General features: G+C 38.7%; 102 protein-coding genes, 5 tRNA genes, 1 pseudogene and 1 CRISPR repeat array (1 of these 109 running past the window's edge). Of the genes and pseudogenes, 8 read left to right on the top strand and 100 right to left on the bottom strand.

Translation table 11 applies throughout. The annotated features are described in order from the left end of the window. The 11 genes from infB to EO116_RS04400 all read right to left on the bottom strand — a co-directional run. Positions 1-305, bottom strand: the 5' portion of a protein-coding gene (infB, locus tag EO116_RS04450; protein ID WP_127160806.1) for a translation initiation factor IF-2. It extends 2,320 nt beyond the left edge of the window; only the first 305 of its 2,625 coding nucleotides appear in the window; it begins with the start codon at positions 303-305; its stop codon lies off the left edge, out of view. Positions 306-318: 13 nt separating this feature from the next. Further along, entirely contained in the window at positions 319-630 is a 312-nt protein-coding gene (locus tag EO116_RS04445; protein ID WP_009372159.1) for a ribosomal L7Ae/L30e/S12e/Gadd45 family protein, read from the bottom strand. Then, complete coding sequence (gene rnpM, locus EO116_RS04440; RefSeq protein WP_038145077.1) at positions 623-889, bottom strand: RNase P modulator RnpM; 267 nt, start codon at positions 887-889, stop codon at positions 623-625. The genes EO116_RS04445 and rnpM overlap by 8 nt, the downstream gene beginning before the upstream one ends. Position 890: 1 nt before the next feature. Further along, positions 891-1,988, bottom strand: a complete 1,098-nt coding sequence (gene nusA, locus EO116_RS04435) for a transcription termination factor NusA (RefSeq protein ID WP_127160805.1) — start codon at positions 1,986-1,988, stop codon at positions 891-893. 12 nt (positions 1,989-2,000) lie between these two features. Continuing rightward, positions 2,001-2,459, bottom strand: coding sequence for a ribosome maturation factor RimP (gene rimP, locus EO116_RS04430; RefSeq protein WP_127160804.1), 459 nt, complete (start codon positions 2,457-2,459; stop codon positions 2,001-2,003). 107 nt (positions 2,460-2,566) lie between these two features. Beyond that, positions 2,567-2,935 carry an arsenate reductase family protein gene (locus EO116_RS04425; protein ID WP_126938202.1) on the bottom strand — a complete coding sequence of 123 codons (369 nt, stop codon included), beginning with the start codon at positions 2,933-2,935 and terminating at the stop codon, positions 2,567-2,569. Between the two features lie 13 nt (positions 2,936-2,948). Beyond that, positions 2,949-3,329: a hypothetical protein gene (locus EO116_RS04420; protein ID WP_127160803.1), complete on the bottom strand. Its 381-nt coding sequence runs from the start codon at positions 3,327-3,329 to the stop codon at positions 2,949-2,951. 4 nt (positions 3,330-3,333) lie between these two features. Further along, on the bottom strand, positions 3,334-4,719 hold the full coding sequence (locus EO116_RS04415; RefSeq protein ID WP_127160802.1) for an aminopeptidase: 1,386 nt from the start codon (positions 4,717-4,719) through the stop codon (positions 3,334-3,336). A gap of 31 nt (positions 4,720-4,750) precedes the next feature. Continuing rightward, complete coding sequence (locus tag EO116_RS04410) at positions 4,751-5,662, bottom strand: 3'-5' exonuclease (protein WP_127068999.1); 912 nt, start codon at positions 5,660-5,662, stop codon at positions 4,751-4,753. 2 nt (positions 5,663-5,664) lie between these two features. Beyond that, on the bottom strand, positions 5,665-6,708 hold the full coding sequence (locus EO116_RS04405) for a glycosyltransferase family 9 protein (RefSeq protein WP_127069042.1): 1,044 nt from the start codon (positions 6,706-6,708) through the stop codon (positions 5,665-5,667). Further along, positions 6,708-7,727 carry a glycosyltransferase family 9 protein gene (locus EO116_RS04400; RefSeq protein WP_127069000.1) on the bottom strand — a complete coding sequence of 340 codons (1,020 nt, stop codon included), beginning with the start codon at positions 7,725-7,727 and terminating at the stop codon, positions 6,708-6,710. Before EO116_RS04400 ends, EO116_RS04405 begins: the two co-directional genes overlap by 1 nt. A gap of 561 nt (positions 7,728-8,288) precedes the next feature. Here EO116_RS04400 and EO116_RS04395 point away from each other — a divergent pair. Continuing rightward, a complete protein-coding gene (locus EO116_RS04395) occupies positions 8,289-9,461 on the top strand; it encodes a cyclopropane-fatty-acyl-phospholipid synthase family protein (protein ID WP_127160801.1) in 1,173 nt (390 codons plus the stop codon). A gap of 112 nt (positions 9,462-9,573) precedes the next feature. Here the strand turns inward: EO116_RS04395 and EO116_RS04390 are convergent, their stop codons facing one another. The 17 genes and pseudogenes from EO116_RS04390 to EO116_RS04310 all read right to left on the bottom strand — a co-directional run bounded on the left by EO116_RS04390 (position 9,574) and on the right by EO116_RS04310 (position 28,378). Further along, complete coding sequence (locus tag EO116_RS04390; protein WP_127160800.1) at positions 9,574-10,500, bottom strand: site-specific integrase; 927 nt, start codon at positions 10,498-10,500, stop codon at positions 9,574-9,576. A gap of 97 nt (positions 10,501-10,597) precedes the next feature. Further along, a pseudogene (locus tag EO116_RS04385) lies at positions 10,598-11,113 on the bottom strand (restriction endonuclease subunit S); the annotation flags it as partial. 106 nt (positions 11,114-11,219) lie between these two features. Continuing rightward, complete coding sequence (locus EO116_RS04380) at positions 11,220-12,059, bottom strand: Rpn family recombination-promoting nuclease/putative transposase (protein ID WP_164726070.1); 840 nt, start codon at positions 12,057-12,059, stop codon at positions 11,220-11,222. A gap of 248 nt (positions 12,060-12,307) precedes the next feature. Continuing rightward, positions 12,308-13,909: a type I restriction-modification system subunit M gene (locus EO116_RS04375; protein ID WP_127160797.1), complete on the bottom strand. Its 1,602-nt coding sequence runs from the start codon at positions 13,907-13,909 to the stop codon at positions 12,308-12,310. 125 nt (positions 13,910-14,034) lie between these two features. Then, positions 14,035-15,210, bottom strand: coding sequence for a restriction endonuclease subunit S (locus EO116_RS04370; RefSeq protein WP_127160796.1), 1,176 nt, complete (start codon positions 15,208-15,210; stop codon positions 14,035-14,037). A gap of 14 nt (positions 15,211-15,224) precedes the next feature. After that, a complete protein-coding gene (locus tag EO116_RS04365) occupies positions 15,225-18,455 on the bottom strand; it encodes a type I restriction endonuclease subunit R (protein ID WP_127160795.1) in 3,231 nt (1,076 codons plus the stop codon). Between the two features lie 3 nt (positions 18,456-18,458). Continuing rightward, positions 18,459-19,028 (bottom strand): restriction endonuclease subunit S, encoded by a 570-nt coding sequence (locus tag EO116_RS04360; RefSeq protein WP_240629129.1) that lies wholly within the window; start codon positions 19,026-19,028, stop codon positions 18,459-18,461. A gap of 156 nt (positions 19,029-19,184) precedes the next feature. Then, the gene (locus EO116_RS04355; RefSeq protein WP_164726069.1) at positions 19,185-20,111 is read right to left on the bottom strand and encodes a HipA domain-containing protein; all 927 of its coding nucleotides are present in this window, start codon (positions 20,109-20,111) and stop codon (positions 19,185-19,187) included. Beyond that, on the bottom strand, positions 20,095-20,334 hold the full coding sequence (locus tag EO116_RS04350; RefSeq protein ID WP_127160793.1) for a hypothetical protein: 240 nt from the start codon (positions 20,332-20,334) through the stop codon (positions 20,095-20,097). Before EO116_RS04350 ends, EO116_RS04355 begins: the two co-directional genes overlap by 17 nt. A 50-nt stretch (positions 20,335-20,384) precedes the next feature. Next, positions 20,385-21,089, bottom strand: coding sequence for a Fic family protein (locus tag EO116_RS04345; protein WP_127160792.1), 705 nt, complete (start codon positions 21,087-21,089; stop codon positions 20,385-20,387). A gap of 115 nt (positions 21,090-21,204) precedes the next feature. Further along, complete coding sequence (locus EO116_RS04340) at positions 21,205-21,975, bottom strand: hypothetical protein (RefSeq protein ID WP_127160791.1); 771 nt, start codon at positions 21,973-21,975, stop codon at positions 21,205-21,207. Between the two features lie 85 nt (positions 21,976-22,060). Next, positions 22,061-22,456, bottom strand: coding sequence for a hypothetical protein (locus EO116_RS04335; protein WP_127160790.1), 396 nt, complete (start codon positions 22,454-22,456; stop codon positions 22,061-22,063). A 428-nt stretch (positions 22,457-22,884) separates the two neighbouring features. Continuing rightward, positions 22,885-25,014, bottom strand: coding sequence for a heavy metal translocating P-type ATPase (locus EO116_RS04330; RefSeq protein ID WP_127160789.1), 2,130 nt, complete (start codon positions 25,012-25,014; stop codon positions 22,885-22,887). A 3-nt stretch (positions 25,015-25,017) separates the two neighbouring features. Beyond that, entirely contained in the window at positions 25,018-25,278 is a 261-nt protein-coding gene (locus EO116_RS04325; RefSeq protein WP_127010883.1) for a DUF6110 family protein, read from the bottom strand. Between the two features lie 126 nt (positions 25,279-25,404). Next, positions 25,405-25,593, bottom strand: coding sequence for a FeoB-associated Cys-rich membrane protein (locus EO116_RS04320; protein WP_127010884.1), 189 nt, complete (start codon positions 25,591-25,593; stop codon positions 25,405-25,407). 140 nt (positions 25,594-25,733) lie between these two features. After that, positions 25,734-28,133 (bottom strand): ferrous iron transport protein B, encoded by a 2,400-nt coding sequence (gene feoB / locus EO116_RS04315; protein WP_127160788.1) that lies wholly within the window; start codon positions 28,131-28,133, stop codon positions 25,734-25,736. 14 nt (positions 28,134-28,147) lie between these two features. After that, positions 28,148-28,378 (bottom strand): FeoA family protein, encoded by a 231-nt coding sequence (locus EO116_RS04310; RefSeq protein WP_127010886.1) that lies wholly within the window; start codon positions 28,376-28,378, stop codon positions 28,148-28,150. Between the two features lie 455 nt (positions 28,379-28,833). Between EO116_RS04310 and EO116_RS04305 the strand changes: the two genes are divergently transcribed. Further along, entirely contained in the window at positions 28,834-30,132 is a 1,299-nt protein-coding gene (locus EO116_RS04305) for a DEAD/DEAH box helicase (RefSeq protein ID WP_127160787.1), read from the top strand. Between the two features lie 232 nt (positions 30,133-30,364). On the opposite strand, the gene EO116_RS04300 is transcribed toward EO116_RS04305, so the two are convergent. Further along, on the bottom strand, positions 30,365-32,725 hold the full coding sequence (locus tag EO116_RS04300; protein ID WP_127160786.1) for a DNA topoisomerase 3: 2,361 nt from the start codon (positions 32,723-32,725) through the stop codon (positions 30,365-30,367). Positions 32,726-33,242: 517 nt separating this feature from the next. Here EO116_RS04300 and EO116_RS04295 point away from each other — a divergent pair. Further along, on the top strand, positions 33,243-34,832 hold the full coding sequence (locus EO116_RS04295; RefSeq protein ID WP_127160785.1) for a peptide chain release factor 3: 1,590 nt from the start codon (positions 33,243-33,245) through the stop codon (positions 34,830-34,832). A 237-nt stretch (positions 34,833-35,069) separates the two neighbouring features. Here EO116_RS04295 and EO116_RS04290 read toward each other — a convergent pair whose 3' ends face one another. Next, positions 35,070-35,906: a polysaccharide deacetylase family protein gene (locus EO116_RS04290; RefSeq protein ID WP_127160784.1), complete on the bottom strand. Its 837-nt coding sequence runs from the start codon at positions 35,904-35,906 to the stop codon at positions 35,070-35,072. A 449-nt stretch (positions 35,907-36,355) separates the two neighbouring features. Here EO116_RS04290 and EO116_RS04285 point away from each other — a divergent pair, with 449 nt between their 5' ends. Next, entirely contained in the window at positions 36,356-37,600 is a 1,245-nt protein-coding gene (locus tag EO116_RS04285; protein ID WP_127160783.1) for a sodium/glutamate symporter, read from the top strand. Between the two features lie 380 nt (positions 37,601-37,980). Here the strand turns inward: EO116_RS04285 and rsmA are convergent, their stop codons facing one another. Together rsmA and rnmV are read right to left on the bottom strand one after the other, a co-directional pair. Beyond that, positions 37,981-38,841: a 16S rRNA (adenine(1518)-N(6)/adenine(1519)-N(6))-dimethyltransferase RsmA gene (gene rsmA, locus EO116_RS04280; protein ID WP_127160782.1), complete on the bottom strand. Its 861-nt coding sequence runs from the start codon at positions 38,839-38,841 to the stop codon at positions 37,981-37,983. Positions 38,842-38,849: 8 nt separating this feature from the next. Continuing rightward, the gene (rnmV, locus tag EO116_RS04275) at positions 38,850-39,389 is read right to left on the bottom strand and encodes a ribonuclease M5 (RefSeq protein WP_127160781.1); all 540 of its coding nucleotides are present in this window, start codon (positions 39,387-39,389) and stop codon (positions 38,850-38,852) included. 235 nt (positions 39,390-39,624) lie between these two features. On the opposite strand from rnmV, the gene EO116_RS04270 reads away from it, so the two are divergent. Then, complete coding sequence (locus EO116_RS04270; protein ID WP_127160780.1) at positions 39,625-40,020, top strand: hypothetical protein; 396 nt, start codon at positions 39,625-39,627, stop codon at positions 40,018-40,020. Here the strand turns inward: EO116_RS04270 and EO116_RS04265 are convergent. The 31 genes from EO116_RS04265 to EO116_RS04110 all read right to left on the bottom strand — a co-directional run bounded on the left by EO116_RS04265 (position 40,015) and on the right by EO116_RS04110 (position 77,884). Then, on the bottom strand, positions 40,015-41,442 hold the full coding sequence (locus tag EO116_RS04265; RefSeq protein ID WP_127160779.1) for a restriction endonuclease subunit S: 1,428 nt from the start codon (positions 41,440-41,442) through the stop codon (positions 40,015-40,017). The genes EO116_RS04270 and EO116_RS04265 overlap by 6 nt on opposite strands. Continuing rightward, a complete protein-coding gene (locus EO116_RS04260; protein ID WP_206168323.1) occupies positions 41,439-43,895 on the bottom strand; it encodes an N-6 DNA methylase in 2,457 nt (818 codons plus the stop codon). The genes EO116_RS04265 and EO116_RS04260 overlap by 4 nt, the downstream gene beginning before the upstream one ends. A 152-nt stretch (positions 43,896-44,047) precedes the next feature. Further along, positions 44,048-44,326 (bottom strand): hypothetical protein, encoded by a 279-nt coding sequence (locus tag EO116_RS04255; protein ID WP_127160777.1) that lies wholly within the window; start codon positions 44,324-44,326, stop codon positions 44,048-44,050. 587 nt (positions 44,327-44,913) lie between these two features. Continuing rightward, positions 44,914-45,564, bottom strand: a complete 651-nt coding sequence (locus EO116_RS04250) for a 3D domain-containing protein (protein ID WP_127160776.1) — start codon at positions 45,562-45,564, stop codon at positions 44,914-44,916. A gap of 628 nt (positions 45,565-46,192) precedes the next feature. Further along, positions 46,193-48,313: a polyphosphate kinase 1 gene (gene ppk1, locus EO116_RS04245; RefSeq protein ID WP_127160775.1), complete on the bottom strand. Its 2,121-nt coding sequence runs from the start codon at positions 48,311-48,313 to the stop codon at positions 46,193-46,195. A gap of 10 nt (positions 48,314-48,323) precedes the next feature. Beyond that, positions 48,324-49,886, bottom strand: a complete 1,563-nt coding sequence (locus EO116_RS04240; RefSeq protein WP_127160774.1) for a Ppx/GppA phosphatase family protein — start codon at positions 49,884-49,886, stop codon at positions 48,324-48,326. 69 nt (positions 49,887-49,955) lie between these two features. Continuing rightward, a complete protein-coding gene (locus EO116_RS04235) occupies positions 49,956-50,723 on the bottom strand; it encodes a TatD family hydrolase (protein ID WP_127160773.1) in 768 nt (255 codons plus the stop codon). Further along, the gene (metG, locus tag EO116_RS04230) at positions 50,723-52,672 is read right to left on the bottom strand and encodes a methionine--tRNA ligase (protein WP_127160772.1); all 1,950 of its coding nucleotides are present in this window, start codon (positions 52,670-52,672) and stop codon (positions 50,723-50,725) included. The genes EO116_RS04235 and metG overlap by 1 nt, the downstream gene beginning before the upstream one ends. Then, positions 52,665-53,531 carry a 16S rRNA (cytidine(1402)-2'-O)-methyltransferase gene (rsmI, locus tag EO116_RS04225; RefSeq protein WP_127160771.1) on the bottom strand — a complete coding sequence of 289 codons (867 nt, stop codon included), beginning with the start codon at positions 53,529-53,531 and terminating at the stop codon, positions 52,665-52,667. Before rsmI ends, metG begins: the two co-directional genes overlap by 8 nt. Continuing rightward, the gene (locus tag EO116_RS04220) at positions 53,524-54,243 is read right to left on the bottom strand and encodes a tRNA1(Val) (adenine(37)-N6)-methyltransferase (protein ID WP_127160770.1); all 720 of its coding nucleotides are present in this window, start codon (positions 54,241-54,243) and stop codon (positions 53,524-53,526) included. Before EO116_RS04220 ends, rsmI begins: the two co-directional genes overlap by 8 nt. Next, positions 54,233-55,078, bottom strand: a complete 846-nt coding sequence (locus tag EO116_RS04215) for a stage 0 sporulation family protein (RefSeq protein WP_127160769.1) — start codon at positions 55,076-55,078, stop codon at positions 54,233-54,235. Before EO116_RS04215 ends, EO116_RS04220 begins: the two co-directional genes overlap by 11 nt. After that, positions 55,078-56,121, bottom strand: a complete 1,044-nt coding sequence (locus tag EO116_RS04210; protein ID WP_127160768.1) for a hypothetical protein — start codon at positions 56,119-56,121, stop codon at positions 55,078-55,080. Before EO116_RS04210 ends, EO116_RS04215 begins: the two co-directional genes overlap by 1 nt. 217 nt (positions 56,122-56,338) lie before the next feature. Continuing rightward, on the bottom strand, positions 56,339-57,019 hold the full coding sequence (locus EO116_RS04205; protein WP_127160767.1) for a thymidylate kinase: 681 nt from the start codon (positions 57,017-57,019) through the stop codon (positions 56,339-56,341). A gap of 104 nt (positions 57,020-57,123) precedes the next feature. Then, the gene (locus EO116_RS04195; RefSeq protein ID WP_240629127.1) at positions 57,124-58,749 is read right to left on the bottom strand and encodes an aminotransferase class I/II-fold pyridoxal phosphate-dependent enzyme; all 1,626 of its coding nucleotides are present in this window, start codon (positions 58,747-58,749) and stop codon (positions 57,124-57,126) included. Between the two features lie 250 nt (positions 58,750-58,999). Next, positions 59,000-59,197: a hypothetical protein gene (locus EO116_RS04190; protein ID WP_127160766.1), complete on the bottom strand. Its 198-nt coding sequence runs from the start codon at positions 59,195-59,197 to the stop codon at positions 59,000-59,002. Between the two features lie 311 nt (positions 59,198-59,508). Next, positions 59,509-59,697: a hypothetical protein gene (locus EO116_RS04185; protein ID WP_126939527.1), complete on the bottom strand. Its 189-nt coding sequence runs from the start codon at positions 59,695-59,697 to the stop codon at positions 59,509-59,511. A gap of 256 nt (positions 59,698-59,953) precedes the next feature. Next, on the bottom strand, positions 59,954-60,532 hold the full coding sequence (gene pth, locus EO116_RS04180; protein WP_127160765.1) for an aminoacyl-tRNA hydrolase: 579 nt from the start codon (positions 60,530-60,532) through the stop codon (positions 59,954-59,956). 1 nt (position 60,533) lies between these two features. Beyond that, on the bottom strand, positions 60,534-61,487 hold the full coding sequence (locus EO116_RS04175; RefSeq protein ID WP_127069030.1) for a ribose-phosphate pyrophosphokinase: 954 nt from the start codon (positions 61,485-61,487) through the stop codon (positions 60,534-60,536). A 114-nt stretch (positions 61,488-61,601) separates the two neighbouring features. Continuing rightward, entirely contained in the window at positions 61,602-62,975 is a 1,374-nt protein-coding gene (glmU, locus tag EO116_RS04170) for a bifunctional UDP-N-acetylglucosamine diphosphorylase/glucosamine-1-phosphate N-acetyltransferase GlmU (RefSeq protein ID WP_127160764.1), read from the bottom strand. 172 nt (positions 62,976-63,147) lie between these two features. Beyond that, positions 63,148-64,365, bottom strand: a complete 1,218-nt coding sequence (locus tag EO116_RS04165) for an ATP-binding protein (RefSeq protein ID WP_127160763.1) — start codon at positions 64,363-64,365, stop codon at positions 63,148-63,150. A 287-nt stretch (positions 64,366-64,652) separates the two neighbouring features. Beyond that, positions 64,653-65,345 carry a hypothetical protein gene (locus EO116_RS04160; RefSeq protein ID WP_127160762.1) on the bottom strand — a complete coding sequence of 231 codons (693 nt, stop codon included), beginning with the start codon at positions 65,343-65,345 and terminating at the stop codon, positions 64,653-64,655. A gap of 241 nt (positions 65,346-65,586) precedes the next feature. After that, the gene (locus tag EO116_RS04155) at positions 65,587-66,909 is read right to left on the bottom strand and encodes an MFS transporter (protein ID WP_127160761.1); all 1,323 of its coding nucleotides are present in this window, start codon (positions 66,907-66,909) and stop codon (positions 65,587-65,589) included. A gap of 88 nt (positions 66,910-66,997) precedes the next feature. Continuing rightward, the gene (locus tag EO116_RS04150; protein ID WP_164726068.1) at positions 66,998-67,939 is read right to left on the bottom strand and encodes an ABC transporter substrate-binding protein; all 942 of its coding nucleotides are present in this window, start codon (positions 67,937-67,939) and stop codon (positions 66,998-67,000) included. A 138-nt stretch (positions 67,940-68,077) separates the two neighbouring features. Continuing rightward, on the bottom strand, positions 68,078-70,495 hold the full coding sequence (locus EO116_RS04145; RefSeq protein WP_127160759.1) for a TonB-dependent siderophore receptor: 2,418 nt from the start codon (positions 70,493-70,495) through the stop codon (positions 68,078-68,080). Positions 70,496-70,802: 307 nt separating this feature from the next. Then, on the bottom strand, positions 70,803-71,525 hold the full coding sequence (locus EO116_RS04140; protein ID WP_127160758.1) for an energy transducer TonB: 723 nt from the start codon (positions 71,523-71,525) through the stop codon (positions 70,803-70,805). Between the two features lie 9 nt (positions 71,526-71,534). Next, complete coding sequence (locus EO116_RS04135; RefSeq protein WP_062403271.1) at positions 71,535-71,939, bottom strand: biopolymer transporter ExbD; 405 nt, start codon at positions 71,937-71,939, stop codon at positions 71,535-71,537. Further along, positions 71,929-72,543 carry a MotA/TolQ/ExbB proton channel family protein gene (locus EO116_RS04130; protein ID WP_206168322.1) on the bottom strand — a complete coding sequence of 205 codons (615 nt, stop codon included), beginning with the start codon at positions 72,541-72,543 and terminating at the stop codon, positions 71,929-71,931. The genes EO116_RS04135 and EO116_RS04130 overlap by 11 nt, the downstream gene beginning before the upstream one ends. Positions 72,544-72,568: 25 nt before the next feature. Beyond that, on the bottom strand, positions 72,569-73,339 hold the full coding sequence (locus EO116_RS04125) for an ABC transporter ATP-binding protein (protein ID WP_127160757.1): 771 nt from the start codon (positions 73,337-73,339) through the stop codon (positions 72,569-72,571). After that, a complete protein-coding gene (locus EO116_RS04120; protein ID WP_127160756.1) occupies positions 73,339-74,394 on the bottom strand; it encodes an iron ABC transporter permease in 1,056 nt (351 codons plus the stop codon). The genes EO116_RS04125 and EO116_RS04120 overlap by 1 nt, the downstream gene beginning before the upstream one ends. Continuing rightward, positions 74,387-75,391 carry an ABC transporter substrate-binding protein gene (locus EO116_RS04115; protein WP_164726067.1) on the bottom strand — a complete coding sequence of 335 codons (1,005 nt, stop codon included), beginning with the start codon at positions 75,389-75,391 and terminating at the stop codon, positions 74,387-74,389. The genes EO116_RS04120 and EO116_RS04115 overlap by 8 nt, the downstream gene beginning before the upstream one ends. Positions 75,392-75,469: 78 nt before the next feature. Further along, positions 75,470-77,884, bottom strand: a complete 2,415-nt coding sequence (locus tag EO116_RS04110; RefSeq protein WP_206168321.1) for a TonB-dependent receptor — start codon at positions 77,882-77,884, stop codon at positions 75,470-75,472. Positions 77,885-78,163: 279 nt separating this feature from the next. Here EO116_RS04110 and rarD point away from each other — a divergent pair, with 279 nt between their 5' ends. Together rarD and EO116_RS04100 are read left to right on the top strand one after the other, a co-directional pair. Next, a complete protein-coding gene (gene rarD, locus EO116_RS04105; protein ID WP_127160754.1) occupies positions 78,164-79,039 on the top strand; it encodes an EamA family transporter RarD in 876 nt (291 codons plus the stop codon). Positions 79,040-79,363: 324 nt separating this feature from the next. Then, positions 79,364-81,058, top strand: coding sequence for a DUF438 domain-containing protein (locus EO116_RS04100; RefSeq protein ID WP_127160753.1), 1,695 nt, complete (start codon positions 79,364-79,366; stop codon positions 81,056-81,058). Between the two features lie 258 nt (positions 81,059-81,316). Here the strand turns inward: EO116_RS04100 and EO116_RS04095 are convergent, their stop codons facing one another. Further along, entirely contained in the window at positions 81,317-82,528 is a 1,212-nt protein-coding gene (locus tag EO116_RS04095; protein ID WP_370447263.1) for a pyridoxal phosphate-dependent aminotransferase, read from the bottom strand. Next, positions 82,497-83,006: an Lrp/AsnC family transcriptional regulator gene (locus EO116_RS04090; protein WP_062403287.1), complete on the bottom strand. Its 510-nt coding sequence runs from the start codon at positions 83,004-83,006 to the stop codon at positions 82,497-82,499. Before EO116_RS04090 ends, EO116_RS04095 begins: the two co-directional genes overlap by 32 nt. Positions 83,007-83,487: 481 nt before the next feature. On the opposite strand from EO116_RS04090, the gene EO116_RS04085 reads away from it, so the two are divergent. Beyond that, positions 83,488-84,714 (top strand): MFS transporter, encoded by a 1,227-nt coding sequence (locus EO116_RS04085; RefSeq protein WP_127160752.1) that lies wholly within the window; start codon positions 83,488-83,490, stop codon positions 84,712-84,714. A gap of 76 nt (positions 84,715-84,790) precedes the next feature. On the opposite strand, the gene EO116_RS04080 is transcribed toward EO116_RS04085, so the two are convergent. The 35 genes from EO116_RS04080 to EO116_RS03910 form a co-directional block, all read right to left on the bottom strand. Further along, positions 84,791-85,135, bottom strand: coding sequence for a hypothetical protein (locus EO116_RS04080; RefSeq protein WP_127160751.1), 345 nt, complete (start codon positions 85,133-85,135; stop codon positions 84,791-84,793). 88 nt (positions 85,136-85,223) lie between these two features. Beyond that, a tRNA-Leu gene (locus EO116_RS04075) sits at positions 85,224-85,312 on the bottom strand. A 15-nt stretch (positions 85,313-85,327) separates the two neighbouring features. Continuing rightward, a tRNA-Cys gene (locus tag EO116_RS04070) sits at positions 85,328-85,402 on the bottom strand. A 7-nt stretch (positions 85,403-85,409) separates the two neighbouring features. Beyond that, a tRNA-Gly gene (locus EO116_RS04065) sits at positions 85,410-85,484 on the bottom strand. Between the two features lie 3 nt (positions 85,485-85,487). Further along, positions 85,488-85,563 (bottom strand) — tRNA-Phe (locus tag EO116_RS04060). 6 nt (positions 85,564-85,569) lie between these two features. Further along, positions 85,570-85,645: transfer RNA gene (locus EO116_RS04055), tRNA-Asp, on the bottom strand. A gap of 149 nt (positions 85,646-85,794) precedes the next feature. Then, on the bottom strand, positions 85,795-86,397 hold the full coding sequence (locus EO116_RS04050) for an MBL fold metallo-hydrolase (protein WP_127160819.1): 603 nt from the start codon (positions 86,395-86,397) through the stop codon (positions 85,795-85,797). Beyond that, positions 86,363-87,877 carry a TrkH family potassium uptake protein gene (locus tag EO116_RS04045; protein WP_127160750.1) on the bottom strand — a complete coding sequence of 505 codons (1,515 nt, stop codon included), beginning with the start codon at positions 87,875-87,877 and terminating at the stop codon, positions 86,363-86,365. Before EO116_RS04045 ends, EO116_RS04050 begins: the two co-directional genes overlap by 35 nt. 29 nt (positions 87,878-87,906) lie before the next feature. Then, complete coding sequence (trkA, locus tag EO116_RS04040; protein WP_127160749.1) at positions 87,907-89,247, bottom strand: Trk system potassium transporter TrkA; 1,341 nt, start codon at positions 89,245-89,247, stop codon at positions 87,907-87,909. Between the two features lie 11 nt (positions 89,248-89,258). Then, on the bottom strand, positions 89,259-90,176 hold the full coding sequence (locus tag EO116_RS04035; protein WP_127160748.1) for a S1 RNA-binding domain-containing protein: 918 nt from the start codon (positions 90,174-90,176) through the stop codon (positions 89,259-89,261). A gap of 1 nt (position 90,177) precedes the next feature. After that, a complete protein-coding gene (rsfS, locus tag EO116_RS04030) occupies positions 90,178-90,537 on the bottom strand; it encodes a ribosome silencing factor (protein ID WP_127160747.1) in 360 nt (119 codons plus the stop codon). Positions 90,538-90,546: 9 nt separating this feature from the next. Further along, positions 90,547-91,638 carry an LCP family protein gene (locus EO116_RS04025; RefSeq protein ID WP_127160746.1) on the bottom strand — a complete coding sequence of 364 codons (1,092 nt, stop codon included), beginning with the start codon at positions 91,636-91,638 and terminating at the stop codon, positions 90,547-90,549. After that, complete coding sequence (yqeK, locus tag EO116_RS04020) at positions 91,639-92,229, bottom strand: bis(5'-nucleosyl)-tetraphosphatase (symmetrical) YqeK (RefSeq protein WP_127160745.1); 591 nt, start codon at positions 92,227-92,229, stop codon at positions 91,639-91,641. It abuts the gene before it with no gap. Positions 92,230-92,282: 53 nt separating this feature from the next. Beyond that, positions 92,283-92,894: a nicotinate-nucleotide adenylyltransferase gene (nadD, locus tag EO116_RS04015; protein WP_127160744.1), complete on the bottom strand. Its 612-nt coding sequence runs from the start codon at positions 92,892-92,894 to the stop codon at positions 92,283-92,285. 129 nt (positions 92,895-93,023) lie between these two features. Further along, on the bottom strand, positions 93,024-94,280 hold the full coding sequence (locus tag EO116_RS04010) for a glutamate-5-semialdehyde dehydrogenase (protein WP_127160743.1): 1,257 nt from the start codon (positions 94,278-94,280) through the stop codon (positions 93,024-93,026). A gap of 3 nt (positions 94,281-94,283) precedes the next feature. After that, positions 94,284-95,411, bottom strand: coding sequence for a glutamate 5-kinase (gene proB / locus EO116_RS04005; protein ID WP_127160742.1), 1,128 nt, complete (start codon positions 95,409-95,411; stop codon positions 94,284-94,286). A 22-nt stretch (positions 95,412-95,433) separates the two neighbouring features. Next, complete coding sequence (yhbY, locus tag EO116_RS04000) at positions 95,434-95,721, bottom strand: ribosome assembly RNA-binding protein YhbY (protein WP_127160741.1); 288 nt, start codon at positions 95,719-95,721, stop codon at positions 95,434-95,436. Between the two features lie 8 nt (positions 95,722-95,729). Further along, positions 95,730-97,001 (bottom strand): GTPase ObgE, encoded by a 1,272-nt coding sequence (gene obgE / locus EO116_RS03995; RefSeq protein ID WP_127160740.1) that lies wholly within the window; start codon positions 96,999-97,001, stop codon positions 95,730-95,732. A 46-nt stretch (positions 97,002-97,047) separates the two neighbouring features. After that, entirely contained in the window at positions 97,048-98,313 is a 1,266-nt protein-coding gene (locus EO116_RS03990) for a S41 family peptidase (protein WP_127160739.1), read from the bottom strand. Between the two features lie 8 nt (positions 98,314-98,321). Continuing rightward, positions 98,322-99,503 carry a murein hydrolase activator EnvC gene (locus EO116_RS03985; RefSeq protein ID WP_370447262.1) on the bottom strand — a complete coding sequence of 394 codons (1,182 nt, stop codon included), beginning with the start codon at positions 99,501-99,503 and terminating at the stop codon, positions 98,322-98,324. 2 nt (positions 99,504-99,505) lie between these two features. Then, the gene (gene ftsX / locus EO116_RS03980; RefSeq protein WP_127160738.1) at positions 99,506-100,393 is read right to left on the bottom strand and encodes a permease-like cell division protein FtsX; all 888 of its coding nucleotides are present in this window, start codon (positions 100,391-100,393) and stop codon (positions 99,506-99,508) included. Further along, positions 100,383-101,069: a cell division ATP-binding protein FtsE gene (ftsE, locus tag EO116_RS03975; RefSeq protein WP_127160737.1), complete on the bottom strand. Its 687-nt coding sequence runs from the start codon at positions 101,067-101,069 to the stop codon at positions 100,383-100,385. The genes ftsX and ftsE overlap by 11 nt, the downstream gene beginning before the upstream one ends. Before the next feature lie 15 nt (positions 101,070-101,084). Continuing rightward, a complete protein-coding gene (locus EO116_RS03970) occupies positions 101,085-102,017 on the bottom strand; it encodes a transketolase family protein (protein ID WP_127160736.1) in 933 nt (310 codons plus the stop codon). A gap of 2 nt (positions 102,018-102,019) precedes the next feature. Next, positions 102,020-102,847: a transketolase gene (locus tag EO116_RS03965; RefSeq protein ID WP_127160735.1), complete on the bottom strand. Its 828-nt coding sequence runs from the start codon at positions 102,845-102,847 to the stop codon at positions 102,020-102,022. A gap of 38 nt (positions 102,848-102,885) precedes the next feature. After that, positions 102,886-104,013 carry a polysaccharide pyruvyl transferase CsaB gene (csaB, locus tag EO116_RS03960; RefSeq protein WP_240629126.1) on the bottom strand — a complete coding sequence of 376 codons (1,128 nt, stop codon included), beginning with the start codon at positions 104,011-104,013 and terminating at the stop codon, positions 102,886-102,888. Continuing rightward, the gene (locus EO116_RS03955; protein ID WP_127160734.1) at positions 103,970-105,994 is read right to left on the bottom strand and encodes a DUF5693 family protein; all 2,025 of its coding nucleotides are present in this window, start codon (positions 105,992-105,994) and stop codon (positions 103,970-103,972) included. The genes csaB and EO116_RS03955 overlap by 44 nt, the downstream gene beginning before the upstream one ends. An 8-nt stretch (positions 105,995-106,002) precedes the next feature. Further along, positions 106,003-106,647 carry an LmeA family phospholipid-binding protein gene (locus EO116_RS03950; protein WP_164726066.1) on the bottom strand — a complete coding sequence of 215 codons (645 nt, stop codon included), beginning with the start codon at positions 106,645-106,647 and terminating at the stop codon, positions 106,003-106,005. Positions 106,648-106,732: 85 nt separating this feature from the next. Continuing rightward, positions 106,733-107,840, bottom strand: a protein-coding gene (prfB, locus tag EO116_RS03945; protein ID WP_240629131.1) for a peptide chain release factor 2 whose coding sequence is annotated in 2 segments (ribosomal slippage) — positions 106,733-107,782 and positions 107,784-107,840 — 1,107 coding nt in all. Because the reading frame shifts where the segments join, the coding sequence is not laid out codon by codon here. An 80-nt stretch (positions 107,841-107,920) separates the two neighbouring features. After that, positions 107,921-110,359 carry a preprotein translocase subunit SecA gene (secA, locus tag EO116_RS03940; protein ID WP_127160732.1) on the bottom strand — a complete coding sequence of 813 codons (2,439 nt, stop codon included), beginning with the start codon at positions 110,357-110,359 and terminating at the stop codon, positions 107,921-107,923. A gap of 176 nt (positions 110,360-110,535) precedes the next feature. After that, the gene (locus tag EO116_RS03935) at positions 110,536-111,060 is read right to left on the bottom strand and encodes a metallophosphoesterase (RefSeq protein ID WP_127068680.1); all 525 of its coding nucleotides are present in this window, start codon (positions 111,058-111,060) and stop codon (positions 110,536-110,538) included. Between the two features lies 1 nt (position 111,061). Beyond that, entirely contained in the window at positions 111,062-111,463 is a 402-nt protein-coding gene (locus EO116_RS03930; protein ID WP_127068679.1) for a hypothetical protein, read from the bottom strand. 144 nt (positions 111,464-111,607) lie between these two features. Further along, positions 111,608-113,094: a CRISPR direct-repeat array (repeat unit 36 nt; unit sequence GTTTGAGTCATTTACGGAATCACACTACTCTCAAAC). Between the two features lie 26 nt (positions 113,095-113,120). Next, on the bottom strand, positions 113,121-113,795 hold the full coding sequence (gene csn2 / locus EO116_RS03925) for a type II-A CRISPR-associated protein Csn2 (RefSeq protein WP_164726065.1): 675 nt from the start codon (positions 113,793-113,795) through the stop codon (positions 113,121-113,123). Further along, entirely contained in the window at positions 113,792-114,097 is a 306-nt protein-coding gene (gene cas2 / locus EO116_RS03920) for a CRISPR-associated endonuclease Cas2 (RefSeq protein ID WP_164726064.1), read from the bottom strand. The genes csn2 and cas2 overlap by 4 nt, the downstream gene beginning before the upstream one ends. Before the next feature lie 4 nt (positions 114,098-114,101). Further along, positions 114,102-114,980 (bottom strand): type II CRISPR-associated endonuclease Cas1, encoded by an 879-nt coding sequence (gene cas1, locus EO116_RS03915; RefSeq protein WP_127160730.1) that lies wholly within the window; start codon positions 114,978-114,980, stop codon positions 114,102-114,104. 13 nt (positions 114,981-114,993) lie between these two features. Then, positions 114,994-115,343, bottom strand: a 350-nt coding sequence (locus EO116_RS03910) for a Cas9 endonuclease PAM-interacting domain-containing protein (RefSeq protein WP_164726063.1), incomplete at its 5' end; no start/stop codon positions are given.

The raw sequence follows: 115,343 nt of genomic DNA, 5'->3' as shown, positions 1-115,343 counted from the left end.
TCACCACGATCGTTACGATCATTGCGATGATTTCTATCTTGTTTAGGTCCACGTCTTTCACCATCTTCATTACGACGGTATTCGTGTACTTTCTTTTGCGGTGCTTGCTGAGTTGCTTTTGGTGCTTCACTTTGTGTTTGTTTAGCGCCACCTGCTAACGATTGTTTAATCATAGATACTTGTGAATCCTCCACTGTACTCATATGGCTTTTCACTTCTACATTGTGCTTTTTTAAAGCATCAATCACTACTTTATTTTCTACACCTAAGTCTTTTGCTACTTCATATACTCTTTTTTTGGACATCTACATTCCCCCTCTACTGATTCTTATCTATTTCAGCTAGCAAGGATTTAGCAAATCCAGCATCATTTACTAATATAACTGCTCGCATTTCTTTTCCCAATGCTCTACCTAATTCTTCTTTGGTCCCTACTAAACGAAGGGGCACCTGATGAGACTCGGCTAAGTGCATATATTTTTTAGCATTATTCTGCGCACAATCTTCCGCCATAATCAACAGAGGATAGGCTTGCCGCTTCATGGACCGTTCCACTACAAAATCGCCAGATAATAAGCGACCTGCTCGCTGTGCTAATCCTAATATATTCAACACTTTTTCTTTATTCATGGGATATTTGTTCCTTTAAAGATTCATAAATTTCTTGTGAAACTTTATGTTTTAACGAACGCTCTAATCGTTTGGCTTTATACGCCATGTCTAGGCATTCTACTTTCATTTCCATATAGGCTCCCCGTCCAGGAGCTTTACCTGTGGGGTCAATAGAAATCTCTCCCGTTGGACTCAACACAACACGTGTTAACTCTTTCTTGGGAAGAAGTTCTCCACATCCCACACATACTCGCATAGGCTGAGACTTCTGTTTCATATTAGTCTTCATCTCCAAAAGCATCCAAGGAAATCATATCATCAGATTCCACATATTCACCGGCTTCAGCGGCTTGTGTTTCACTTTTAATATCGATTTTCCAATTTGTTAACTTCGCTGCTAAACGAGCATTTTGACCTGCTTTACCGATAGCTAGTGAAAGTTGGTAATCTGGCACCACAACAGAAGATGTTTTTTCTTCATCACGTGCTACTACGCTTACTACTTTCGCTGGACTTAAGGCATTGGCAATGTATACCGCTGGATCTTCATCCCATTTTACAATATCGATTTTTTCGCCATTTAGCTCATCCACGATATTTTGTACACGTTGTCCTTTAGGACCTACACAAGCGCCTACTGCATCTACTTCTTCCTCGCGAGATACAACAGCGATTTTAGAACGCATACCTGGTTCACGAGCTACCGATTTCAATTCCACTGTACCTTCTGAAATTTCTGGCACTTCTAATTCAAACAAGCGCTTTAATAGACCTGGATGTGTACGGGAAATCATGATTTGAGGCCCTTTTGTGGTCTTTTTCACTTCCACAATGTAGCATTTAATGCGGTCTCCCACAGCATAGCTTTCACTAGGAATTTGCTCAGATACAGGTAAAATCGCCTCAGTTTTTCCTAGATTAATGAATACATTTCGACCCTCAATGCGTTCTACCAAACCAGTCAAAATATCGCCTTCACGGTTGGAATATTCATCATAGACAATGTTGCGTTCTGCTTCTTTCAAGCGTTGAATCAACAATTGTTTTGCCGTATGGGCTGCACTGCGACCGAAGTTTTTTGGCGTCACATCCACTTCGATAATATCGCCGATTTCCATACGTTTGTCTAATTGACGAGCATCTGCTAAGGCAATTTCTACTTCCTCATTTTCAGGCGTGTCCACTACTGTTTTCTTAGCCAACACTTTGTAATCTCCTGTTTCACGATTGAAATAAATATAGGCCTCTTGATTTGCTCCTACCTCTTTGCGATAGGCTTGTAACAATGCCACTTCAAGAGAATCAAAAATAATCTCTGGTGCCACACCTTTTTGTTTAGTAACTGCTAATACCGCTTGTACTAATTCTTGACTCACTGGTTTCCTCCCCTAAAAATCTAAATGTAAACGAATTTGTGCAATTGCTGCACGTTCTAGGTCAATACGTTCTTCTTGCACCTGAATGGTGATGAATTCATCCGAATAGCCTTGCAAAGATCCTGTGTATTGCTTTTTACCATCTATGGGTTTAAACAATTGAATATCTACCTCACGTCCATGGTATCGAATAAAATCTTTTTCTTTTTTCAACACTCGGTCCAATCCTGGAGAAGATACTTCTAACAAGTAATTCTCTTTGATTGGGTCTTTTGCATCCAATACTTCGCTTAATTTTTCACTCACCATTTGGCAGTCATCTAAATCGATGCCTCCCTCTTTGTCTAAAAATACGCGCAAGTACCATTCCCGCTCATGCACGTATTCCACATCCACAAGCTCTAACTCCGTAGACTCTATAATCGTTTCTACTACTTCGGACACAAATTCCTCTACGGCGTCACGTTTCATCTTATCCCCTCCTTGCCACAGTATAAGAGAAAGAGTGAGCCGCAGCTCACTCTTTTAATAGATTCTATAAAAGTTACCTCTAGTATACCACAACTAACTAAAAATAGCTACAGTAAACCGTTGCGTTTTAACGCTTCTTCCCACTCTGCTTCTTTAAATCCAACAAGCACTGTATCTTCTAAGACCAAAATAGGACGTTTCACCAACATACCATTGGTTGCCAATAAAGCGAGTTTTTCATCCTCTGTCATAGTTGGCAATTTATCTTTGATTCCTTCTCCACGATAAATTTGACCGGATGTATTAAAGAAAGCTTTAATGTCTGCTTTTTTACTCTTCGGATACCATACACCTAATTCTTCTGCAGTTGGGTTTTCTTCTTTAATATCACGATGGGTATAGCTAATACCATGGTCATCTAAATATTTTTTTGCTCGTTTGCAAGTCGTACATTTTGGATATTCAATATATAACATTTCTCTGTCCTTTCTATTGTTCTGTATTACCATTACAAAACTTTTCTTTTAATACTTTCAATAAAACTTCTGTCATTTCGCTAGCCGCAAAGACATACTCTTTTAATTTACCTCGTTCCTCTGCCACTTTCATAGCCGACACTTCGAAAGGGTCTAACACCACCGACAATACCGGTATTTGATCTTGTTCCATTTCCTTCGTTAAGTATCCCGAGATACTTTCACCTTCCGTAGGCTCAAACCGTTCCACCTTTACGATGGGGCAATATTCATACATCAATTTGCGAAGGACCATCATAAAGTAGGCTTTATCTTTCACAAATTGTGCTGCTTCCTCTTTAGTCATACTAAAAATATCTACTTTCACGCGTTCCGTTTCACCCTGTGTTGACATAGGATTATTCCCCTTTCGCCGCTAAGAAGGCTAAATAACAACGTTTTGCTTCGTAAATATCGGCTTTGCTCGTCACCTCCCAAGGAGAGTGCATACTAAGCACAGCTACGCCACAGTCGATTACATTCATACCATAGAGAGCCATGATATACGCAATGGTACCGCCTCCACCAAGATCTACTCGACCTAATTCAGCTGTTTGATAAGAAATATTATCTTGGTCCATCAAATAACGAATGCGAGCCATGTATTCTGCATTGGCATCATTGGAGCCGCTTTTACCACGGGAACCAGTAAATTTATTAAATACTACACCACGGCCTAAGAAAGCAGCATTTTTCTTTTCAAAGGCACTCGCATAGAGTGGATCAAAACCAGCACTTACATCAGAAGATAACATGTGACTGTTAGATAGAGTACGACGTACTGCTAATGGAGAAGTATGACCCATAGCTTCTAACAATTCTGCCATAAAGTTCTCAAAGAAACGAGATTGCATACCTGTTGCACCAACAGAACCGATTTCTTCTTTGTCTACCAATAAAGTACAGGTAGTACGGCTTACGTTCTCAGTTTCTAACATCGCTACTAAGGATGTGTAGGCACATACACGGTCATCTTGTCCATAGCCGATGATCATAGAACGGTCGAACCCTAACTCTCTAGCTGCACCAGCTGGTACAATTTCAAGTTCTGCAGACAAGAAATCTTCTTCTTCAAAACCATATTGCTCTTGTAGTACTTGCAACACATAGGCTTTCACGCCATCTTTTAGTTCGCCTTTCACAGGACGGCTACCAATAAGAAGGTCCAATTGTTCTCCTTCTACCACTTTGGCAGCTTTTTTCTCCATTTGTTCCTGTCCCAAATGTGGCAATAAGTCGGTTACACAGAATACTGGGTCTGTTGGGCTTTCACCGACAGCAAGATTGATGACAGTGCCATCACGTTTTACCACCACACCATGGATCGCTAGTGGCATGGTCACCCATTGGTATTTTTTGATACCCCCATAATAATGTGTATCTAATAGTGCTAAATCACTATCCACATAGAATGGATTTTGCTTCACATCTAACCGAGGAGAATCAATATGAGCCCCTAAGATATTCATCCCTTGTTCAATCGGTTCTGTACCGATATTCACCATAGCTACCGCTTTTTTCATGTGCACATAATAGACCTTATCACCCGCTTTCAGCGTAGCACCTTCTTTGATAATACTATCCATATTACGGTATCCAGCTGCTTCCGCGGCCGCTACAATTTGGTCCACACATTCACGTTCAGTTTTACCATGATCTAGAAAATGGCGATACTTCGTTGCCAAAGTATCAATTTCTTGTAATTGTTGTTCTGTATATTCATGCCAAGCATTTCTACGTTCCATACTTAGCTCCTTTCTTTCTTAATTCTAATTGTTATTTTTTACGCGCATACAATTCACGCAATCCTTTAGGTGCATTCGTAACCATTTTGGAAACATAATATCGTTTTCCTAAATGCTTACTAATCGATTTTCCCACATACCAATGAACCCCAAATGTACCATGTTCCTTGCAAGCTCCCATTGATAAAAAGCGATGTTTTACCACCCCCACAATAGGGTCTAAGTGCAGGGGTTCCTTACAAACAGGACATGTGGTTTTCGCTCGATTGCTTTGTCGGAATATACGAGGCATGGTCACAATGGACTCAAATATTTTATGTTCATGCCGTGAAAGTCCGTAAAAACATCGTTGTTTCCCTTGTTTTTCTCGCTTCTTTTGTAATGCTTCTAAAAACGGAAATCGTTGGCATACCATGGCTGTACAGATGGCATCATGCAATCCATTATGAGCTTGTAAATTAGGCGCTTTCACATGCATCTCATCCATCGCTTTTTGCAATGCATATTGTTGGCTACAATTGTGCATCGTTTTTGCATATAAAGATTGTGCATCAAACCAAGGCACTTCCTGATGTACATGTACCTTGTGACAAAGGGCATTATCCATCAACATTTCAATATCATCGGGTCCCCAAGATATCAAAATACCATCAGAACCAATAAAGCGTAAAAACTTCTCACATCCACGGCGGAAAGACACCCCTTCTTTACGCAGTTTATCCATAGTAATATGAGTTAACTTCTCCACGGAATGATGCATAACAGGTAAAAATTTAGGAGTAATAAACACTTCAAATTGGTCTACAATTTGCAAACTTTCATCCAATTTTACGGCGCCTATTTGTATAATTTCACCGATGAAGGGAAAGCCCGATCGTCGTATCATATTCGGTTCTAATGTATAGGGCTGGTTCCATTCCAAGTCAAATACAATATAGTGCATCCTTAGTTCATACCCTTTCTCTCTAACATTATCCGTATGCCTGCTAATACAGATTCCTCAGAAATGACAGACAATCCTTTATAATTACCTTCCTTCAAAACCTGTTTCATATTTTTATTCACGTCGTAATGGTCCATAGACTCTAAGACCACCGCATTCTCTGTGAAAGGACCATACAAGGCTGGATTCGACGGACCATAGAGCGCCACGATAGGCACCCCCTGGCTTACCCCTACATGCATAGGACCCGAGTCATTAGTCACCAAACAATCACATCGTTTCATGGCTTCTGCCAATTCTCCAATGCTGAATTGTCCCGTTCCCTTAATGGCTGGTTCTGTCATCGTATCTAGCACGTCCTGCACCATATCTTCATCCATGGGACCACCGAAAAATACAATTTTATATCCTTCTTTAGCTAAGGTATCTGCAATGTGGGCAAACCGTTCCTTAGGCCAACGTTTTTCCGGCACCGCACTACCAATATTAAATCCGATGAGGTGATCCGTTTCCGCCACTCCTTGGGAGGCATAAAATTCCTGTACCTTTTGGTTCCACTCAGAACTAGTAAAGATTTCTAATCCTTCATGTTCTACCGCATATTCTAACTGTTCTAACACATTCATATACATCTGAGCGGCATGCAACGTTTTTCGGTTCAACCGCGTCACCTTCGTCATAAATGGACGGAACAGAAAATGACTCATCCCTGTGGTCACCTTGGCTTTCAATTTCCAAGCTAAATAGGAAGTCCGTTCATTAGGGTGCAAATTAATGACTACATCTACTGGTCCTTGTCTCCGAATGTCTTTAGCAATTTGATTCAATCCACCAATGCTATTATGGATGCCTTTTTTATCCACTTCCACTAACTCATCAATGTAAGGATTATGACGATATACATCCGCTAGCTTCTTGTCTATCACATAAGTAATATGACTGTGAGGCGCCAACTTTCTAAGAGCATGGATAAACGGTGTGGTAAGCACCACATCGCCTAAATGCATCAAGAAGGTTACCACAATCCGCTTTCCATCTAACTCTATCATAGATTCCTCATTTCTTTCACTGTATCAAATACAGTGTCCACTGTAATTTGTGCCATACACTCCAAATCTTCTACCAACGGTTGTTCTAGAGTCGCCCGTGATGTAGGTGACACAATAATATGAATATGATCGCCCCCATACGGACCTGTCCGTTCTGGGCAAGTCGTCCCAAATAGAGCAATCAATGGTACTTTTAAAGCATTCGCAATATGCAGAGGACCAGTATCAGCACTGATGTACAAAGCGCTATGACGAATGACCTCAATGAGTTCTTTTAGATTCGTATCCCCAATGAGATTCACCACATTGTCACTACCGACTCCGTCCACAATGGCACGCCCTTTTTCCTCATCTTCTTTAGCTCCAATGAGCACCACCGTCTCACTGGCTGCCACCAAGCGTTTACCGAGGTCGATAAAATGAGAAATAGGCCATTCTTTCACTGCCCAACGCGCACCTGGAGCAATAACAATATAAGGATTTTCGATGAAAGCGCCTCTATCATTTAATTTCTGTGTTACCGTAGCTTCTGCCTCTGTGAAAGTCGGCAAAGGGAACACGATGTCATCTACGTTACAGCCCAAGGCACGAGACGTATCTAAATAACGCTCGATAACGTGATCCATTTTATGGTCACCTACTAGTGCTATGTTCACCAGCCAACTACCCTCACGAAGTTCCCAGTATGCATAACGTTTCTTCGCTCCACTAAGAGCAGCCACGATGGCACTTTTTGCAATGGATTGCAAATCTAAAGAAATATCAAAGTGCTTGTCATGCAATAACTTCCATAATTCTTTCCAATAGGAAAGACATTTTAATTGTTTTTTATCTATGATAATGATTTCATCCACCCAAGGTTTTGGAGGAATAACATCTTTAAACTGTTCATGAACGGCCCATGCAATATGTGCTTTTGGATATTGCTGGCGCAACGCATACAGCGTTGGTAAGGCATGAATAATATCACCTAGAGAACTCATTTTAATGATTAAAATTCGTACATCTTCTTTCATACTCCATCCCTTTCATTTACCTATAACTATACTCTATTAGTATACCATAAGATAGAAACAAAGATGACAAAGTATTTTATATTTTTCTTTAGATCCTTTCATAATCTATTTCAATACTTCAAGGATATACACCTCATATATTAAGCTTAAAGTATCTACCTGTAACAACTGCCGTTCAACAGATATCTTTTCTGTAAACATAATTTAATAAAGCTTTAGTAAAATATTATTAAAAATTTAGTAATCGATTATTATATCACATGTGACGCAAACTTTATAATACAATACACACATATATTAGCCAAATTGATTTGTTTATGTATATAATGTATTTTCTGTATAAAGGGTATATAATGTCTTCATTAGGTTTACCTATTCATATCAAATATATATGGTATATCAGAAATCCCCATAATCCAAGGACTTTTCTTTTTAATAGTATCTATATTTGCTATGTCACTTTACAAACCGCGTCATGTATGATTAGGTGAATGATTTAAATGCACGTCTAAATGATGCATATACTGTATATTATGCATAAAGGCAAGAAAGGACTTACTTATGTTTTCTAAACTTTTTGATACTTTTTTAGTACACTATTTGGAACGATTTAATGATCATTGCTTTATTGTAAAAGTTGGCAATAACGCATATACAATCGGTGAAGGAGATCCAGAGTTTACAATTATTGTCAATAAAGATATCCCTAAAAAAGATATATTAGTATCCGCCGAATTAGCGCTTGGCGAAGCTTACATGCGCAAAGATATAGAAATTGAAGGAGATTTATTCAAAGCTCTTTGCGTCGTATTAGGTCATGTTAACAAAGACTCTATTAACAAAAAAGTACTTAGTTCCCTATTTAATATGGGGCTTAGAAAGAAAGATCAAAAACAACAAGTTTCATCCCATTATGATTTAGGGAATGATTTCTATACTTTATGGCTCGATGAAACTATGAGTTATTCTTGTGCCTATTTCAAAACGGAAAATGACAGTCTTAAAGATGCACAATATCAAAAAGTACATCATATTCTTGATAAATTACACTTACAAGAAGGTATGACACTCCTTGATATTGGTTGCGGTTGGGGCTTCCTACTCATTGAAGCGGCCCTAAAATATGGAGTCAAAGGCTATGGCTGTACATTATCAGAAGAGCAATGGAAAAAAGGCCAAGAGCGAATTAAACAATTTGGTCTTGAGGGGCAAGTGGAAATTGATCTAAAAGATTATCGCGATGTAGCCGCCTCTGGTCGTCAGTTCGATCGTATGGTAAGTGTAGGCATGTTAGAACATGTAGGTCGCCCTAATTTACCTATATACATGGAAGATGCCTCAGCTATGCTAAAAGAAGGTGGCTTATTTTTACTTCATTATATTAGTGATCCTGCTGAAAAGGAAACCAGTGCATGGATTCGTAAATACATCTTCCCTGGTGGATCCTTGCCTTCCCTAAGAGAAATCATTGGTCTTGCCTACGAATATGATATGAATGTTCTGGATGTGGAAAATTTACGCTTTCACTATTACAAAACATTGATGCATTGGTACAATAATTTCCAAGGAGTTCGTGACAAAGTAGAACAAGTACGGGGCACGGAATTTGTACGCATGTGGGATTTATACCTATGTGGTTGTGCCGCTGGTTTCTATATTGGTAACATGGATTTGCATCAAATTCTGATGACAAAATGCATTAACAATACATTACCATTAACACGTTGGTACTAAGTCATATATGGTAGCATTTAATACGATAGGAGCTGTCACTGTATGTGTAGGATTTACTACATATGAGTGACAGCTCTTTGTTATGTAAAAAGAGCCATTCTATGAAAATAATTTATACCAGCCCTGCCATCGATCGCATGACCAAATCAATATCCCTATTTTCCAACTCTTGAATGATATGGATATATGTTTTCTGCGTTGTGGTCATGCTGGCATGACCTAACCGCCTGGCAACACTGGCAATGGATACCCCCGCAAACAGCAACAACGATGCATGGGTATGTCGTAATCCGTGAACAGAAATAACGGGAATCCCTAAGTCCTTACAATATCTCTCTAACCTATCATTTACCGTTGAATTGTACACAGGGCCTTTCACAAAGATTGGTTTGTCCTCTGGTAAATCTCTGATTAATTCAGAAAATTTAATAATCGTTTGCCAATCCAATTGAATCTTTCGCACAGAGGAGTTATTTTTCGTAGGCAAAAATCCACCATTCCCTTTGTAATCCCAGGTTTTATTCACAATCAGTGATTGATGCGAAAAATCAAAGTCTTTTGGCGTCAATGCTAACGCTTCTGAAAAACGCATGCCTGTCTTGGCAATAATAAAAATAAACCAGTCCCAATTAATTTCCGGCGTAAGATGTAAATGTACCAGCAACGTGTGCAACTCGAACTGATTTAAATACTTAATCTTCTTTTCTTTCGGGGCCTTTCCCTTAATGATTGCTTTTCGTGTCGGATCCCGATCAATGAATCCTTCATCCACCGCATCCAGTACAGCTGCTTTCAACTGATGGTGAAAGTCCATCGTTGTTTGTCGTTCATGATACACTGCATAGTCGTTTAATAATTGTTGATAGGTAATTCGATTTAACCCTGAAAGTCGTAAGTCAGGCACCAATTTCTGTAACCATACCAACGTAATCTCGTACTTCTTCATGGTTACCTCTCGAATAGCCCCTTCCTTGTACATCCGAATCCACCGTTCATAATACTTGCAAAATAATTCCGATCCTTCCTCAGCCTTTACCATATTCACACCTCTTCATTTACATGACAACATAGAAATGGCTCTTATACATATCTTACTCGTATATTTCAAAAAAAGCATACAGGGAGTTATCTTATATCTATCCTGTATTGTGAACGATTGGGAAATACTTACGCTGATGAAGGGTGATGAGGTTGTCAAACTTAGATATAAATTCTCCAATTTTTGCTTGTTCTTCTACTTTAGGTACCAAGATCTCCTCTTTAAGAAAATCAGCTTCAACAAGATTTGTCATCATTGTAGTCTTTTTCGTACAGCGTGATAATATTTTCCCCATGATTGGTTCATAATTAATAAAATATTTCCAATATTTTATATCATATTCAGCAATCGGTTTAAAGACCTCAAAAACATGAGACACAATCCCATCACCAATTGTATTTTCTACAAACCTCCCGTAAGAGTACTCTTTACTTTTATTTCCCTCAAATGCTATTTCACCATATCTAAATATATTATATGTCTTTAAGTATTCTTCAGAAGATACCTTTGCATCACTTTTATAATACATGCTAGCTACAGAAATAACTTTATCTAACTTAAAGCTTAAATCATTCTTCTCAGTAACTTTTTCATACAATTCACTGAACTTACGCTGTTCCCAAGTATATGTAGAGAAGCAATTAAAAAAAAGAAAGCCGACACATTACAATCAACTTTCTTTTCTCATAATATTTACCTCAAAGCAATATAAAACTAAATTACATTAATGAATGTTCTTTCGCAATGGTAGTGACTTCTTCTACAGTAAACTTGGTAACTTCAGCAATCATTTCCAAGGATAATCGCTTACGTAACATCTGAACCACAACTTCAGCTTTACCTTCAGTTTTACCTTCGGCTAGACCTTCTGCCCGTCCTTCGGCACGACCCTCGGCCACGCCTTCTTTCCAATATGTATAATGATCCATTGATAGCATTGAATATTCCTCCCTCCAAGTCTCACAATGTTTTGCCTCATCTACGGCACTTTCAATATCTCGTAGTAAATCGTCCGATGCAGCATGACCATCCACATAATCTAAAAACCGTTGCAACGGCTTCGAAATATCATCCATTTTACCCTTGGTACTTAAAAATAATTTTGTAGCCCCATCGTTCAACAGAATATCATGTTCTTCCATACAAACATTTCTAAACGTGTACTTATGACGATTTCCGCTGAACACAGGGAATGTACAAATAAAAATAATATACGAATCATTTAATGTCATGTACTTCTGCCCTTTTTGTAAATGGTACATATCCAAAATACTTTGATAAAAACGTGTGCGCTTTACCAGTTCTTCCATATCCTTGCTGGTTTGCATTTCGATATTGAATACAGTTCCTCTTTCGTCATTAACATACACATCTAAGCGAACACTTTTCGTTTCCAAGCTCACATCCAGAGTTTTCTCCTCCTGGATATAGACGATATCCTTGATAGAAATATCCAGCAACCGTTCCAAGACTGCCTTACAAATGGGTTTCTTTAGCATGACCTTTTGAAAGATAAAATTGTCCTGAATGGTCAGTTCATCGAATGATTTAATACGCATACAATGCCTCACTTTCATTCTTACCAAAATTATACCACAATTAGACTCTAGGTAGATACACCTTTACCATCTAACGTTACACTTCTATTTAAGAACAATTTACCCTTTAAAATTTCCTACCAGTATTACACACTTTTAACAGTGAAATATTAACTTCATAAAAACATAAGACCGCAACACAAAAACGATGCGACCAGCCCTCACTAGTCGCATCGTCTCCCTATTATTTAACTATGTCAAAAAACTTTCTACAGTTTCACTCCCAATAATGCCAACTGCTCTGCAATTTCTTTTTCCAACGCTGCAATGTCACGGTTATCTTGTTCAATCATACGATTGATTTCATCAAGATCCAGTTCTTCCTCTTCTTCGAAAGTGTCTACGTAACGAGGGATATTCAAGTTATAATCGTTCTCCTTAATTTCCTCTAGGCTTGCCACATGTGCGTACTTCTCTACATCCACACGGTTGCGGTAAGTGTCGATAATCTTAGCAATATTTTCTTCACTCAAGTTATTTTGGTTTTTCCCTTTTTCAAACTCATTGCTCGCATCGATAAACAACACATCACGGTTCGTGCGGTTCTTTTTGAACACTAAAATCGTGGTAGGAATGCTCGTGCCATAGAACAAGTTCGCTGGCAACCCAATGACTGCATCCAAGTAATTTTTCTCGATGAGGGTCTCCCGAATTTTACCTTCCGCTGCGCCACGGAATAGCACACCATGTGGCAATACGATGGCCATCGTTCCTTCTGTATTCAAATGGTACAAGCTATGCAAGATGAAAGCATAGTCTGCTTTGGACGCTGGCGCCAACTTGCCATAATCGCTAAAACGAGGGTCTTTCAATTTACTTTCATTGTTGTCCCATTTCGCAGAATACGGAGGGTTCGCTACCACCGCATCAAAGGATCGCGGACGGTCGATGCCATCATGGTCCACCCCATCTGGCCAATCACTTTCAAGGGTGTCCGCATTGTGCAAATTCATGTTGTTATAGGTTACGCCGTGCATCATGAGGTTCATGCGCGCCAAGTTGTACGTCACCGTGTTCAGCTCTTGCCCGTAAAAGCTCACCGCCCCTTGACGGGAACCATCAGGAATCTCGTTACGCACCGTAAGCAGCAAGGAACCAGAACCCATGGTCGGGTCATAGACAGTGAAAGTATCTTCTCGGTTCTCCAAATTCGCTGTTACCAATTTTGCCAAAATGATACTGACCTCGTGAGGCGTGTAGAACTCGCCACCTTTTTTGCCCGCATTCGCTGCGAACTTGCCGATTAAATATTCATAAATTTCACCTAGAATATCTTTACCACTTTCATCCTTGTACTCAATTTCATCAATTTTCGATACTACCGCATTGAGCGTTTTCGTACGTCCAGCTGTGGTAGCCCCCAAACCAGAATCGCCTAGGTTGATATAGTTAAAAATACCTCTGAAATCTGCAGATGCCTCTTGATTGATTTCCGCATTGGCATTAAAGTTTTCAAAGATGCGTTGATAATCTCCAGGGACGACCGTACCATTATGAATGCTTTCCGTTAAAGATACCCAAGTATCTTCCGGATTGATAGCATATCCCAAAGAGCCTGCAATATCCATGAGGCAATCTTCCAAGCCCTCTTGCTCCACAATCTCCTTATACAGTTCGTTCACAGATTTCCCTTCAGAAGGATCGACCAAACCGCTGTCCACCAAGTATTCTTCTTGATGAGTAGACAAATATTTATAGAATAAGAAGGGAAGAATATAATCTTTGAAAGAACTTGCGTCCATCGTGCCACGTAAATCGTTGGCAATCGCCCATAATTGGCTAGAAATCGTTTGCGCTTTTACATTTGCCATAAAAATCTCCTTTGTCATATCTCTCTTGTATCTGTTTTTGTGTTTTACGTTATATTTTGTGAAAGTTTCTGAAAGCAAGCAGACTGCTTTACTCGCTGAAAGTATACACTGCCTATCCGCTTATGCTAGACAAACATTTGTTGAAGAAGAGCCTTCTTCTGAAGTTGTAAGTGTTCTAGCTTACGCTGATGAAGGGCGATGAGGTTGTTTATTCGGTCAAATAACATAGAAATCGTATCTTGTTCCTTTTTATCTTTTGGTATATTTACTTGAATACCATCAATAGTTGATTTCGATAAACTAGGTACACCTGTGGACTCATCAAATTTTTTCCATGGTATAAGGTTAGATAAGTGATATAAAAGTGAACACGAATATTTCTCTAATGGCACCAAATAAAACAGTGTATCAACTGTCCAAAAAGGTGCCTTTAAATATTGAGGCTTATCTATTGTACCTTTTCTCCCAATCCCTATCGCATCAACTTCAGACAGTGCTTCATTCACACTAAGCATATATCCGCCAGTCCCATAAACTGGAATATCTCCATTTTCTAAATGTTTATAATCTTTTCCAGAATTAACTTTTAATATCTCCCCCAACTTACGCTGTTCCCAAGCATCCGTAAATCCTGGAAAACGAAGTTCTGGAAATTGTTCTCCATTTTTCGGAAACATTTTTTGAAGTAATGCTTTTTTCTTTAATTTTAAGTTTTCTAACTTACGCTGATGAAGGGTGATGTAGTCATCAATGTGTTGCAATAAACTTCCAATTTGACTATTTTCCTCCATATATGGTGATAAATACATACTCCATTCATTTAATTTTGTCGTTTTTATGAATGGCTGATCAGAACCTACGGCTTCTTTATTAGTAAACACTAAAACTTCTTTAGACAGCAAATAATAAACAAACCTCAAATCCAAATTTATTTTTAAACTTACTTTCCCCGCTCTTTGATAAAGCATTCCTTTATCAATATATTTAGGAATACGAGCTATTTTTAAACTACCATTTATGATGGGTCTATTCAGTCCTATCACAATATCTTCTGCGGTAATCAAAAATTCTTTATATTTTTCAATATAATCATTAGGAAGATAATTAAATTTTTCACCACAAATATATCCATCTCTGATAGATTCACCATTAATAATTGGTATTCCATTTTTAGAATACTCATCTAAGTTAAATGCATATCCTGACTTCAACATAAACAATTCACTAAACTTACGCTGTTCCCAATCTTCCGTAAATCCAGGGAATCTGAGTTTTGGTACTTTACGTTTTGTTTCACTCATTGTGACACCTCTCTTTATCCTTCACTTACGTACGCATCGGCAAAGTCATAGATAGCCTCAATCAATTTATTCCCGTAGGCGATTGTTTTCATCTCTTTCACGGTTGGGTCTTGAGCTTTTACCATGTACTCTTTCCTTGCTGCTTTTTTCAATTCCGTCATGCGACCCGTATCGTCAAAGTCCTTTTTACCATACACATGGTTCGCAAATAGTGTTAGCAATTCTTCGCTACGAATACAATCAACGATACCCCATTTTTGGCGGAACTCAAAGATTTCATCTTTCACAATCATCGTGTTCGCCTCTTGGATAATGGTATCGCTAGTTTTGAGTTGCACTGGATAGGTCATATCGCTGCCTTGTGGCGGATATTCCCCTGTATAGATAGCTTCTGCCGCCTTGTTGATTTGTTTCGCATATTGACGATCTTCCAGTGCCATGGCAAAGTCTTGAATCCGTATACGGTACGCATCCGCATCGTCCATACGCTCTTCGTGGACTGCATTCATCAAGGCTTCTACGAGCTCCGTCAAGTAATCGTAGTTCACTTGCACGTCTTTCACGTGTGTCATGCGTAATTCAATTTGCGCCACTGGCACATCGTACTTCTTCGCCATGCGCTCTTTCAAATCATTGTATAGGGATGTGGTCAGCACTTCTTCCTGTTCCACCGTCATGCCCACCATAGCCACCAAATCTTCTGGTTTGTCATAATCAAAACCGATGGTCTCCCCATCTAGCTGCTCCGCATCATATTGTTTCAACTTGGACATGCCCGAGCTATATTTGCGCATCAACTCAAACATTTCCTCCTGTTTCGCTTCACTAGGTGGCACCTCTGTGAAAGTATCTGTCAAATCCGCCAAGCGGTTCACCACATGTTGTACTTCCGCTAATTGGTCTTTGAATTTTTTTGCCAATACGCCGTCATCTTCCAAATCTTTAGGCTCTATCAATGTCGTTTGCACATTAGCAGACGAACGATTCGCATAGACACTCAAGGCTTCATTCATCAACTTCTCATTTTGCACGGGCCAGCGATAGTTCACAATCCGCCCCCAATGTTTACTATTTGAGTCAGCAATACGATTTGTTCTAGAATAGGCCTGAATGAGCAAAGCTCCTTTCAACGTACGATCTACGTACAACGTATTCATCTGTGGTGCATCAAATCCGGTTAGTAATTGATCCACTACGATGACGATATCCAAGTATTGACCATCTCTTGCGGTACGGTTCAATCGTGTCGTCAAATCTTGAGTATACCCAGACACATCATCAAGACCAAAATTTGTGCCGAATAACTTGTTATAATGATTCATCGCCCGTAGCAATCCATTGTTCGTTTCCAGTTGGGTATCGCTATTATTAGTACTAGCACTAAATGTAACCCCCACTTTTAACGTAAACTCATTACGCGCTGCTCGCTCTTGGTTCACTCTTTCAAATTCGTCAAAGTACATCATCGCCATGGGCGTACTCGGACGGTTGCCCCCTACATGGGTGGTGAGCATCGCATTGTACTTGCCCTCCACAGAACGATTTTTCCAATGTTTAAAGATATCTTCCACCACCAAACGGACGTGGTCTTTGTTGTTATCGTAGAAACTTGGCTCGATCATGTCGTCCATATCATCTGGTGTGAGGTTGTTAATACGATGCTGGATGTCTGCCTCTGACCAATTCGGATGGGTATGGCGATAGAACATAGGCAAGTAATGTTCCTTCATATTCGTCTCATCAATTGTCGTCTCAAAGTCTACTTTAAAACCTAGTACGTTTTTGTCCGCAATGGCTTCGCGAATGGTATAGGCATGGAGCAATTCACCAAATACTTCACGTGTTTTCGTTGTGTTTTTTCCAGCCACTTCATCAAACATCGGCGTTCCTGTATAGCCAACCCAAGCAGCACCTTTAAATACTGTTTGCAACTCCTCGAAACTATCACCGCCCGTAGAACGATGAGCTTCATCGACAATGAATACAAAGTTTTTCTTCGGCAATGTAAAGTCTTTGCGTTGGATTAACTTCGTCAATTTTTGTACGGACGTCACGATAATACCGTTACCTTTTTCATTGAGTTTACGTTTTAAAGCATTTGTATTTTCTGTGCCACCTACTGCATCAAACTGTCTACCATCTACATCGATAGTACCCTCTGGGTCGTAGGCCTTGTAGTTTTCTTCTGTTTGCTTTGTCAATGCAATGCGGTCCACCACGAACACCACTTTATCTACATGTGGCATACGGCTCGCAAGCCAAGCTGTTTTAAAGCTAGTAATGGTTTTACCAGATCCTGTGGTATGCCAAATATATCCCAATTTGTTAATAGGTGCCGTAAAGTCTGCCTGTTTCAATTGGCTTAACACCGCCTTTGTCGCATACACTTGATATGGTCGCATAACTTTCAACATCTGTTTATTTTTTGTGCCATCTAAAATGGTAAATTGCGTAGACATTTGGTGCGCCATAGGAATGCTGAGGAACAAATCGGAGAATACTTTCCAATCTGTTACGACCTTGTTGGTTTCTGGATTTTGCCACTGAAAGGAAAAATCCTTGTTGAACATCTCCGCTGTCGTGTTTGCCATGTATTTTATTTGTGTCGGCGTCATACCCACCAAGATTTGGACAGTAGAGAAAATATCGCTGTACTGGCGCTCTTCAATGTATTGATGCATTTGGTTTAATGCCTCATTCGCAGCATGTCCCGATGCTTTTTCCTCGATTTGGATGACCGGCAATCCGTTAATTAAGAGTGTTGTATCAAAGCGACGTTCTGGTCGTCCTGCAATTTTAGGCGCCCGTTGTATTTGTGTTACCACTTGATACACTGTATTCCCTGCACCAATTTGTTTTTGGTCGAACACGGTAAGGTACACATGGCGTCCATCATCTAAATCCACTTCTACTTGGGATACACCATTTACACCATACAGAAATTGCCCCGCTAGGTATGGTGTATATAGCTCGTTAATCACTTTTTGGACTTGTTTAAACTCTGTATCGCTCAAAGGCTTATCCAGTTTATCTTGGTTCAGTTGATACAAAATACCTCGAAAGTTTTCCCACATAGCTTCTGTAGTCTTAATATGTGGTTCATACTTCCATAATTTACTTTTATATACCAAATGCGAACCATACGGAGCTTGGTGCTCTTTTACATCTTGGGTCAACGTAATAGTCCCTGTGGTCAATTGCTCTACTAATTGTCGCTCAAAATCTAATTCACGTACTGCTGCCATTATTTATACCCCCTGTAATTGTGCTACTCGTAATGTATACATATTATGTGCCACTCGTTGTTGCAAGGAACGCACTCGTAATTCCTTGTAATACACATCGCCGATTAATCGTTGTATTTCTAGCGGTGGTAACTTCGGCAGTTCTATGTCTTTCAATAGTTTTAAACTGTACCGAATCACTTGGCTACCTTGCAAGTTTTGTTGGAACTGGCGTTTGATACTTGGATGTTCATTGATAAGAAACATCATGTATTTACAGTCAATCTGTTTAGACGTAGGCACCATACGCACATAGTTCTGTGTGAAAATGTATCCTTCGTGATCTTTACCGACGATAGTCGCTTCCCCAGAGATAGCACTGAATAGCAAATCTCCTTCTTCTAGCAAGTCCCCTGTGAAAGTCGTTTTAATTTGTTTTCGATCTTGTCGCTCACCAGGCACACCGTGTATATCTTCGTATAGCTCATTTTGACCATACAATGTATATATTTTTGCCTCTCCTGTGACATCTTCGTCTAAGCGATATTGAGATACTCCCGTATTGCTATGAAACAAGTCTTTGATACATATCATAGAAACCATCTCCTTTTCTCTAATTTTTGCATTTAAAAAAATTACCGCAGATAACTTATGACTTAAGTATACACGGTAATTCTAAAAAACGCAAGTATGTAATTGTAATTTTTAAAAATTATTTTTTTGTAGCTTTTCCCTTTATTTCCCCTTACCTCATCTACCATCTCTTTGATTAATGTCCTTTTGGTATTTTAGTTCATTTTTTAATGCTTTTTGAATAATCAATCTATTTCTGTTATCCAATAATTGAGTGTAAAATTCTTTTTCTACATGACTTATATAAGGAATCTCTCTAATTATTGCATGAACGATTTCACTGTTATATTTTGGTGCTATTCGCTTAATTGCTTCCGCTATATCGTTTGAACACTCATAATTATTTTTTCTATTATCAACTAATATATGGTAATAATTCATTCTAACATTGTTAAATTTAAATACAGAAACAGGATTATTTTTAGAAATTCTATTAAACTCACTAGAATCATCAAGAAACTTCTTTTTCTCGCCTTCACTTAAAATTGGATATAAACTAGCCCCACAATCATATATTGGTGACATTCGTCTTATATTAGTTTCTTCATTAAATATATAACCCCAATTATTATGATGTCTATCTGTATTTCCAATTAATGCATCTGCAACAAACATATCCCAAAAGTATCGTTCCATCTCATCAGGTTTTACAACATCTTGTGCTTTAATAAATTGTAATGTTTTGTCTAAGGATATGCCTTTATTATCGCTATTAATATGGTTTACTTTATTTTGTAATTCTAAGAATGAGCCTAGACTTTCTTCCTTTGACAAGAAATCTTTACATGCAACAACTAAATCATTATTATATGTGCAAAGAAATACATCTTGAACATCTAATCCAAGAGATTTAATGACTTTACATGAAATATACTCTGTAATACAAGAGTTAGCATAACTTATATCTCCGTTATTTTGTCTAACTCTTTCAGGTAATTTCAATAAGTAGTATTCACCATTATCTCGTACAGAGTATTTTTTACCTGCACCACCATAAGAACGGTAACTTATTTCAATTCCATCTATATTAGAAAAATTCTCCATTGAGATTCCCCCAGTAATATTCATTTCTTAATTCATCAGCTTCTTCTTGGCTAATAACTCGATCGCACCAAACCGAATTGATGACACTATAGATATTCATAATTTGCAGTTTAAACTCAATTCTATTATTCATAGTTCGATTCTTTAAATATGTTTCTTTAGCTGTATTTAAAGCAGCGATTTCTTCTTGTAGGAAACGATAACCCTCTGAATTTGTTTTCATAGTACCCTCTTTTTCTATGAGCACGTTTAATGATTATAAATTCATTCATCTCATCTAGTGCTCCATTCTAACTCCAGTTCAGCCTTATTAATAATCTCCATTCTCACATTTTCTTCTTTTGACAATTGTATTCCCATATCTGTTAATCCTTTTATATCTAACTCAGATAATAGGTTCATATATAATTGTCTATCACATTTATTAATAATAATAGGAGCAATCCCTTGTTGCAGACAAGAATGAACAATTAAGGCACGCCCAGTTCTTCCATTGCCATCAGAAAATGGATGTATTCGTTCAAATCGCAAATGTTCCTCCATAATAACTTTTATTTTCTCTTCCATAGTATTAGAGAGATGAAGCCTATCTTCCAAAGTATGACACCAGTTTTTTAATTCTGATTGCACTAAATAAGGTTCTGTAGTTGTAAAATCAGCCCCTACGATTATATTATCAATCGTTTTAAGTGCTCCTGCATCTTCTCTAATATCTTGTAATAAATAACTATGAGTATCTTTTATTAGTTCAATGGTAATTTCCTTGGGATAATTATCTGCTAAAAATCCCATATATTTCTTGTAATTTTTAACTTCATAAAATTCACGTTCATGCATCGCTCTAGGAATGATACCATCTAATAAAATACATTTAGCTTCATATTGTGTCAGTGTATTCCCTTCAATAGCGGTACTATGGTGAGCCATTCTAACTAGCATATCATCCGCATAACTACATGAAAGTTTCAAGCTAATCATCTCCTTAATCAACGCAGTTTATACACCCGTATTACGTACTCCTCTGTAGTATTAGAAGTTCCTACACTCATATTACGCTTCCCTCTATTGTATTAGCATGTTTACAGCTCTTACACTAGATGGTTGCATCTGTTTTAGACATCCACAATTTTTCAATTCCCAATCCAATAGCCACACTTAAAGCAATAGCACAGATTTCAAATATGGACGGTGTAATATATACTAATGGGCTACCTGTGAAAGCTGGCAATGCTTTTCCTGCCCAAACTTTCACAAAGTCTGGAATGTATCCACCAAATAGGATATGGGCATTGGTTGCCACCCACCACACTGCCATGACTACGATGGCAGTTACACGAGGCCACAACGCCGTACGGCGTGGATATAAATATAACACCATGCTACCGATAGTGGTAAGCATCATGAGCACGACACCGATGTATAGGCTAGCAATGAGTCCTGCAAAGCCCTGTGCATCTAGCGATGCTTGAATGATAGGATCCTCTAGATTGAGGTACATCACATCCCCTAAAAATAGCATCGGCAAAGGCAACGCATAGGTAGAAATATTCAACACTGTATCGATAAAGTAATGACGTTCCTTGCGCGCTATCCAGCAATCTAATAGTTTCGCTGTACCGATCATGAGTGCCACTGCAACTAACATAGTCAATATCCAAACTAGCATGATGTAGATTGGTTCATTTGGCAAGGTAAAGGGCAACACACCATTACCAAAGAAAAAGAAGAGATTCCACCACAACCAAGCGTATGTATAATGGCCTTTCCCTAAGTGAAAGTCAAATTGCCCCGCCAGTCTTGGCACCGCTTTCAGCCCCAAAGGAATCCCCAAGGAGGCGATGATGAACATGATGATACTAAACATGTCAAACAGCCCTATGCTAAACACCAAACTGAGTGGAATAATCCAGAGCATGGACCAACTATAAAATTTTATATAACTTCTCATATTACACCTCTGTATTCTTTCCACCTGCTAATGCCAACACTAATGACAAGGTTACTTGGCAATACATGATGATGGCAAATACCACATCACGACCGATAGTCGATAAGTTCCACAACCAAGATAAATCCAAATTGTTGAACACTAGGAATGTACCACCTTGTACAAGTGCCCAAGCTATTACGTACACACAAATCGGTATTCTGCGAGCCTTAGGACCAAATCCACTTTCACTAGAGCGTAAGTAAAAGACAGGAATAAACAGGGATAATACTCCATAGCTCACCCCTGCCACCATGGCGCTCATCCCCGTATGAATCGTATAGGCCCCTAGAGGAATTAATATAAAAAATATACTCATATACATCGTGCGTTGCACTACATCTTGTATGGTTGACATATAATTTCCTTTCTACAACAAATTATCTCTTCCTATAGTATAACAAACATCCGCCATCTTATAAATACATATGCGGTTTCAATTTTATAAACAAAAAAGCACCCTTACGGATGCTAATTATGATATACTGATTATAAGAACTCGATGTGAGTTAGGTTCATCACCGAAAGGTGGTGATACTATGCGTAATTATGAAAAGTTCCAATTAATCATTGCTTTTCTTACCTTAGTAGTTGCCGTATTACAGTTACTAAAATAATTAGTAGATAGTAATATAACGACCCTAGCGCTGCACACGTTAGGGTCATCATACGCGAAGATTTTAAGATGAACCTAACGCCGAACACACGTCGGGTTCTTCTTGTTGTTACAACTATAGTATACCATATTTTAGGCTCTCGTCAAAGACGAGAGCCTTTATAAATATGTTATGCTACAACTGCTTCTACTTCGATGCAGTCATCGTTTGTTGTTTTAGGTTTTTCCAATAATGGAGTCATGCTATACATACCCACACCTAGTGTGAACAAGTTGTGAATCCATGCAGTGGAGCTTGGAGGCATTATACCTAATACACCCAACCCTACAAGGCCACCATTCACGCCTACGATGGAGTTATAGTTAATTTTAATACGATCCATTAATTTCATGGAGATACGACGTAAGTCAACAATAGCAGTTAAGTTATCACTGGACACTGTGACATTGGCAATTTTTTGTGCAATTGGTGCACCTTCATTCATACCAATGCCTACATGCGCTTCAGATAACGCCAAGGAATCGTTGATACCGTCCCCTACCATCATCACTGTGTAGCCTTCTTCTTTTGCTTTACGCACGTAATCAGCTTTGTCAGTTGGCATAACTTCTGCATGAACTTCGTCAATACCAATTTCCGCTGCAACACGTTCTGCATTTTTACGGCTATCACCAGTCATCATAACGATTTTCTTAACACCTAACTCATGAAGTTCGCGGATAACAGTTTTCGCTTCTTCACGCACTGGGTCTTTAATACAAATAACCGCAGATAGGACGTTAGAAATCGCTAAGTATAGATAGGAACAACCTTCTGGAAGGCTTTCAAATTTAGCTTCTTCTCCAGCTGGAATTGTTGTTTTTTCATCTTCAAAAATGAAGTGATGGCTACCGATACGCACCTTGCGGTTACCCACTTTGGATGCAATGCCATGTGCCACAACATATTCTACTTTGGAGTGCATTTCTTTATGTGGTAAATGATGATCTTGCGCCGCTGTCACTACTGCCTTCGCCATGGAATGAGGGAAATGCTCTTCCAAGCAAGCTGCTAAAGTTAACATTTCATCTGCATCATTACCATTGAAAGGAATGATTTCTTGGAATACAGGTTCTGCTTTTGTTAAAGTACCTGTTTTATCGAAAACAATCATATCTGCTTCTGCAATGCGTTCCAAGAATTTACCACCTTTTACAGTGATACCACGGTTAGATGCTTCTTGCATAGCGGATAATACTGCCAATGGAATGGATAATTTCAATGCGCAGGAGAAATCTACCATAACGAAAGATAAGGCTTTCATCAAATTGCGAGTTAAAGCAAAAGTAGCAAACGCACCTAAGAAACTCACCGGTACTAATTTATCTGCCATGCGGTATGCTTTTTGTTCCATACCAGATTTCATTTGTTCAGATTCTTCGATCAAGTTTACGATTTGCTCGAAACGAGTGTGTTTACATGTAGTGCGTACTTCAAAGGAGCATTGACCTTCTTCTACCACAGTACCTGCATACACAGATGTACCTGCATCACGACGAACCGGTTCAGGTTCCCCTGTCATAGAACTTTCGTTTACAAGTACAACACCGTCTACAACTTGGCCATCCAATGGTACCACTTCACCTTGACGAACCACTACGATATCGCCAACTTGTACTTCACCAATTGGTTTGCTTACTTCTACGCCGTCTACAAGAACCCAAACTTTGTCTACGTTCAAGGACATGCTTTCAGCAAGGTTAAGCACGGATTTACGTAATGTCCACTCTTCCAAGATTTCGCCGATGCCTAATAAGTACATCACAGCGCCAGCTGTAGAGTAATCTTTTTGCAATAATGCGGCACCAATAGCTACGCCATCTAATACTTCTACGGTCAATTTGCGTTTCCACAATGTTTTGATCGCTGTACCAATGAACTTGATACCATCGAACCAAGACCATGCTGCTGCAATAGGTGCTGGTAACACAATTTTTTTACCGATATAAAGCAATGTTTTATCGATCATTTCTTCTTTGTAACGCTTGTTGACAAGGCGAGGTGAAAGTTCATGCAATGCTGGTGCATTGGCTAAATCCAAATCTTGCAATCCGAATAAAGCAGTTTTCACTGCACTTTCATCACCATTATGTTTGATGATGATATCACCAGAACGCGTATAGAAGTTCGCTTTGTTAATGGCTTCACAGGCCATCAATGTATCTTCGATATATTGAGCCTGTGCGTCATTAAACTTACGTCCCTCAATACGTACATGAAGACGACGGGACAAGCGTTGCAACATTTTAAATTGCATCATGGATTATTTTCCTTCTGTTAACACTTCTTCGTCACGAGTTTCGTTGATTTCTTGTGCTTCAGCTAAGATGCTGTCTGTGGAAGCTTGTAATTTTTCAGTAGTTTTTAAGATGCTGTCTTTTGCACGAAGACCTGCTGCTACTACATTAGCGTATACTTTGCGAGCATCTTTGGAAGTTAATACTTTTACACCTACTGTGCCTAAAGCCAAACCAGCTGCGAATACATTAGCATCTCTTAAAGTTTCTTTTTTTACGTTGAACATTGTTAGTTCCTTTCTGTGAACTCTGTCACATTAATACATGAAAATATATTAAAATTAATAATTATAAAGATAAGAGGGGCCCGTGTTATCGGAGTCCCTCTTACCATACTTATGGTATCGAATTAGTTACTTTTGATCTTGTTCTTCGTGACCACCACAGCCACAGCCGCATCCTGATTCGGATTCAGAAGAGGAACCACATCCTCCACCACATCCGCCGCCACAACCGCCTGCGCTTGTTGCGCTTTTATATACTCGGTATGCAACATAGAGAACAGCTAGTAAACCAATTGCGTATACAATAACACTATCCATAGTATACACTATCTCCTTCTCATTTTCAAGTACTTTTTGAAAATTATTTTGCGAATGCAACAAACCGCATAATATCAATGAATTTTGAAATAAAGTTTTTCTCAATCTCAATTATATTGTTTGTTTACTATCAATATTGATTAGCCCAAACCTAAAGCACGTCCAAGATGAACTGCAATGTACGCACCCACCCAAGCTAAGATACTAGTGTATGCAAACACAGCACCAAACCATTTCCAGGAGTCAGTTTCACGTTTTAATACCGCCATAGTCGCCAAGCATGGTAAATATAGCAAGGCGAATACCATCAAGCCTAAACCGATAGCTGGTGTGAAGTCTGGATCAGTAGACAAGAATTCTTCCAAGGATTTAGAATCTGCATCACTTGCTTCGATTGCGTAAATAGTACCTAATGTACTTACCATTACTTCTTTCGCTGCTACTGCGGCTATTACGGCAATGTTCACACGCCAGTTAAATCCAAGTGGTTCCATTATAGGTTGAATAAAACGTCCTAATTCAGCTGCATAGGATTGTTCAATTTTTTCTTTACCTTGTTGAAGATCTAATTCTTTGATTTCACCTTCTTCAACTTTATGGTTTACATATAAAGTCCAAGCCACTGGATATAATTCGTCAGCTTTTAATTCTTCGAAGTATGCAGGTTCTTCTACAGTTTCTTCTTCAATTGTTTCTGCACCATCTTGAGTTACTTCTTCTACAGTAACTTCTTCCTCTTCAGCTGGAGGGTCATCTTTATGCTCTTCGTCTAAAGCAAGCATTCGATCATAAATAGCAGCGACTTTATCTTTGTCTTCATCATTTGCTAATTGCGCTTCATCTAGAATTGTGGCAGCTGTTTGCTCATGCATAGCAGTTACTTCTGCTTTTGCTGCATCATAATCTTGAGAGTATTCTACATCTTGTGGGAAGGATGTTAAGAACCAAATCAAGATGGATGCTGCCAAGATAAATGTACCCGCTTTTTTAAGGTACATTACAGAACGTTCCCACATATGAATGCCTACAGAACGAAGTGTTGGCATATGGTATGGAGGCATTTCCATTACGAATGGTTCTGCTTCACCTTTAAATACATACGTACGAAGTACTTTTGCAGTTACAACAGCTACGACGATACCCAATGTATAGATACCTAACAAGATCGTTGGTGCATCTTCTGGTGGGAAGAATGCTGATGCTAATAATGTATATACTGGTAAACGAGCACTACAACTCATAAATGGAGATACTAAGATCGTAATCATACGGTCTCTTGGGTTATCAAGGATACGAGCACCCATGATGGATGGTACGTTACAACCAAAGCCCAATAACATAGGGATGAAAGATTTCCCATGTAAACCTACACCACGCATCACGCGGTCGATAACGAAAGCCGCACGAGCCATGTAACCAGTATCTTCTAAGAAAGAAATAGATACGAATAATAGAACGATGTGTGGGATAAAGCTAATAACAGCCCCTACACCACCGATGATACCGTCATTCAATAAAGATTTTAACAATCCATCTTCAAGATTAGCTCCGATGAAATCTGTTAATAATTTGAAAGCACTTTCCAACCATCCTTTAGGATATTCAGCTATGTTGATAACTAAGTAGAACATAACCCACATGATGCATAAGAAGATAGGAATCCCTAACCAACGATTCGTTAAGATTTTATCGATGTTGTCGGATTTGGTATCTTTATGTTCAGGCACTACTTCTAGCACGCCGTTGAATACCTCTACTGCAAAACGGTGACGGTATTCTTGGAACACGATATCCATATCAACAGATTTGTTCAATTCTGTGCGCAATGCTTCTGCTTTGCTAAGCACCACACCAGATTTGTCTAATTCTTGTACTTTTTCTAAGATATCTGTATCTTGTTCTAACAATTTGATAGCTACCCAACGATGTGGATAACGACCAGTGTCAAGTTTTGCTACTTCTGCTTCTAATTCTGCGATAGCTGGCTCTAATACTTCGCCATAGTTAACGCGAACATTAGGGATTTTGCGTTCTTTAGATACTTTCACAATGCCACGTAGTGCATCTTCTGTACCTTTATTAACACGGCCGATAGTTTCTACTACTGTGGAACCTGTTAATTCTTCTAATTTTTTATTATTGAACTGTAAACCCATTTCTTTTGCCACGTCTACCATGTTCAAAACAAGTAGCAATGGTTGTTCTAGTTCAATTAATTGTGCTGTTAAGTACAGGTTACGTTCTAGATTGGACGCATCCACTACATTGGCAATCAATTCTGGATTTTCATTGATGATAACGTTACGTGCTGCCAATTCATCGAGAGAACGTGCTGTTAAGGAGTACGTACCTGGTAAGTCGATGATTTCAATGTCATGACCATCAATTTTCGTTTCCCCAACTTTTTTCTCTACTGTAACACCTGCGTAGTTACCTACGTGTTGACGGGATCCCGTCATATTGTTAAAAATACTTGTTTTACCACAGTTAGGGTTACCCGCTAAAGCAACCTGAATCTTGGTATGTGTGTTGTCTGCCATCTTAGCAATTCTCCTTATTGGACTTCAATTTCGATCATTTGTGCTTCACTTACGCGTAGTGATAATTCGAAGTTTTTCACTTTGATTTCCACTGGGTCTGCTAATGGCGCATACTTCATAACGCGCACAGCCGTTCCTGGTACAACACCCATGTCCACCAAGCGATGCTTAATGTTGCCAAATCCATTGATAGCTACAACAGTACCAACTTCACCGGGCTTCATCTCGGATAATTTCTTAACCATAGTACACCTCCTACATACAAAACATAACAACCAAACCTATCATATATAATTATATGAGTAATACTTATATTATAGCACATTATAAAATATTATCAATAATGAATCTCGTTTTATTTTTATCGTTTTGTGAAATTATAAATCTATTTTTATCAAGTGTATTTTGTGCAAACAATCTATTTATCAAGAGTATATTAATCATGCCTTTTTATTATTCTCAATTTTTTCTTTTTAATTAATAATGATATGTAAGGTATATATTTCTCATTATCTATAACTAAAAATGATTCTATAAATACTTATAAAGAATACCTATTTGGAGCTAATACCCTTTCCTTCACAACTAAACCATCTATTCCATGGCATTACATCACTATGTGAAAGAACTTTAACAGGTCCACCTAGCTAGAAATATGATATAATAATACTATTAAGTCATTTAGAAACGGAGATACATTATGAAATCATTTCAATCCTTAGGCATCGTGCCTGAACTGATACAAGCATTACAAAAGGTGGGCGTGAAAGAACCAACGCCGATCCAAGAAAAATCGATTCCCCTCATCTTCAAAGGACAAGATGTAATCGCCAAAGCACAGACTGGAACAGGTAAAACCTTGGCATTCTTGTTACCATTATTGCAACGCATCCACGTAGATGTACAACAGGAGCAAGCCCTCATTATCGCCCCTACGCGTGAACTCATCCAACAAATTGCAGAGGAGGCTCGTCACTTAGGTGCTATCTTAGGAGTAGACGTATTACCCCTGATTGGAGGCAGAACGATCGAAGGCCAATTGCAAAAGCTAGGACGCCGTCCTCATGTCATCATTGGTACACCTGGTCGTTTGCTGGATCACGTCAACCGTGGTACGTTACACTTGAACTCCATCCGCCGTGTTGTGTTGGACGAAGCGGACCAAATGCTTCACATGGGGTTCTTGCCAGACATTGAAAAGCTCATCAGTGGCACTGATGGCAAACGTCAATTGTTGATGTTCTCTGCTACGATACCTGATAAAATCCGCAACTTAGCAAAAGCCTATATGCAAAAACCGACGTCCGTCACTGTCCAAGGGGAAAATATTACCCTCGATACGATTGAACAAAAAGTATACATGATGGAAGAGCAAGACAAAGTAAACCGTCTTGTGGCGATGCTGGAGGCAGACAATCCATATCTAGCTATCGTATTCTGTAACACCAAAGAGGGAGCCATTAAACTCTCCTACGATTTAGCTCGCAAAGGTGTAGAGCTTGGTGAAATTCATGGAGATATGACACAGGGCCGTCGTACGCAAGTCTTGAAAGAATTTGCTAAAGGCAATCCCCCTATTTTAGTAGCTACCGACATTGCCGCTCGTGGTATCGATATTGAAGGCGTTAGCCACGTATACAACTTTGATGTACCGCACGACATGGATTATTACATCCATCGCATCGGCCGTACTGGTCGTGCTGGCTCCACTGGTATTGCCGTAACCTTTGCTACGCCAGCTGAAGAAATTTGGGTACGCCGCATCGAACGATCCATCCAAGCTACTTTGACAAAATACACCAAGGATGGACAGGTGAAAACAAAAGGTTCTAGCTTAGCGCCTAAGAAGGAAACTGCTAGCAAGAAACCTAAAATTAAAAGTACCTACCAAGCGACGAAAGCAAAAGCTCACAAAGCTCGTGGTCATAAAGGGGCCAACACACGGGTACGCCGTACAAAATCTAGTGGCTCTAGCAATCGTGGTCGAGGTAAACGATAAGTTTCTAGTACCGGCAGACGGTTCTTCTAAGAGAGGTGTCCGTTGCTTAACAGTATATTACAAAAAAGGCTATAACCAAACAGCCCCAATACAAGGGACGGTAACAAAATAGCCCACATATAAAATAGAGGAAAGTTGAACCAAAAGCATCAACTTTCCTCTATTTTTTATATTCTACTCAGCAAAAAGGCGTCCCTTATATTGATATACCCACTATGCCGAATACATGTAGTTACTTCCGATTCGCATAGATAGCTGGTTTTCCCGCTACATCGGCACAACTTGTGCGGCAAGCTTGCCCTTCGCTACATTTCCAAACTGGTTCAGGTTGTGATTCATATTGTATTAGGTAGCCCCGTTTACATCGTGGGCATGTATATTCTTTATGGGTATCATCTAAGACCTTTCCGTCTGACAATGGTATAGGAGGCATTGCCTCTTCTCTAGGTCTTTGTGGCATCCCCACGTTACCCATTGGTGACGAGTCTCCCTTGGTAACTCTTGATTTCCTAGCTCCTGACATGGTTTCCATAGGTGATGACACATTTTCCGTATATTTACAATTTGGAAATCCAGAGCAACCATAAAATTCCCCAAACTTTCCTTTCCGTAAGAGTAATTCCCCTGTTTTGCAGTTAGGACAAGCACGCCCCGTTGGTTCTGCAGTAGAAGGGGTTCGTTTGGCAGCGCTTTCTTTTCCACCTGACTCTGGCATGGCCACCTTAGGTGTATTCCCCACCCGCTGTTTAACATCCTCAATCAGTTGTACAACGAATTTTGTTTGATCCTCTAAAAATACATCAATTGCTTCATTTCCTTCACTCATCTTTGCCAAACGTTCTTCCCACTGTGCCGTCGCATCAGGGTACAGCAAAGAATCTGGCAGTGCATCTACCAAGGTATAGGCAGACTCTGTAGGAATTAAAGTTTTCTTTTTTCCCTCTTCTTTGAGGAACGGATTCTTTTTATTATGGATTAAATCTTCAATAATCGTAGCCCGTGTCGCCTCTGTGCCGATACCCGACACATCTTTTAATTGTTTTTTTAACTCTTCATCTTTTACATATTTGTGAATTTCCTTCATTGCCTGCACCAGGGTTGCAGAAGTAAAACGGCTTGGCGGCTTTGTTTTCCGTTGATCCACCTTGCTATCCTTCGCCGTTACAGCATCCCCTTTACGTACAGGCGGCAAGGACTTTTCTTCATCCTCTTGATTTTCTTCTGATTCTTCCGTGGATTTGACCTTTTTATATAATGCTTTCCAGCCCAAATCGATAACGACACGTCCCGTTGTGGTAAACAGTTCCTCTTGGTGCGTCACTTCGATGCGAGTATGCTCATACACATGCTCTGGATAAAATTGTGCAATATAGGCTTGAGCGATAAGAAAATAAATATTTTGCTCCCCTTTTGATAAGGTATGTAATGGGCACCGTACAGTAGTTGGAATAATGGCATGATGGGCTGTAACCTTACTGTCATTCCAGGCCCGACTTTTGATGGTTGGATTACTATCCTTTGCCCATGCAGCTAATTCCTTATGACCCATATTGACCAGGTTCGACAGGATTGCTTTCCCATCTGAAAGTTGGTTCACCGGTAAATATTCACAATCTGAACGGGGATACGATGTATATTTCTTCTCATATAGTTTCTGTGCGATATCCAATACTTCCTGTGGCGTATAGTTATATAGCTTACCCGCTACAATTTGTAGTGATGATAAGGAAAAAGGCAGCCGTTGTCCTTCCTTTTTCTTTTTCTTTTCCACTAAAGAAACTGTACCTTCTGGTGATTGCATCAAATGGTCACGCAAGTCATTAAGAATCGTCTGATCTAGCATATGCCCATCAGGGTCCAATCCTTGTTGCGTATCTTTCGGCTTCCAAGTGGCCCAAAAGACTCCCTTTTCATGACCATATTGTACTTGCAACACGTAATATTCTACAGGCACAAAGTTTTGTAGCTCACGTTCCCTACGCACCACCAATGCCAAGGTTGGCGTTTTCACACGACCAATCGGAAAGGTCACTTTGTTTCCCAAATGCTGTTGCTCTAACGTATAGGCCCGAGATAAATTCATCCCCATCAACCAATCCGCACGGGATCGCGCTAAGGCAGAATCTTTTAAAGGTTGATATTTCTTGTTATCCTGCATATGATCTAAGGCATAATGCATAGATTTTTCATCTAACGCATTCAGTAGAATACGCTCTACTGGCTTAGTGTTACCCAAATAATCGAGCATTTCGTCTATCAACAATTGCCCTTCCCTATCTGGGTCACCTGCATTCACAATGGTCGTTGCTTTTTTGATTAAATCACTAATAACCTTAAACTGCTTAGCACTCGATGATTTAATTTTTAATTTCCAAGAGGTGGGCAAAATTGGCAAAGATTCAAATCTCCAAAATTTATATTTTTCATCATAATCACCTGGTTCTACTTGTTCTAGCATATGACCAAAGGCCCAAGTAATCACATCATCACCTTGTACGATATACCCATCATGTCGCTTAGCACTCTGTGGGTTCGGTAACACTTGGCTTAATTCTCGCCCTACACTAGGCTTTTCCGCAATAAATAAACGCATATGCTCCCTCTTCCTAACTACTACTATGTATTACTATATAATTACTATATAATTACTTTCAACTTTTATTATAGCTATCCTTTACACTGGTTTTTATTATACTACGATTGCACACAAAAATTAAACAGGCACCTACTTTTCATTGTTCTGTAAAACAATCTATTTCTGTACATTTTCAACTGATTTTACATAGGTATGATAATTAAATTTACTTTTCAATATACAACAACTATCTCAGTAAGACCGCGCTAGATATGCTACGAACACCCTTTTACCTTTTCAATATACCATACCTTCTACAAAGATACTTCTTTAGTTATCTTTCATAATCCTCTAAAATTTCCTATCAGTATTACTTTTGCACGAAATTTCACAAACCTATGGCATATCTTATTCGTAACCATATCCGCCTTTTTCAACTTTCAGTATCACATCCTATACAGGAAGGGCTCAAATAGTATATAATTTTAAGGATATGAAAGTATATACCATACATATGTATTAATAGAGGTGAATTATGACATTTTTAGAAGAAGTAACCCGGCGCCGAACGTTCGCCATCATTTCTCACCCAGATGCGGGTAAAACAACATTGACGGAAAAACTATTGCTATACGGTGGTGCTATCCATTTGGCAGGATCTGTTAAGTCTAGAAAAACACAAAAATATGCCGTATCTGACTGGATGGAAATTGAAAAGCAACGTGGTATCTCTGTAACGAGTTCTGTATTGCAATTCGATTACGATGGTCATCGTGTGAACATCCTAGATACGCCTGGTCACCAAGACTTCTCTGAAGATACCTACCGCACCTTAATGGCAGCAGATAGTGCTGTCATGTTGATCGACGTGGCAAAAGGTGTGGAAGCGCAGACGAAAAAACTATTCGCCGTTTGTAAAGAACGTGGCATTCCTATTTTTACCTTCGTCAATAAAATTGACCATTTCGGCCGCAATCCATTCGATTTGATGGAAGAAATCGAAAACTCTCTCGGTATTCGTGCAGTTCCTATGAACTGGCCTGTGGGCATTAACGGTGAATACCAAGGCGTATATGACCGGGAAACGAATACTGTAGAATTATTTGAAAAAGACGAATCCCATGGTCAAAAGAAATTGGCTTCCACCAAAGGTGATGTGCACGACCCTGCATTCCGTGAGCTATTAGGAGAAGAGGTGCATCAATCCTTAATCGATGACATTGAACTTCTCGACGTAGCTGGTGATGCTTTTGATTTAGACAAAGTAAAAGCTGGTGAATTAACACCTATGTTCTTCGGTTCTGCTATGACAAACTTCGGCGTAAAACCATTCCTTGAAAAATTCTTGGAGCTAGCTCCTATGCCAGCCCCACGTGTGGCCCGTGAAGAAACAGTAGAACCTACGTCGGAAGATTTCTCTGCGTTCGTATTTAAAATCCAAGCCAACATGAATCCGAACCATCATGACCGCATTGTATTCATGCGCATTTGTTCTGGTAAGTTTGAAAAAGGCATGAACGTACTTCACCAACAATCTGGTAAAACATTACGCTTATCTCAACCGCAGCAATTCTTGGCTACAGAGCGTACCATCATTGATGAAGCTTACCCAGGAGACATCATTGGTGTCTTTGATGCAGGCACTATGGGAGTAGGCGATAGCTTATGTGCATCCAATCATAAAGTGACATTCAGCGACTTCCCTGTATTCCCACCAGAGTTCTTCGCTCGTGTGACACCAAAAGATTCCATGAAACGGAAACAATTCTTAAAAGGTATGACTCAATTAGCGCAAGAAGGGGCTGTACAAATCTTTGAACCGCTCTACTCTATGGATTCCTTCGTGGTAGGTGCTGTAGGTATGCTTCAATTTGAAGTATTACAATATCGCTTGAAACACGAATACGGCGTTGATCTTGTGAACAACTCCTTACCATATGGCGTAGCCCGTTGGATCGATGGTGAAGTAGATGTAAACAGCTTAAAAGGTATGGACAATGCTATGATCGTAAAAGATAATCGTGGTCGTCTTGTCGTTCTAATCTCCAATGAATGGCAAATGGGTTGGGTCGTAGAACGTAATCCTGATGTAACATTCTTGCATTCTCCTAAGTTAGAGGCATAACATATTCTACACTTAGATATACAAATCACTAAGGTTCATGCTACTTGTAGCACAATAAAAGATAGTATATATCATTTCTAAATAAAATAGAGGCTGAACAAAATAGCTTCAAATAAAAAAGAGGAAAGTTGATCAAAAAGTATCAACTTCCCTCTTTTTTTATTTTACACACCAAAAGCGGCACATGACCTCTGTATTATCATCTCTTCTAGTATGTCAAAGATACCCTATAATAGACTAAAACAACGGTTCCAAATCTGCTAATCCTTTCAAATTCCATTCTAACAATTTATCATGGATACGCCACATAAAAGCATTTTCCCATGGATAATGTAATCGAACCCAGAAGTTTTCGAATGGTGTATCGTTAAAGAACACCGCTTGTCGTGGCAAGTTAAATAGATCTTGACCTGGCTCTACATTCCCCGCTTGCACGGTAAAGGCCATTCGATAGCCACTTTCTTCAGAAATTTTATCTACATCTTTGTTAGCAAATCCACCTGGATATGCAATGTACCGAACAGGATGTTTCATGCGATCTTCTAAAACTGCTTTCGAGCTAATGAGTTCATCCCGTGCTTGATCTAAGGACATATTGCGCAAATCTTTATGATTCACTGTATGACTTTGAATATCGATGCCATTCGCCTGCATTTCTTTCAATTGTTCTACATTGACAAATCGATTTTCTCCAATGGAACTAGTAATCATAAACAAGGTAGCTTTCATATTGTATTCTTTTAGAATTGGCATAGCATGTTGATAGTTATCAATATATCCATCATCAAAAGTAATTAGTACTGGTTTGTCTGGCAAATCAGTTCCTTTTGTTACGTACTCGTATAACTCATCCAACGTAATGGTATGGTATCCTTCATCATGAAGATATTGCATTTGCTTCTTGAACTCTTCTGGTGGTACCACTAAAGAATGTCGAATACCTGTATCAATACGATGATAATTTAAAACGGGAACACCTACTGCCTTATAATCCCAAGAACGTTGGTATTGTATTCCCAAATATACACCTACAGCTACAATAAGCCCCACTATTCCTATAATAATTCGTTTCACATTAACCTCACATGTAAGTAACTTTACCTAATGATATACAATTACAAAACAATATAAATCTACCTATATTATAGTACCACAGTTCACTAAATTAATCAGTTGTTTTTCATAAATTTATCCCTTCTACAAGGAAAATTACACGCATTTCACTTTTCCAGTTATATCATTTTTGCATTTATATTATGATATAAAGTTATTATAGTTATATAATGTATACATCATGCATTATCAAGTACAACCTTTCATACGTGTATATTTCTACATTCTATAGAATAACACCTGCAATTGTTTACAATTCATAGTAAATTTACTTTAACTATCATTGATGAAAATAGCTCATATATAGCACTATAGTGCAAAAAATCACTATGACGAAGCCCCCTATTTCATGCTATGATAATGACATAAGTTTTATCTAATATGCATCTTGTTCCAAAGGGGGTTGTACTATGAAAGGTCTTATCGACTTGAGTCTAGTCAATGGAATCTGGACATTAAAACTGTCTATGATTCAAACGGTAGCATTAGCTATTGTTACATTATATTTAGGGGAGTTTATCAAAAAACATTCTCCTTTCTTACAACGTGTGAGCATGCCTGCACCAGCCGTAGGTGGTTTACCATTTGCATTCTTATGTGCCTTTTTATCCTATTATAAAATCGTAAACATCACCTTCGATAGTGCCTTGCAATCATTCTTAATGTTAGCCTTCTTCACCACTATCGGTCTTATGGCTAGTTTAAATGTTCTTAAAAAAGGTGGCGTTGCTATTATCTTCTTCTGGATTATATGTACCATCTGGATCGTCTTCCAAAATGGCGCTGGCATCATGATTGCCAAAGCTATGGGCATTGAACCAATCTTTGGTATTATGGCTGGTTCCGTTTCCATGATGGGTGGCCTTGGTACAGCTGGTGCCTTCGGTCCTCACTTTGAAGAATTAACTGGTGTTCCGGGTGTTGCCTCTGCCGCTATCGCAGCCGCTACATTCGGTATGGTAGCTGGTACATTATTAGGTGCTCCTGTAGGTGACCGCATCATCAAAATGCACAATGTCCCTACTCCAGTCGATCATCCTGAACTATTAGAAGCTGACGGTATTGATATTAATGAATCCGACTCTGAAAGTAAACTATTCGATTTACAATCACTAATGCATGTCATTGCCTTCGTAGGTATTTCCTTAGGTCTTGGTACATTAGTCAGTGCTCTACTATCTTCCATATTCGGTCCATTACCTGCCTACATTGGTGCTATGATCGTCGGCGCTTGTATTCGTAACTATGCTGACTTCACTGGTCACATTTCCATTAATGGTGCTGCTTTAGATGCAGTTTCTAATGTATCTTTAAGTATCTTCGTTACAATGGCTATTAATAGCTTGAAATTAGCACAATTAGTTGACTTAGCATTACCTTTAATGGCAATCTTAGCAGCACAAATGGTATTAATTACAATCTTTGCATACTTAATCTACTGGTTATTCAAACGCAACTACGATTCTGTTATGTTAGGTGCTGGTGCCATTGGTTTCGGCTTAGGTGCTACGCCAAATGCTTTGGTAAACATGTTGTCCTTGGCTTCTAAATACGGTCCATCTCCAAAAGCGTGGTTAGTCGTATCCTTAGTAGGTGCCTTCCTCATCGACTTTACTAACGCATTCCTAATCACATTTATGGCAAAATTAATTTAATGATTGCTCAAAAGACAGTCTTTGCTTGCAAGGACTGTCTTTTTAATGTATACATTTTTATCATACTTCCATCAAAACCTGTCATATCACCTATTATGTATATGCGGACACTGATGATGATGCACTCACTTCTGTTTGTCACAATGCTCTACAAAAAAGTTATATCTATCACACGCTACAACGTGCTATGGAGCTAACCATACAGTTTACGCCTTTAGTATAATCTAGTACACAAAAAGGACTATACCCATCTATTGGGTATAGCCCTTTTTATTGTTTATTTGTAAAGTTTTGAAGTCAGTCGCATGCGCAAAATAGGAACTCTATTTCCTCATCGATTAGAGACAAATATGTCCTTGCTTATCTAACCTTTACATATATTATCCTTCTTGATCTAGCTCATACCAAGCATTGCCAATGAGAGCAAATTCATCTAATGTGAATGTCTCTCCACGACGTGTTCCATCAATATTAGCTTTTGCCAAAATAGCTTCGATGGCTTCTTTACTCAATCCAGTGGTCTTCATTGTGTTGCTGAACGTCTTACGCCGTTGTGCAAAGCCTGCTTTCACAGCACGGAAGAAATACGCTTCACTATGGACTTTTACAGGTGGTTCACTGCGCAATGGACAACAAATCACGGCACTAGTCACCTCAGGCGCCGGTAAAAACGCTTTAGGTGGCACATCCATGACAATATATGGATCCGTGTAATATTGCACCGCCACTGATAAAGCGCCATACATTTTTGTACCTGGCTTAGCAAGCATACGCTCTGCTACTTCTTTTTGGACCATCACTACTAAACGCTCGATAGGTAACTTAGATTCTAGCAAAGACATAATAATAGGTGTTGTAATATAGTATGGTAGGTTCGCTACTACCTTAAACGGTTTATGGTCCATTAATTCTGGGATATTAACTTTCAGCACATCCCCATGAATGATGCGTACATTATCGTATGCCTCTAAGGTCGTGTCTAAGACCTCTAACAAACGTCTATCTAGTTCTACAGAGGTAACCTTAGCCCCACTCTGTGCCAAACCTTGCGTTAAAGTACCAATCCCAGGACCTACCTCTAACACTGCATCGCCTGCTTCTAACTCCGCAGCCTGTACAATCTTATCCACCACAGTACGCTTAATCAAAAAATTTTGCCCTAATTTTTTACTCATTTGAATGCCAAATCGTTTACATATATAATGTACAACCTCTGGACTTGCAATGATTGATTCTATCATGTATTCTCCTACTGTATTTCTTTTTCTGAAAGTGCCTCAAAAAAAGCTTCACGGCTAATACCGTAATGATTTAAACGATACAAAAACTGTTTCCCATTCCCATAGCCTATTCCTAGCTTAGCACCAACGCGCGCCCTCATAGCAGCACTGCTAGGACCTCCACTTAAATCATGTTGTACTAAATCTTGCATCGTAAACAACTCTGAAGATTCCATAGATTCTATGTGGAGCACTTCTAAGGCCTTACGGATGGATTCAGGACTTGCTTGCTCAATCCCAATATCATCATTGGCATAAGCTTCCTCTCGTGGCACAAACGCATGCTGTGCCAACGGGAATCGCTTCGTCAAAAAACGTCGAATCCGCTCACCTGCATAATCTGGATCTGTCAGAATAATAATCCCCCTCTTTTCATAGGCATCCTTAATCCGACTGAGCACAGGCTTACGCAAATTAAACCCTTCCGTAGCAATACACTCCACCTCTAAGGCTTGTTGCACCCGTTGAATATCTGATTTTCCCTCAACCACCAAGACCTGTTTTAACATAAGCTCCTCCACAACATAGTATTTTATTATTATACCATATATCGAAACCTATAGCATGCTCTAACAAATATATTATATTATCCAATAATGGTGTGACAGTTCAAATCGCCATTATAACAACATTTCTAAACTCAATACCTCTATTTCAAGGCTGTTTCTTACTGTGAATCCAGATTGTTTTATGTTGTAATTATAGTGTAAATAATTAAACCATATGTTGTTAAAGAGGTGTTTTATGGCTAAGAAAAACCTTACTTCAACCGAAGTAAGGCAAAAAGAATTATCATTACCAAAACCAAGTTCTCGCTATATGGAAATATTGAAAGAAGAAACGGAAAAGGCTAGAAATGCCATTGATAACCCCTATTTCAAGTTTAACGAGGAAGATGGAGTATTATCATTCAATAAGCGTGAGTACCGCTTAGACTTGCCAAAAACACGCCTATACGCTATCGCTAAGGAATGTCGGATTCCTCGTTACAAGAAACTAGCTCATTGGTCGTTGGTATCAGTTATCTTGAAGCAGGATAATATTCAAGATATACTCTACCAACAACTCGCAAAAGACCGAAATCAACTCATAGATGAAGAAGATTTGGAAGTGATGCGGTCTAGTGGGTATGTGTTATAAAGCAGATAACAATTTTATGATTTCACTATATACTACATGAGCTTTCTCTTTCTTTTGTTCTTCCTTCTTCATAAAATACTCTATGTCTCTAACTATTTCTTTTTGTTCTTCTAAAACTATCATTGGTATAGGGAAATCTCCTAAATTTTTTGGGTAAATATTTTTATTTTGAAGACCGCTATAATCAGTCATTATTAAACTTCTAAAAAAATCAGTTAATGTAAAATAATAAAAGTATTCAGGGAGAATCTTATTTTTGTCAACTCTCACTCTAATTGTAAAATCGGCATAAATACCTTCTACATTTTTGGGAATTAACGATGTTTTACCGATTGCTTCACCAGAACGTGCAATTATTACATCTCCCATTGCTACACTCTTATTTTCATAATTAGATAGATAATATTCACTGGTAACTAATTTAGCTTCATCAGCATTGAAATCCCAAGTTTTTATGGTGTTCATTGATACATAGTAATAATTTGAAAACATACCATCTGAAACATATTCTTCAGGTTTTATTGATTGTCCGAGAGTAATTCGTTCTGTTGTCAAATTTTTCAGTAGTTCAAAATTTTGATTTTGTAAAGTGCTAATTATATAACTTCTAATAGGATGATTGAAATGAAAACTCATTCTAAGGTCATTCGAGTTTACAAATATAGAACTATCTCGATAAAAAACTCTATTCTCTTTTATTTTCTGAAATTCACTTAAATCCCAAAAAAATTTCTTGGAAAAAATTTCGTTACAAAAGTCAAATCTTGTGATAGATTCTTGCAATAACTTCTGTATTTCTTGATATTTTGCAGAAATTATAGAAAAGTTATCTTCTCCATTAGAATAGATTTTATCTATTGTTGTTTTATCAAAATTTATATATCGTAAGTCTGAAAATTTGATAGTGGGATAACCTTTACCTACTCTAGCTACTGAAATTATATCATTCAGGAAAAAGTCTCTCAATATGAAATAGTTTATCAAACTATATCTAAGGTCAACCGAACGTAGATGAATAAATGCGTTTGTAAAAAAAATGTCCTCTTTTGTCTCATCAATGTAGATAATCTTTTTAAGATTTGGTCGAATAGAAGAAATTAAAATATCCCCTTTTTTTACTTTGATAATATCGTTGTTTCTTATTTTTTTATAATAGTCAACATTCTCAAAATCTCTATCTTCATTTTCAAAATCGAGAGAAACGGGATTGACTGTTCCATTGGAATCTACATCTCCAATTTGGCAGTATCTAAACTTTCCGCTTGGAATATCCTTAACAGTATTAGAAGTAACTTCTAGAAAAATATCAGTAAAAGAATAGCTTTCTTGATAATTTCTGTTTGACAGACTAATAAATGAATAATCAATTCGCAAACTATCCTCTATAAATAAATCTTTAAAAGTATAACTGGCTATTTTCATATTTTATCCCATTCTATTTCTCTAATTAAGCTAAGTATATTTGCTTTTTCTGTATCAACAGTTAATATTTCTCCGTTTTCATCCTCTAGGTAGAGTTCGTTTTTGGATTTTTGCAAAACAACCTTACCTTTTCGTTTTTTAACTTTGAATCCAATATGCTCAGTTTCTGCCATAAAAACATTGTTTTGTAATTCTGTTTTGTTGGCTATATATCTAAGAACCCAGTTTATATTTACTTCATATCCTTCAGTTAATTTTTCCAAATCTTTGTCAGGAATTAACAATCCTTGTGTTCTATTCCCCTCTGTATCTAATAATTCAGATTTATACTTTTCTAATAAGATTTCCCAAGATTCGCTAGAATCAATTTGCAAACCTATTCCAACTTGCAGAAATTCCGCAACCGCCAAAGAACGTTGTTCCCCAGAAAGCTCTTTGATATTTAAATTCTTCTCGTCTTTTTCTTCAAAAAATACTTTATATAGATTTCCTACAACGAGACTTAAACGATCATATTCTAAACACGCTTTGATGATGTTTTTGTTCCAATTTTTAATCTCATCCTTTGTTTTTTTCTGTGCAAAGAGAATTGACGTTTTGGTAGGAGTATAAGCAAAAGTAGTTTGTGGTAAAGATACAAGAGCTTTTATCTTAAAATACTTAAACAGAAACACTCGTATATATTTGTTTTGAGCGGTATCAAAGATACTTTCAGGCAATACAACAGCTAACCTCCCATTAGGTTTCAATAGCTGATAGTATCTTTCAATAAACAAATTTTCTGAACTCTTATTTGAGAAGATAAAATTACTTGCAACTTCTTTTTGTGTATCCCCATCTAATTTTACGGAGAATGGTGGGTTACTCATTATAATGTCAAAATGTTCGTTGACAGGTTTAGAGTACACATCACTATGTGTATTTTTCTCTAGTTCGTTATTATCACGTTTATTACCATCTGCATCTAACTTAAGATACTTTGTGAATTTTGATAACCCATCTCCTAATTCTGTTCCGGAAAATACGTTTGCAGAGCCATCTCCATGTAAAATCATATTTACCTTGACGGCAGTTCCTAAATCATGATTTAATTCAATGCCATATACATATTGCTGTGCCCATGTATTTTCAGCCCAACTTGGGAACCATTGATTTCTTTTTTGAGTAATTTGAGGATTTCGTTTTAATTTAGTAGTTTTTGAAATCTCGTGTGTTAATAACCTCATAAATTCAACCATAAATGTACCACTTCCAGCAGATGGGTCTATAAAATATGGTAAACTAGGTGTCCCATTATTGATGAGTTCGATTGCTTGTTCATCAGCTTTTACTGCATAGAACATAAACTTTACAATGTTTTGAGGGGTAAAAAATTGACCTTTACTTTGTTTATAATCACTCTGAATAATTCCTTCAAAAAATTTTCCTAACAAGTCTTGGTTTGCTATAACACCATTTTCAGCTCTAAAAGCATATTTTTCTAAAGTTTGTACTGTGTGTTTTAGTTTTGAAAGAGAAAATTTTCCACGTTGAACTACTGGCGGAATATCTGCTTCATTCGTAATAGACATTCTTTCTTTAACTGCATCAATATACAATCCATTTATTCTATCATATAAATCTTCCAAACTTTCAAATTCTTCATTTGAATCAATAAAAGTGTTAGATTGAAATTTATATGCTTCATCATCAGAAGTGGTGTCCTCATCATGTATTTTAGCTAGAATTAGATTAGTCAATGCTGAAAAAATATCATTATCAGAAGTTGCTCCACCACCCCAAAGGACATCATGCAACTTAACACTTAATTGATTGATAGTAGATTCGCTATAATCTAACTCTAAATCTTTGTCACTTCCTCGAACATAAGGTTTTTTGATTGCTAAACCGTAATTTGAAGGTATAGTATCTGTATATTCACGATTTTCTTTCCATAGTTCATAGGAATTATTTCTACTATAATCTAATAATATCGAAATATCTTGGACAGAATTATTGGTAAAATTGATACTAGAATAGACCAAGTATTTTACATTATGTCCCTCAGCTATTTCTTGACTGGCTACTTTTATCAACTGATTTTCAATCGCAGTTTCCATTTCAATTTCATACTGACTTGGAGACTTTATTTCAAAGAACAAGAAGGCGTCTCCGTTAGCATCTGATAATCTGACATCAACATAAACCTCTTTAGCTCCTCTTCCTAGATTGAATCGCTTTTCTAGTTTTATTCTTTCGACTGGATAGCCTAATTCATTTACTAATTTTGTGATAATAAATGCTCTCGTCCATTCCTCATCACCACAATTTTTCATTTTAATTTTTTTATCCATTGATAAACTTTTATCATAGATTATAGAATCTTGTTCTACATCCACCTTCACAATTTGTTTATCAAAGGATTTTATATATTGTTCGATTAGGAATTTTTCTTCTTTTGTTATTTTCCCCATGATTGCTCCCTTCCTCTAAACACAAAAAACAGAACTTACACGCTTAGTAGTAAATTCTGTCTTTCTTTTTGTAGCATAAAAAGAGGTTAAAGAAATAACCTTAATTACTTGTCTTTTCTTGTCTAATGATTGTACCATCATTCTCTCCTTCGTCAAGTATTTTTCTTCTGAATTAGGCGTAAAACTTTTTGACCTTTTTCAGTAATTGCATACTTGCCACGCTTATTTTGATAAGGGCAAACATAATCTCCCTCAATCAAATCACGCAATAGTCTATTTGTTTTTAATTTTGACATGTGGTTGATGTCAGCTATCTCTTGTTGAGATAGGGGGATATAATAATCGCCTTTCACTTCGACTTGATTTTCCTTCATCGACTTTAGCAGGCGGAAAGAATCATTTGCGAAAGGTTCAAGAGTAAATTCAACCATAAGTAACCCTCCTAATTTAATTATTATATCACAAAATAAAACCACATAAAATGTCATATACATACACCGCAAAATATTTTGAAGTAAATTCTCAACGAGAAAACAACAAAAACTAGCCGTTTTTGGCATTTTCAGCTATCAATGGTTAGTTTTCTTGTTGTTATAAAGCCGTTTTAAGGCATCAGTTAGTTATCACTCTCTAATTGGGATAATATAACAAATATAACACATACTAACAGCGAACCACACGTAGCAAAAATTGCCAAATAACATCCATCTCCCCTCGAGACGAACGCAATTAGGCGTAGTAGTCTATGGCGTTTTACTTTTAAAGCTCAATAAATATAAAAGACCGCAATCAACATAAGTCTAAGACAGTAAATACTTGTCACGTTCATTTTTGCTTACTATCGACATATAAAGAAGAACACGGCATGTTCCTGAGCAAACATTATGAAATACCGTTTGCGAAGGAATGTGCCGTGTTCTTTTATTGCACTATACAGAAACATCTGAACGTGACATTATCGGTAAAGTATATTGCGGTCTGACGGAACTTTTACAATAAAACGCCATAGATACATAGACTAAGAAGAGAGGATATATACGTCTACCGTTCTTCGTCCAAATTGCATGGCAGATCCATAATCTTCTAACACTACATCAATACGATTTCCAATAATATCTCCACCTGTATCAGCTGCGATTGCCTCACCATATCCAGGTATGTATACTCGTGTTCCTAAGGGAATCACATTAGGATCCACAGCCACTACACCATGACGTGCACGTATGCCCGTTGCCGTAATACCATCTCCACCACCATCTGTTGGTAGATAGGCAGTCGCTTCCATGCTGATGACTTCTTTCACGCGATTATAAGAACGTGATACGCCTATATCTCGTGTACCTGCTCGAATAATTTTAGGTTTCATTGGTGTAATCGTTGTACGCTGTAGCTCTTTCGTATCTACTATTTCACCATGATTATAGTGGACTTCTTCCTGCACCTCATCAAGTCCTGGTGTGCCTTCCTGTAACACTTCTTCCATTCCTTTGGGTAAGGTATCCACTCGTTCGTATTGTACCGCTACCGGTACTTCTACTTGATGAGTTTCTAATTGTTTAGTTTGGAATCCATGATTCCACATAAAGCCTGAGACTGTAACAAAGACTATTAGTAACAGTGTGAGCATAAGCACTGCTTTTTGCTTTTGCTGTAGTAATCGGTTTGTCATCTAGTACCTCCATGAGTGGTATTCTACCACAGACGGATAGATAAGGTCAAACATATGCTCCTAAATCGCTTTGTAGAGCCATTATTTAGTTGTCCACAGTTTTATATTTTTTATAAAAAACTATTTTGAGTCTACTCTATGAAGACACTTTATTTTGATTTATACTTTTATATATTATGCTCAAGAATTCTCATTATGATATTTTTTTAATTATCCATAGTTTGCATGTATAACATGCTCCAAACTTATGCACAGCCTAAACCTTGTGTATAACTATATCCACAAGGTTCATATGGTATACAATTCAACTCTAAAGTAGTCTACTATATTTTCAAAATAATACTTTTTTATTGATAATGCAAAATTGATATGATACGCATTATAGTAATACCTCATACCTTAAACTCATAGCTTGTCCACATCATTTTAAACCAAATTAGCTACAAATTACACGAATTGTGTGTTTTGTAGCTAATTTCATGTATTATATATTGTTTTTATAACAATAAAGATAGATTTAGGCATACAAGTTCAATCATGTAGATACGTTTTTACATTGTAATATGTCCAAAACTTTGTATCACCTATATGTATTACCCACTAGACTCTTGACATAGAAGATATATATTTACTTAGCATCATCAGTAGTCTCAAGTTCTAGAATAGGGTCCCAGGGTCCTAATTCCGATAGACTTTCAGTCGTATCTATATCCTTAGGATTCATAAATGAAAGTTGGGCGCACACCTTATCTTCTTTCGCAATGACCTTACGATAAGACCCATCCGCACGCATGACATGGGCTTTTTGATTATCCGCTAAGTAAACTTCTAAAATGTGTTGTAATTCTTTCTGTAAAGCTATATCTTCTACAGGAACCATTAACTCCACTCGATCATTTAAATTCCGTGGCATCCAATCAGCGCTAGAAATATAGTAAGGGCTTTCACTGTGATTTTTAAAATATAAAATCCGATGATGTTCTAAGAATCGCCCCACAATGGATCGCACAGTAATATTGTCACTAACCCCCTCAATACCTGGTCTAAGGGTACATATACCACGAACGATGAGATCAATCTTGACCCCCTTACAAGAAGCTTCGTATAACTTAGCAATGATTTCTTTATCTAGTAAAGAGTTCATCTTTGCAATGATATGCCCGCTCTTACCTTGTTCTACAGCACGTATTTCTCCCTCAATCAAATCCATTAAAGAGGACCGCAAGGTCAATGGAGCTACAATAAGATGCTGCCACTGCTGTGATTCTGCATATCCAGAGATGGTATTAAAGAATAGGGAACTATCATCTGCATAGGACTCTCGACAGGTCAATAAGCCGCAGTCTGTATAATATTTAGCAGTCTTCCCATTATAATTGCCTGTAGCAAAATGCATATATCGGCGTAGTACATCGCCTTCTTTACGGACCACCATAGTAATTTTGGAATGCGTCTTAAGCCCTCTTAAGCCATAAATAACATGACAGCCAGCTTTTTCTAAACGCCGTGCCATGATAATATTATTTTCTTCATCAAAGCGGGCTTTAACTTCCATCAACACAGTAACTTGTTTGCCCAGTTCTGCTGCTTTCACCAACGCTGCTACGATAGGAGAATCCCCACTGACACGATACAAGGTTTGCTTGATAGCCAATACATCAGGGTCTACAGCTGCTCTAGCTACAAACTCTTCCACCACGGAAAAAGAATCAAATGGATGGTGCAAGAGTCTATCTTTTTCACGGATATAATCAAAGATAGCTGAAGTCCCTCGCTCTGTTACGCAAGGAAGTTCTCGCCGTATAAAAGCAGGATATCGTAAATGGTCGTAGCCAGGTAAATTACAAAACTCGCCAAAGGAGGCTACGTCTAAGATTCCTTCTGCTATATAAACTGCCTCTTTTTTTGCCTGCAATCCTTGCAAAACAAATTCCAATAACTGTGGATCGTAATGCTCACATACTTCCACACGTACCACTTCACCACGACGACGCCGGCGAAGAGATTTTTCAATCTCCCGCAGTAAATCTGTTGCTTCTTCTTCGATGTCTAAATCCGCATCACGTGTCACACGGAAGGTGGTAAAGGAATCGATATGATGACCCACAAAGAAATCTTCACAATAATAATTGATGACATCCTCTAACATAACGAAGTGACGATGCACAGTATTCGGTACTTCAATAATTCGATTCAATACAGAGGGAATCGGCAAGATAGCCATCTTCTCTTGGCCTTTATCATGAATAGGGTGAATCTTTACCACTGAGTTTATTGTTTTATTCACCAAGAATGGAAAGGGATGGCTCGCATCCACAGCTAGTGGCGTAACGACTGGAAAAATATGAGTGCGAAAATATTGGTATAACCAACGTAATTCACTTTCTTTTAGGTCTTTTACTTTGACAAAGTGTAGACCTTCTTTTTGTAGGCGTTTCAAAATATCATGGAAATAGGTATATTGTAAAGATACTAATTTTTTCGTAGCCTCACTGATGGCTTTTAATTGTGCTTTGGCATCCATATGGGCGGCATCGTATTTAATAATATTACTCTGCTCTTGATGACGCAGTCCAGATACGCGAATCATAAAAAATTCATCTAAGTTAGAACTGCCAATGGTCAAAAATCGTAATTTTTCCATGAGTGGATTACTTCTGTCGATAGATTCTTGCAAGACTCGTTGGTTGAACTTCAGCCAAGACAATTCACGATTAAAATAATACTTTGGATTATCAAAGTCTTTCATAGTATCACTCCTAACGAACTTTCCAATGTATCACTAATTCACGTTTAAATTCTTTCTTACACTGCTTTTTTAATTTTTCGATAGCCATCTCCATCATAGGAATATGGCTTAATTCTTTCACCTTAACATACATATCTATTTGTTTATCCGTAATATAGGTTTGAAAGGAACGTATGGTACGTTCATGACTTTCTTCAAAAGCCTCTGCTAAGGCTAAGGGAAAGGACAATTTCTGTATCATCTCCCGATCCCCTTCTTTTAGTAGTGAGAGATACGGAGACTGCTTAATAAATTTGCTATTTGCTCCATGGGAATAGGATGCAATAAACGCACTAAGTAATTGTTCTCGGTGAGATAATCCATAGAGGTTGCTATTAATAATCATATACGCACTATGTCGTGCATGGCTATAATAGTTAATTTGTTTTCCTAAATCATGGAGCAAAGAAGCTACTTTCAAGATTAATTTTAAGCGCTCTCCTTCTGGCAGTAGTTCTTTCCATTGTTTATAAATCTGTTTTGCCAGTTTCGCAATATATAAAGAATGGTCCACATCGTGAGGTGTGAAAGAGCGCAGTACATTCAAAGTAGAGTGGGTCACAATATCATCTACAATGCCATTTTTTTGAAGACATGGTAGCCCATACTTCTCTTCTGAATAGTTAGCTCCATAATACTGAAAGAATAGCCCTTCCCGCAAGCCACAACCGCTGACAATCATAGAGGATGCCTTTGTATACTCCATCAATTCCATAATAATGGCCATACCTGCTACGATGATATCGGCCCGTTCCGCAGATAATCCAGAAATCTTTTTCCGTTCCTCCCATGGTGTTTCTTTCACCCGATGAAACAAAGCCTCCATACCCGCTTTTTTTACCTTGTAATTGTGCAATTTAGGGATGGGATAATTTTTCTCCCGTTGGTCCATTTTGGCAATATTTCGGGCTGTCCCCCCAATTCCAATAAGAGGTAATTTAGTATGTTTCAACCAACTTTCACGATGCAATACCTCTTGGATATAACGTACCATAGCTTCGTATTCGGCACTTGTAAACTCATGACCCGTTTTAAATTGGCCTGTCATTACAAGAGCCCCCATAGGAAGGCTAACAGATTTTTTCAATTGTCGATTTTCAATTAAGCTAATTTCTATACTAGCTCCACCAAGGTCGAATACGATAAAATCATCTAATCCTATGGTATTGACAACTCCTAAAAATCCTAAGTATGCCTCTTCCTCTCCACTAATGGCACGTAAAGGAATCCCCGTCTCCGCATAGACACGACGAATAAAACTATTACCATTGCTAGCCAATCGCACGGCCGCTGTCGCAATACCTTGAATCTCTGTAACACCCATAGCCTTTGCCATATGTGACAAGGCTTTCAAGGTTTTAATAGCCCGCTCCATAGCTGGTTTCGTCAGCATTTGATGGGTCCACATGCCCTCACTGAGGCGAATGGATTCCTTCTGTTGATATACCAAGCGATAACTGCCTGAATCTGTAATTTCTGAAATGACAAACCGTACTGAGTTTGATCCTAAATCTATTAATGCTACTCGTTTCATAGGTCTCCTATATACACAGAAAGGCACTTTCCGTATATGCTACTGTGAAAGTGCCTTTCTCATTCTATATTACTCAATACCAAAACAACGCTTACCATTCTCTAAGGCAATAGCAGCTAGTTCTTCTACATCCATGCCACGCAATTGGGCAATTTCTTGAGCCACAAATTGTGTTTTGGATGGGTCATTGCGACGACCTCTAAATGGGGGTGGTGTCAAATAAGGGGAATCTGTTTCGATGAGCAAACGATCCAATGGAATATGTTTCGCTACCTCTTTTAGATTCGTAGATTTTGGAAATACTACCGGTCCAGCAAAGGAGATGTAATATCCCATTTTTATAAATTCTTTTGCCATCTCCAAGCTCGTGGAGAAACAATGAAAGACACCATAATTTCCTTTTCCATGTTCTACCAACATATCTCGAATAGCCCCGTGCGCATCACGATCATGAATAATAATCGGTAAATCCACTTCTCTCGCGATGGCTAATTGGCGTTTGAAAGATTCTGCTTGCACATCTCTATCAGAAAAATCATAGTAATAGTCTAAGCCGATTTCTCCAATGGCTTTTACCTTTGGATGAGATGCCATTTGCTTGAACCATTCATAATCTTCTTCTGTGGCATCTTTAGATTCATGTGGATGCACACCTACCGCTGCATAGACACGGTCATACTGTTCAGCCAACGCAATGGCAGACTCTGCTGTTTGACGATCCACAGCAGGGCACATGATGTACTCTACACCTTGGTCAAAGCAGTCTTGTATCATCTGTTCCCGATCATTATCAAATCGTTCATCATTGATATGCGCATGTGTATCAAACAATCGCATTATCTCACCACACTTCCTGGAGTTAAGGATTCAATATTTGTTACTTCTAATTGATCTTCTTCATTAGAAGCGGATAAAATCATACCTTCTGACATATGGCCCATGATTTTTTTCGGCGCTAAGTTTGCCAAATAAATCACTTTTTTACCAATTAAGTCTTCTGGTTTGTAGAATTGAGAGATACCACTGACTACCGTGCGTGTTTCAATGCCTAAATCTAAAGTAAACAACAATAGTTTTTTAGATTTTTTTACAGCTTCGCAAGTCAATACTTTCGCTACCCGTAAATCTAATTTTGCAAAATCATCGTATTCGATGGCCTCTTTAATCGGTGGAATATTGCTAGTATCTACCGCTTCCTCAGTGGCTTCTTCTACAGTTTCTGGAGCCACTTCTACCATTTCAGGAATTTCAAAGCGTGGGTAGATTGGGTCTCCTTTTACTACTTTTGTACCTGTAGGAAGTGCTCCAAATGTGCGCACATCATCTAGCATAGCTTGTGTAAACCCTTGTAAACCAAGTTGTTCCCAAATTTTAGGAGCCCCTGTTGGAATCACTGGATCCACTAAGACAGCGATAATACGCAAGGATTCTGCCAAATGATACATCACAGCTTCTAAGCGCTCTGCATCGCCTTCATTGGCACCTTTTGCCAGTACCCAAGGCATCGTTTCATCGATGTATTTATTCGTACGACCGATAAAAGCCCACACAGCTTTAAAGGCTTTGTTGTACTGCATATCTTCCATCAATTGTTCGTAGTCTTTTACTGTTTGCTCAGCTAGAGCAATTAAATCCTTGTCAACATCTTCTGTTGGCGCATGTTTTGTAATAATACCACCATGATATTTTTCAATCATCGCTACGGTACGATTCAACAAGTTGCCTAGGTCATTGGACAAGTCTGCATTGATTTTCGTAATAAAGTTAGGCAAGCTGAAATTACCATCATTGCCTAAATGTACTTCATTCACCAAGAAATAGCGCAATGCATCAGAACCGTAAGTATCAATCAATGGAATTGGGTCGATTACATTACCTAAGGATTTACTCATTTTTGTTCCATCAACGACAAGCCAGCCGTGACCATATACTTTTTTCGGCAATGGCAAGCCAAGACTCATGAGCATAATTGGCCAAATGATAGTATGGAAACGAACGATTTCTTTCCCCACTAAATGCAAATCTGCGGGCCAGTACGTTTCAAATAAATCACTGTTTTCATCCAATGGGTTTAAAGCAGAAATATAGTTAATCAACGCATCAAACCATACGTACATAACATGTTTTTCATCAAATGGTACTGGAATGCCCCAGTTAAAGCTAGTACGAGATACTGCCAAATCTTCTAGGCCTTGTTTTACGAATTGAATCATCTCATTACGACGTGATTCTGGTTGAATAAAATCAGGATTCTCTTCAATAAATTTGAACCATTGGTCAGCGTATTTATTCATGCGGAAGAAATAACTCTCTTCTTGTACTACTTCTAATGGACGACCGCAATCAGGACATGTTTTTTCTGGACCTAATTTAGATTCTGGCCAGAATGTTTCGCATGGTACGCAGTATAAACCTTCGTATGAAGATTTGTAAATATCTCCATTATCGAATGCTTTTTGGAATAAATGTTGGCAATATTTGATATGTCTTTCATCGGTAGTTCTAATGAAATCATCATGAGAAATATTCAATTTTTCCCACAAATGTTTAAATCCATCTACGATTTGTGTCGTATATTCTAAAGGAGTAATCCCCATCGATTCCGCCATACGTTGGATTTTTTGACCATGTTCATCAGAGCCTGTTAAGAATCGCACATCATAGCCAGCTCTGCGTTTGAAACGAGCAATTGTATCAGCAATGGACGTACAGTATGTATGCCCAATATGTAATTTCGCACTTGGATAATAAATTGGTGTCGTAATATAATACGGTTTCTTAGTCATCTGTTCTCTCCTTACTATACCATTCAATTTCATTATATACATCGCGCCGTGAAAGGCCACGTTCTTTTGCAATTTGACGAGCTGCCTCTTTTTTAGGCACTCCCTCTTCGATTAAGGCCAATGCTGCCTCTAGTGGTGAAAGTACCACTTCTTCTACTACTGTTTCGTCTGTTACTGTTTCACTGCCCCCTACTAAGAGAACAAACTCACCCTTTTCTACGATTTGATTGAAATCATTCCGTAACTCTAATAAGGTGGTTCGTGTGAAAGTTTCAAACTTTTTCGTCAGTTCACGACCTACCGTGATAGGGCGATTTCCTAAGCCTTCATATAAACTTTGGATTGTTTCTTCTATGCGGTGAGGCGCTTCATAGAAAATAAGGGTCCCTTCATAGGTAGCTATACGGGATAAAACGTCTTTGGCGTTCTGCTTTCGTTTCGGCAAAAATCCGATAAAATGAAACTCCTTCGTATTCTGACCCGATGCGATGAGCGCCGTTAACCCTGCATTGGCCCCTGGTAAGGGTACAATCGGTATGCCTGCCTCGATGGCTTCTGTCACCAAATCTTCGCCAGGATCAGAAATAGCCGGCATCCCCGCATCACTGACCAAGCCGATGGATTGACCATCCAACAAACGTTGGATCAGCTCAGCCCCCTTCTCCACTTTATTGTGCTCATGATAGGAAATCATAGGCTTCGGTATATTAAAATGTTGTAATAATACTCCCGTATGACGCGTATCTTCCGCTGCCACCACATCCACTTCTTGCAATGTGCGCACAGCCCGATAGGTCATATCTTCTAAGTTCCCAATGGGTGTGGGAATTAAAAATAATATCCCTTTATGACTACTCATAATATGCTTGTACCTCATCTGAATAGGAACCATCCACTTTGTAAATATATAAAGGTGGTTCCACCATCATACCTAGTTTTCCACCATATTTTAATTCTAGTAATACTAACTTGCTCACTTTATCTTGATTACTATGAATAAAGCGCATTCGTTTTACCCTAAATTGAGTCTGTTCTATAGCACTCAGTAAGGATTCTAATCGTGGGGTTGTATAAATCATCCACAGTGTGCCGCCAAATTTTAAATACCGTTGGGCTTGTACCAATCTATCTTTCATAGAGTGTTGTTGTTCATGCAAGGCTAATGCTACATTTTCTTCTTGTGATAGAAGTCCACTATTTGGTTCAAAATAAGGTGGATTCATGTAGATACCATCAAACTGACCATAATACGGTTTACTAGCATCGGTCATGTAATCTAATTCCACCATTGACACTGCATCTGCAATATCATTATGAATAACACTTTTCTGAGCTAAGTCAATCACATAGGAGTTACAATCTACACCAACCACATGACGAGCTCCACGATGGTACAGCACATGGGGAATCACTCCTGTGCCTGTACCTAACTCTAAATAGCGCTTATTCGGTTTTGCCTCTCCAAAATGAGCGAGTAAAATAGCATCAATAGAAAACTTAAACTCTTTTTCGTCTTGAAACAACTGAAACCCACTTAGTAATAATTCTGTGATTGTAATATTACTCTTCATCCGGCAATGCCACTTCCGACCAATGTAAATCGATAGTTCGTCCCGCTTCTAATTGTACTTTTACAGTCTTTTTCATGTTATTGATTTTTAAGACTTTTCCTAAGCCTTCATCGGTGACTACTTCTTTACCGATACCAGGTGGCTCTGCTACAGGAACTGGTTGTTTTGCTTTTTGTGAATACAAGTCTCCTCCTTTTAGGTAGGAGTCATTTTCATAATTCAAACAACACATCAAACGGCCACAAATGCCGGATATTTTTGTAGGGTTTAAGCTCAAGTTTTGATCCTTCGCCATCCGAATAGACACAGAAGCAAAGTCTCCTAGGAACGTCGCACAGCATAGAGAACGTCCACAGGCACCGATGCCATTTAATACCTTCGCTTCATCACGTACGCCTACTTGACGTAATTCAATGCGCGTACGGAATACATTGGCCAAATCTTTTACCAATTCTCGGAAGTCAATACGACCTTCTGCAGTAAAGAAAAAGACAATTTTATTCATATCAAATGTGTATTCCACATTGATTAATTTCATTGGTAACCCACGATAAGCGATTTTTTCTAGCCCGATTTCAAAGGCTTTTTCTTCTCGCTCTCTATTTTTTTCTACTTGTTTCAGATCTTTTGGCGTTGCTTTACGCGTCACTTCTTTCAGCGGTTGCACCACGCTATCTTTCGATACTTTCCGTGGCCCAATTACGACTTCCCCAAATTCCAAACCACGAGAGGTTTCTACTATGACACCATCTCCTGTCGTAAGGGTTACAAACCCTGGGCTAAAGTAGTAGATTTTGCCAGCTTTTTTAAAGCGTACTCCTACTATAGTAACCACTATATATCCTCCTTCACAGCCTCCCTTAAGGCTAATATAACTCCATCTATAACAAGGCCTAAGCGCACATTAAGGCGCAGTGCCTGTTCTGCTTCTAATGTAATGGGCACAATTCGTTGCAAAGATTTTGATGACCATCGTGGTAAAATCATTTGCATGCGGAATCGATACTCACTTAATATCATTTTTTCACTCTCTGTACCATATCGCAAGGCTAACATGTCTCTTGCTAACACACGTAACCAGCTCAATATATCGAGTACTACTTCTTTTGAAAGTCCCTCAAAGGATAAAGCTAAGGTAGTAAAAAAATGACTTCTTTCTACTACGCATTCTAGTAATTCCATAGCCTTTTCTAAACTTTCAATACCACCAGCCTGCGCCCACTGACGAGCTAATGTTGGATTTCCACGAGCACTTCGTACAGCACGTCGAATATCTCCTGTATACCCTTCTTTAATTAGGGCTTGCACCAATTCCTCTTCTGGAACTGGTTGCATACCGATGAGCATACATCGTGACACGATGGTGGGTAGTACATTGTCGATATTGGTAGTGACAATGATAAAATACATATTCCGTGGTGGTTCTTCAATCGTTTTCAGCATCGCATTTGCTAGGACCGTATTGGCCGTCTGAAAACCTTCTACGATAACCACCCGCGGTGTATCACTAGATACATTGATATACTTCTCTAATAAGGTATACCATTGTTCCACACTGAGCTGTGTTTTCATAGGGCGAATCCAAAAGGCTTGACCTTGATCAATATAAATTGGCAATCCTTTATCTTTGACTGCGCTCTCGCTTTCACCAGACTCAATGCGTTGTTGCTCTATAGTAGATAAAAAAGTTCGTCCTTCATCAGGAGAAAAAATCTGACGTCCCACTAATAGGGACCCCATGGCGATGGCCATGGATGTCGACTCTGAACCTGTTTCTCCATAGAGCAGTAAACTATGGGGTAAAGCAGAATCTCGAATTAATGTAGTAATTTGTTCTTTCACTTGATGTTGACCAAGTACAGTTTCAAAAAACGACATACATCCTCCTTTACCTCATAAGACTACCCTTTATTATAGCATGTTATCGCAATAAATACACGAATAAAAGAAGAAACACCCCATGGTTTCCGCAAAATATTTGCACTCCATGTGGTGTTTCTATCATATCTTTTTTGAACATGTATCGTACCATAACAGACTATCCATGATACTATTCACCTAGTGAATAGGTACGACACATTCCATTAGCTAGAGACTAGCCTTTACATATATATTGTTTTACAATACTATACACTTCCTCATGAATGTCATCAATAGTGCGTAACTGATTGCTTTCATTCTCGCAGTGCACACGGTGCCAATCATAGGCATTCACCAGCATATCATAGGCATCATGAACCGCCGTCAAGTGAGAGGTATCCTGTTCATGTATATCGCCCGTATTGCCACCTGTTTTACCCGTCCGTTCTACTAACAACGCTTTGGACAAAGATAGGGGCATATCTAATAGAATCACTGCATCAGGTCTTGGTAACCCATATAAATCATACTCTAATTGATCAAGCCACTGTAAAAAGGTGTTTCGTTCTTCCTTATCAGTGTATTTTATCATTTGATGAACCATATTCGATGTCGTATACCGATCGGCAATAATGATGCCACCTTCTTCGTAAAAGCGTTGCCAATCTTGGCGATAGGACGCAAATCGGTCTATGGCATAGAGCGTACTAGCCACATAGGCATTCACTGAGTTCGCCTCTTTTCCAAAATCTCCTCGCAAATACATTTTAATTGGTTCTGCTGCTGGACCATCGTAATTAGGAAAACTTACAGACCGTACTGGATATCCTTCTGCTTTTAGTCGTTCCAACAATTTTGCCGTCTGTGTGGCCTTACCACTGCCGTCGCCACCTTCAATAATAATTAATTGTCCCATATGTATCTCCTTATGACATGACAATTCTTTAGATTATATGATACTGCAAAAAATTTGCACCCACCGATTCCCCTATACATGTTATATCTATCCACACCATACCTCTATATCTCACCATCTTTACACACCAGGATGGTTTGTAGTTGGCGGTCCCGAGCACCATTCGGCACATACCCATCACGTTGTTTCTGCTTCATATATGCTAATACTTCTTCCGTTATGATTTCACCTACGCCTAAACAAGGGATTCCCGGTGGGTAATAGGTAATCGTTTCCCCACTAATTCTCCCTAGAGCTTCTTCCAAGGGGATTGTTTCCATCTCTGCATAAAATGCTTCCCGCGGTGAAAGCTTCACTGCTGGTGTCGGTAGTGTTTCCATTATACTTGCATCTACATCGTTATCATCCGTAACATGTGCATCATCTACACTATCTCTAATACTATTCTTTGTCGTATTCTTGGTACTATGTATCGCATCAAAAGGCGTGTTATTACCTTGATCAAATAAACGTGTATTGTGTTGTTGCCCATATGCTCTAGCACACTTTGTGGTACCTTCTAACTTATAGCTATACATATCTGAAATACCCTGTACTGCCTCTAGTACCTGTTGTATAGATGTGTCTGTATCACCTATGGTAATTAATAATAAGACATGGTAGGCTTTCATGAGTTCCACTTCAATATGACGTACTCGCAGCTCCCGTTCTAACTCTTGTGCCGTAAGTCCAAGGCCCTTTGCATCAATAATAATCTTAGTTTCATCCAAACTGAAAGCTCCATCCATATCCTCAATCCCAGGACAAGCAATGCCTGGAATCTCATTCAGAGCCTTTCGCAAAGTACGAGCTAAGTTCAATGTGTCTTTCATGAGAGACTGTCCCTCTGTAACCCATTGATGACGAGCCATATCCAAAGATGCTAAGAAAATATAATTTGGACTCGTGCTCATCAAGATTTGTTGTAATCGTTGTATGCGAGTTACATCAATACGAGACCCTTGTCCATGGAGCATTGAGGTCTGTGTTAAAGAGCCTAATAATTTATGTGTACTTTGAGCGACTAAATCTGCTCCACTTGCCAAAGCTGGCACTGGCATTCCGAAGGATGGCACAAGATGTGGTCCATGAGCTTCATCCACTAATACTAGCATATGTCGTTCATGAGCTACCTCTGCAATTCGTTTTACATCCACACCTATGCCATAATAATTAGGATGTACTAGCAATATAGCCTTTGCCTCTGGGTGTGCATCCATCGTAGCGATGGCCTCCTCAGCAGTCACCCCTACAGGGATACCCCAGCGTGGATGAAATCGCCCTTTCATATAGATAGGTTTAGCTCCACTCAATACTAAGCTATTATGAACAGAGCAGTGAGCCTCTCTAGGAATGATGATAGATTCTCCTTCTTTCACTGCACTCATTATCATCATTTGAATCGCACCAGATGTTCCGTTAATAGAAAACCACGTGTGATCGGCACCAAAGGCCTGTGCTGCCAGCTGTTGTGCTTCTAGCAATTCACGCTCTGGCTCATGATAATCATCGATGGCATACATCAGTCCCAAATCATAAGGCAAAGCAGGACCCATCCACTCTGTGAGCAATGTAGGCGCTCCTACGCCAATTTTATGTCCTGGCGTATGAAATGGAATCATATGTTGTTCTTTATATTGTTCTAAAGACTCCACAAAAGGAAGTCTGTGTTGATTTATATTTTGTTTCATATATTTATTATTGAATCTTTCACAATATCATTAAGCACCTAATTATAAATACTCTCTCTAGTATTCTACCCTACTCTGTACATCCATTCAAGCAATTCTATCACGACTAACATATATCCCTATATTCTGTTCATACTGTGTATCGTTGTAAATATACCTTATACCTTTCATTGGCATACTGCATCATAGTTCAAAATAATAAAAAAACTGCTACAATTTGTAATTTCTTACAAACTGTAGCAGTTTTTAATTATTTACTATATTCCGCAACGTATTGGGAACCTGCTTGTACGTAGTGTTCCATTGTATTTGCCACATGGTGTAAATCTTGACCAGTCAAAGCATTGATGTCTTGACCGCCCGTTGCACTATTGATAATTTGTGAAATTTCGTAACCACTATATCCTAGCACAGACAAGCGGTTGGATAAACTTTTAATTAAGCTCATTGCTAACCTCCATTTGTGTAGTAATTATTTGAATTCATTTCCAAAATTGGATCCTTCTGTGGTCGGGTTGAACCACCATAGCGACTAGACCGTCATAAGAGTGTATACAGTAAGCATCTATTCGCATACAAGTCTTACGTAGCATCAGCCTATATTGCTATGTTATGTAATATTATAACGATAATTTTCGATATTGTCAAGTAAGTTCTATAGAATCAAAAAAATCGACCCCACAAGGAGTCGATTTTCCATACTAACTTGTAATCAAAAGCGCTTAGCTAATTAAACTCAGTAGTATTAAGAACGTACAACTATTTTTTATTTTTAGTTGCTAATGTAGCTAACATAGCTTCCTCAGTACGACGTCGCACTGCATCTACTAATGGTTTGACTTCTAAGAATTCAGCATCAGTCAAACGGAAAGTACGTCCTTTACGTTCAAATAAGGATTTTTTGCGACCTGCACCAGCCCGCTTGCCGCCCCAATTATTACCTTTCATGATAATGCCTCCCTCACAATAAGTAAAAATAAAGACGATTCACATTAAATACTAATTATACTGCTCTAAACCTAGTATATACTTTTATTTTCATAATTTCAAGATGAAAAGACATATATAGTGAATTTATTTGATTGAATTCGCATAACAATCAAAAAGTAATTCATTAGTTGATCAAAACTACCCTTATATACACGATATATGCATAATAAAAACCAAAATAGAACAAGTGCTCTATTTTGGTTTTCTCACTCTGTTAAAGGGGACGTCCTTTTTTAGGATTATATAGATTCATACCTTTATCGATACCTACTTCTACACAACCTAATACGGCTTTCACCATAGCCTTAATTCCCTTTTGCACAGTATCCTGTTGGTCTTCCGGGAATCGCGACAATACATGGTCCACCACAGTCCACTCTGGCAAAGGACGACCTATGCCAAAGCGAAAATGGGGAAAAGCATCTGTTCCTAAATGGCTAATCATAGATTTTATACCATTATGTCCACCGGCACTACCATTAGGGCGAATCCTAAGTTTCCCCACTGGCAAATCCATGTCGTCATAAATAACATATACATCCTCAGGTGTGAGCTTATAATATCGCATCAAGGGACCTACAGACTCACCGCTAAGGTTCATAAAGGTTTGTGGTTTCACCAACAACACTTTTTCACCCTCTATGGTACAGGAGCAAATTTCTGCTTTATAATCTTCTCTCCATGGTGTATGGCTCACGCCATCCGCAATAGCATCTACCACCATGAATCCGATATTATGGCGAGTCCCCTCGTAGTCTCTGCCTGGATTTCCTAGTCCGACGATTAATTTCATCTTATTTATCAAACAAAGAGCTTACAGACTCTTCTTGAAAGATACGTAAAATCGCTTCTCCCAATAATGGAGCTACGGACAAGACTGTAATATTTGGTAAGCGACGTTCTTCAGGAATATCGATTGTATTTGTGACAATCAACTCTTTAATATTGGAGTTTGCAATACGTTCACAAGCTGGATCTGTTAACACTGCATGTGTTACACAAGCCGTTACAGATTTTGCACCAAATTCTTGTAATGCTTTTGCACCTTCCACAAGAGATCCCGCAGTATCTACGATATCGTCAATGATGATACAGTTTTTACCTTTTACATCACCGATCAAGTTCATTACTTTTGCTACGCCTGGTTGTGGACGTTTTTTCTCGATAATCGCAATTGGTGCACCAATGCGGTCCGCCAAATCACGAGCACGTGTTACGCCACCAAGGTCTGGAGATACAACGATGACATCTTCCATTTTCTTTTCATTAATATAGTTTGCAATAATGGAAGCACCCATCAAATGGTCTACTGGCACATCAAAGAAACCTTGAATTTGACCTGCATGAAGGTCTACAGTTACAAGGCGAGTAACACCAGCAGTTTGTAATAAGTCTGCCATTAATTTTGCTGTAATTGGTTCTCTACCACGAGTTTTTCTATCTTGGCGAGCATATCCATAATATGGTACAACGGCTGTGATGTGACGAGCGGATGCACGTTTTAATGCATCTGCCATGATGAACAATTCAACTACATTATCATTCACTGGATAGCTAGTAGGTTGCACGATAAATACGTCTTTACCACGTACACTTTCATCAATCATGACTTGTACTTCCCCATTGTTGAAGCGTCCCACAAATGCTTCGCCTAATGGGAGGTCCAAATAATCACAGATTTCTTTGGCTAATGCTGGATTTGCATTACCTGTAAAAACTTTGAGTCGTTTACCATCTTCTAATGCCATGTCATTACTCCTCTAAAACAATTGACTTACAATTTGATGCACAAAGGCTCTCTATATATTGTACTTCATTTTCTCAATTTTGTGTAAACAATTTTATGAAATTTCCGTACATTTTTATTTTTTGAAAGTATCCTCTGTTACCCAGTTCTCTTTTACCACTTGGCGAGCCCGTCCAAATGCCAACCCACGGCTTGGTACATCCTTCGTTATGGTAGATCCGGCTGCTACGTAACTTTCACTACCAATCGTCACAGGCGCTACTAAGTTGGAATTACAACCTACAAACACGCCATCTTCAATTGTGGTACAATGTTTCTTTTTACCATCGTAGTTGACAGTAATAGTACCACAACCGATATTCACCTTGGATCCTACATCACTGTCGCCAATATAGGACAAGTGCGGAAGTTTTGTACCTGTACCAACCACGCTATTTTTCACTTCTACGAAGTTGCCGATTTTCACCTTATCAGAAAGCACTGTATCTGGGCGCAAATGAACAAATGGTCCTATGACTGTATCATTCTTGATTTCGCAATCATGTGCGTAAGAATCATGGATATGATTATTATCTCCTACTGTTACATTGGACAAACGTGTGTTAGGGCCCAAAATATTATTCGTACCCACCACGGTGTTACCTTCTAATGTCGTATTAGGATAGATGATTGTATCTGGTCCAACCACCACTTCTGGAGCAATGTATGTACTATGTGGATCCACCAAAGTAACACCAGCTTCCATCAATGCCAAATTTGTGCGGTTCCGCAAAATCAATTCTGCTTGTGCTAATTGTAAACGGCTATTGACCCCTAAGGATTCGTCGCTGTCCATGGTCATGTAAGCGCTCACTGTTTTGCCTGCTTGTACAAGGATGCTCACTACGTCCGTAATGTATAATTCACCCTGTGCATTGTCATCTGAAAGTTGCTCTAAACAAGGCCATAATTCTTTAGAGTCGAAAATGTACATGCCTGTGTTCACTTCATGCACTTTTAATTCATCCAGTTTGCCATCTTTTTCTTCTACGATGCGTTCTACGGACTTGGATTCATTACGAATGATACGGCCGTACCCATATGGATTGTCCATGTAGGCTGTTAACACTGTCGCTGCCGCCCCTGTGTCTTTGTGGTGCGCCAACAATTGTTCCAATGTTTCTTGCGTTACTAATGGAGTATCTCCACATAACAACAAGATGAGACCTTCATGGTTACCCAATACAGATTCTGCTTGTTGTACCGCATGACCTGTACCTTTTTGCTCTAATTGCGTCACGTATTCCACACGGCCACCTAAATAGGCTTTCACATCATCGCCACCAAAACCAACGATGACCACATTGCGCTTAGCTCCAACAGATTGAGCCGCTTCTAAGACACGTTCCACCATAGCTTTACCAGCTACCTTGTGCAATACTTTCGGAAGTTTAGATTTCATGCGCGTCCCTTTACCGGCCGCTAAAATCAAACCAACTAATTCATTCATATGCATCCACCTTTATTGTTATTGAATAATAATTATATATAAATTAGCATACCATATTGTGGGAGATTTTTCGACTGTTATTTATAGTATGTATCTCCTAACAGGTGATTATGATACACACTAGGATACCATACTTTGGTATCTCCCTATACGATTAACTCACCTTGTCATCTTACGATGGAGTTTCTAATAACCATTCTAATACATTTCTCTGTTGAATCCCATTATAGCTTGCATTCTTATTAATCACATCAAAGGTTAATAGGAACTTAGGATAATGGTCTTGTATTTGTTCTAACGGTTTAAGTTCTCGTTCTAACGTATGAGGATCTAATACACTTTGACTTACTTGGTAATATTCTATGGTACCATGTTTTTGGGCAATAAAATCTATCTCACCTTTTTGTAGATGACCTACATAGACCTTGTATCCTCTACGTATGAGTTCTAAAAACACGATATTTTCTAATATATGTCCTGTATCCTCGCCACGATTAGGTAATAAGAATTGTTTTAGCGCTACATCCGCTGCATAATATTTTGCATTCAGTTGTAATACTTCTTTCCCCCGCACATCATAGCGATTCACTTGATACAGTAACAACGCATCTTGTAATGCCGATATATATCTCTCAATAGTCCGACCATCCACTTTTCTACCGGCACTAATGAGCGAGTTTTTAATCTTTGTAGGATTAATTAAGCTACCAATATTGGCAAACAAATATCTAGCTACGCTCTCCAATAATTGTGGATCTCCAATTTTACTGCGAGCAATGATATCTTTCAATACAATGGTGTTAAATATACCTTGTAAATAATCTAGTATCATCGGCAAATTATCCCCTAACGTTAAAATGCCTGGGAAGGAACTATATTGAATATATTTTTGATATAATTCCTCTAATAATTGGTGCTCATCATTTTGATGGGCTTCACGAAATTCTTTGAATGAAAGTGGTAACATATCTAGCTGTACATAGCGCCCCGATAATAAAGTGGCCATTTCAGAAGACATAAAATACGCATTAGATCCAGTAATGTACACCTTCACCTTATCTTTGATATACAAACTGTCCACCACTTTTTCAAAATTAGGCACGTGCTGTATTTCATCAAGGAATATATACATCTCCTGATTTGGAATGAGTCGTTCTAAAATATATTCATACAAGCTGCGATACGCTTGTAAATGTTCATACTTTAAATCTTCAAAATTAATACTTATAATCTGCTCTGGCTGAACACCTTGAGCTAACAACTCATCCTTATACAACTGAAAGAGCGTAGACTTACCACAACGACGGATACCAGATACAACAATAATCGCATCCGTGTACCGGTGATTGCGCAGAAAGTCTAAATACTGTTTTCGTTCAATTAACTTCATGTGTTTCCTCCTTTATATTATGGATTTCATTGCAAATCCAGATCAATTCTTATTATTTTATGGAATCTATAACATATTTTTAGGTTTATGCGCTTATTTTATGTAATAGAATGCAGCTTTTTCTTTATTTTACCATTTTTATGGAGTCTGTGACAAATTTTCTGCATATAATAAAAGGAAAGCTGAAATCATTCAACTTTCCTTAAATTCTACTCTAAAAATTTTTTTCTGCCGCAAATTTTAGTGTTATGTTAGGCCCAGGTTCTATGATATTGCCATTACAACTATCATTTTTTATCTAATTTATTCAAATTATGCTTGATATTCTCCAGTGCCTGTTCCATATCGTATTCCTTCACAAATTCAAGTTCTGTATCTTTAGGGTCAAAGGATGTTAATGAGCCACCTTTTGTATTAAATATGCCTTTAATTCTAATAGAACTATTAGGCGGGATTAACGTGTATCGGATATCTTCTACTTTATGTGTTCCTTCAACTCGTCCATGGGCTTTCACTTTGATGGCCACAAAGTAATCTGATGTATTTTGCACTGTTTGCTCCCAAGTTCCATCTGTTTTAGCGCCCCCTTTTAATAAGTCTATATCCATTCGACCCGGTCCAAAAATAAAGTTAGTTTTTGTCATATCTAATAATGATTTTTCAGTACTAGGGTTCGTATTATTCACAGACATAATCACCCAAGGTGTGATCGGTGCCAACCTAGCTGCATTAGCTTCGGTGTATCCAAAAATAGCCGTATAATGATGGAGATAAAATAAAGCACCTGCAAATACGATAAAAGGAATAAAAAACTCATTTAATCTTTGGAACAAGGTTTGATCTGGTCTTCCAAAGAAAAATTCATGAATGAACTGTTTTAAATCTTTCTTTATTTCTTGTCCTTCTTCGCTGGCATCAAACTCTTTCTTTAAGTTTTTAGCTACTTCTTTAGCTTCTTTTAAGTCATTTAATAGTCCCATGTCATACTCCTTTTCATAAATTACTTTTACACAGAGAATACTAACTTCTGTTCTACTATAACATCTATGGTAGACACATTTTGTCTATGTAAATACTTATTATGAAAATTTTACAAATTTATAGCTAAACTATTTCACCATATACACAACAAAGGAAAGCCCCCTACTGAGGCTTTCCTTCGTAACTTTCACTAGCACATTCTACTAGTGCCTATTCTTTTATCAGTATTGTTTCTTCTGTCTAGGCTTTATCAGCAGCCGCATAGATTTTTTGTACCCCTCTATTAGATAAGTAGCAAGAGAACATACAAAGGACTACACCCACTAGCAATGTGTAGAAACCCATGTCCCAGCCCCAATGGTCTACAACGAAACCAAAGAGTGTTGTTCCTAAGGAACTACCCACAAGGTAACTCATGAAACCACGCAAGCCTACGGCAGATCCTACGGCAAAGGTTGGAATCACTTCCATTGCTTGTACTGGAATCATAGATTGTGGAATGTAAATCAAGCATCCTGTAATACAAGCAAATACAGTGGCCCACAAAATACTATCAGAGTTCATATATCCAATCACACAAGCAAAGATAACCACCAAGCAATAAATTGGTAATTGCATAATGCGACCTTTGAAGTATTTATCTACTAAGTAGCCTGCCAAGATAGTAGATGGAATAGCAGCCCACTCAAATAACATGTAAGCTACACTCATCTCTGTTTTTGTAAAACCTTTTACTTTCAGTAAGTATAATGGAATCCAGGTAATCATGCCAAAGCGTACCATGTATACGAATACGTCGATTAATACCAAATACCAAGAGTTTGGATTTTTAAATACAAAATTGTAGAACACTTGGAATGCATTCATATTCTCTGGTTTACCTGCTGCCATTTTAGCAGATTTTTGCCCTGCCGCTTCCTCTTGGAATACTTCCTCTACAGTTGGTAATCCTTCTTCGGTTGGGCGCTTACGAACAAAATACAAGACTAATAAGACACAAATAGCGGCCAAGATAGCTGGTACTGCAAATGTACCGATTCGCCAATGCTCTGTTCCTAAATATCCAATCGCTACACCCACGATAGGTGCCACAATGCCACCACCTAAGTTGTGGGACATATTCCAAATTGTACTAGCACGACCACGCTGAGATCTTGGAAACCAATAGCCTACCGTAATGATTGACGGTCCTACACCCATCCCTTGGAATAAACCTAATAAAATAACGAGTCCGATGAATAAGGAATAATGTGTGGTGAATCCCATTAATACATTTAAGATGACGCACAAAGTCAAACCGATAGCCATAAAATACTTCGGATTTGCTTTATCTGCCAACACAGACATGAACCCTTTGCTAAGTCCGTATGTAATCAATAGACAGCTTGATAATAAACCTAATTGCGTTTTACTTAAATCTAGTTCGCCTGATAAATACGGCAACGCTAAATTAAAGTTACTACGCACTAAGTAATAGGCTGCATATCCAATCCATACACCAATCAAAGAATTCATTTGCAAGCGTAAAAAACGACTTTTTACCTCTTGACTAACAACTTCCATTCTAACGCCTCCTTTACATTGTATGTCATGGCATAGTATATACCTTTTTCAATTTATAGGCTAGTAGTTTGTGAACGTAAAAGTTCACTCATTTATAGTCTTTACCTTCAAAGTTTGGATAGAGACCACGAATCATAATATCTAATCCATCATATATGCGGACCCCTGCACTATAGACCATAAACAAAGGAATCCCATAGACCCTATGGTCACGAATAGCATCAATATGTTGAAGGGTTGCATTATCATATAAACGTTGTATAATCTCATCTTGATGTTCATAATCATCTTCTTGTAACACTACAAATATGACAGAAGGATTTAAATCAATCAATTCTTCTATATTGATAGTTTCCCCAACATCTCCCAATAAATTACCACCAATCTCTTCTATCATCTTTCCACCAAGTGTATCGTCATCATACACACCAAACTGTCGTCCGGCAGGTTCTATAATAATCACTGTATCCTGTGTAGGATGAGTTTCTCCATATTCTTTAGCTGCTTTCACATATTGCTGTATACGATGAACAATCTCTTCGGCTTTCTCTTTTCGATTGACCACATCGCCAAGATCCAAAATATATTGGTATTCTCCTTCTACAGTAGCTAAAGAAGACTCCGCTGATGAACTTGCGATATACGTATGAACTCCTCTGCTCATCCAAAAATCAGTACTTTTTAACCTGTCCTTTTGAAATGTAGTGTACCAACCTACTATTAAATCAGGTTCCCATAACAAAGCACTTTCCACATCTGGAACTTCCATACTTTTATAAGGAATTTTTTCATACTCTGCACGATACTCTTTTGAAATATATTTACTATCAGGCACCCCAATAGCTACAATGATTCTATCTCCCATACCTAATGCTAATAAAGTTTCTACTGAGTTTTGCCAAACCGCCATAATTCGATAACTTTCATCATCATAGGCTATATCTTGGTAAGTAATTTTGCTTGTCAATTGCTGTACAATACGAGGACTTGTCTTACTACTTCCTTCCGTAGTAACAACATACCTAGGCATAGGAATAAGTTGGTTTATTCCTTGCAAATATGCTGTATATATACTAGCTAAAATAACGATACTAACTAGAAAAATATATATTTTTTTCATTCTGTCCCCTAAATAAAAGAGCTACAATTTGTAGCTCTTTTACAATGATTAGAAATTATATTTAGCACCTATCATGACTTGTCGTCCCGGCATTGCAGCGCCACCTGCACCAAAGTAAGAATCTGCCATTGTTTCATAGGCTTCATTTGTTACATTTGTAATGGCTAAATATGTAGTTATATCTTTAGTGATATTGTAATTTGCATTCCAATCAATTACAAAGAATCGTTTAGACGTAAACCCTACTGTATTAGCACCAGTATAATAGTTCATCAACAAACCAGAAGAGAATTTATCACTATCATAATTAAGATTTAACGTATAATGATTAGCTGGTCGTAAATTATTAATACCAGAGTTAATATCTGCTGGATCATTAAAACTCCAACCTTCTTTAGTAGTATAACCATGTTTTGCGGACCAAACATCTTTTAAATGGCTATAGGCAAGTCCAATATTCCAATGATCATTTAACTTATGATCTAAGGTAACATTAAAAGATGTTCTTTTTTGTTTTGCATTTACTGCATATTCCTCATCTTCTTCACTTACAAAAGGAACTATCGCGATAGAATTAGACATATCCATCACACTATAATGGGCTCCTAGTGTAGTATTTTTGCCAAATTCTTTTTGATATCCAAATGTAAAGATATTACCTTTTTCATCTTGCAATGGCGTATTATTTTCTCCATATACCGCTTGATAATCACTAGCATGTAACGGCCGTAAAACGCGAGCCCATCCTGCATATACAGTGCTATGATCAGCAAACCGATATTGTAGATTTAATGCTGGTGTTAAAACATGCGTAGAACCACCTTGAGATTCTTTTGCTTCCGTTGTAAAATCTGTATACTTAGCAAACCGAAGTGCTGGTGTAATATCAAAGTGATCATTAACATGAATTTTATCTTGTAAATATCCATAAATAGAATTGCGTTTTACAAAGGTTTCTCGATGGCCTTTTTTGCCATTGCTAATATGATAATTTGCCGCTTTATCATAGGTAACATTACCAATCACATCATGTTTTCCTAATGAGCGAGCCACTTGTAATTGAACTCCTCTATTTCTCTCACTTTGATAGGAAGTAGGAGCTGGTGCTTTTCCTCCAACTTTTGCTACCCATTCTTCGAGTGCCTTTTTACTGCCTCCTGGAAACGGAGCTAGGTGTTTACTAATCCACTTATTTAACGTCTCTTTATCCTTAACACCATCTGGAAAGTCTGCTTGAAATTGGTCTATACTGCCTGGCAGCGCCCAGGTACCTAACATAGAGCCTAAATATTTATGATTTTGATTATATAGTCTTATGAAGCTCTCCATATCTCCTTGACGGTCAAAGGTATATTTTACATCTAAGTCATTATTTTGGAATTTATTATATGAACTAAAACCTATGCCGTGTAGCCCAAATAGATTACGGAATCCAGGAATAACATTCTCCCCTCTTAGGTAATAAGATTTCCCTGTATTCGGATTGATCATTAATTTGCCTTGATCATCTAATTTACCCACACCTATGGCAAATATAATACGATTCCAGTCATTTTGATTCCAATATTTTAAATTAGGTGTTGATACAGGATAACCATCTTTACCTTGTTTATGGGTATAGGAAATACTTAAACGATGAGTATCATCAAAATCTTTATCAACTCGAATATTAGCACCTTTTTCCTTAAACTCAGACCCACCAAGTGTGGCAGATTGACCTGTATATCCATCCACAAACTTTGTGTCGCCAGAGGTAATTTTATTAAGACCTACAAAATAATGTAAAGAGTTATCGTTACCCGCACTGCCTAAATAGGTGAAGTCATACTTATGCTGCTTCCAGCTACCTGTTGAAATATCTAATGTAGCCTGTCCACCACCTTCAACTCCTTTACGAGTCAAAATATTAATGACGCCACCTGTAGCATCTGAACCATACGCGGAAGCACCAGGTCCTTTGATAACTTCAATTTTATCAACAGCATTCATATTGATGACTTGATCTAAATTTACACCAGTACTTTTGCTACCATTTTCATTTATAGAGCCAATATTTTCACTAGTCATATTATCAACGCGACGACCATCTACAAGAATAATTACTCTTGCATCACCATTAATAGTCAAACTATTATTATGTGAATTATATCCATATTCTCCACCACGATATCCGGGACTTTGGATAGCTACACCGGGAACACGTTTAATGGCTTCACTTAAATCAGTATAGTGACGTTTTTCAATTTCTTCACGAGTAATAACTTTCACATCACCACCTGTACGATAATAGGATTGTTCCGTTACAGTATTCCCAAATTGATCCTTTGAACGGTCTCCCTTCACGACTTTAGGGTCTAATTGATACTTATCTAGATGTTCATCAAATGCCGCTTGTACACCACTAAATGTAGTCAGTGCTACGCAAGCCAGCAAAGCTGCTGACACCCCTTTTTTTGTAAATTTCATGAATATACCTCCCTTAAGTATTCCGTACGCCCATACGAAAAATAAAATAAGACCTTACACATATAAGGTTCCAAATTAAGTATAACTCTACATTATGTTAAATTTCAAGTTTCAGATTATGAAAGTTTATAATTCCTAGTATTACACTATGTTATATATATTTTTTAGTATTGATTACGTTCATCTACAATTTTTCTAATACTACTATAGTGACTAAAAGCGCCATACAATTCTAACTACACGTAGTCAGAACCATATGGCGCTATGTACTTCATTTATGGTAACGCATAAACGTATCTATTTAATTTTATAATGCAAACCGATAGGTTCTCGTTGCATAGGCTCGAACTGGTCGGCCGTTTCGTGTGGCTGGAACAAAGGTCCATTGATACGCCACGCGCATCACGGCTTGTTCAAATTCAGGTTGCCCGCTGCCTCCAATAACATCTACAGAGCTAACGGAACCATCTTTTTCTACTACCAATTGAACAACCACAGTGCCTGTTTTACCTTGGCGGAGCATTTTAGGAGGGTACGGTGCTTCTACATCACTGACTAGAGATAAACTACCAGCATCGACAATCACTCCATCATCGTTGCCGTCTACCCCGTTACCATCTCCAGTACCTTTGCCGTCTCCATCTCCGTTACCGTTACCATTACCATTTCCATCGCTAGGTTCCGTACCTTCTCCACCGCCTCCAGTGGTTCCTGGAAGTGCTGATGGTGGTGCTACAATCGCTACATTTTTAGGTGCTTTCGCTTTCACTTGTTCTAAAATTGCATCTGCATCGGTTAGATTCGTAATCGGTGGTGGAATTTCACGTTTTTCAGTATGGGGTGCTGTAATCGCTGGTCCTGCACTCGGTTGCCCTGCACTACCTTTGTCCTCATGAACCAACTGCACCTCTACAATTTCATCCGATTCTGGTGTCGGTGTTTGGATATGACCCAATACGCCTAGAAGTACTACAAGACCTATATTTGTCAGTCCGGATATCACTGCGGGTATACGCCATCGTCTATCCATAGTACCTCCTTATTTACTATCTGTCGCAATGGATACTTTAACAATACCCATTTGTTTCAATGTATCTAAGACAGTAACAAATGCGCCATATTCTGCTTTCGCATCACCACGCAAGATAACGACCATGTCATCGCCCTTCGCTTTTTCTGCTTGCAAGTAGCGAATCATTTGGTCAAGCGTCACCGGTTGTGCTTCCACATAGATTTGTCCGTTACTTGTTACAGTAATTGGAATTTTACGTTGTAAGTCTACTTTCGATGCCACCGCTTGCGGTAACTGAATTGGCACAGATTTTTGTACGACCATCGTCAACATACTCATCATGAAGAATACCAATAAAAAGAAGATGATATCAATCATTGGAATAATCATGAGTTTCGGTTTAGACGTAGTCCGTAAGGATCTAAGCCGCATGGTTGTCACCTGCCAATTCCGCCATATACATTGCACTTGCATCTTCGATTTGGCTAATCAAAATATCTTGCTGTTGCACTAAGTATGTATGTAAAATTAAAGCAATAATTGCCACGATCAAGCCTGTGGCTGTAGCAACCAAGGCTTCCCCTACACCGCCAGTGATGGCAAATGGTTGTCCTTCAGAAATAGATAATACGCTGAAAGAACCAATCATACCTGTTACTGTACCCAACAAGCCCAACAAAGGAGCCATAGTTACGATAGATTCAATATAGTTTAAATATTGACGTAATTTTGCAGATTCACTAATCGCTGCTGCTTCCAACAATTTTTCTTGTTGTTCTTTGTTGTTGCCACCACGAGCTGCTTCTGCAATGACATGGGTAGCCATACCTTTGCTTGTTTCTTTTAAGGCTTGTAAGCCCTTCCAGTTGCTTTGTTGTACTAGTGGGATAATCTTTTCACACAATACATTTACATCATCTAACATAGAGCGGTAGAAACGCAAGCGTTCAACAAAAATAATCACAGCAATGAAAGAACAAAGTAACAATGGATACATTACATATCCACCCTTAATAAATAATTCAAATAATTCCATGCGATACCTCCTTATACATAAATACTTATTTCACTGTTTCCGTAAAAATAATATGAATAGAATCTTCTATCGGACCTTCTACGATGCGACTATGTACACCATATAGGTTTTGAATAAACTCTGGTGTCAGTAACTCTTTCGGCGTCCCTGTGCCGACCACTCGTCCTTTTTCTAAGGCTACTAGACGATGACAGAATTGAGATGCCAAGTTTAAATCATGAACAGCCATCAATACAGTTACACCCGCATCACGAACGATTTCCAACATTTCCAATTGGTACTTGATATCCAAATGATTCGTTGGTTCATCCAAAATCAAACACGGGCTTTCTTGTGTTAAGGCTCTGGACAAAATCACACGTTGTTGCTCGCCCCCTGAAAGGCTCAAGAAATTCCGTGTTTCCATATGTGCCATCCCCACCTGTTCTAAGGCTCGTCTAGCTATAGTATAGTCCTCTGGCGAATCACCTTCAAGTAATTTTTTATGAGGCATACGACCCATAAGGACAATGTCCATCACTGAAAAGTCAAATTGATATTGATTATGTTGTGCCACCACTGCCATTTGTAAAGCGCTTTCACGGAAAGAAAGTTCATCTAAGGATCGTCCGTTCAGCTCAATGCGCCCTGCATTGGGATGCAATGTACGATAGATACACTTTAACAGCGTACTTTTACCACTACCATTGGGTCCTATTAGGCCGACAATTTCACGGTCTTGCACTTCTAAATCGATACCTTGTAGGATTTGCGTTTGTCCAATGCCAAAGGCAACTTGTTTTACTTGTAAATTCATTAATTACCTCCGAACGCATAGGTTTGCTTAATCATTAAGTATACAAAAGCTGGCGCACCGATAACAGAAATTAAAATACCAATCGGTAATTCCGTATGAGGAATAATCGTTCTACTGAGTGTATCTGCCACCACAAGTAATAAAGCTCCTCCCAATGCAGAAATAGGAATTAAACCTTTATGATTTGTGCCTAATGCTTGACGTACGATATGAGGAATCAGCAACCCAACGAATCCAATAATACCCGCTGCATATACGGCAAAGCCTATCATAATTGAACTCATTACAAGGTATAATTGACGATATCTATGTAAGTCTACCCCTAATGTGATAGCTACTTCATCACCTAGTAACATCAAGTTCAAAATGCGTGTTTGGAACCAGAAGAATACAATTGGTAATAGAATGACAAATAGCATAATTCCAATTAAATCCCAATTAGCCCCTGCCAAACTACCCATCATCCAGAAAGCTACGTCTTGAATCCCTTCTTTATCCTTTGCGAAATATACGATAATACTCGTAAACGCACTGCAAACGGCGCTCAATGCCATCCCAGCTAACAACAGTTTAATCGCATTAGCTCGGCCACCCATATTGGCAATAATAAGAACACCAAAGGATATAACCATAGCCCCTATGAAAGCCATAATGCCTACGTATTCTTCACCAAAGGCAATGCCTACACCCATTAAAATGGCTACTGTAGCCCCTGTGGATGCACCTGATGAAATACCTAAAATATATGGATCTGCCAGTGGATTTTTAACAATGGCTTGCATAATGACACCACTGACAGCAAGTCCTGCACCGACTAAAGCCGCCAAGATAACCCGTGGCATACGCAACATCCATACAATATCGTTCAAAGCCCCTTGCCGTGGATCCTCAATCGTAATGGTATTGACAAATTTTGATGCCACTACTTGCCACAATGTATGTGCTGGAATATGGACTGTCCCTAAAAATAAAGACCATGCCATACCCGCAATCAATAGAGCTATGAGTATAATTCCTACACCCACCACTGTGAATGTATGTGTTCGATTACTCATGAATACCTCCTGTAAAATTAGGATACAATCCGTGAATCATAAGATTCAATCCATCATGAACTCGAGTGCCTGCGCTGTATACCATAAATAATGGAACCCCATGTACTCGATGATTACGTATGGCATCTACGTGTTGTAGTGTAGGATTCTTATATAGATTGTCTATGAGTTCATCTTGCCGTTCATAATCCTCTTCTACTAGCACTAAAAAGATAACTGATGGATTTAAATGAATCAACTCTTCTGCATTGATTGTTTGTCCTGCCTCAGAAATAAGATGTCCTCCTATTTCTTCCAGCATATTTCCTGCTAATGTTTCCTTATCATATACACGATACTGGCGTCCCGAATTTTCGAGTATCAGAACCGTATCTTTCGTGTTCTGTGTTTCTCCATAGGCTCTTGCTTCTGCCACTGCACGTTTAGTTCGATTCACCAACGACTGTGCACGTTCTTCTCTATTGACAATCGCTCCTAGATCAAGAATATATTGATATTCTCCCTCTACTGTCCTCTTAGATTTTTTATAGGATGCTCTTGAAATATAACTATCAATCCCACGTTGTGCCCAGAAATCTGTACTCTTCCAATTATTCTTCTGAAAGGTAGAATACCAGCCTACAAGCAAATCTGGTTCCCATAGTAATGTAGTTTCTACATCTGGAATTTCCATGCTTTTATAAGGAATCTTTTCGTAAGCATCACGATATTCTTCTGCTATATATTTACTATCTGGCACTCCTATAGCTGCAATCATACGATCACCTACACCTAAAGCAAGTAGTGTTTCTACTGAGCTTTGCCAAACCCCCATGATACGGCGTGGTTCCCCTTCATAAGTAATCACTTGATCCGTACCTTTGCTCGTTAATTGATTTACCGTACGAGGTCCTACTTTCTGGGAAGCAACAGCACTTTCCACATACTCAGGCATAGGAATAAATTCTTCCATACCATGTAGATGCGCGCTGTATAATCCTAATATGATAGCTAACATACATCCAGTTATATATAACTTTTTCATTTATTCACCTAAACGAAAGAGCTACCAAGGTAGCTCTTTCATGAATCAGTATTAGAATTTGTATTTAGCACCAATCATAGCTTGACGTGCTGGCATTGCAGAGCTACCTGGCCCATAATTAGAGTTACTTGTTGTTTCGTAAGCTTCATTTGTTAAGTTTGTTACTGCTACATATGTTGTTAAATCTTTATTTACATCATAGTTTAAGTTCCAATCTAGGATTACGAAACGTTTTGAAGTAAAGGCTTCAATATTGGAACCAGTATAGTAGTTAACCAATAATCCAGAGGATACTTTACCCGCATCATAATTTACATTGAGTGTATAATGATTCGCCGGACGCAATTTGTTAATACCTGTATTAATATCACCAGAATCGTTATAACCCCACTCTGGTTTTATAACATACCCAGGTTTAACGCCCCATTTATCTTTCAAATGGCTGTATGCAGCGCCTACAGACCAATACTTATTGATTTTATGGTCCACTGTTACATTAAAAGCAGTTTTCTTTTGTTTCGCATTGACCGCTGTACTTTCAAATTCATTTCCTACACGAATTGGGAAAGAAGCAATAGCATTACTCATATCCGTTAAGCTATAATTTAGACCTACCACAGTTTTCTTATTCAGCTCTTTTTGGTAACCAATAGTATACACATTTCCTTTTTCATCTTGTAATGGCGTTTTAAACTCACCATAAGTAGACGTGTAGTCTCCGCTACGTAATGGACGCACTACTTTTGTCCAACCAGCATACACTGTATTATGATCACCAAAGCTATATTGAAGATTTAAAGCTGGTGTTATTACATGGCTAGCTCCACCTTGGGATTTTACACCATTAACAATATAGTTTCCATATTTTACAAAACGGAGTGTTGGAGTGATATCGAAATTATCATTTACATGAATTTTATCTTGTACATATCCATATAACGAAGTACGTTTAGTGACAGTTTTTTGAACTTTACCGTGACGTTTTGATACTGCATCATTAAACGCCTTATCATAAGTTACATTAGCAAGTAAATCATGCTTACCAATAGAACGACCTACTTGTACTTGCATACCACGAGTTTTTTCATTTCGATAACTTGTCGGTGCTGCTGCCTTACCACCAGTTTTTTCTACCCATTCTTCTAGGGCTGCTTTGCTGTCTCCTGGGAATGGTGCTAAATTTTTAGAAATCCAATCATCTAGTAAAGATTGATCTTTCACACCAGTCGGGAAATCTTCTTTAAATTTATCTTGAATAGTTTTTTCCTCTGGTAATGGCAAATGCCAAGAGTATGTATCTGTGCTAGAGTATTTATGGTGTTGGCTATAGAATCGAACAAAACTTTCCATATCAGATTGACGATCAAATGTATATTTTACATCTACATCATTATTTTTAAACTTACTATAAGAATTATATGCCAATCCATCTAAGGCAAACAAATTATGATATCCAGGATTCGTTGCATTACCCCATGTTGTGCTATCATCAATTAACATACCATTTTCATCTAATGCTCCCACATCAGCAGAGAAAATGATGCGATGCCAATCTTTTGTGTTCCAATATTGTAAATTTGGAGTGGAAATTGGATACCCATCTTTACCTTGCTTATGATTGATGGAAATTGTCAATCGTTGTGTATCGCTAAAGTCTTTATCGATACGTACATTAGCGCCTCTTTCATCAAAACGAGCTCCACCTAATGTTCCCACTTCACCAGTGTGTCCATCACGGTATTTTGTATCATCAGATTTAACACGATTTAATCCAACAAAATAATGTAAGGAGTTATCATTTCCTGCACTACCAGAGTAAGTTAGATTATACTCATGCTTCTTCCAAGAACCTGTAGATAGATCAATCGTACCTTGATTAGCTTCTGTACCTTTACGAGTAATAATATTGATGACCCCACCAGTCGCATCTGATCCATACGCAGAAGCTCCAGGTCCTTTAATCACTTCAATTTTATCAACTGCATTAATATTAGTTACTTGATCTAAGTTCACACCTGTAGATTTACTTCCACGGCCACTTTCATCAGAGATACGTGTACTTGTTGCATTATCTACACGACGACCATCTACTAGCACGATAACACGAGTATCACCATTGATAGAGATTCCGTTGTTGAAAAACTGGAACCCATATTCCCCACCACGGTATCCTGGATTTTGGAATGTAATACCAGGGATACGTTTGATTGCTTCTGTTAAATCACTGTAATGACGTTTTTCAATTTCATCACGAGTGATAACTTTTACGTCACCACCTGTACGATAATAAGATTGTTCTGTTACAGTGTTACCAAATTGATCTTTAGAACGATCACCTTTCACTACCTTTGTATCTAATTGATAATTGTCTAAATGCTCATCAAATGCCGCGTGTACGCCGCTAAATGTAGTCAATGCTACACAGGCTAACAGAGCTGCAGAAATGCGCTTATTTGTTATTTTCATGAATATACCTCCCAAAAATTTCGTACGCCCATACGAATTAATATATATGTATTGCTTTCAATACATAATAACATGCTGTTTATAATTATACTTCATAGAATCTTCATTTTACAATATATTTTTCAAATATAACTAAATTTCATATTTAAGTCACTCTATATTATCTTAACTTATTATTTTTGTGATAGTATCAGTTTTCTATGATACGTATTATTTTCCTATAGAACATGTATGTAATCTGTGGTACTATGATAACTGAATACACTAAAGGAGGTATCTATGCAACAAACCAATAAAAAAGGTCTTATCACCGCTTTAAGTTGCTATTTTATTTGGGGGCTTTTACCCATCTACTGGGGTCTTCTCCACCATATATCAGCCTATAGCGTACTGGCACACCGCATCATATGGTCGGCTCTCTTTATGTCCTTTGTGGCTATCGGACTGAATTACCAGCAATTTAAGAAAGACTGCCTGCATTTAATACATAATATATCCCAATTGGGTCTACTGATTCTAGCTTCTATCTTCGTATCTAGTAATTGGGGCTTATACATTTGGGCTATCTCCAATAACCGCGTTATGGATACTAGCTTTGGCTATTACATCAATCCGTTACTAAATGTAGTATTAGGGGTATTGGTATTTAAAGAAAAGCTAACATTTCCGCAGTGGTGTAGTGTAGGCTTAGCTACCATCGGCATCATCTTCATTTCTCTACAAATGGGAAGCACTCCTGATTTAGCACTTGCCATTGCCTTAACCTTTGGTATTTACGGCCTAGTGAAGAAAAAACTATTGATTCATCCTTTTACAAGTATCGCTTTTGAAGCTTGGCTTGTAGCCCCTTTAGCACTAGCATACACGACGTACATCGATGCTAGTTCTTGGACAGCGTTTCAAAACGATTCTTATACAGCTGCACTATTCGTAATCTCTGGTCTAACCACCTCGGCACCACTCGTTTTATTTACCTATGGAGCGCGATTATTACCCTTAAACCTGTTAGGATTTCTGCAATACCTATCGCCCACCATCGCTTTACTTATTGCCATCTTCTATTTCGGTGAAAGCTTCGATACCAATAAAATGATTGCCTTTTCTTTCATTTGGGTAGCCCTTGGAATCTATACAGCATCCAATTACACTAAATAAATATAAAACAGCCTGTGCATCATTTGCGCAGGCTGTTTTCATAGCATGACCTCTGTATTGTAAGAAAATGCAAATACTCATCAACATTTCCTTTCTTGCAAAACTTTTATCATTTTGTATCCCTAGCAACTGAAAATTATTTTTATTTACTGTATACTAAACACATAAAAGGAATCGACTCCCCTAAGAGCACGCTCCTTATACTTTATTACGCTAGACCTATGGTATCTATATTGGTAGGAATGTCTGCATTCTTTCAGCCAACACAAATGACGGTGCCATACCGATGATTATACTAATAGTAAACACAGAAAGGATACACACATGGATACAATGAAACAAGCTCTTGGGCTTACAGGCAATGACAGAATGGAAGTTATGATCGATATTAAAGACCGCTTTCTCGGTGGCACCTTAGATTTAGAAACAGCTCGTACGTTATTGAAAGAAAAAATCGGTACTTGTACACCTGATGAATTTGCCTATGGTGAACAACAATTAAAAGGTTCTTATACTGACGAAGAAATCACCCATCGTATGGATGACTTGTTAGAATTATTTGATGGTATTTTAATTCGTGCGAACAATGAATATCCTGAACACCATCCATTAACAGTGTATCTAAATGAAATCAACGCCATGGAACAACAGTTAACAGAAATGGAAGCTCTGTTACAAGCACCTCACTTCATTCTCAACCCTTGGCTTGGTGTATATGATGCACTTACTACTTGGCGTACCCATTTAGCCCGTAAACAAAATCAATTATATCCAGTCCTAGAGCGTTACGGTTTCGACCGCCCTACGAAAATCATGTGGACCTTCGACGATGCTGTTCGTGATGCTATCTCTGAAAGTAAGCAATTATTAGAAGCAGGACAAGAATCTGAATTTTTAGCAAAACAAGCAGACGTCATCGATATTATCCGTGACCTCAATAACAAAGAAAAAGAAGTACTAATCCCAACAGCATGGAAGTTATTACAAGACAGTGACTTCATTACTATGAGCCAAGGCGATCATGAAATTGGATTTGCTTTCATCGCCCCTCCTCCATTTTATAAAGGCCGTCCTGATGCGGAACCTAAGAACCTGGGAGAGGTATCTGCAAATGTAGGTCATGCAACAACGCAACATAATCATGCTGACGTGGAAAATCATGAAAACACCCAATTAGGTGGTACTGGTAACCCTACCGCTCTTTTACAAGAGTTAGCACAATTAGTGGGCAAGTATGGCATTAACGGAAGCCCTGAACAAACGCATGACCTAGCTGTGGGCTCCTTGACAATTGAACAAATTAAATTAATCTTTAAATTCTTACCTGTAGATATTACCTTTGTGGATGAAAACGACTTGGTTCGTTTCTATAATGATACAAAGCACCGTATCTTCCCTCGTAGCTCTAATATCATCGGTCGTGTCGTGCAAAACTGCCATCCAAAGAAAAGTCTACCTTTAGTACAAGAAATTATCGATTCTTTCAAAGCTGGTAGACAAGATTACACTGAAATGTGGATTAACAAGCCGGACCTATTCATTCATATTGAATACATCGCTGTACGCAATGAAGAAGGTCAATTTAAAGGCATCTTAGAAATGGTTCAAGATTGTACGCATATTCGCAGTCTAAGTGGTTCTCGTAAAGAACTGATTTGGGAAGGATCTGATTCTGCGTACCATGCCGTAGACCACATCGATTACAAGCATGTACGCCAAGAGGATAGTACAACTAACACAACTAAACAAGGTACGGTGCAAGAAAGCACACCACAATCTACTGTCTATGAAAATGACCTAGGATTAACTGGTGATACTAAACTGTTTCCTCTATTCGATGTAATCCCGGGCCTAAAAGATCATATGATTCATATCAATCCAAACTTTAAAATGCTAAATTCTCCACTCGCTAAATTAATGAAACACAAAGCTACTTTATCCATGGTGGCAGAACGCGGTGAGATGACATTAGATGCATTAATCCAAGCTATTTTAGCTTTCAAGCATAAGAACCAATAGGATATTGAGAACTGTAACAACATATACATTTTTACATGTTACTACAGCCCCACTTATTAAAATATAAAAGTAGAGGAAAGTTGATGCTGTTTGTTCAACTTTCCTCTATTGCATTGGTAGTCTATTTTGTTACAGCCCATTGTATTCTTACACCTATTCTTTTCAAATACCACTATACAATTCGCCGACGGACCTATGCATTGTATAAACGTAAAAAACAGACACAGTTTTATTACAAAACCATGTCTGTTTTTTTGATTACTCAATTTCTTTATTTTTAATTTTTCCCAAGAATATTTCGATTCGTTTTACCGCTTCTTTAATATTCTGCAATGAGTTAGAATAAGCTACACGAACAAAGCCTTCCCCACAGTCGCCAAAGGCATTACCAGGAACCACGGCAATACGTTGATCATAGAGTAGTTTTTCACAAAACTCTTCCGATGTCATGCCTGTGCTCTTAATGGACGGGAATACATAGAATGCCCCTTCTGGCTCGAATGTATGAAGTCCCATACGATTGAAAGCGCTCACCAACAAGCGACGACGCATATCGTATTCTTCACGCATGTATTGAATATCTTTGTCTCCATTTTTTAAAGCCTCAATAGCTGCATATTGAGACATAGACGGCGCACTCATAATACCATATTGATGCATTTTCGTCATCTGCGCAATAATCGGTGCTGGGCCTGTAGCAAACCCAAGGCGCCAACCCGTCATGGCATAGGCTTTGGAAAACCCATTAATTAAGATTGTCCGCTCTTGCATACCTGGTATAGATACAATGGATACATGCGGTTCATCACCATAGGTAAGTTCACTGTATAACTCATCGGATAGAATGAACAAATCATGCTTGATAACCACTTCTGCAATCGCTTCCAAGTGCTCACGGCGTAATACCGCCCCTGTTGGATTATTAGGGAATGGTAATACTAACAGCTTCGTCTTCTCTGTCACAGCCGCTTCAATCGCCTCTGGAGTCAAACGAAACTCATCTTCTTCTTTCGTAATAATCTGCACTGGCTTTGCATTACACAATTCTGCTAATGGAGTGTAACACACAAAGCTCGGCACAGGAATCAACACTTCATCCCCTGGGTTGAGTAAGGTACGACAGGTTAAGTCAATGGCCTCCGAACCGCCTACGGTTACAATCACTTCCGTAGTTGGATCATAAGACACATGATATTTTCGTTCTAACCAGTTAGAAATCTCTTCCCGTAATTCCATAAAACCACGATTAGGAGAATACCAAGTTTTCCCCTTTTCTAATGTGTTAATCCCTTCTTCACGTATATGATAGGGCGTAGCAAAGTCTGGTTCACCAATACTAAGGGAGATAACATTATCTAATTCGTTAGCAATTTCAAAAAAACGACGAATCCCCGATGGTTTCACAGCTTTGATTTCAGAATTTAAATAGTTGTCATAATTAATCATCGAATACATTTCTCCGATCTTCACGAACTCCACCCGTGTGGAACACAATATTGTTATCTTTATAACGTGTTAAGATAAAATTTGTTGTAGTGGACAACACAGAATCTAATGTAGATAGACGGCGAGATACGAATAAAGCGATATCACGCATACTAGCTCCTTCCACGATAACCGTTAAATCATAGCTACCAGACATAAGGTATACACCTTGTACTTCTGGAAATTCCATAATTCGTTCTGCTACTTTATCAAAGCCTTGATCTGGAGCTGGAGTCACACCTAATTGGATAAGAGCAGTAGATTTGTTTTGGTCTACTTGTTCCCAATCAATGACTGCTTGGTACCGTTTAATAATACCAGACTCCTCGAAGGCTTGAATACGACTTGCCACATGTGCTTCTTCACTATTGAGCATAATGGCTAGGTCGGCGGCCGACATGGAGGCGTCCTCATCTAATAAACGTAATAAACGATGATCCAATGTGTCTAATTGTACTGTCATAAGGGAGACTCCTTTCTTATGATTCACATCTATGTTTTATAAACCATAGCATTGTACATATATTCTCAATGCTTATCTTTTTATTATAGTCAGTTTCTCTGAAAGTCGCAATACGTTATGTTACACCTACATAATTTAATTGCAAGATAGTCTGCTCAAAACAAATCTATACTGATAATCGAACTAGAGATACAACGCATCCCCTCATATTAATATTTCTTTTATACCAGTTTCTAACTTCATGGATAGTTACACTCTAAAAAAATTTTATATCCTCTCTTCCCTTTCCTTATTTCCTGAAGTGTACCAAATTGATTTATATAATACGCTCATATCCCCATTCTTGCCTACTCGTTTCTCCTGTTTACCCATTTATAGATTGTTAACTTAGTTAAACTCTATAGAAAATATTTATATAACCTTTACAAGATTCGCAATTAGGTATATTCTATAGAACGTATTACAAAAGGAGGAGTTATTCATGAATGCCCAATCGATACAAAATCAAGAAGAAACACTATTTAATTCTGGATTCATCAGTATTACTATCATTAATTTTATTGTCTTTTTAGTATATTACTGCTTTGTGGTTATCACAGCAAGCTATGCTACGAAAGAACTTCATTCCACCGTTGCGGAAGCAGGATTCGCTACCGGTATCTATATTATTGGCACATTATTCGCTCGTCTTATCATGGGACAACGCTTAGAACTTATCGGCCGTAAAGAGGTACTTCGGTACGGAGCTATTTTTTATTTCCTCACTACCCTTGCCTATCTCATCGCCAAAGATATTCTAATCTTGGATGCAGTCCGTTTCCTAAACGGTTTTGCTTACGGCACTGTATCCACCGCAGCCAATGCCGTAGTCACTGCTTACATTCCAAAATCGAAAGATGGAGAAGGTATCAATTATTATGGTCTTAGTACTAGCTTAGCCGCGGCTATTGGTCCTTTCATTGGCATGATTTTATTACCTGCCGTTGGTTTTACGTGGATTATTTATTTAGCCGTCCTATTATCCATCGGTGTTGCCATCGCTTGTTTACGATTCCCTGTACAAAATTTAGTACTATCCTCTACGGAAGCAGCCTCCATGAAATCTTGGTCTATGAAGAATTTCATTGAACCACGTGTGTCCTTCATCGCCTTTCTTGGATTCCTAATGGGCTTAGCCTATTCTAGCGTACTCGGTTTCCTTTCTATCTTCACCCATGAAATCGGTCTCATTACAGCAGGAGCCTTCTTCTTTGTGGTCTATGCCCTTGTGATTACCGTGACTCGTCCTATTGCAGGTCGTATCTTTGATGAACGTGGAGAAAATGCTGTTATGTACCCTAGCTATGTATGTTTAACTATTGGACTTTTACTCATCGCTTATAGTTCAAATGCAGCCTTACTACTCATCGCTGGTGCCTTTGTCGGCTTAGGCTATGGTACTTTCATGTCGAATGGTCAAGCGGTTTGTTTGAAAGCCGTAGAACCTGCCAAAATTGGGGTAGCTCTTTCCACCTATTTCATCGGTTTAGATCTTGGTTTAGGCGTCGGACCTTATACATTAGGTATCTTGCATGGATTACTATCCTACAGTGGTATCTACATCGTATCTGCCATCATTCCAGTTATCGTATTGATACTTTATGCCATCTACTATAAACCTGTAAAAAAAGAAGCGATTTACGAAGAAGAAATTCCTCAGCATCAATAAGCCTATGGATATAAAAAAGTGCCCTATACCTTATGCTATGACATACATATGCATATCGGTATAGGGCACTTTAATATTATCCTTTTCTTACAAATACACGAATTTTATTCGTCCTATCAATCAAATTAGTATCATTACACCAAAATTTTAAAGTATCATAGCCAATATATGTATCTACATAAACTGTCTTCTCATTACTATAAATTATGGTTCCTAACTCATCATAACAGTTTACGATAAACGCTAAATTACAATTAAATTTTCCATTCATGATTTCAAGTAAAATATAAAAGAATTGTGTGCTTCCTTTATTGACTTCTTGTATTCCATAGGACTGTACATCAATTTGAAAAAACTGAAATGTTTTTTCATTGATTTCAATAGCATTATATAATCGATCAACATCATTAACTGTATTCATAGTCCCTCCCTAAGCACACTCATTATATGATACTTACATTATAGTCCATTTAGGCATAAAAAAATAGACCAACCGAAGTTGGTCTAAATGGTGCCGAGGACCGGAATCGAACCGGTACGGTTATCTCTAACCGACGGATTTTAAGTCCGTTGCGTCTGCCTGTTCCGCCACCCCGGCATGGGTGGAATGTTGTGGAGGCGGCACCCAGAATCGAACTGGGGAATAAAGGTTTTGCAGACCTCTGCCTTACCGCTTGGCTATGCCGCCAAAAAAGTGGAGCGGAAAACGAGATTCGAACTCGCGACCCCCGCCTTGGCAAGGCGGTGCTCTACCGCTGAGCTATTTCCGCAAATGGTGCCTCAGGGCAGAATCGAACTGCCGACACACGGATTTTCAGTCCGTTGCTCTACCGACTGAGCTACCGAGGCAAGTAGTGGCGACCCCGATCGGATTTGAACCGACGATCTTCGCCGTGACAGGGCGACATGTTAACCGCTACACCACGGGGCCAATTGACTACTTTATTAGTATACCCTATTTCATATTTCTCGTCAATACTTTTTTATATTTTTTTATAAATATTTTGTATTTCTTTGATATCTTGTCTAACACTCGAACAATACACTACGTCATATCATTGCTCTAAGTATCTTTTTCTTTCACTCATGTGATACCAGGTGCGGATTGGTTGCTAATTCATGTCCCAATGTAGTACTCGTACCATGACCAGGGTATACCACATAGGCTGGATTGAATGTTTTTATTTTTTCTAATGTTGCTTTCATAGCCACAGGATTTCCATTATAGGTGTTCACCTTGCCTATGGTACCCTTAAACAATGTATCTCCTGTAAACAAAATATGTTGATATCCAATACATACACTACCTGCACTATGCCCCGGCACTTCCCATACGTTCAGAGAAAAGGGTCCTATTTGTAAAGGTCCCTCTTCCAACGCAATATATGGCGAAGTAAATCGTTCTTTGTATCCCGATGGCATACGCCGTTTCACCCGTAGTAATTCATCATCCATAGGATGCATATATACGGGAATATGATAATGCTCTACCAACGCATCGACGGCACAGATATGATCTGCATGTCCATGTGTCAGTATAATACCCACAGGCTTTGCCTCCCCTATTTCTCTCATAATGCGGTGCCCGTGAAAGCCTGGATCAATAATAAGGGCGTATCCATTTTCTTTCAGAATATAACAATTTGTTTTATACAAGCCTTGAGGCGTTCTTACGATGTCCATCGAATCGTCCATATCCTTTCCCTGTTTTTGCAAAATATCCTCGCCAAAAACCTGGGTGTAATAACACTAATAAAGTGAATAGTTCTAATCGCCCTAACAGCATATCGATGATACAAACAACTTTAGCCAATGGAGACAGAATGGTTAATGTTTCCGTAGGTCCTAAGCTACCAAATGCAAGACCTACATTTCCTAAGGTGCCAGTCACAATCCCTAATACATCTCCAATCGGTAGCCCCGTAGTAGATATCAACACAGAGGAAATACCAAAGATTAAGAGATAGAAAAAGAAAAACTGTTGCGTCATATGTAACCACTTAGTAGGTAGTACATGTCCATTTAATCGCACCATTTGTACCATATCTGGATGAATGGCTTTACGCAAATGTAGGATACTACTTTTTGCTAAGATAATAATTCGAATAATCTTTATACCACCTGTGGTGGATCCACTACAGCCCCCAAAGAATGTCCCCATGAATAGTACCATCTGTGCTAAGCTAGGCCATTGATTATAATCCACAATGGCAAACCCCGTACCTGTTTGCATAGATACTAATGTAAATAAGGAATTTTGAATATGAGATATATCCAAGCCCCCCGCTTCCCAGCTGAGCGCTACCAACACTAATGCTGATCCAATACAGAGGGTCATCAAATACATACGATATTCAAAATCCCGCCAAATTTCTTGTATCCCCTTTTGCCAAACAGATTGATACACCGCAAAGTTTCCTCCTGCTAGCACCATAAATACCAATAATATGATACATACAATAGGTGCATCTGCATAAGCAAAGGTCCCTCCCGTCATAGGGGCCAATCCTCCCGTGGCAACGGTAGCAAATGTTAGGTTAATCGCTTTAAAATAATCTACTCCTGCCAACCACAGCAATGATGAACAAACTATAGTGAATACCATATAGATACGCAACAAATTTCCCGCAATAGAACGAATTCTAGGTAATACAATGCCAGGTCTTGGTACAGAGGCTTCCGCTTCAAAAAAATGAGCTGCATCAGCCCCCAAATTACGAAGGAACGCTAAGACTAAGACAATCATTCCCATGCCACCAATCCAATTCGTAAGGCCGCGCCATAAAATGAAAGTTCTAGGCAATGAACTGACATCATCAATCATACTTGCCCCCGTTGTCGTAATCCCTGATACAGCTTCAAAAAGTGCATCTACAAAGCTCGTGAATACACCACTAAAGTAAAAGGGCAAGGCTGAAAATATAGCTGCAAATAACCAGCTTGAACTGACCACCAAGAAACCATCTCGCAAGCTATAGGAGTCTGTATCTGTTCCATAATAATACAATACGCCCCCTAATACACCAGACAGTGCGCTAGCTACAAGGAATGAATAGTATCCTATACCTTCATCTAAGATACCAAAGAAAAAAGGAACTAATATGAAGAGAGCTAGTGTAATCAATACTTGCCCCACTACTCGCATAATATTTTGAATGCGCATGAAATCCTCCTTTCTTTCATCATACTTCCTTATCCGCCTACATAGGTAAGGAGTTTATTAACATATTCTGGCAATGTAAAGATAACAATATGGTCACCTTCCACTAATTGCGTATCTCCTTTTGGCACAATTGTACGATTATCTCGCACCACAGCACCCACTAAAGATTTACCAGGGAATTTTAAATCTTTTAAGTATTGATTCATTAAATTTGAACGATTAGTAATGCTAATCTCAATAGCTTCTGCTTTGGAACCTTCAAAGGTGGAAATATTAATTAAATTTTCTCCTTCTCGGATGAGTCTCAAAATTTGACCTGATGTTAATAATCGTGGGGAGAATACCACATCGATACCTACTTGTTCCATTAACGTAATATATTCTAAGCGACCGACACGGACAAATGTTTTAGGAACCCCTAAATGTTTCGCTAACAGTGCTACCAATAGATTTAGTTTATCATCATCTGTTAAGCAAATGATCACATCGTTGTCACTAATCTCTTCTGCCTGTAATAAGTCAACATCGGTACCATCTCCATGTATGACAATGGATCGACTCACTAGAGCTGCTAGTTGTTCACAACGATCTAAATCCTTTTCAATAACCTTCACATCATATCCATCAGCTTCTAATAGTAAGGTAAGATTCCGCCCTATAAGACCTGCACCAATGATAACAACCCGCTGTGTAGGACGACTTACTTCATTCAACCATACTTCCACCTTATCGATGCTTTCCTTCGCCCCTAGAAAGAATACATTATCTAGGTATTCCAAGGTACTTTCACCATGAGGAATAATCATTTCGCCACCACGCATAATCCCAACTATAAGCACATTAGGGGGTAATTCCAATTTTCGCAAGGGTATTCCCGTCACATGTAAATTGTTGCGAATCTTAAACTCCACCAACCGTACAGCACCGCTAGCAAAGTCTTCTACATCTAAGGCTGCTGGTGTTTTTAAAACTTTGTAAATTTCTTGCGCTGTTACCATTTCTGGATTAATGAAAAGATCAATGCCCAAACGGTCACGAATCACTGCATTAGTACCATTTTCATATTCTGTATCACGAACTCGTGCAATCGTTTTGGGAATCCCTGCTGCTTTACCTAGCATACATGCTAGCATGTTGACCTCGTCAGAGTCTGTCACAGCAATGAGCATTCCCATATCTTCTACGCCAATTTCTTGTAACAGGGAAATGCTGCTGCCATTACCTTGTACCAAGTTCACGTCCAAATTATTTTCTAAATTTTTAATGCGATCTCCATTTTTTTCAATGACATACACATCATGTTGGTCTTGCGCTAATCGTTGTGCCAAGGAGTAGCCTACTTTACCAGCACCTACTACCACAATTTTCATGACATATCCCCCTATTTTGTTTCCTCTACGGTAGCAGATTGTTCATCCGCCTCTAGTAAAGTGGCTTGCCCTTTCTCTGTTAATAGGGTCCATCCATCTTCTTGCACAATGAAGCCTGCTTTCATCAGATGTCCTAAGGCACGTTTAAAAGCGGCCTTGCTGATGTTGAATTTATCTTTAATGATAGGTGCCGACGTACTATCACCATAAGGCATACGTCCATGACGACTGCCTAAATAAGTCATAATTTTTGCACCATCCGTAGCCAATGCCTCTTCTTTGACAGGGCGCATAGAAATATTGATACGTCCATCATCACGCTTAAAAGTAATGCGACCTTCAATAAGCTCTCCTACTTTTAGTGGCTTTGTCATTTCACTACGATGCATGAAAGCAATCCATCGTTCAGGGGTAATCAAAAAGGCACCTTCGCTAGTCATGTTGTAAATAGCACCTTTCACCATACCTCCAATTTTAGCATCGTTAGCCGGTTTTGAGGCGCGACGCATAGCATCATCCACATCCATGGATACCGCTAAACGACCAGATTTATCACTATAGAGGCGAACCCACACTTTTTCACCATTTTGAGGGCGCCCACGCATTTCTGCATGAGGCATAAAAATCCCCCGTTCAGTTCCCACCTCTACGAAACAGCCAAAGTTTGTTGTATTGATGACCTCAACATAACCAATTTGACCTTCCTTCATAGCGGGTAAACGCATACTCGCTGTCAATCGTCCTTTGGGATCTTTGTATAGAAATACTGTTACTTCATCGCCAATCGCAACATCACTAGTTTGTTGGTCTTTATGCAACAAAATATCGTCATTTGTATTCCCTGTTTGACCATCTAAAAAAGACCCTTGATCACTTTGACGCAATACCTTTAGTGTAGCAATAGTATTTTCAGATAAAGTACTAGCCATATTAGACTCCTTCAAAGGATTCTCTCGGTGCATCCTTCCACAATTCTTCTAAGCCATAGAAATGGCGGTATTCACCTGTAAATACATGGGCAATGACATCACCAAAATCAAGTAAGATCCAATCTCCTTCACGATATCCTTCACGATGTAATACAGTCATGCCTTGTTCTGCGCCTGCATCTTCAATGGCATCTGCCACACTTTGTGCATGTTTCACATTGTTTGCTGTAACCACCAAAAAATAATCGCCTAACATGGTAAGACCTTCCATATCCATAATGGAAATATCTTCACCTTTTTTATCAAAGCCAGCTTGTGCTAAGATGTTTACCGTTCCTAAAATATCTTGTTTCTGTTTCATTCTAACTCCTTATCTTGTTGTAGGGCTTCCCGGTTCTGCTTTCTCCTTCGTGCCCTCTGTTTCTTTATCCTTCGATTGTTTTCCAGATTCTTTAGCAGCATCCGTGGAACCATCTTTTGAAGTATCTCCAATCACAGGAATTACCTCTGCATCACTTGGAATATCTCCTACCGTTATACCTACTAATTGTTGTAACTCTACTGGTTCTACATTCCAGTAGTCCACATGGTCTATCGTTTCTGGTGAACCTGGTAAAATATACCAACGCACTTTATCTTTCGGGAACTCAATCACTTTCGTCACGAAGCGAACTCCATCCCAAGTACTCACATTGGTACTAATATGGCTCCATTGTCGCCACACGCGAAAAGCCGTTCCCAAACTAACATGATTACGTTCTCGTTCCCACATAGATTTCAACAATCGCTCTTGATGCATAGTCCGTGCTAGTGTATCCCCTTCATGATTGATGAATCGCATATATCCAAAGGCTGTATCATCAGTCAAATCCTGATATCCTTGATGAATATTAATATCCACTTCACCAGAAGCTGCATCTCGATGTACCATCGATTGTTCCACATATAAACTCGGCGTACCAAAAATATTCATCATAGAATGGAAACTATCTTGATCCACCACCGCATAATAAGGGATGACAATATGGAACGTATCTTCCACTACGGCCTTCGTCAATTCAATCCCACCTTGTGCATAGATATCATTAATCCGTTGGGGCGTATCATTATGACGATTAATAATTTTACTATTGCTTGGTATACCGATAATTTGCATAGTTTTAGCATCTAAATTGAAAGCCACAACATACAGCGCATCTGCTTGTTGTGGTTGACTTTTATCGACACCTACAACTAGCATATAGGAGGTCTTAATAGAGCTCATATCGATAGGCGTTGTATTCGTCACAACCGGCAAGGGATGCGATTCTTGGCCAGTAGTAGGCTGTGATACGGAACTTACTGCACTACGTATACCCCAGACTACCACTCCTACGATCGCTATGAGGACGATGAGGGCGCCTATAATTCGACCCCAACGCAGTCCATTTCGACGTGGTTTGCGTCGTATCTTTTGATCCATTTATACCTCCGACCTTTCTAACAATACACTATTTCTACCTTGAATCGTATCCACATGTATACTTAACCCTTGGTCTAACAAATGACGTATCGTTCCATCATAGGCTTGAACAACAGCGGCATTCAAATCTTGAAATGCCAACATCCGTAATTCTTCCACGCCTGGAAAGTCACGATTCGGCTCAATATAATCTGCTAAAAAAATAATCTTATCCAATACACTCATGTGGGTACTGCCTAATGTATGAACACGAATAGCTTCACAAATCGATTCATCTTGGATTTGCAACTCTAATTTCGCATAGGCAGCACCTGCTGGTCCATGCAATAACGCTCCATTTTTGAGCATCTCGGAATCCACCGGTATCTGTGCCTCCCTCACCAATGATTGCATCTCTTGTAAGGAACTTTCTTTCATAGCATCATGCAATAGTGCCGCCACTTCTGCTTGCTGTACCGACGCCCCATAGTGGCTCGCTAATCGTTTTGCCATGTCCACCACACCTAGTGTGTGGGCAAATCGTTTTGGTGAAAGCCGACCTTTCACAATATGTTGTAATCTTTCTATTGTTATTGTATCCTTCACTAACATATACCTTTCTATGGGGTATCAAAAAATTAACTCTATCTCTTTCGATAGTAAGTTTACGTATTATATATCTTATGTTCCTTAATATATTGGTACACGGTTCTCGGCAACATATATCGGGTAGACAAGCCATGGCGCAATCGATGACGCAATTCCGTGGCAGACAGTTTCATCTCTGGTACCTCTAATATATGAATGCGACTTCCTCGTTGTCCAAACCATTCGATAGTTTCACCAATATCATCCGTCGCGCCAGGACGAATGGCTCCGATGAACTCGCACATATCGAGTAATTCCTCAATATATTTCCAAGTCGGTAGATTCTGAATTGTATCCGTACCAGCAATAAAGAAAAACTCTGTATCCGGTCCATACACATCATGAAAATACCGCAATGTATCAATGGTATACGATTTTCCTTCTCGCTGCATCTCTACATCAGAAACCACAAAATTCGGATTATCCAAAACCGCTGCACGCACCATTTCTAACCGATATTTCGCATCAATCACATCTGTCTCTTTATGCGGTGGTTCCTTTGCTGGTACAAAAATGACACGATTCAAGTCAAATGCTTCTGACGCCATTTCTGCAATCATCAAATGCCCTAAGTGGACAGGATTAAAGGTGCCTCCCAAAATGCCAATTCTCTTTTTCTTATCTGCCATGTAACCACGCCCCTATACACACTAGTGATACTACACCTAGTATGGTTAATACGATGCCATAAGACTTCCATTCATAAGCCCCTTTAGGTGACTTCATATACTGAAAATAAGCTTTTAAATATGTAAGTTTCATCGTACCTGTCCATGACCAAAGACGAAATATTTATAACTAGTCAACGCATCTAACCCCATAGGCCCTCGAGCATGTAATTTTTGCGTACTAATACCGATCTCAGCCCCTAAGCCAAATTCAAAACCATCTGTAAATCGTGTAGATGCATTCACATAGACTGTGGAGGCATCCACTAAGTTCATAAATCGTTCTGCCTCGGTTGGGTCTTCTGTAATAATCATTTCAGAATGTTTCGTACCAAATGTATTGATATGAGTAATAGCATCATCAATGGAAGATACCACTTTAAAGTTCACAACATAGTCATTATATTCTGTAGACCAATTGTCTTCCGTGGCAGGTTGCACTTGAGAAGATAAGCTTTGAATCTGTGTATCTCCATAGATGGCAACGCCTTTTTCTTCTAGCATAGATACAATTTTGGGGCCTAAATCTTGTAGTCTGCCTTTATGTAACAGAATTGTTTCCATAGCATTACATACAGATGGCCGTGACAGTTTTGCATTTTCCAATACCTGTAATGCCATCGTTTCATCTGCAGTAGCATCCACATAACCATGCACAACACCGCTCCCTGTTTCTATAACAGGAATTTTACTATTGTTAACCACAAATTGAATCAATCCTGCTCCACCACGTGGAATCATTACATCAATCCATTTACGTTGTGCTAAGAATTCACCTACAGCTTCTCGTTCAAGAATAGACACTAATTGAATCAGCTCTTTAGGGGCTCCACACCGATCTAAGGAACCTTGCATGATGCGTACCATCGCCTCACTTGTATGGTATGCTTCTTTACCACCACGAAGTATGATAGCGTTGCCTGTTTTTATCGCTAACGCTGCTGCATCCACTGTTACATTGGGGCGTGCTTCATAAATCATACCGATAACACCTATAGGAATTTGTCGCTTTTCAATACGCAAACCATTATCTAATGTTCTAGTTTCTAGCACTGTACCAATAGGATCCCGTAAGTTAGCTACCTGACGAACACCTTCACAAATGCCTTCGATACGTTCTTTCGTCAATCGAAGTCGATCCATCATCACAGAAGGAACTCCATTCTCTTTGGCCTCAGAACAATCAATACTATTCGCTTCCATAATTGTGGGGATTGCCGTTTCTAAATCACAAGCAATCTGTTCCAAGATGCGATTTTTATCGTCTGTACTCAGTACTTGTCCCGCCATAGAAGCTGACCGAGCTGCTTTGCCTAAACTTTCAAAATATGCAGTATATGGATTCATAATTTACTCCTGTCGTAAGACAACTAAGTTATCTCGATGCACCACTACATGATAGGTATCACGAACACCAAGTATAGTAGGAATATCCTGTGATTTACGTCCTTTAATCTGTAACAAGTCGGATAAATTAAAGTTCACAATACCGCGGGCAATTTCTTCCCCATCGTGAACGATAGATATGGTATCCCCTTCTTCAAATTGTCCTTCACCTGATAGAATACCTACTGGCAAAATACTAGATCCATTGGTGAGTAATGCATCACGACATCCTTTATCTACATGAATGGTGCCTTGTAAACGTGTACCAAATGCCATCCAGCGCTTTTTAATTTGTGGTACATCTCGATGAGGCCAGAAATGCGTGCCTCGTTCTTCTCCATTCATAATAGCTTTAATACTATCTGCATGGTCACCAGAGGCGATAACCATATGAACTCCAGAGTTCGTTGCAATATGAGCAGCTTGAATCTTCGTATACATACCACCAGTGCCCAAAGAAGACCCTGCACCGCCAGAAATTTCATAAATGTACGGTGTAAGAGCCTCTACTTCATGGATTAATGTAGCATTAGGATCTGTAGATGGATTCGCTGTATATAGGCCTTCAATATCCGATAAAATAATCAATGCATCTGCATCAATAATACTAGCAATATTAGCAGATAATGTATCATTATCACCAATTTTAAATTCATCGATAGCCACTACATCATTTTCATTGATAATAGGAATAACACCTAATCCAATGAGGGCCGTCAATGTATTCCGAAGATTCAGATAATGACTACGTTTCACCGTATCTTCACGGGTTACAAGAATTTGTCCTACCGTATGTCCATATTCAGCGAATAGTTTTTCATACATATGTAGTAAGATACCTTGTCCCACAGAGGCTGCGGCTTGTTTTAAAGCAATGTCATCGGGTCTTGATGTAAATCCCAATGAGGGAAGACCTGCAGCAGTAGCCCCAGAAGAAACTAAAATCATTTCTTTCCCTGCATTCGCTAAATTACAAATTTGACGGACTAACACTTCCATTTTATCAATGTTAATGCGTCCATTTGCATGCGTTAATGAGCTTGTTCCTACTTTAACAATCACTCGTTTCGCCTGTCGTAACTCTTCTCTCATCGCTTCACCTCATGTGGATTGATTATCTTGGCAACTCAATTTTTGGATCTTTTGCTTTTTTGTACAATACACCATTATGTCCGATGATTTGTACTAACTCTGCGCCTAACATATCCGCTAGGTCAGGCAAAATTTCTTTTGGATCTTCCAAGCAGTTGTTTAACACTTTTACTTTAATTAATTCACGTTTTGTAATGGCAGCTCGTGCACTATCGATAACAGGATTTTCCAATCCCCCTTTACCAATAATCACCACTGCCGGCATAGTGCTTGCTAAGGCACGTAAATATCGTTTCTGTTTACCTGTCATTCTATCTCCTAATCATGGAAAGTAAATCGTTGATCACCGATGACTACTTCATCGCCATCTTGGATGCCACGTTTTTTCAATTCCGCATCTAAATCCATATAACGCCAAATCTTTTGGAATCTTCGCAATGCTTGTTCATCATCAAGATTTGTCATAGACACCAATTTCTCAATACGAGAGCCACTGATAATATAGGATGCATCATCGCCACGAGTAATGACGAAATCTGTATCTGGTTTAGCTTCATAGTATACAGTGTCATCCACCACTTCTGGTTCTGGCACATAGTTTTCTACATAGTACCATGCACGTTCTACTAATGATGGCAACCCTTCTCCAGTCAATGCATTGACCGCAAATACTTCATAGTCTTGATCAGCGAAGTACTTTATCACTCTTGGCAATGTTTCTTCATCTTGTAACAAGTCTGTTTTGTTCAATACAATCAATTGCTTTTTCTTGCTTAATTTTTCGCTATATTTAGCTAACTCTTCGTTAATTTTATGAAAGTCTTCAATAGGGTCACGACCTTCTAATCCAGATACATCCAATACATGGAGCAAAATATTGCTACGTTCTACATGACGCAAGAAGGAATGTCCTAAACCAATGCCTTCACTAGCGCCTTCAATCAAACCTGGAATATCTGCCATGACGAAACTTTTACCTGGTGCTACAGAAACTACCCCTAATACTGGAGTTAATGTAGTGAAATGGTACGCAGCCACTTCTGGTTTTGCAGAAGACACTTTGCGGATGATAGAGGATTTACCCACGCTTGGGTAACCCAATAATCCAACATCAGCCAACACTTTAAGTTCTAAGTTTAACCAACGTTCTTCACCTGGTTCCCCTTTTTCAGCAAAGGTTGGTACACGGTTAGCACTTGTTTGAAAGCGTGCGTTACCACGGCCACCTCGACCACCTTTGGCAACCATGTAAGTTTGTCCATCTTCCACTAAATCCGCCATTAATTTACCAGATTCTTCATCCGTTATCGTTGTTCCTAAAGGAACAGAGACGATTAAATTTTCAGCACCACGACCATGCTTGTTGGCACTCTGTCCAGCACCGCCTGTGTCGCCTTTAAATTGACGTTTATATCTAAAATCAACCAATGTATTGATATTTCTGTCAGCTTTTAAAATGATGTCAGCACCTTTACCGCCATCTCCACCATTCGGTCCCCCTTGTGGTACATATTTTTCTCGACGGAAACTACTCATACCGTTACCGCCATCTCCCGCTTTCACTAATATACGGGCACGATCTATAAACATATTTTTTTCCTCTAGCCCTATAGATAGAGCGGCCGAAGCCGCTATATCATAGAGTTTTTACAATTTCAATAGCACGTTCCATTTGTACATCCTCTTCAGGATTTGTTTTGGACGGCTCCACAACTTCATCTGGTTCAATACCAATACCATCGATGACTCTATCATTTGGTGTATGATAGCGAGCGATAGTAACCTTTAAACCTTCTCCATCAAGGCCTTGTACTACGCTCTGCACAGTACCTTTGCCATAACTTTTTGTACCTACAATGGTACCTGATTTTGTATCCTGCACAGCACCAGCAATAATTTCTGAAGCACTTGCAGAATTACCATTAATCAACACAACTAATGGAATAAGAGGATACTCTCCTCTAGACATATAGGCTGTTGTTTTACCCCGTCTCGTTTGTACCGTCACAATCGGCCCTTTCGGCACTAAATATTGTCCTATACCATGAGCTGTCGTAATTAGGCCACCCGGATTATCACGCAAGTCTAAGACTAACCGTTTCATTCCTTTAGATTGAAGTTCCTCATAGGCTTTCGTAAATTCATCTACTGTTTTTTCAGCAAATTGGGTAACACGAATATAACCAATATCTTCGGTTAGCATTTGCCCTTTTACAGTAGGCATCACAATCGCTTTCCGTTCAATGGAAAACTCTTGTTCTTCCCCATTGCGAAGGATACGAAGCACTACAAAAGTGCCTTCTTCACCTCGAATGCGATTCGCTACATCTTCTTTTTCCATATCAGATACTAGTGTACCATCAATGGCAAGGATTTGATCTCCTTTTTGAAGGCCTGCTGCTTCCGCTGGTTGTCCTTCCATCGTAGCGCCTACTTTCAGAGTTTTTCCATCAGAAAAATCTAGTAATAGTCCAATCCCACTATAGGTAGAGGACGTATGCATTTCCAGCTCTTTCATATCATCCTTGTCCAAATAGACAGTGTGTTTATCATGGGTGCCTTTTACTAAGCCTTTCAACATATTCACAAAGAGTTCTTCTTTGACTGGTGGATCCATCGCCCATTGGGTAGTGATGTAATAGGTATATCCAAATTTGGCAATGCCCAACGGCGACCCTGAAATATACCAAAAGAAAGCGGTTAAGCCTATTAAAAAGGTAAGTATCCAAGTCAATGCAATGAGCAAATAATATTTAATGAGATCTTTAATGCTCTCATGTTCAAGGTCATCTTCTATGCTGATAATATTCCCTGCCTCATCTTTTGTAATGACTTCATATCTTACGCCTAACAGGTAGGTCTTAGCTTTATGCCAAATAGATGTTTTTTTCTTATCTTCCATAGTCTCCTCTATAAGTATCCCATCGGATCTGTTGGTTCACCATTAATACGCACCTCAAAATGAAGGTGTGGACCTGTAGAACCACCGGTATTACCTGAGTAGGAAACTACTTGACCTTTCGATACAGTTTGGCCCGGGCTTACCGCTACATCACTATTATGAGCGTACAAAGTAGACATGCCATTTCCATGGTCAATGATAACAGTATATCCATATCCGCTGACCCAACCAGCTTCTACGACAACCCCACCATCCGCTGCATGCACAGGTGTACCTTCATCCACCCCAAAATCGGTGCCCGCATGTAAACGACGTGTACCATAAATTGGATGAATCCGCCAACCAAAGTCAGATGTGATAGGAGCCACAACTGGTGCTGCCAATTGGCCTGTACCTTGTACCCATGTAGCACCACCACCACCGCCACCGCCTTGGCTAGCAGCTGCTGCAGCTGCCGCACGTTCTGCTGCACGTTGTTGCAACATCGCTGTAATACTTGCGGAGGACGCCATTAACTCATTATAAGCACGCTCTGCTGTATCTCGGTCATTCATAGCCCGTTCTAAGACAGCTTGACGTTCTGCTTTTTTCTGGTTGATTAAGTTCTGCTTTTCTTGCGCTACTTTTTCTAATTCTAATACTTTAGCACGATCTTCCTCTAGCTTAGCTTTTTTGCTAGCAATTTCTTCTCGCTCTGTTTTGATGGTGTTGATTAAATCCATATCGGATTGTAAAATGCGTTTCAACATTTCCATACGATTCGCAAAATCGCTAAAATCTTTAGAGCCCACTACCACATCTAAGTAGCTTAAACGACCGTTGATATAAATATCTCGTACCCGTTTATAGAATACTTTTTCACGAGACTGCAAGCGAGCTTGTGCTGCTTTCAATTCCGCTTCTGTTTTTGTAATATCTTTATCTAATTGAATCCGATCTGCCTGCACTTGTTTTAATTCTGCCGTAGCAGTATCTAATTCAATCTGTATCGCATGTAACTGTTCATATACGGTACCAATCGTTTTTTCTGCTTCCGACTTTTTATTCGCCTCATTTGTCATTTGTTGTTGAATATTTGACAGTTGATTCGTTAAGTCTTCATCTTGTGCCTGATACCAGTACGGTGTAGCCATCATGATAGAACCGCATAGTAAACTAGCTACTAGTGTTACTGTTTTTTTCTTCATCATTCCTACACTTTCATATATTGTTTTAACGAAATGGTACTACCAATAGCACCTACAATGACACCTATCCCAACTAATCCTGCGGATAATTGATAGATAAATGGCATCATTGGCACCAATGGCATGAAAGCAAAGTTTGCAATCACTTCCATCGTGATATAGCGATAAAATTGCCATGTAGCAACACCTGCAATCGCACCACCAATAGCGCCTAAAAACATACCTTCCAATACGAAAGGCCAACGGATAAACCAGTTCGTAGCCCCTACATATTTCATAATTCCAATTTCTTTACGACGGGCAAACACAGTCAACCGAATCGTATTAGAAATGATAAATAAAGTAGCCCCTGCTAGGAACGCGATGAGCACAATACCGCCGATACGGATAATTTTTGTAACTTCAAAAATTTGCTCAATCACATCTTGTCCATAATGGGCACTTTCAACTTCTGGATATTTAGACACCACTTCTGCTGTAGATTTTACTTGGTCTGGTGTATTGAAAGTCAATACATAGGACGTTGGTAATGGGTTATGTCCATCTAGGGAGTCTACTAATTGCTGTTGTTCCCCTAAACGCTCTTTAAAGCGTTTCATAGCTTCATCTTTTGTGACAAATTCAATGTCTTTCAGCTCTGGTAATGCCTTTAATTTTTTGCCTAATTCCATTACTTGCGGTGTTGTTAAATTGTCCTTCAAATAGATACTAATTTGCACTTGGCTCTCTAAATGGGATGCCAAATTGTTAAGGTTCACGACACCACAAGCAAACACGCCCAAGATAAACAAAGACAATGTGACTGTGGAAATAGATGCCAAGGACATCAATCCATTGCGACGCATGGATTTAATGGCTTCTTTTATATAATACTTAAACGTTCTAATTTTCATGGAATGCGGCCCCTCTCATTTGATCACTCACAACACGACCGCCTTCTAAGGCAATCACTCGTTTGTTTAGATAGGACACCATATCCATATCATGTGTTACCATCACCACGGTTGTACCGGAGTTATTAATGGCTTTGAAAAGGTCGGAAATATCACGACTTGTCTGAGGGTCCAAGTTACCTGTTGGTTCGTCTGCAATCAACACCAATGGTTTATTTACAATAGCTCTAGCAATAGCAACCCGCTGTTGTTCCCCACCACTTAAGTCTTGTGGCAAATCATTGGCCTTATCGCTTAATCCTACCAATTCCAACACATTGTACACTTTTTCTTGAATTACTTTTGGTTTTTCTTCAATAACTTCCAAAGCGAAAGCAATGTTTTCAAATACTGTTTTTGATGGTAATAATCGGAAATCTTGGAATACAATACCTAACTTTCTACGCAAGTACGGTACTTTACTAGATTTGATACGTGTTACATCAACATCATTCACAATAACCGTTCCAGAATCTGGTGTGACTTCATGTGAAAGTAACTTAATAAATGTTGATTTACCTGCTCCAGAATGCCCACAGACTAATACGAATTCTCCTTTTTCAATATGAATCGATACATCCTCTAAAGCAATAGAACCATTGTCGTATACTTTATGGACATTTCTAAATTCTATCATTCTATCATTCCCTTCCTATTTTCGTGTTATACCTCGTTTAGTAGCTGCTACAATATCAGCTGCTGTTAATCCATATTTTGCCATCAACTCTTTCGGTGTACCAGATTCACCAAAGGTATCTTTCACACCGACAAATTCCATTGGCACTGGGTATTCTTTCACCACAACTTCTGCCACAGCACTACCTAAACCACCAATCACATTATGTTCTTCTGCTGTGATCAATAGGCCTGTCTCTTTCGCTGCCTTTACAATCGCCTCTGCATCAATAGGCTTAATGGATGCCATATTGATAACACGTACAGAAATACCTTCTGCTTCTAACGTAGCCGCTGCTTCTACGGCTGGTCCCACTAAGGCACCGCAAGCAATAATTGTTGCATCTTTGCCATCACGTAATTGTTGAGATTTGCCCGGCACAAATGTGTAACCTTCTGGTGTCACATCTTCTACGCCAGCACGGCCTAAGCGCACATACACTGGACCATGGTACTCCGCTGCCCAAGCAATGACTGCTTCTGTTTCTGCTGCATCTGCTGGTACTACAACAGTCATATTAGGCAATGTACGCATGCAAGAAATATCTTCTAAACTTTGGTGTGTCGCACCGTCTTCACCGACAGTGATACCTGCGTGAGTAGCACATACTTTTACATTTAATTTTGGATAGCACACAGCGTTACGCACTTGTTCAAATGCACGGCCGGTAGCAAACATAGCAAAGGAAGATACAAATGGCACTTTTCCTGCTGCTGCTAAGCCAGCACCTACAGAAATTAAGTTTTGCTCTGCAATCCCTACATTAAAGAATCGTTCAGGATATACTTTTTTAAATTCATCAGTTTTTGTAGATTTTGATAAATCTGCATCTAATACAACAACATCTTTATGAGTAGCACCCACTTTTACTAAAGCTGTACCATATGCTTCACGAGTCGCTTTTCCCATGATTACACCTCCAACAATTCCGCTACAAATTTGTCACATTCTTCTTGTGATGGCGCCTTACCATGCCAGCCGGCTTGGCCTTCCATAGCTTGTACACCTTTCCCTTTGACAGTATTCATAATCACCATAGTCGGTTTATCTGTAGTTGCTTTTGCTTCTATAACTGCTTCGTGTAAAGCATCAATATCATGACCATCCACCACGATCACATGCCAACCGAAAGCTTTGAATTTTTCATCAATTGGCAATGGACTCATAACTTTTGTGATGTCACCGTCGATTTGCAATCCATTATAATCTACAAACGCTGTTAAGTTGGACAATTTATAATGCGCTGCAAACATCGCTGCTTCCCATACTTGCCCTTCTTCTAATTCTCCGTCACCTAGTACAGAGTACACACGGTAAGAGGCTCCATCAATTTTACCTGCCAATGCCATACCACAAGCCGCGGAAATACCTTGTCCTAAGGAACCAGTGGACATATCTACACCTGGAATGTATTTCATATCTGGATGACCTTGTAAGATATGGTCAATTTTGCGCAAGTTTAGTAATTCTTCTGTTGGAAAGAACCCTTTTTCTGCTAATGTAGCATACAGAGCTGGTGCAGCATGTCCTTTAGATAAGACAAAACGATCGCGATTTGGATCTTTCGGCTCATTTGGATTTACATTCATTTCTTGAAAGTACAACAAACTCATTACATCAGCAATGGACAAAGATCCTCCTGGATGACCAGATTTTGCTGCTGTTACAGCTTTCACGATGTTTACACGAATCGCTTTTGCTTTTTCTTGTATCAATTGTTTTTGTTCAAGTGTTAACATACTATACCCTCCCGTGTTATACACAATTCTAAGGTAAATTATTTATCATGCAGCATGCCAATGGCAATGCGGGCATTCTCTAATGCATTTCTTCGTAATTCATGGATATTTTCTAGCACGGTTTCTGTGAAATTGCCTCGTTCCAAAGCCTCTACTGTACGTGCCACTATAGGTTCTACTTCTAATGTATGTAAATCACCTACTGGCACTTCACCAATCATATGAAGAAAGTTTAAAATTTTAGGGTCATAAGAGATTCCTAAACAAGGTGTTTCCATTAACGCACTAAATACTAATGCATGGAGCCGTACACCTATCATGACATCCACAGAGCCGCTGAGCGCCAATAACTCCGTAGTACTATACGCATCCACTAGAACCGTAGACTTTTTTTTCATCAGGTTAGCAATCGTTTCTGCTTCCATCGTATCTTCCCGATGTTGCATAGGTATGAATACGATTTGCGCATCCTTTATGGTCTGGATTTGGTCAAGCGCCTCTGCCAATGTTTCTTGATAGTCTATGCAATCTTTCCATGATCGTACAGATACTCCTACAATCGGTCTATCCGCAGTCACTCCATAGGATTCTAGCATCTTACGCCCCACCGTGGTATCCACTGGATGCATCCCAAGTACTGCATCAGCAGTCACTGTAATCGGTACATCGTGAATACCTAGTGAAAGTAGCTCTTCTTTTGAGGCATGGTCCCGTACGGTAATCTGGGACACTTGATTCAAGACACGTCCCACCGTGGCACGAGCCATAGATTTACGCAAAGGCCCAATCCCTTGGGCATAAATCATCACTCGTTTTCCCAATGTATTCGCTAAAGCAATAATACTCAAGTAGTAATACAAACTGCGAGCACTTGTAACATCTTGCAACAAACTACCGCCACCACTGATGAGCATATCACAGGAATGTATCGCTTGGTATATCTTCCACATATCAAATCGACCAATAGCTTTCACCTTGTGGGTGCTCATAGTTTCTACAGGATTTCCAGAAATCACCGTAATCTCAGCCCGTGGTTCTAGTTCTAGCAACGCTTGCAAAATAGAACTTAATAGCGCTTCATCTCCGGCATTACCAAATCCATAATAACCGGAAATGAGTATCTTACACATGGCTTTCACCTCGTCCTTGGAACCAACGAATGCCATAGCCAATGAATCGCACCGCTATAATCGCTAGTAAACCGATGACGATACCTAATAGCAATCCATCATAACCACGAGCAATAGACATATACACTGGCGTACGCAAATGGCAGAATGTTTCTACCATGGATGCAATGCCAATAACAGCCCCTACGGATAATGCGAAATGCAATACCATTGGAATGCGTCTTCCCACAGCATAGGCAGCTAGCATGAATGCTGGATGACCGATTAAAAATTCTTTTTCACGAGGTCGTGCATACATGGTGTTTTCCAAAAATCTACGTAAAGCGAGTTCCCAAGACGGCACTGGTACACCCGCTGTATGACCACTGCGGCCTACAAACACATAGGCTACCACCGCTAAGGCTCCCGCGATTAATAAACTATAAACTTTGATATCAATTTGCACAAATTCTGTAATGAAAGATTTGATATCCATCACCGAAGAAATAATTCTTCCTTTCCAAATTGGAAACCGTTGTAAATAGGCAATAGCAGTCAATACTACTGGCGCCACAAAGGTTAATTTTACACCATGGAATAAAGTAAATTCCATAAAGAACTGTGTGCTCCCTAACATAGCCGCAATGCTAATGCCACCAATAGCTGCAATCAAGGCTGCCACAATCAGATATACCACAGATTCTATGGTACTTCTCCACGGAGACAAGCCTGTATGATTACGTTTCGACCAACAATCAAAGATCATCATCATGGCCAAAACTGGAGCAGATATAGCTGCTACCAATGCCCATGCCGACATAATTTTTGTGCCTGTAGTTATCAAGTAAATTCCCACAGAAAGGATACTTCCTACTACAAATAGACCGAGTAAGTACGGCTTACGTAGACGTATAAATTGTCCCAACGTTAACGTAGCCAAGCTTATGACCCCTGTCATCGTTAACAATCGCAACAAGGTGTTCGGCGTATACACAGGATAGATAGAGGCTTCCCCTATAGTAAAGCCACGAGCTTGTAATTTATCTGTCACTTGTTTCGCTACAAATAATGTTGTTTCTAACGCTGTTCTGTTATCTACGCCTTGTTCATATAATGGGAACAAGTTGTAACGAATATTTCGTTCAATATCACTGATGTAGAACCATTGCACTAGTTCACCTGGTGTCAGCTTACGTACTTCTTCTTTCGATACAGTGTACAATCTACCTACTTTATAGTGATTCGCATTAGCCATTTCTAAGAACCCAGCTTGTGGGAAGTATTGCAATTGATTAACTGCTTCGATCCCCACTACAGGAATATGGCGCGCTTCTAATTGTTCTAACGTACGATCTACATGCAGTGGATACCCTAAGGCTTCTTTACCTACAAAGACCATTCCCGTTATATTAGAAACTCCATCAAGACGTTGGAACACATGGTCCACATCTTCTACAGTCACTCCTTTATAGTTCGTTGGACGTACAATGACATGGAATCCTAGATTCGCCACTTCTTGAGCTTGCAATTTAGAAATACCTAAATTCATATCTTTTAAAGAATCACTTGGCAACGCTAATCCTAACATAGGGCCTAATGATGTTTGGAATACCGTGACTTTATCTTTGCCTAAGCGGCGTACTAAATCTTCCTGTACCTCTTGAAAGTAAGCTTCCTTACCAGGAATGACACCCATATAGGTCATACCTGGCTGTGTACCTTCTACTTGTAACTGCTGCAAATCATTAGAACTATACATGTGAATATGACCTGCATCTTTTTCTTTTTGCAGAGTTCTATCATAAATCGCTAAGGCAGTAATACCGGACTCTTTAGCCGCTGCCACAGCCTCCGGCAAGGAACGTTTCTCATAGGCATTGGCACGAAGTAATCCATCATAGTCGATGATGTTTTCAATCTGCTCCTGCTGTGCCTCGATATGATGCCGTTCTTTCACCAATACAAGACCACTCACAATGCCCACACCTAGAAAGGCCAATAAAATCCATGTGTAAATAGATATTGTCTTTAATTTCATAAGCCCTCCTATTGTGCAACAGGATGCACGAATACATGAATTTCTTCACGCCCTGTTTCTACACGATCCAATTGAACAGGAATTGGGAACTTTCCAAAATCATAGAGAGGGATCGATTTCACCACACCGCTAGATAAGCGGTTCAAGCTAGCTCCACCAATGGACAACTTTTCTGTGGCAAACTGCAACGTGTTGCCTTCAATTTCCAATCGACCTTGGATAGTTACCTTACCAGAAAGGAATCCACCTACATCGATACGCCCCACCATTACAACGCCACGACCAGAAATCTCTACAGTTTCAATCGTTAACCCTTTGGCACTGGAGCTAGATAAGTGTTGTTCAATGTATCGTTTTAAATCATCTTGATGGATAATCCCTTCAATATGACCTTGTCCAAAGCTAGTAAAGCGCAATTGTTGGTCGAAAAATAATTCTTTAGGCTCAATCTGAATTTGACGTAGGTCAAATGCTAAGCGCTGCACTTTCAGTTTACCTAAGGTAACACCATCTAAGGAACCTCGAAATGAATCAATCTCTCCCAATGCTAACTTGAATCCTGGAGAAGATTCAACGCGCATGGACTGTGTTTCTGGATGCAAAGCACTTTCTAATCTTGATTCTACTTCATGACTCACAAGAGTAGGTAACAAAAAGGATGAGCCTCCGATGACGATACCCCCTAGTATCAAGACAAATAGTATTGTTTTAAAAAAGAAATTTCTCACGGTCACTCCATTATATTGTTAAATTCGCTTCTTTCTTCAAGAATCCTTCCATAAATTGATCTAAGTTGCCGTCCATGACAGCTTGCACATTACCTGTTTCCACGCTAGTACGATGATCTTTTACCATATTGTACGGATGGAATACATAGGAACGAATTTGGCTACCCCATTCAATGGCTTGATAGGTACCACCTAATTGTTCCTTCAGTTCAGCTTGCTTTTCTAATTCTAGTTCAAATAGTTTAGCACGCAATAATTTTAAACATTGCTCTCTATTTTGAATTTGTGAACGTTCACTTTGACACTGTACAACAATCCCTGTTGGGGTATGTGTCATACGCACAGCAGAGTCCGTTTTGTTGATGTGCTGTCCGCCCGCACCGCTGGCACGATACGTATCCACTTGTACATCTTTCATATCTAGATTGATTTCTACGGTCTCATCAATTTCCGGCATCACATCGACGGCACAGAATGATGTATGACGACGTGCGGCAGAATCAAAAGGAGAAATACGAACTAAACGATGGACGCCTTTTTCAGATTTCATATACCCAAAAGCATTTTCCCCTTTGATGAGGAAGGTCGCACTTTTAATGCCCGCTTCATCGCCTACTTGTTCATCCATGAGAGAAATGCTGTATCCTTGTTTTTCCGCCCAACGCAAGTACATCCGAATTAGCATAGAACACCAATCTTGTGCCTCTGTACCACCGGCACCAGCATGAAACGTAAGGATGGCATTGTTCTTATCATATTCACCACTTAATAAAAGCAATACTTCTCGGTGCTCTACTTCATGGGTCAACTGCTCTACCATAGCAGTCAGTTCCCCTTCCATAGATATATCTTCTTCATCGATGGCCATCTCTAACATGAGTTTTGCTTCTTCCACATCTGTAACAAGCTTTTTATATCCTTCTACAGCATCTTTTAATTGTGTAGCCTCTTGGGAAATATCACGTGCTGCATCTGGGTCATTCCAAAAATCAGGGTCACTCATTTTTATATCTAATGTCAATATGCGTTCTTCTTTTTGAGCGATGTTAAAGTGAATCCCTCATTCCAAAAATACGCTCCTCTAAATTGTCGATAGGACCTTTTAAGTCTTCTAACAATTTATTCACCTCTTTCTTTCATTCTATACAACAAATGGCCGCACAGGAGATGTATCACCTCGCTGCGTGGCCATGAAAGTCTAGTCTACGTTTTGTGGTTCCAACACGTCTTCATGGTGGGTCTTAGCATCAGCTAGATGATCAACCGGTTCTTCTTCTGCTATTGTTTCCACATTAATTTGGATACGGTATAAATACATAATTGTTTCATCCGTAATAGCTTCTTTCATACTTTCGAACATGTCATAGGCCTCAAATTTGTATTCTACTAATGGATTTTTTTGTCCATATGCACGTAGGCCAATCCCTTCTTTTAACATATCCATGGCATCCAAATGTTCCATCCATTTGCTGTCTACCACTTTAAGCATGATGGCTTTTTCAAGCTCACGCATATTGGCTTCCCCAAATAAGGATTCACGTTTTTCATACTCTTTATGAGCAATGTCGATTAAATGCTCTTGCAGTTCTGCACGACCATATTCTTCCATTTGCTCCACTGTTAACATACCTGGTTCTAAGAAGTAAAGTTCTAAGTGTTTTAATAAGCCTTCATAGTTCCATTCTTCTGGATATAGTTTTTCATCTGCATATTGATTCATAGAATTGATAATTAAGTTATCAACCATATGCAAGATCGTTTCACGTAAAGATTGGTTATTCAAGATCAAACGACGTTGTCCGTATAAAACTTCCCGTTGTTGATTCATAACATCATCATATTCCAAGATATACTTACGAATATTAAAGTTATGATTTTCTACTTTTTTCTGTGCTCGTTCGATGGATTTAGTAATCAAAGAATGCTCGATTGGCTCGTCTTCTTCCATACCTAATTTATCCATCATGCCAGCAATATTATCTGCGCCGAAAATACGCATCAAATCATCTTCCAAAGATAAGAAGAATTGAGAGGAACCATTGTCCCCTTGACGACCAGAACGACCGCGCAACTGATTGTCGATACGACGACTTTCATGTCGCTCAGTACCTAAAATGTGCAAACCGCCTAATTCAGCTACACCTTCCCCTAAGGAAATATCGGTACCACGGCCCGCCATATTCGTGGCAATTGTTACCATGCCATACTGACCTGCATTCGCAACAATTTCTGCTTCTTTTTCATGATGTTTCGCATTCAATACATTATGAGGTACACCTGCTTTTGTCAACATATCACTAAGCATTTCAGATTGCGTAATGGATGTAGTGCCCACCAAGATTGGTTGCCCTGTTTTATGACGTTCCACTACATCTCGTACAACAGCACGGTATTTAGCATCTTTTGTTTTAAAGATTAAATCTGGCATATCCACACGTGCCAATACTTTATTTGGCGGAATTTCGTATACTTCCAAACCGTAAATATTGTTAAATTCTTGTTCTTCTGTTTTCGCTGTACCCGTCATGCCAGACAATTTCTCATACATACGGAAATAGTTTTGGAATGTGATGGATGCTAAGGTTTGGCTTTCACGTTCTACACGTAAACCTTCTTTTGCCTCAATGGCTTGGTGCAAACCATCGGAATAACGACGACCAAACATCAAACGACCAGTAAATTCGTCAACGATAACCACTTCGCCATCTTTCACGACGTAATCTTTGTCACGTTCCATCATAGCGTACGCACGAAGAGAAGCACTTAACAAGTGATTCAATTCTAAGTTAGAGGAATCATACAAGTTTTCGATGTGTAACATTTTTTCAACTTTTGCAATCCCTTCTTCTGTAGGAGCTATGGTTTTTTGTTTTTCATCGATTGTGTAATCTTCGTCTTTCACTAAGTGAGGCACTACTTTTGCTAATTCATAATAGCGTTCTGTAGATCGTTCCCCTGGACCAGAAATAATGAGTGGTGTACGTGCTTCGTCAATTAAAATGGAGTCCACTTCATCGACGATGGCATAGTTCAACGGACGTTGTACCATTTGATCCGCATGAACAACCATGTTATCACGCAAATAATCAAAGCCGAACTCATTATTTGTACCATAGGTAATATCTGCCCCATAGGATTGTTTCCGTTGGTCATAATCTAAACCAGCTACGATTAAGCCAGTAGATAACCCTAGGAAATTATATAAACGTCCCATCCATTCGCTGTCACGTTTCGCCAAGTAATCGTTGACTGTTACCACGTGCACACCTTTACCAGATAGGGCATTCAAATAGACTGGCAACGTAGCCACTAATGTTTTACCTTCACCAGTACGCATTTCTGCAATATTGCCACGATGTAACACAATACCACCAATCATTTGCACGTCGAAGTGACGCATACCCAATACACGTTTGGATGCCTCACGAACTACAGCAAATGCTTCTGGTAAAATATCATCTAATGTTTCACCATTTGCCAATCTTGCTTTGAACTCTTCTGTCTTTGCGCGTAAAGAAGTATCACTTAACGATAACAATTCTGGTTCCAATCCATTAATCTCTTCAACAATGGATCGAATCCGTTTAATTTCTTTTGCATTTTTATTGCCTAATAGTTTTTGTATAAAACCTAACAACTATCTCAACTCCTTATATGTGGAAAGTTTCAATTAAAGACTATGTATCTAGATTATTATAGCCTACTAGCAAGTAATAGTCAAAAAGAAGTGATAAAAAGGCGGTAGCAAGTTTATGATTCTATACTATATAAAAAAGATTAGACCAATCTAGCCAGTCTAATCTCTCCACTCCCTTATTCAATTCCAAAAAACTGTTTAATATACGTCAATGACACAGGAAAGTAATAGTTCGCATCAACGCCCACGTCATATCGTCGAATGCCATTGGCTCGATTCTCTGCATTATACTCCGGTGTGTTATGCATATGTCCATGCAACATGAGACCACCTTTATTACGACCACCTTGCCAGTCCAAAATAGGATAATGCATGAGTGCCAAGCTCACACCCTCTGTACGAAGGTATGTATAATGCGTAATCTCCTCAAACAATGATTGATCATACTCCTCATAGCGATCATGATTTCCTATGATTAAAATCTTTCGTCCATTTAGCTGTTGAAAGTATGCATTCGCTTGATCCGCTCCAATTTTATAAGCTAGATCGCCCAATAAATACACTGTATCATCAGGCCTTACAATACTATTGTAGTTCGTAATCAGAACCCTTGACATCTCCCTTTCATCTCTGAAAGGACGATTATTAAAGCGAATCACATTTTCATGACCGAAATGCAAATCGCTGGTAAAGTAAATCATTTTATTTTTTCCTCAATTCTCGCATCCAAGCTTTATAATGTAAAGCTTTTGCTTTAAATAGATTTCTATAGCGCCGTTTTGGCGTAAACAAATGAAACATTCTACCATAGGTAACAAACATGGTATCCATTGCAAGATCATACTCACACCAATCCAATGAGTCTAAAAAGGTAATCAGTTCCTGAACACCATGTTTTTCAGCTAAAGTCTCGACAAATCGGTATACACCCACAGTATCTTCATCCATAAAGTCCCAGTTACCAATGCGATAGTCATCATCGAAATCATAATGTTCACGCACCAATTCCTGCAAGTCTTGTAAAAATTCTTTACTTAAACAAGCATCAAAACATTCTTTTTTCTTTTCTAGGTATTCATCAGTACACCATTCGTATTTAGCCATGGAGGGCCTCCTTCGTTTAAATGATAAAATTATAAAACAATTAAGTTCAAATATCTTAATATACTTGGTAATTATCTCATATGAGATATATTTAGAATCATACTACTTTCAAACCCAAAGTGTTCGGATCCACTGCATTATGTTGTTTGAGTCATTCACAGAGTCACACTACTCTCAAACATTACCTAAAAAATAGCGAATTTTGACCTGTTTGAGCCATTTACAGAATCACACTACTCTCAAACGATAATTAACCCCCCAAAAGCCTCTCCGAAGTTTAAGTCATTTACAGAATCACACTACTCTCAAACCAACGTACCGTAGGGCGGATGGATCAGTATATTTGAATCATATACAGAATCACACTACTCTCAAACCTGTCACGCAGATTGGGTGATAGTGGCAGAGTTTGAGTCATTTATAGAATCACACTACTCTCAAACTCAAAGGAGCTATAGTAGTATTCATGACGTGTTTGAGTCATTTACAGAATCACACTACTCTCAAACTACATGCTGTAGCCTAGCATACTGGCGACTGTTTGAGTCATTTACGGAATCACACTACTCTCAAACCATCATTAGGGGTATGTAAAACTACCTTCTGTTTGAGTCATTTACTGAATCACACTACTCTCAAACTTTCCATAACAAGTGTATGCACAATCATATGTTTGAGTCATTTACGGAATCACACTACTCTCAAACAATCGTCTACGTTGCCTTCACTATCCTTTAGTTTGAGTCATTTACGGAATCACACTACTCTCAAACAAAAAAGCGTCGCAGACCGCAATTTATTTCGTTTGAGTCATTTACGGAATCACACTACTCTCAAACCATTATTTCTTTTTTAAATATTATGCTTGTGTTTGAGTCATTTACGGAATCACACTACTCTCAAACTTTATTTTAGGTATATTTAAGTATGCTTTAGTTTGAGTCATTTACGGAATCACACTACTCTCAAACATGTAGGAGCAGATGTTAAACTTTCATAAGGTTTGAGTCATTTACGGAATCACACTACTCTCAAACGACCCATTACAAGTATATACATTAACTGTCGTTTGAGTCATTTACGGAATCACACTACTCTCAAACTTAATGACTTCTAATTTATGTTGCCATTCGGTTTGAGTCATTTACGGAATCACACTACTCTCAAACAATGCTTTAAAAATCTAATCTTTGTATTTTGTTTGAGTCATTTACGGAATCACACTACTCTCAAACTAGTGGCAGCACTGTATATATGTGGACTTGGTTTGAGTCATTTACGGAATCACACTACTCTCAAACGGTTATAAAAATATCCATGAGTAAAAGCTGGTTTGAGTCATTTACGGAATCACACTACTCTCAAACGGTGGAGTTGATATCTTTGATGAGTATGAAGTTTGAGTCATTTACGGAATCACACTACTCTCAAACATTTCTTGTAGAATTTACACTTTGTAAATTGTTTGAGTCATTTACGGAATCACACTACTCTCAAACGGGGAGTAAGCGATTTATTTAAATCCTGAAGTTTGAGTCATTTACGGAATCACACTACTCTCAAACAACGTAACAGGATTGTCTACCTCTTAGCGAGTTTGAGTCATTTACGGAATCACACTACTCTCAAACCACCAAGTGTGATTCTGTAAACGCTGTTATATCAAACAAAAGTCGCTATCTAAAGTATACCCATTAATAAAAGATTTATCAATATCATCTAGTCCATGTACCCCAGAAGATATACATAAAACGCATAGCTGTTTCGCTAACATAGTCGTAAAAAATGCATGTAATTCTTCCACGTCTAAATACATCTCTATATTTGCAATCACAAATAGATCTGGATTTAATAGTTCATGAACTATATTGATATAGTCTACTAAACGGTCCACTGGATCCGCATCATTTTCAGGTATTTTAAAAGCTCCTAACTTGATGATATCCGCAGCAACGATTTCTTCCTTATGCTCGATATCAATCGATGATCCAAATTCCAGTTGATAGTAAAATTGATGTAATCTAGACACCGTTTCATGTAACTCTTCCATCATTAAATTACTTTCTTTCACCAAATTGGCCGTTAACTTTGTTAGTATTGTTTTACTATTCACATCTACCTGGATGGGGTTCATGATGACATGAAGTGACTTATCAATGGCTACTCCTTTGGCATTCACATTATAAATCCAAGGCCCTTCACCACCACTATATTGTTCATACAATTCTAAAATCATATGGCGAAATACACTATGTTTTTCTATACACAGGCAATTAATTTTAGTAGTATCCAAGTTAATCTCTATCGTTGAGTCTTGATAAAAAAGTTTCACAGTACAATCACTCTCTCTGTTGTATCTAGGACTTCCGACTGCACCTCTCCCGTCAATATTTCCATTTTTGAATATTGCTTTTCAGTCACAGTTAATAAGCAAATATTTCCATCCGCCGGTTTATGTTCTCGCAGTTGCTTTTCCAACAATCTAACACTGGTTCCATTTAATACCAACTTTACATACACCGATTCTTGTAACATAATAAACCCATTAACTAACAAAAATTTTCTAAAATCACGATAGGCCTTTCTGTGAACCGATGTATCTGTTGGTAAATCAAACATTACGAATACTCTCATAAATCTATAACTCATATTCTATAAACCTAACTAACCCAGGATCTTGGTACGTCAATGCATCTAATACGCTTTTACAATAAATGCCGATGGCATCCTTTAATAAAAATCGGTATCCATCTATATCTACATCTAATGATAGGAGCTGGACTAAGCTGATTTTTTCATCTTTCCCAAACTCCTGTACCTCAAGACTAATCACCTTATGATCTACAAACACACGCAACGCCTCCACCAGGTCTGATCCTAGATTGTATAGATTAAATTGATTTCGATGATTGATACCTAATTGCGTGATAAATCCATTCTTAACAATTTCACGATTCACCGCAGAAAGAAGTATACTATACCCGTAATCTAACCCCGCATTAATTGGATTTTCTTGCTCCCTTGTGAAAGTATTTCCAAACAAGCTATTAAAGTATACTTTAGCTGCATGGCCTTCCCGTTGTGTCATATCATTAATTCGTACTTCATCTCGATAGGATTGCAACAACTCACTTTCTTCTTGATGTCCATATTTTTCAAGTATCCGTGCTTGATTGTTAATCTTGTCAGCAATAATTTTACTCCAAACCAGCCCTTTGATTTCACTGTCCCAACTCACCTGTAACCGGCACTTTTTACTCGCATTATGAGAACCATACAAAGGCATCACTTCACTACTAGGGTTTTTCTTTTCATCACAAAATACAATTTTTACTTTTGCTTTAACTAAAGCATTCAGCAAAACGGCAGTCAAACTAACTGCTGTAGATTCAATGATAAGCATATAAATTTCATCAATAAAAACTTTCTTCACATCGAATCCCTGCCGAACAATCATATAATTCATTTTAAAATCAAGTTTAGATTGCTTAGTTATAACTACCGTTCGCCAACTCATAATATCTCCTATTCTATTTTATTTTAATTTCATTTTCATATAAACCCGTAATAGATGTTGTGATGACACTGAAACTGCTTTTATTAGTTAAATTTACACCTATTGTACCTCTAGATATATTTATATTAAGTCCATCTATATTTCGATTATCAGTGAAGTTAGTAATTAAATTGAGTATTTTCATTAATGTAAATACCTGATCTTCTAGAGATAAGTTTTTAAATTCTTCATATCCAGTTGTCTTTAAAAGTTTCAACTTATCTTTAGGAATCTTCCTAAATAATGAACCAGACAATTTTTCCATAAACTTTTTATAGAGAGCCAAATTCTTATCTAAAGTAACACTAACAGACTCATCTAGAT

The organism is Veillonella sp. VA137 (assembly GCF_003992015.1).
Lineage (GTDB): Bacteria > Bacillota > Negativicutes > Veillonellales > Veillonellaceae > F0422.
The sequence above is the reverse complement of the archived record's forward strand: the minus strand, read 5'-3'. Positions and strand labels throughout refer to the sequence as shown.

Coding starts and splice junctions, on each gene's coding strand:
- EO116_RS04445 (WP_009372159.1), bottom strand. CDS start 630: ATGAATAAAGAAAAAGTGTTGAATATATTAGGATTAGCACAGCGAGCA.
- rnpM (WP_038145077.1), bottom strand. CDS start 889: ATGAAACAGAAGTCTCAGCCTATGCGAGTATGTGTGGGATGTGGAGAA.
- rimP (WP_127160804.1), bottom strand. CDS start 2,459: ATGAAACGTGACGCCGTAGAGGAATTTGTGTCCGAAGTAGTAGAAACG.
- EO116_RS04425 (WP_126938202.1), bottom strand. CDS start 2,935: ATGTTATATATTGAATATCCAAAATGTACGACTTGCAAACGAGCAAAA.
- EO116_RS04420 (WP_127160803.1), bottom strand. CDS start 3,329: ATGTCAACACAGGGTGAAACGGAACGCGTGAAAGTAGATATTTTTAGT.
- EO116_RS04415 (WP_127160802.1), bottom strand. CDS start 4,719: ATGGAACGTAGAAATGCTTGGCATGAATATACAGAACAACAATTACAA.
- EO116_RS04410 (WP_127068999.1), bottom strand. CDS start 5,662: ATGCACTATATTGTATTTGACTTGGAATGGAACCAGCCCTATACATTA.
- EO116_RS04400 (WP_127069000.1), bottom strand. CDS start 7,727: ATGAAAGAAGATGTACGAATTTTAATCATTAAAATGAGTTCTCTAGGT.
- EO116_RS04395 (WP_127160801.1), top strand. CDS start 8,289: ATGTTTTCTAAACTTTTTGATACTTTTTTAGTACACTATTTGGAACGA.
- EO116_RS04390 (WP_127160800.1), bottom strand. CDS start 10,500: ATGGTAAAGGCTGAGGAAGGATCGGAATTATTTTGCAAGTATTATGAA.
- EO116_RS04380 (WP_164726070.1), bottom strand. CDS start 12,059: ATGCGTATTAAATCATTCGATGAACTGACCATTCAGGACAATTTTATC.
- EO116_RS04375 (WP_127160797.1), bottom strand. CDS start 13,909: ATGGCAAATGTAAAAGCGCAAACGATTTCTAGCCAATTATGGGCGATT.
- EO116_RS04370 (WP_127160796.1), bottom strand. CDS start 15,210: ATGAGTGAAACAAAACGTAAAGTACCAAAACTCAGATTCCCTGGATTT.
- EO116_RS04365 (WP_127160795.1), bottom strand. CDS start 18,455: ATGGCAGCAGTACGTGAATTAGATTTTGAGCGACAATTAGTAGAGCAA.
- EO116_RS04360 (WP_240629129.1), bottom strand. CDS start 19,028: ATGATATGTATCAAAGACTTGTTTCATAGCAATACGGGAGTATCTCAA.
- EO116_RS04355 (WP_164726069.1), bottom strand. CDS start 20,111: ATGGAGAATTTTTCTAATATAGATGGAATTGAAATAAGTTACCGTTCT.
- EO116_RS04350 (WP_127160793.1), bottom strand. CDS start 20,334: ATGAAAACAAATTCAGAGGGTTATCGTTTCCTACAAGAAGAAATCGCT.
- EO116_RS04345 (WP_127160792.1), bottom strand. CDS start 21,089: ATGATTAGCTTGAAACTTTCATGTAGTTATGCGGATGATATGCTAGTT.
- EO116_RS04340 (WP_127160791.1), bottom strand. CDS start 21,975: ATGTTTAGTATCATCATGTTCATCATCGCCTCCTTGGGGATTCCTTTG.
- EO116_RS04335 (WP_127160790.1), bottom strand. CDS start 22,456: ATGTCAACCATACAAGATGTAGTGCAACGCACGATGTATATGAGTATA.
- EO116_RS04330 (WP_127160789.1), bottom strand. CDS start 25,014: ATGATGCAATTTAAAATGTTGCAACGCTTGTCCCGTCGTCTTCATGTA.
- EO116_RS04325 (WP_127010883.1), bottom strand. CDS start 25,278: ATGTTCAACGTAAAAAAAGAAACTTTAAGAGATGCTAATGTATTCGCA.
- EO116_RS04320 (WP_127010884.1), bottom strand. CDS start 25,593: ATGGATAGTGTTATTGTATACGCAATTGGTTTACTAGCTGTTCTCTAT.
- feoB (WP_127160788.1), bottom strand. CDS start 28,133: ATGGCAGACAACACACATACCAAGATTCAGGTTGCTTTAGCGGGTAAC.
- EO116_RS04310 (WP_127010886.1), bottom strand. CDS start 28,378: ATGGTTAAGAAATTATCCGAGATGAAGCCCGGTGAAGTTGGTACTGTT.
- EO116_RS04305 (WP_127160787.1), top strand. CDS start 28,834: ATGAAATCATTTCAATCCTTAGGCATCGTGCCTGAACTGATACAAGCA.
- EO116_RS04300 (WP_127160786.1), bottom strand. CDS start 32,725: ATGCGTTTATTTATTGCGGAAAAGCCTAGTGTAGGGCGAGAATTAAGC.
- EO116_RS04295 (WP_127160785.1), top strand. CDS start 33,243: ATGACATTTTTAGAAGAAGTAACCCGGCGCCGAACGTTCGCCATCATT.
- EO116_RS04285 (WP_127160783.1), top strand. CDS start 36,356: ATGAAAGGTCTTATCGACTTGAGTCTAGTCAATGGAATCTGGACATTA.
- rsmA (WP_127160782.1), bottom strand. CDS start 38,841: ATGATAGAATCAATCATTGCAAGTCCAGAGGTTGTACATTATATATGT.
- rnmV (WP_127160781.1), bottom strand. CDS start 39,389: ATGTTAAAACAGGTCTTGGTGGTTGAGGGAAAATCAGATATTCAACGG.
- EO116_RS04270 (WP_127160780.1), top strand. CDS start 39,625: ATGGCTAAGAAAAACCTTACTTCAACCGAAGTAAGGCAAAAAGAATTA.
- EO116_RS04265 (WP_127160779.1), bottom strand. CDS start 41,442: ATGAAAATAGCCAGTTATACTTTTAAAGATTTATTTATAGAGGATAGT.
- EO116_RS04260 (WP_206168323.1), bottom strand. CDS start 43,895: ATGGGGAAAATAACAAAAGAAGAAAAATTCCTAATCGAACAATATATA.
- EO116_RS04255 (WP_127160777.1), bottom strand. CDS start 44,326: ATGGTTGAATTTACTCTTGAACCTTTCGCAAATGATTCTTTCCGCCTG.
- EO116_RS04250 (WP_127160776.1), bottom strand. CDS start 45,564: ATGACAAACCGATTACTACAGCAAAAGCAAAAAGCAGTGCTTATGCTC.
- ppk1 (WP_127160775.1), bottom strand. CDS start 48,313: ATGAAAGACTTTGATAATCCAAAGTATTATTTTAATCGTGAATTGTCT.
- EO116_RS04240 (WP_127160774.1), bottom strand. CDS start 49,886: ATGAAACGAGTAGCATTAATAGATTTAGGATCAAACTCAGTACGGTTT.
- EO116_RS04235 (WP_127160773.1), bottom strand. CDS start 50,723: ATGCGATTGTTTGATACACATGCGCATATCAATGATGAACGATTTGAT.
- metG (WP_127160772.1), bottom strand. CDS start 52,672: ATGACTAAGAAACCGTATTATATTACGACACCAATTTATTATCCAAGT.
- rsmI (WP_127160771.1), bottom strand. CDS start 53,531: ATGAGTAGTCATAAAGGGATATTATTTTTAATTCCCACACCCATTGGG.
- EO116_RS04220 (WP_127160770.1), bottom strand. CDS start 54,243: ATGAAGAGTAATATTACAATCACAGAATTATTACTAAGTGGGTTTCAG.
- EO116_RS04210 (WP_127160768.1), bottom strand. CDS start 56,121: ATGTCGTTTTTTGAAACTGTACTTGGTCAACATCAAGTGAAAGAACAA.
- EO116_RS04205 (WP_127160767.1), bottom strand. CDS start 57,019: ATGGGACAATTAATTATTATTGAAGGTGGCGACGGCAGTGGTAAGGCC.
- EO116_RS04195 (WP_240629127.1), bottom strand. CDS start 58,749: ATGAAACAAAATATAAATCAACACAGACTTCCTTTTGTGGAGTCTTTA.
- EO116_RS04190 (WP_127160766.1), bottom strand. CDS start 59,197: ATGAGCTTAATTAAAAGTTTATCCAACCGCTTGTCTGTGCTAGGATAT.
- EO116_RS04185 (WP_126939527.1), bottom strand. CDS start 59,697: ATGAAAGGTAATAATTGGGGCGGCAAGCGGGCTGGTGCAGGTCGCAAA.
- pth (WP_127160765.1), bottom strand. CDS start 60,532: ATGAAATTAATCGTCGGACTAGGAAATCCAGGCAGAGACTACGAGGGG.
- EO116_RS04175 (WP_127069030.1), bottom strand. CDS start 61,487: ATGGCATTAGAAGATGGTAAACGACTCAAAGTTTTTACAGGTAATGCA.
- glmU (WP_127160764.1), bottom strand. CDS start 62,975: ATGAATGAATTAGTTGGTTTGATTTTAGCGGCCGGTAAAGGGACGCGC.
- EO116_RS04165 (WP_127160763.1), bottom strand. CDS start 64,365: ATGAAGTTAATTGAACGAAAACAGTATTTAGACTTTCTGCGCAATCAC.
- EO116_RS04160 (WP_127160762.1), bottom strand. CDS start 65,345: ATGGGACTATTAAATGACTTAAAAGAAGCTAAAGAAGTAGCTAAAAAC.
- EO116_RS04155 (WP_127160761.1), bottom strand. CDS start 66,909: ATGGAAGTTGTTAGTCAAGAGGTAAAAAGTCGTTTTTTACGCTTGCAA.
- EO116_RS04150 (WP_164726068.1), bottom strand. CDS start 67,939: ATGCCTAGGTATGTTGTTACTACGGAAGGAAGTAGTAAGACAAGTCCT.
- EO116_RS04145 (WP_127160759.1), bottom strand. CDS start 70,495: ATGAAATTTACAAAAAAAGGGGTGTCAGCAGCTTTGCTGGCTTGCGTA.
- EO116_RS04140 (WP_127160758.1), bottom strand. CDS start 71,525: ATGGATAGACGATGGCGTATACCCGCAGTGATATCCGGACTGACAAAT.
- EO116_RS04135 (WP_062403271.1), bottom strand. CDS start 71,939: ATGCGGCTTAGATCCTTACGGACTACGTCTAAACCGAAACTCATGATT.
- EO116_RS04130 (WP_206168322.1), bottom strand. CDS start 72,543: ATGGAATTATTTGAATTATTTATTAAGGGTGGATATGTAATGTATCCA.
- EO116_RS04125 (WP_127160757.1), bottom strand. CDS start 73,339: ATGAATTTACAAGTAAAACAAGTTGCCTTTGGCATTGGACAAACGCAA.
- EO116_RS04120 (WP_127160756.1), bottom strand. CDS start 74,394: ATGAGTAATCGAACACATACATTCACAGTGGTGGGTGTAGGAATTATA.
- EO116_RS04115 (WP_164726067.1), bottom strand. CDS start 75,391: ATGTTAGCTATCATATTAGGATTATACAGCGCGCATCTACATGGTATG.
- EO116_RS04110 (WP_206168321.1), bottom strand. CDS start 77,884: ATGAAAATAACAAATAAGCGCATTTCTGCAGCTCTGTTAGCCTGTGTA.
- rarD (WP_127160754.1), top strand. CDS start 78,164: ATGCAACAAACCAATAAAAAAGGTCTTATCACCGCTTTAAGTTGCTAT.
- EO116_RS04100 (WP_127160753.1), top strand. CDS start 79,364: ATGGATACAATGAAACAAGCTCTTGGGCTTACAGGCAATGACAGAATG.
- EO116_RS04090 (WP_062403287.1), bottom strand. CDS start 83,006: ATGACAGTACAATTAGACACATTGGATCATCGTTTATTACGTTTATTA.
- EO116_RS04085 (WP_127160752.1), top strand. CDS start 83,488: ATGAATGCCCAATCGATACAAAATCAAGAAGAAACACTATTTAATTCT.
- EO116_RS04080 (WP_127160751.1), bottom strand. CDS start 85,135: ATGAATACAGTTAATGATGTTGATCGATTATATAATGCTATTGAAATC.
- EO116_RS04050 (WP_127160819.1), bottom strand. CDS start 86,397: ATGGACATCGTAAGAACGCCTCAAGGCTTGTATAAAACAAATTGTTAT.
- EO116_RS04045 (WP_127160750.1), bottom strand. CDS start 87,877: ATGCGCATTCAAAATATTATGCGAGTAGTGGGGCAAGTATTGATTACA.
- trkA (WP_127160749.1), bottom strand. CDS start 89,247: ATGAAAATTGTGGTAGTAGGTGCTGGTAAAGTAGGCTACTCCTTGGCA.
- EO116_RS04035 (WP_127160748.1), bottom strand. CDS start 90,176: ATGGCTAGTACTTTATCTGAAAATACTATTGCTACACTAAAGGTATTG.
- rsfS (WP_127160747.1), bottom strand. CDS start 90,537: ATGAAACAGAAACAAGATATTTTAGGAACGGTAAACATCTTAGCACAA.
- EO116_RS04025 (WP_127160746.1), bottom strand. CDS start 91,638: ATGGATCAAAAGATACGACGCAAACCACGTCGAAATGGACTGCGTTGG.
- yqeK (WP_127160745.1), bottom strand. CDS start 92,229: ATGTTAGTGAAGGATACAATAACAATAGAAAGATTACAACATATTGTG.
- nadD (WP_127160744.1), bottom strand. CDS start 92,894: ATGGCAGATAAGAAAAAGAGAATTGGCATTTTGGGAGGCACCTTTAAT.
- EO116_RS04010 (WP_127160743.1), bottom strand. CDS start 94,280: ATGAATCCATATACTGCATATTTTGAAAGTTTAGGCAAAGCAGCTCGG.
- proB (WP_127160742.1), bottom strand. CDS start 95,411: ATGAGAGAAGAGTTACGACAGGCGAAACGAGTGATTGTTAAAGTAGGA.
- yhbY (WP_127160741.1), bottom strand. CDS start 95,721: ATGACAGGTAAACAGAAACGATATTTACGTGCCTTAGCAAGCACTATG.
- obgE (WP_127160740.1), bottom strand. CDS start 97,001: ATGTTTATAGATCGTGCCCGTATATTAGTGAAAGCGGGAGATGGCGGT.
- EO116_RS03990 (WP_127160739.1), bottom strand. CDS start 98,313: ATGGAAGATAAGAAAAAAACATCTATTTGGCATAAAGCTAAGACCTAC.
- EO116_RS03985 (WP_370447262.1), bottom strand. CDS start 99,503: ATGATGAAGAAAAAAACAGTAACACTAGTAGCTAGTTTACTATGCGGT.
- ftsX (WP_127160738.1), bottom strand. CDS start 100,393: ATGAAAATTAGAACGTTTAAGTATTATATAAAAGAAGCCATTAAATCC.
- ftsE (WP_127160737.1), bottom strand. CDS start 101,069: ATGATAGAATTTAGAAATGTCCATAAAGTATACGACAATGGTTCTATT.
- EO116_RS03970 (WP_127160736.1), bottom strand. CDS start 102,017: ATGGGAAAAGCGACTCGTGAAGCATATGGTACAGCTTTAGTAAAAGTG.
- EO116_RS03965 (WP_127160735.1), bottom strand. CDS start 102,847: ATGTTAACACTTGAACAAAAACAATTGATACAAGAAAAAGCAAAAGCG.
- csaB (WP_240629126.1), bottom strand. CDS start 104,013: ATGGCATTCGTTGGTTCCAAGGACGAGGTGAAAGCCATGTGTAAGATA.
- EO116_RS03955 (WP_127160734.1), bottom strand. CDS start 105,994: ATGAAATTAAAGACAATATCTATTTACACATGGATTTTATTGGCCTTT.
- EO116_RS03935 (WP_127068680.1), bottom strand. CDS start 111,060: ATGATTTACTTTACCAGCGATTTGCATTTCGGTCATGAAAATGTGATT.
- EO116_RS03930 (WP_127068679.1), bottom strand. CDS start 111,463: ATGGCTAAATACGAATGGTGTACTGATGAATACCTAGAAAAGAAAAAA.
- cas2 (WP_164726064.1), bottom strand. CDS start 114,097: ATGAGAGTATTCGTAATGTTTGATTTACCAACAGATACATCGGTTCAC.
- cas1 (WP_127160730.1), bottom strand. CDS start 114,980: ATGAGTTGGCGAACGGTAGTTATAACTAAGCAATCTAAACTTGATTTT.